The 111,053-nt window shown below is 64.5% G+C and carries 103 protein-coding genes and 10 pseudogenes; 59 read left to right on the forward strand and 54 right to left on the reverse strand.

The genetic code is table 11. The features are described 5' to 3' along the window. On the reverse strand, window positions 1-320 hold a 320-nt coding region (locus AC1Q6V_RS23745; protein WP_492350775.1), incomplete at its 3' end, for an Ohr family peroxiredoxin. Between the two features lie 33 nt (window positions 321-353). Further along, window positions 354-665: a hypothetical protein gene (locus AC1Q6V_RS23750; protein WP_010810276.1), complete on the reverse strand. Its 312-nt coding sequence runs from the start codon at window positions 663-665 to the stop codon at window positions 354-356. Window positions 666-1,190: 525 nt separating this feature from the next. Between AC1Q6V_RS23750 and AC1Q6V_RS23755 the strand changes: the two genes are divergently transcribed. After that, complete coding sequence (locus AC1Q6V_RS23755; protein ID WP_439671696.1) at window positions 1,191-2,306, forward strand: ATP-binding protein; 1,116 nt, start codon at window positions 1,191-1,193, stop codon at window positions 2,304-2,306. A 140-nt stretch (window positions 2,307-2,446) separates the two neighbouring features. Here AC1Q6V_RS23755 and AC1Q6V_RS23760 read toward each other — a convergent pair. Both AC1Q6V_RS23760 and AC1Q6V_RS23765 read right to left on the reverse strand, forming a co-directional pair. Then, a pseudogene (locus AC1Q6V_RS23760) lies at window positions 2,447-2,632 on the reverse strand (PLP-dependent aminotransferase family protein); the annotation flags it as partial. Window positions 2,633-2,796: 164 nt separating this feature from the next. Next, entirely contained in the window at window positions 2,797-3,120 is a 324-nt protein-coding gene (locus AC1Q6V_RS23765; RefSeq protein WP_454751094.1) for a phage protein NinX family protein, read from the reverse strand. Window positions 3,121-3,376: 256 nt separating this feature from the next. On the opposite strand from AC1Q6V_RS23765, the gene AC1Q6V_RS23770 reads away from it, so the two are divergent. After that, the gene (locus AC1Q6V_RS23770; protein ID WP_439671698.1) at window positions 3,377-3,586 is read left to right on the forward strand and encodes a hypothetical protein; all 210 of its coding nucleotides are present in this window, start codon (window positions 3,377-3,379) and stop codon (window positions 3,584-3,586) included. Between the two features lie 280 nt (window positions 3,587-3,866). On the opposite strand, the pseudogene AC1Q6V_RS23775 reads toward AC1Q6V_RS23770, so the two are convergent. Continuing rightward, window positions 3,867-4,209, reverse strand: a pseudogene (locus tag AC1Q6V_RS23775) (IS3-like element ISAzo10 family transposase); the annotation flags it as partial. A gap of 1,079 nt (window positions 4,210-5,288) precedes the next feature. Between AC1Q6V_RS23775 and AC1Q6V_RS23780 the strand changes: the two are divergent. Beyond that, window positions 5,289-6,470 carry an MFS transporter gene (locus AC1Q6V_RS23780; RefSeq protein WP_439671779.1) on the forward strand — a complete coding sequence of 394 codons (1,182 nt, stop codon included), beginning with the start codon at window positions 5,289-5,291 and terminating at the stop codon, window positions 6,468-6,470. A gap of 184 nt (window positions 6,471-6,654) precedes the next feature. Here AC1Q6V_RS23780 and AC1Q6V_RS23785 read toward each other — a convergent pair whose 3' ends face one another. Then, window positions 6,655-7,293 (reverse strand): hydrolase, encoded by a 639-nt coding sequence (locus tag AC1Q6V_RS23785; protein ID WP_439671699.1) that lies wholly within the window; start codon window positions 7,291-7,293, stop codon window positions 6,655-6,657. A gap of 115 nt (window positions 7,294-7,408) precedes the next feature. On the opposite strand from AC1Q6V_RS23785, the gene AC1Q6V_RS23790 reads away from it, so the two are divergent. Next, a complete protein-coding gene (locus AC1Q6V_RS23790) occupies window positions 7,409-9,109 on the forward strand; it encodes a site-specific integrase (RefSeq protein ID WP_454751095.1) in 1,701 nt (566 codons plus the stop codon). Between the two features lie 91 nt (window positions 9,110-9,200). Here the strand turns inward: AC1Q6V_RS23790 and AC1Q6V_RS23795 are convergent, their stop codons facing one another. Then, window positions 9,201-10,742: a cryptochrome/photolyase family protein gene (locus AC1Q6V_RS23795; RefSeq protein WP_454751096.1), complete on the reverse strand. Its 1,542-nt coding sequence runs from the start codon at window positions 10,740-10,742 to the stop codon at window positions 9,201-9,203. 643 nt (window positions 10,743-11,385) lie between these two features. Between AC1Q6V_RS23795 and AC1Q6V_RS23800 the strand changes: the two genes are divergently transcribed. Beyond that, window positions 11,386-12,978 (forward strand): aspartate:alanine exchanger family transporter, encoded by a 1,593-nt coding sequence (locus AC1Q6V_RS23800; protein ID WP_011615228.1) that lies wholly within the window; start codon window positions 11,386-11,388, stop codon window positions 12,976-12,978. Between the two features lie 52 nt (window positions 12,979-13,030). Next, window positions 13,031-14,026, forward strand: a complete 996-nt coding sequence (locus tag AC1Q6V_RS23805; protein WP_058698389.1) for a 2-hydroxyacid dehydrogenase — start codon at window positions 13,031-13,033, stop codon at window positions 14,024-14,026. 267 nt (window positions 14,027-14,293) lie between these two features. Here AC1Q6V_RS23805 and AC1Q6V_RS23810 read toward each other — a convergent pair whose 3' ends face one another. Then, on the reverse strand, window positions 14,294-14,737 hold the full coding sequence (locus tag AC1Q6V_RS23810) for a GNAT family N-acetyltransferase (RefSeq protein WP_011615230.1): 444 nt from the start codon (window positions 14,735-14,737) through the stop codon (window positions 14,294-14,296). 241 nt (window positions 14,738-14,978) lie between these two features. Then, complete coding sequence (locus AC1Q6V_RS23815; protein ID WP_011615231.1) at window positions 14,979-15,350, reverse strand: hypothetical protein; 372 nt, start codon at window positions 15,348-15,350, stop codon at window positions 14,979-14,981. Window positions 15,351-15,365: 15 nt separating this feature from the next. On the opposite strand from AC1Q6V_RS23815, the gene AC1Q6V_RS23820 reads away from it, so the two are divergent. Together AC1Q6V_RS23820 and AC1Q6V_RS23825 are read left to right on the forward strand one after the other, a co-directional pair. Further along, the gene (locus AC1Q6V_RS23820; protein ID WP_454751097.1) at window positions 15,366-15,683 is read left to right on the forward strand and encodes an MFS transporter; all 318 of its coding nucleotides are present in this window, start codon (window positions 15,366-15,368) and stop codon (window positions 15,681-15,683) included. 40 nt (window positions 15,684-15,723) lie between these two features. After that, window positions 15,724-16,122 (forward strand): annotated as a pseudogene (locus AC1Q6V_RS23825) (aldehyde dehydrogenase family protein); the annotation flags it as partial. 18 nt (window positions 16,123-16,140) lie between these two features. On the opposite strand, the pseudogene AC1Q6V_RS23830 reads toward AC1Q6V_RS23825, so the two are convergent. Beyond that, window positions 16,141-16,455: pseudogene (locus AC1Q6V_RS23830) on the reverse strand (transposase); the annotation flags it as partial. A 758-nt stretch (window positions 16,456-17,213) separates the two neighbouring features. On the opposite strand from AC1Q6V_RS23830, the gene AC1Q6V_RS23835 reads away from it, so the two are divergent. Continuing rightward, on the forward strand, window positions 17,214-17,432 hold the full coding sequence (locus AC1Q6V_RS23835; protein ID WP_492350776.1) for a TnsB C-terminal domain-containing protein: 219 nt from the start codon (window positions 17,214-17,216) through the stop codon (window positions 17,430-17,432). Window positions 17,433-17,614: 182 nt separating this feature from the next. On the opposite strand, the gene AC1Q6V_RS23840 is transcribed toward AC1Q6V_RS23835, so the two are convergent. Continuing rightward, the gene (locus AC1Q6V_RS23840) at window positions 17,615-17,896 is read right to left on the reverse strand and encodes an IS66 family transposase (protein ID WP_081225822.1); all 282 of its coding nucleotides are present in this window, start codon (window positions 17,894-17,896) and stop codon (window positions 17,615-17,617) included. Further along, window positions 17,854-18,483, reverse strand: a pseudogene (locus tag AC1Q6V_RS23845) (IS66 family transposase); the annotation flags it as partial. The gene AC1Q6V_RS23840 and the pseudogene AC1Q6V_RS23845, both read right to left, overlap by 43 nt. A 65-nt stretch (window positions 18,484-18,548) precedes the next feature. On the opposite strand from AC1Q6V_RS23845, the gene AC1Q6V_RS23850 reads away from it, so the two are divergent. Together AC1Q6V_RS23850 and AC1Q6V_RS23855 are read left to right on the forward strand one after the other, a co-directional pair. Further along, on the forward strand, window positions 18,549-18,890 hold the full coding sequence (locus AC1Q6V_RS23850) for a hypothetical protein (protein WP_454750539.1): 342 nt from the start codon (window positions 18,549-18,551) through the stop codon (window positions 18,888-18,890). A 313-nt stretch (window positions 18,891-19,203) separates the two neighbouring features. After that, window positions 19,204-19,398, forward strand: coding sequence for a hypothetical protein (locus AC1Q6V_RS23855; RefSeq protein ID WP_454750538.1), 195 nt, complete (start codon window positions 19,204-19,206; stop codon window positions 19,396-19,398). Window positions 19,399-19,650: 252 nt separating this feature from the next. Here AC1Q6V_RS23855 and AC1Q6V_RS23860 read toward each other — a convergent pair whose 3' ends face one another. Then, complete coding sequence (locus AC1Q6V_RS23860; protein ID WP_454750537.1) at window positions 19,651-20,094, reverse strand: enoyl-CoA hydratase/isomerase family protein; 444 nt, start codon at window positions 20,092-20,094, stop codon at window positions 19,651-19,653. 29 nt (window positions 20,095-20,123) lie between these two features. On the opposite strand from AC1Q6V_RS23860, the gene AC1Q6V_RS23865 reads away from it, so the two are divergent. Further along, the gene (locus tag AC1Q6V_RS23865) at window positions 20,124-20,306 is read left to right on the forward strand and encodes a hypothetical protein (RefSeq protein ID WP_454750536.1); all 183 of its coding nucleotides are present in this window, start codon (window positions 20,124-20,126) and stop codon (window positions 20,304-20,306) included. A gap of 481 nt (window positions 20,307-20,787) precedes the next feature. Continuing rightward, complete coding sequence (gene ycaC, locus AC1Q6V_RS23870) at window positions 20,788-21,414, forward strand: isochorismate family cysteine hydrolase YcaC (RefSeq protein ID WP_010811785.1); 627 nt, start codon at window positions 20,788-20,790, stop codon at window positions 21,412-21,414. Window positions 21,415-21,453: 39 nt separating this feature from the next. On the opposite strand, the gene AC1Q6V_RS23875 is transcribed toward ycaC, so the two are convergent. Then, complete coding sequence (locus AC1Q6V_RS23875) at window positions 21,454-21,588, reverse strand: hypothetical protein (RefSeq protein ID WP_255266305.1); 135 nt, start codon at window positions 21,586-21,588, stop codon at window positions 21,454-21,456. Between the two features lie 462 nt (window positions 21,589-22,050). After that, window positions 22,051-22,977 (reverse strand): LysR substrate-binding domain-containing protein, encoded by a 927-nt coding sequence (locus AC1Q6V_RS23880; RefSeq protein WP_011615232.1) that lies wholly within the window; start codon window positions 22,975-22,977, stop codon window positions 22,051-22,053. 113 nt (window positions 22,978-23,090) lie between these two features. Between AC1Q6V_RS23880 and AC1Q6V_RS23885 the strand changes: the two genes are divergently transcribed. Together AC1Q6V_RS23885 and AC1Q6V_RS23890 are read left to right on the forward strand one after the other, a co-directional pair. Then, a complete protein-coding gene (locus AC1Q6V_RS23885) occupies window positions 23,091-24,110 on the forward strand; it encodes an aldo/keto reductase (RefSeq protein WP_010811787.1) in 1,020 nt (339 codons plus the stop codon). A gap of 32 nt (window positions 24,111-24,142) precedes the next feature. Then, window positions 24,143-24,568: an SRPBCC family protein gene (locus AC1Q6V_RS23890; RefSeq protein ID WP_010811788.1), complete on the forward strand. Its 426-nt coding sequence runs from the start codon at window positions 24,143-24,145 to the stop codon at window positions 24,566-24,568. Window positions 24,569-24,724: 156 nt separating this feature from the next. On the opposite strand, the gene AC1Q6V_RS23895 is transcribed toward AC1Q6V_RS23890, so the two are convergent. Further along, a complete protein-coding gene (locus tag AC1Q6V_RS23895; RefSeq protein ID WP_454750535.1) occupies window positions 24,725-26,767 on the reverse strand; it encodes a 3-hydroxybutyrate oligomer hydrolase family protein in 2,043 nt (680 codons plus the stop codon). A gap of 190 nt (window positions 26,768-26,957) precedes the next feature. Beyond that, window positions 26,958-28,022, reverse strand: a complete 1,065-nt coding sequence (locus AC1Q6V_RS23900; protein WP_454750534.1) for a LacI family DNA-binding transcriptional regulator — start codon at window positions 28,020-28,022, stop codon at window positions 26,958-26,960. A gap of 164 nt (window positions 28,023-28,186) precedes the next feature. Here AC1Q6V_RS23900 and hisD (AC1Q6V_RS23905) point away from each other — a divergent pair, with 164 nt between their 5' ends. After that, complete coding sequence (gene hisD / locus AC1Q6V_RS23905; protein ID WP_010811791.1) at window positions 28,187-29,500, forward strand: histidinol dehydrogenase; 1,314 nt, start codon at window positions 28,187-28,189, stop codon at window positions 29,498-29,500. Window positions 29,501-29,601: 101 nt separating this feature from the next. Here the strand turns inward: hisD (AC1Q6V_RS23905) and AC1Q6V_RS23910 are convergent, their stop codons facing one another. The 9 genes and pseudogenes from AC1Q6V_RS23910 to AC1Q6V_RS23950 form a co-directional block, all read right to left on the reverse strand. Then, window positions 29,602-30,762, reverse strand: a complete 1,161-nt coding sequence (locus AC1Q6V_RS23910; RefSeq protein WP_011615236.1) for an MFS transporter — start codon at window positions 30,760-30,762, stop codon at window positions 29,602-29,604. Window positions 30,763-30,894: 132 nt separating this feature from the next. Further along, window positions 30,895-31,062, reverse strand: a pseudogene (locus AC1Q6V_RS23915) (oxidoreductase); the annotation flags it as partial. 230 nt (window positions 31,063-31,292) lie between these two features. Next, entirely contained in the window at window positions 31,293-31,754 is a 462-nt protein-coding gene (locus tag AC1Q6V_RS23920; RefSeq protein WP_011615238.1) for a hypothetical protein, read from the reverse strand. A 343-nt stretch (window positions 31,755-32,097) separates the two neighbouring features. Further along, complete coding sequence (locus AC1Q6V_RS23925) at window positions 32,098-33,459, reverse strand: MFS transporter (RefSeq protein WP_010811794.1); 1,362 nt, start codon at window positions 33,457-33,459, stop codon at window positions 32,098-32,100. A gap of 118 nt (window positions 33,460-33,577) precedes the next feature. Continuing rightward, window positions 33,578-34,393, reverse strand: coding sequence for an enoyl-CoA hydratase/isomerase family protein (locus AC1Q6V_RS23930; RefSeq protein WP_454750533.1), 816 nt, complete (start codon window positions 34,391-34,393; stop codon window positions 33,578-33,580). A gap of 4 nt (window positions 34,394-34,397) precedes the next feature. Then, window positions 34,398-35,951 carry an AMP-binding protein gene (locus AC1Q6V_RS23935; RefSeq protein ID WP_010811796.1) on the reverse strand — a complete coding sequence of 518 codons (1,554 nt, stop codon included), beginning with the start codon at window positions 35,949-35,951 and terminating at the stop codon, window positions 34,398-34,400. After that, entirely contained in the window at window positions 35,944-36,516 is a 573-nt protein-coding gene (locus AC1Q6V_RS23940; RefSeq protein WP_010811797.1) for a (2Fe-2S)-binding protein, read from the reverse strand. Before AC1Q6V_RS23940 ends, AC1Q6V_RS23935 begins: the two co-directional genes overlap by 8 nt. Beyond that, entirely contained in the window at window positions 36,513-37,328 is an 816-nt protein-coding gene (locus tag AC1Q6V_RS23945) for an FAD binding domain-containing protein (RefSeq protein ID WP_454750532.1), read from the reverse strand. The genes AC1Q6V_RS23940 and AC1Q6V_RS23945 overlap by 4 nt, the downstream gene beginning before the upstream one ends. Next, window positions 37,325-40,357 (reverse strand): xanthine dehydrogenase family protein molybdopterin-binding subunit, encoded by a 3,033-nt coding sequence (locus AC1Q6V_RS23950; RefSeq protein WP_010811799.1) that lies wholly within the window; start codon window positions 40,355-40,357, stop codon window positions 37,325-37,327. The genes AC1Q6V_RS23945 and AC1Q6V_RS23950 overlap by 4 nt, the downstream gene beginning before the upstream one ends. Before the next feature lie 263 nt (window positions 40,358-40,620). Between AC1Q6V_RS23950 and AC1Q6V_RS23955 the strand changes: the two genes are divergently transcribed. The 13 genes from AC1Q6V_RS23955 (at window position 40,621) to AC1Q6V_RS24015 (ending at window position 55,434) form a co-directional block, all read left to right on the forward strand. Beyond that, the gene (locus tag AC1Q6V_RS23955; protein ID WP_010811800.1) at window positions 40,621-41,523 is read left to right on the forward strand and encodes a LysR family transcriptional regulator; all 903 of its coding nucleotides are present in this window, start codon (window positions 40,621-40,623) and stop codon (window positions 41,521-41,523) included. 214 nt (window positions 41,524-41,737) lie between these two features. Beyond that, window positions 41,738-42,613, forward strand: coding sequence for a glycine betaine ABC transporter substrate-binding protein (locus tag AC1Q6V_RS23960; RefSeq protein ID WP_081050337.1), 876 nt, complete (start codon window positions 41,738-41,740; stop codon window positions 42,611-42,613). Window positions 42,614-43,111: 498 nt separating this feature from the next. Then, window positions 43,112-43,918 carry an enoyl-CoA hydratase/isomerase family protein gene (locus tag AC1Q6V_RS23965; RefSeq protein WP_010811802.1) on the forward strand — a complete coding sequence of 269 codons (807 nt, stop codon included), beginning with the start codon at window positions 43,112-43,114 and terminating at the stop codon, window positions 43,916-43,918. Between the two features lie 7 nt (window positions 43,919-43,925). Next, on the forward strand, window positions 43,926-46,076 hold the full coding sequence (locus AC1Q6V_RS23970; RefSeq protein WP_037024410.1) for an acetate--CoA ligase family protein: 2,151 nt from the start codon (window positions 43,926-43,928) through the stop codon (window positions 46,074-46,076). Next, window positions 46,073-46,900: an enoyl-CoA hydratase/isomerase family protein gene (locus AC1Q6V_RS23975; RefSeq protein WP_081645129.1), complete on the forward strand. Its 828-nt coding sequence runs from the start codon at window positions 46,073-46,075 to the stop codon at window positions 46,898-46,900. The genes AC1Q6V_RS23970 and AC1Q6V_RS23975 overlap by 4 nt, the downstream gene beginning before the upstream one ends. Window positions 46,901-46,904: 4 nt before the next feature. After that, complete coding sequence (locus AC1Q6V_RS23980; RefSeq protein WP_058698398.1) at window positions 46,905-47,822, forward strand: ABC transporter permease; 918 nt, start codon at window positions 46,905-46,907, stop codon at window positions 47,820-47,822. Next, window positions 47,819-48,709 carry an ABC transporter permease gene (locus tag AC1Q6V_RS23985; protein ID WP_052181628.1) on the forward strand — a complete coding sequence of 297 codons (891 nt, stop codon included), beginning with the start codon at window positions 47,819-47,821 and terminating at the stop codon, window positions 48,707-48,709. The genes AC1Q6V_RS23980 and AC1Q6V_RS23985 overlap by 4 nt, the downstream gene beginning before the upstream one ends. 52 nt (window positions 48,710-48,761) lie before the next feature. Next, window positions 48,762-50,324 (forward strand): ABC transporter substrate-binding protein, encoded by a 1,563-nt coding sequence (locus tag AC1Q6V_RS23990; protein ID WP_010811807.1) that lies wholly within the window; start codon window positions 48,762-48,764, stop codon window positions 50,322-50,324. Continuing rightward, window positions 50,321-51,337, forward strand: coding sequence for an ABC transporter ATP-binding protein (locus AC1Q6V_RS23995; RefSeq protein WP_010811808.1), 1,017 nt, complete (start codon window positions 50,321-50,323; stop codon window positions 51,335-51,337). The genes AC1Q6V_RS23990 and AC1Q6V_RS23995 overlap by 4 nt, the downstream gene beginning before the upstream one ends. Further along, window positions 51,321-52,337: an ABC transporter ATP-binding protein gene (locus tag AC1Q6V_RS24000; RefSeq protein ID WP_010811809.1), complete on the forward strand. Its 1,017-nt coding sequence runs from the start codon at window positions 51,321-51,323 to the stop codon at window positions 52,335-52,337. The genes AC1Q6V_RS23995 and AC1Q6V_RS24000 overlap by 17 nt, the downstream gene beginning before the upstream one ends. 60 nt (window positions 52,338-52,397) lie before the next feature. Further along, entirely contained in the window at window positions 52,398-53,849 is a 1,452-nt protein-coding gene (locus AC1Q6V_RS24005) for an aldehyde dehydrogenase family protein (RefSeq protein ID WP_010811810.1), read from the forward strand. Window positions 53,850-53,861: 12 nt separating this feature from the next. Then, a complete protein-coding gene (locus tag AC1Q6V_RS24010; RefSeq protein WP_439668874.1) occupies window positions 53,862-54,674 on the forward strand; it encodes an enoyl-CoA hydratase in 813 nt (270 codons plus the stop codon). Window positions 54,675-54,744: 70 nt separating this feature from the next. Continuing rightward, entirely contained in the window at window positions 54,745-55,434 is a 690-nt protein-coding gene (locus AC1Q6V_RS24015) for a TetR/AcrR family transcriptional regulator (RefSeq protein ID WP_037024413.1), read from the forward strand. Window positions 55,435-55,579: 145 nt separating this feature from the next. Here AC1Q6V_RS24015 and AC1Q6V_RS24020 read toward each other — a convergent pair whose 3' ends face one another. The 9 genes from AC1Q6V_RS24020 to AC1Q6V_RS24060 all read right to left on the reverse strand — a co-directional run bounded on the left by AC1Q6V_RS24020 (window position 55,580) and on the right by AC1Q6V_RS24060 (window position 63,899). Continuing rightward, window positions 55,580-55,933 (reverse strand): RidA family protein, encoded by a 354-nt coding sequence (locus AC1Q6V_RS24020; RefSeq protein ID WP_010811813.1) that lies wholly within the window; start codon window positions 55,931-55,933, stop codon window positions 55,580-55,582. Continuing rightward, the gene (locus AC1Q6V_RS24025) at window positions 55,930-57,138 is read right to left on the reverse strand and encodes an NAD(P)/FAD-dependent oxidoreductase (RefSeq protein ID WP_454750531.1); all 1,209 of its coding nucleotides are present in this window, start codon (window positions 57,136-57,138) and stop codon (window positions 55,930-55,932) included. Before AC1Q6V_RS24025 ends, AC1Q6V_RS24020 begins: the two co-directional genes overlap by 4 nt. Then, the gene (locus tag AC1Q6V_RS24030; protein ID WP_454750530.1) at window positions 57,128-58,507 is read right to left on the reverse strand and encodes an FAD/NAD(P)-dependent oxidoreductase; all 1,380 of its coding nucleotides are present in this window, start codon (window positions 58,505-58,507) and stop codon (window positions 57,128-57,130) included. Before AC1Q6V_RS24030 ends, AC1Q6V_RS24025 begins: the two co-directional genes overlap by 11 nt. Then, window positions 58,500-58,880 (reverse strand): (2Fe-2S)-binding protein, encoded by a 381-nt coding sequence (locus AC1Q6V_RS24035; protein ID WP_063048021.1) that lies wholly within the window; start codon window positions 58,878-58,880, stop codon window positions 58,500-58,502. Before AC1Q6V_RS24035 ends, AC1Q6V_RS24030 begins: the two co-directional genes overlap by 8 nt. Continuing rightward, window positions 58,870-60,006 (reverse strand): NAD(P)/FAD-dependent oxidoreductase, encoded by a 1,137-nt coding sequence (locus AC1Q6V_RS24040; protein WP_010811817.1) that lies wholly within the window; start codon window positions 60,004-60,006, stop codon window positions 58,870-58,872. The genes AC1Q6V_RS24035 and AC1Q6V_RS24040 overlap by 11 nt, the downstream gene beginning before the upstream one ends. A gap of 13 nt (window positions 60,007-60,019) precedes the next feature. After that, entirely contained in the window at window positions 60,020-60,814 is a 795-nt protein-coding gene (locus AC1Q6V_RS24045; RefSeq protein ID WP_010811818.1) for an ABC transporter permease, read from the reverse strand. A 12-nt stretch (window positions 60,815-60,826) separates the two neighbouring features. Further along, on the reverse strand, window positions 60,827-61,624 hold the full coding sequence (locus AC1Q6V_RS24050) for an ABC transporter permease (protein ID WP_234788257.1): 798 nt from the start codon (window positions 61,622-61,624) through the stop codon (window positions 60,827-60,829). 118 nt (window positions 61,625-61,742) lie between these two features. After that, window positions 61,743-62,810, reverse strand: a complete 1,068-nt coding sequence (locus tag AC1Q6V_RS24055) for an ABC transporter ATP-binding protein (RefSeq protein ID WP_454750529.1) — start codon at window positions 62,808-62,810, stop codon at window positions 61,743-61,745. Window positions 62,811-62,864: 54 nt separating this feature from the next. Then, the gene (locus AC1Q6V_RS24060; RefSeq protein WP_010811821.1) at window positions 62,865-63,899 is read right to left on the reverse strand and encodes an ABC transporter substrate-binding protein; all 1,035 of its coding nucleotides are present in this window, start codon (window positions 63,897-63,899) and stop codon (window positions 62,865-62,867) included. A 187-nt stretch (window positions 63,900-64,086) separates the two neighbouring features. Between AC1Q6V_RS24060 and AC1Q6V_RS24065 the strand changes: the two genes are divergently transcribed. Next, window positions 64,087-64,995: a LysR substrate-binding domain-containing protein gene (locus AC1Q6V_RS24065; RefSeq protein WP_454750528.1), complete on the forward strand. Its 909-nt coding sequence runs from the start codon at window positions 64,087-64,089 to the stop codon at window positions 64,993-64,995. Window positions 64,996-65,075: 80 nt separating this feature from the next. On the opposite strand, the gene AC1Q6V_RS24070 is transcribed toward AC1Q6V_RS24065, so the two are convergent. From AC1Q6V_RS24070 to hisD (AC1Q6V_RS24105), 8 genes are all read right to left on the reverse strand, one after another. After that, window positions 65,076-65,435 carry a RidA family protein gene (locus AC1Q6V_RS24070; RefSeq protein ID WP_010811823.1) on the reverse strand — a complete coding sequence of 120 codons (360 nt, stop codon included), beginning with the start codon at window positions 65,433-65,435 and terminating at the stop codon, window positions 65,076-65,078. Window positions 65,436-65,460: 25 nt separating this feature from the next. After that, window positions 65,461-66,159, reverse strand: coding sequence for a GntR family transcriptional regulator (locus AC1Q6V_RS24075; protein ID WP_010811824.1), 699 nt, complete (start codon window positions 66,157-66,159; stop codon window positions 65,461-65,463). A 9-nt stretch (window positions 66,160-66,168) separates the two neighbouring features. Beyond that, entirely contained in the window at window positions 66,169-67,425 is a 1,257-nt protein-coding gene (locus tag AC1Q6V_RS24080; protein ID WP_454750527.1) for an NAD(P)/FAD-dependent oxidoreductase, read from the reverse strand. Further along, on the reverse strand, window positions 67,422-69,191 hold the full coding sequence (locus AC1Q6V_RS24085) for an ABC transporter permease subunit (protein WP_058698406.1): 1,770 nt from the start codon (window positions 69,189-69,191) through the stop codon (window positions 67,422-67,424). Before AC1Q6V_RS24085 ends, AC1Q6V_RS24080 begins: the two co-directional genes overlap by 4 nt. Then, window positions 69,184-70,362 carry an ABC transporter ATP-binding protein gene (locus tag AC1Q6V_RS24090; protein ID WP_439668877.1) on the reverse strand — a complete coding sequence of 393 codons (1,179 nt, stop codon included), beginning with the start codon at window positions 70,360-70,362 and terminating at the stop codon, window positions 69,184-69,186. The genes AC1Q6V_RS24085 and AC1Q6V_RS24090 overlap by 8 nt, the downstream gene beginning before the upstream one ends. Window positions 70,363-70,391: 29 nt before the next feature. After that, on the reverse strand, window positions 70,392-71,480 hold the full coding sequence (locus AC1Q6V_RS24095; protein ID WP_454750526.1) for an ABC transporter substrate-binding protein: 1,089 nt from the start codon (window positions 71,478-71,480) through the stop codon (window positions 70,392-70,394). A 351-nt stretch (window positions 71,481-71,831) separates the two neighbouring features. Beyond that, window positions 71,832-72,791, reverse strand: coding sequence for a LysR family transcriptional regulator (locus AC1Q6V_RS24100; protein WP_010811829.1), 960 nt, complete (start codon window positions 72,789-72,791; stop codon window positions 71,832-71,834). A 186-nt stretch (window positions 72,792-72,977) separates the two neighbouring features. Then, the gene (gene hisD, locus AC1Q6V_RS24105) at window positions 72,978-74,291 is read right to left on the reverse strand and encodes a histidinol dehydrogenase (RefSeq protein ID WP_010811830.1); all 1,314 of its coding nucleotides are present in this window, start codon (window positions 74,289-74,291) and stop codon (window positions 72,978-72,980) included. A 120-nt stretch (window positions 74,292-74,411) separates the two neighbouring features. Here hisD (AC1Q6V_RS24105) and hisN point away from each other — a divergent pair, with 120 nt between their 5' ends. From hisN to AC1Q6V_RS24135, 6 genes are read left to right on the forward strand one after another with little or no spacing between them, the layout of a single operon-like run. Beyond that, the gene (hisN, locus tag AC1Q6V_RS24110) at window positions 74,412-75,203 is read left to right on the forward strand and encodes a histidinol-phosphatase (RefSeq protein ID WP_010811831.1); all 792 of its coding nucleotides are present in this window, start codon (window positions 74,412-74,414) and stop codon (window positions 75,201-75,203) included. 34 nt (window positions 75,204-75,237) lie between these two features. After that, window positions 75,238-76,026 carry a GntR family transcriptional regulator gene (locus AC1Q6V_RS24115; protein WP_454749738.1) on the forward strand — a complete coding sequence of 263 codons (789 nt, stop codon included), beginning with the start codon at window positions 75,238-75,240 and terminating at the stop codon, window positions 76,024-76,026. A gap of 39 nt (window positions 76,027-76,065) precedes the next feature. After that, window positions 76,066-77,088: a tripartite tricarboxylate transporter substrate binding protein gene (locus AC1Q6V_RS24120; protein WP_439671720.1), complete on the forward strand. Its 1,023-nt coding sequence runs from the start codon at window positions 76,066-76,068 to the stop codon at window positions 77,086-77,088. A 17-nt stretch (window positions 77,089-77,105) separates the two neighbouring features. Continuing rightward, a complete protein-coding gene (locus AC1Q6V_RS24125) occupies window positions 77,106-78,806 on the forward strand; it encodes a thiamine pyrophosphate-binding protein (protein ID WP_454749740.1) in 1,701 nt (566 codons plus the stop codon). Then, window positions 78,803-80,431: a GMC family oxidoreductase gene (locus AC1Q6V_RS24130; protein WP_010811835.1), complete on the forward strand. Its 1,629-nt coding sequence runs from the start codon at window positions 78,803-78,805 to the stop codon at window positions 80,429-80,431. The genes AC1Q6V_RS24125 and AC1Q6V_RS24130 overlap by 4 nt, the downstream gene beginning before the upstream one ends. 10 nt (window positions 80,432-80,441) lie before the next feature. Continuing rightward, the gene (locus tag AC1Q6V_RS24135) at window positions 80,442-80,819 is read left to right on the forward strand and encodes a carboxymuconolactone decarboxylase family protein (protein WP_010811836.1); all 378 of its coding nucleotides are present in this window, start codon (window positions 80,442-80,444) and stop codon (window positions 80,817-80,819) included. A gap of 12 nt (window positions 80,820-80,831) precedes the next feature. On the opposite strand, the pseudogene AC1Q6V_RS24140 reads toward AC1Q6V_RS24135, so the two are convergent. Then, window positions 80,832-81,758: pseudogene (locus AC1Q6V_RS24140) on the reverse strand (LysR substrate-binding domain-containing protein). Window positions 81,759-81,872: 114 nt separating this feature from the next. On the opposite strand from AC1Q6V_RS24140, the gene AC1Q6V_RS24145 reads away from it, so the two are divergent. From AC1Q6V_RS24145 to AC1Q6V_RS24165, 5 genes are all read left to right on the forward strand, one after another. Beyond that, entirely contained in the window at window positions 81,873-82,196 is a 324-nt protein-coding gene (locus AC1Q6V_RS24145; RefSeq protein WP_058698407.1) for a MoaF-related domain-containing protein, read from the forward strand. A gap of 153 nt (window positions 82,197-82,349) precedes the next feature. Then, window positions 82,350-83,156, forward strand: a complete 807-nt coding sequence (gene dkgB, locus AC1Q6V_RS24150; RefSeq protein WP_010811840.1) for a 2,5-didehydrogluconate reductase DkgB — start codon at window positions 82,350-82,352, stop codon at window positions 83,154-83,156. A gap of 92 nt (window positions 83,157-83,248) precedes the next feature. After that, the gene (locus AC1Q6V_RS24155) at window positions 83,249-84,364 is read left to right on the forward strand and encodes an alkene reductase (RefSeq protein ID WP_010811841.1); all 1,116 of its coding nucleotides are present in this window, start codon (window positions 83,249-83,251) and stop codon (window positions 84,362-84,364) included. A 20-nt stretch (window positions 84,365-84,384) separates the two neighbouring features. Next, a complete protein-coding gene (locus tag AC1Q6V_RS24160; RefSeq protein ID WP_058698409.1) occupies window positions 84,385-85,326 on the forward strand; it encodes a cyclase family protein in 942 nt (313 codons plus the stop codon). Beyond that, the gene (locus AC1Q6V_RS24165) at window positions 85,323-85,664 is read left to right on the forward strand and encodes a MoaF-related domain-containing protein (RefSeq protein ID WP_010811843.1); all 342 of its coding nucleotides are present in this window, start codon (window positions 85,323-85,325) and stop codon (window positions 85,662-85,664) included. Before AC1Q6V_RS24160 ends, AC1Q6V_RS24165 begins: the two co-directional genes overlap by 4 nt. Before the next feature lie 423 nt (window positions 85,665-86,087). Here AC1Q6V_RS24165 and AC1Q6V_RS24170 read toward each other — a convergent pair whose 3' ends face one another. The 5 genes and pseudogenes from AC1Q6V_RS24170 to gbd form a co-directional block, all read right to left on the reverse strand. Continuing rightward, a complete protein-coding gene (locus tag AC1Q6V_RS24170) occupies window positions 86,088-87,047 on the reverse strand; it encodes a tripartite tricarboxylate transporter substrate binding protein (protein ID WP_010811844.1) in 960 nt (319 codons plus the stop codon). A gap of 204 nt (window positions 87,048-87,251) precedes the next feature. Continuing rightward, window positions 87,252-88,209 (reverse strand): annotated as a pseudogene (locus tag AC1Q6V_RS24175) (fumarylacetoacetate hydrolase family protein); the annotation flags it as partial. Further along, the gene (locus AC1Q6V_RS24180) at window positions 88,209-88,403 is read right to left on the reverse strand and encodes a hypothetical protein (RefSeq protein WP_143010746.1); all 195 of its coding nucleotides are present in this window, start codon (window positions 88,401-88,403) and stop codon (window positions 88,209-88,211) included. The gene AC1Q6V_RS24180 and the pseudogene AC1Q6V_RS24175, both read right to left, overlap by 1 nt. A gap of 95 nt (window positions 88,404-88,498) precedes the next feature. Further along, window positions 88,499-89,287: an SDR family oxidoreductase gene (locus AC1Q6V_RS24185; RefSeq protein ID WP_010811846.1), complete on the reverse strand. Its 789-nt coding sequence runs from the start codon at window positions 89,285-89,287 to the stop codon at window positions 88,499-88,501. A 112-nt stretch (window positions 89,288-89,399) separates the two neighbouring features. After that, window positions 89,400-90,539, reverse strand: a complete 1,140-nt coding sequence (gene gbd / locus AC1Q6V_RS24190; protein ID WP_010811847.1) for a 4-hydroxybutyrate dehydrogenase — start codon at window positions 90,537-90,539, stop codon at window positions 89,400-89,402. 178 nt (window positions 90,540-90,717) lie between these two features. On the opposite strand from gbd, the gene AC1Q6V_RS24195 reads away from it, so the two are divergent. Together AC1Q6V_RS24195 and AC1Q6V_RS24200 are read left to right on the forward strand one after the other, a co-directional pair. Then, the gene (locus AC1Q6V_RS24195) at window positions 90,718-91,674 is read left to right on the forward strand and encodes a LysR family transcriptional regulator (protein WP_010811848.1); all 957 of its coding nucleotides are present in this window, start codon (window positions 90,718-90,720) and stop codon (window positions 91,672-91,674) included. 57 nt (window positions 91,675-91,731) lie between these two features. After that, a pseudogene (locus tag AC1Q6V_RS24200) lies at window positions 91,732-92,025 on the forward strand (integrase core domain-containing protein); the annotation flags it as partial. Window positions 92,026-92,212: 187 nt separating this feature from the next. Here the strand turns inward: AC1Q6V_RS24200 and AC1Q6V_RS24205 are convergent. Continuing rightward, on the reverse strand, window positions 92,213-92,389 hold the full coding sequence (locus AC1Q6V_RS24205) for a hypothetical protein (protein WP_246840212.1): 177 nt from the start codon (window positions 92,387-92,389) through the stop codon (window positions 92,213-92,215). Between the two features lie 297 nt (window positions 92,390-92,686). After that, window positions 92,687-92,921: pseudogene (locus tag AC1Q6V_RS24210) on the reverse strand (helix-turn-helix domain-containing protein); the annotation flags it as partial. Between the two features lie 132 nt (window positions 92,922-93,053). On the opposite strand from AC1Q6V_RS24210, the gene AC1Q6V_RS24215 reads away from it, so the two are divergent. The 7 genes from AC1Q6V_RS24215 to AC1Q6V_RS24245 all read left to right on the forward strand — a co-directional run bounded on the left by AC1Q6V_RS24215 (window position 93,054) and on the right by AC1Q6V_RS24245 (window position 100,299). Beyond that, complete coding sequence (locus AC1Q6V_RS24215; RefSeq protein ID WP_010811851.1) at window positions 93,054-94,217, forward strand: iron-containing alcohol dehydrogenase; 1,164 nt, start codon at window positions 93,054-93,056, stop codon at window positions 94,215-94,217. A 34-nt stretch (window positions 94,218-94,251) separates the two neighbouring features. Next, window positions 94,252-94,566 carry an NIPSNAP family protein gene (locus AC1Q6V_RS24220; protein WP_010811852.1) on the forward strand — a complete coding sequence of 105 codons (315 nt, stop codon included), beginning with the start codon at window positions 94,252-94,254 and terminating at the stop codon, window positions 94,564-94,566. Window positions 94,567-94,669: 103 nt separating this feature from the next. Further along, window positions 94,670-95,215 (forward strand): TRAP transporter small permease, encoded by a 546-nt coding sequence (locus tag AC1Q6V_RS24225; RefSeq protein ID WP_037024415.1) that lies wholly within the window; start codon window positions 94,670-94,672, stop codon window positions 95,213-95,215. A 46-nt stretch (window positions 95,216-95,261) separates the two neighbouring features. Continuing rightward, window positions 95,262-96,542 (forward strand): TRAP transporter large permease subunit, encoded by a 1,281-nt coding sequence (locus AC1Q6V_RS24230; RefSeq protein ID WP_010811854.1) that lies wholly within the window; start codon window positions 95,262-95,264, stop codon window positions 96,540-96,542. A gap of 45 nt (window positions 96,543-96,587) precedes the next feature. Further along, a complete protein-coding gene (locus tag AC1Q6V_RS24235) occupies window positions 96,588-97,613 on the forward strand; it encodes a TRAP transporter substrate-binding protein (RefSeq protein WP_010811855.1) in 1,026 nt (341 codons plus the stop codon). Between the two features lie 61 nt (window positions 97,614-97,674). Then, window positions 97,675-99,261, forward strand: a complete 1,587-nt coding sequence (locus tag AC1Q6V_RS24240; RefSeq protein ID WP_010811856.1) for an aldehyde dehydrogenase (NADP(+)) — start codon at window positions 97,675-97,677, stop codon at window positions 99,259-99,261. A gap of 126 nt (window positions 99,262-99,387) precedes the next feature. Beyond that, window positions 99,388-100,299, forward strand: a complete 912-nt coding sequence (locus AC1Q6V_RS24245; protein ID WP_037024416.1) for a transcriptional regulator GcvA — start codon at window positions 99,388-99,390, stop codon at window positions 100,297-100,299. A gap of 14 nt (window positions 100,300-100,313) precedes the next feature. On the opposite strand, the gene AC1Q6V_RS24250 is transcribed toward AC1Q6V_RS24245, so the two are convergent. Genes AC1Q6V_RS24250 through AC1Q6V_RS24260 form a run of 3 tightly spaced genes read right to left on the reverse strand, consistent with a single transcriptional unit; the run spans window position 100,314 to window position 103,327 of the window. Then, window positions 100,314-101,249 carry an amidohydrolase family protein gene (locus AC1Q6V_RS24250; RefSeq protein WP_010811858.1) on the reverse strand — a complete coding sequence of 312 codons (936 nt, stop codon included), beginning with the start codon at window positions 101,247-101,249 and terminating at the stop codon, window positions 100,314-100,316. 41 nt (window positions 101,250-101,290) lie between these two features. After that, on the reverse strand, window positions 101,291-102,511 hold the full coding sequence (locus AC1Q6V_RS24255; RefSeq protein ID WP_037024417.1) for a CaiB/BaiF CoA transferase family protein: 1,221 nt from the start codon (window positions 102,509-102,511) through the stop codon (window positions 101,291-101,293). Window positions 102,512-102,544: 33 nt separating this feature from the next. After that, window positions 102,545-103,327, reverse strand: coding sequence for an enoyl-CoA hydratase-related protein (locus AC1Q6V_RS24260; protein WP_439671728.1), 783 nt, complete (start codon window positions 103,325-103,327; stop codon window positions 102,545-102,547). Between AC1Q6V_RS24260 and AC1Q6V_RS24265 the strand changes: the two genes are divergently transcribed. From AC1Q6V_RS24265 to AC1Q6V_RS24305, 9 genes are all read left to right on the forward strand, one after another. Next, window positions 103,314-103,478 carry a hypothetical protein gene (locus tag AC1Q6V_RS24265; protein WP_161940233.1) on the forward strand — a complete coding sequence of 55 codons (165 nt, stop codon included), beginning with the start codon at window positions 103,314-103,316 and terminating at the stop codon, window positions 103,476-103,478. The two genes, AC1Q6V_RS24260 and AC1Q6V_RS24265, sit on opposite strands and share 14 nt — an antisense overlap. A gap of 120 nt (window positions 103,479-103,598) precedes the next feature. Then, a complete protein-coding gene (locus tag AC1Q6V_RS24270) occupies window positions 103,599-104,573 on the forward strand; it encodes a Bug family tripartite tricarboxylate transporter substrate binding protein (RefSeq protein WP_454749741.1) in 975 nt (324 codons plus the stop codon). 2 nt (window positions 104,574-104,575) lie between these two features. Next, entirely contained in the window at window positions 104,576-105,769 is a 1,194-nt protein-coding gene (locus tag AC1Q6V_RS24275) for a fumarylacetoacetate hydrolase family protein (RefSeq protein ID WP_037024419.1), read from the forward strand. A 1-nt stretch (window position 105,770) separates the two neighbouring features. Continuing rightward, window positions 105,771-106,700, forward strand: coding sequence for an NAD(P)-dependent oxidoreductase (locus tag AC1Q6V_RS24280; protein ID WP_037024421.1), 930 nt, complete (start codon window positions 105,771-105,773; stop codon window positions 106,698-106,700). Next, window positions 106,697-107,842: an alpha-hydroxy acid oxidase gene (locus AC1Q6V_RS24285; protein ID WP_010811864.1), complete on the forward strand. Its 1,146-nt coding sequence runs from the start codon at window positions 106,697-106,699 to the stop codon at window positions 107,840-107,842. Before AC1Q6V_RS24280 ends, AC1Q6V_RS24285 begins: the two co-directional genes overlap by 4 nt. A gap of 86 nt (window positions 107,843-107,928) precedes the next feature. Next, window positions 107,929-108,921 carry a tripartite tricarboxylate transporter substrate binding protein gene (locus AC1Q6V_RS24290; protein ID WP_010811865.1) on the forward strand — a complete coding sequence of 331 codons (993 nt, stop codon included), beginning with the start codon at window positions 107,929-107,931 and terminating at the stop codon, window positions 108,919-108,921. A 322-nt stretch (window positions 108,922-109,243) separates the two neighbouring features. Next, window positions 109,244-109,822 carry a Bug family tripartite tricarboxylate transporter substrate binding protein gene (locus AC1Q6V_RS24295; RefSeq protein WP_143010748.1) on the forward strand — a complete coding sequence of 193 codons (579 nt, stop codon included), beginning with the start codon at window positions 109,244-109,246 and terminating at the stop codon, window positions 109,820-109,822. 190 nt (window positions 109,823-110,012) lie between these two features. Beyond that, complete coding sequence (locus AC1Q6V_RS24300) at window positions 110,013-110,324, forward strand: hypothetical protein (RefSeq protein WP_010811866.1); 312 nt, start codon at window positions 110,013-110,015, stop codon at window positions 110,322-110,324. Between the two features lie 300 nt (window positions 110,325-110,624). Further along, on the forward strand, window positions 110,625-110,864 hold the full coding sequence (locus AC1Q6V_RS24305) for a hypothetical protein (RefSeq protein WP_161940234.1): 240 nt from the start codon (window positions 110,625-110,627) through the stop codon (window positions 110,862-110,864). Window positions 110,865-111,053 lie beyond the last annotated feature (189 nt).

The raw sequence follows: 111,053 nt of genomic DNA on the forward strand, positions 1-111,053 counted from the left end.
TCGATGCCGGGGATGTGGACATTGAGCCGGGCCTGCAGCAAATAGGCCTCGCCAGCCATGCCCAGGTCAACCTCGGCTTCGACCGAAAGCTCGGCCGGCAGCTTCACTTTCATCTTGCCGGCGGCCAGCCCGATCGCGCCGATAAAGCACGCCGACCATCCCGTGGCGAGCAATTGCTCCGGGTTCGTGCCCGGGCCTTTGGTGCCCGGCGAGGACAGTTGAAGGTTCAGCCGGCCGTCATCGCTATGGGCTTCGCCGTCGCGTCCGCCTGCGGTGATGTGGACTTTGCCGGTGTACAGCACTTTTTCGATACGGGTCATGATGCGCTCCTTGTTTATTCAGAAAGTCGGGGTTCAGGCGTAGGCGCCGTCAAGATAGGGGTCGACACTGCGCGCCGGGTCCGCTGAAACGCCGGTGCGGTCCAGGCCGGACAGGGTGCGTGCGCCGTCGTAGTACGGATCGACGTTGCGCGCACCGTCCGTGAACGGGTCGACGGCACGCGCGCCGTCGCTGTACGGGCTGCGTGCCTCTTGCACGGAGCGGGCACCGTCGGTGAAGGGGTCTCGCGCGCCCGGCTGGGACAGTGCGGCGGCCTGCGCACCGGCAGCGGCGGCAACCAGGGCGATGGCGAAGACAAAGCGCTTGGCGATGTTGTGGGTAGTCATGATCGTCTTCCTTAAAGGTTTGGGTTCGGTATTGCGCGGCAGGGACTGGCTTTGTTGAGGTTCGCCGCCGGGCCACGGAATGCATTTAAGGCGATCGATGTATCAGGCCCGTAGCGCGTGAGGGGGGGCTCTGTCGGAACAGGTATCGCAGCGGCAGCGTGATACAGACGGGTACAAATCCATGCGCGAACGGGTTGGGGAGCCGCATCGGCAATGGACTGGGGCAGGCGTATGCGCCACTTTCGACGCCCGGGAAGCACGGGCGATGCAGGGATGCGGCGATAAGGCCCGATAACGTTGTGCTTACCGCACTCATCTGAGAGTAGTGGCAGCGAGATCTCCCAGGTCTTGCCCTTCTGGATTTGTGGCGTAATCCGTCATGACGTTGGCTGTTGGACCCACCGACCGTGGTGATGCCGCCCCATGACCGCAAGCTCGCCCTTTACGCGTGGCTGAGCGCCTTGTATCATTACTTCTCACTTATTTTGAGAATTCTCATATCTCATGAGAACTGATGAGAGGACCTTGCCAGACCCCTGGCACTTTGGCCGCCCCGAGTTGGCGAACGCGTATCTGCATGCGTTCGACTTAAAGCTGTCTGCAGCTCGCGGACTGTTCGCTCGCCGGCGAATGGGCAAGACCGAGTTCTTGCGCAGAGACCTGATGCCGGCGGCTGTTGAGCACGGTTACCTCACCGCGTACACAAACCTCTGGGATAGCCGGACCTCGCCTGAAACGGCCCTTGTGGCAGCACTAGGCGAAGCCCTCGAACCCAAAGGGGCCGCTGCAATGTTGTCCAAGCTTCGCGTCCCGGTCAAGAAGGTGAAGGCCAGCGCGAAAATTCCAGGTGGGGTAGAGGGCTCATTGGAAGCCGAGCTAGGAAAGGCTGGCGTAGACAGGACTGCGGCGCTGCATGAAGTACTAAAGCAGCTTGACCGCACCAAGAAGCTGCTGCTCCTCGTGATTGACGAGGCCCAAGTCCTGGCCGGCGCGGACCACAGCGATTTCGCTCACGCCCTGCGCGCAGCGCTCGATATCCGCAAGGATCGCATCAAAGTCATCTTTGCCGGCAGTTCCGAGACGACCCTTCGCGCCATGTTTGCGAGGGCGTCGGAGCCGTTCTTCAATTGGGCCCCTCTGGAGCCGTTCCCCTTGCTTGGCGATGAGTTCGTTGCCTTCTCGGTCAAGCTCTTGAACAGCATGGCACGTCAGAAGCTAACGCTGGAGCAGGGTATGCGCGCATTCGACGAACTGCATCGCACTCCGGAGTTCTTCAAACGGTTTATCGAAAGGTACATGCTCTATCAACCGCAGGGAGACGTCGCAGCGCTTGCTTACACAAAGGCTTCAGTGTTCTCAGACGAACACTCGCTTGCTCAGTGGCACAAGCTTAAGCCCGCTGACCGGGCGATTCTATACCTGCTAGCACGTGGCGAGTCCGATTTGCACTCCAGCGCCGCACTACAAAAGCTCAGTACCATGCTTGGCAAGCCAGCCACCCGGAACACTACGGCTCACGCACTGCGACGTTTGCTGGCCGATAACGTCGTGACCCGTTTGGCCATGGGCGACTACCGCATCGAAGACGAAGCGTTCGCCGAGTGGATTCGCAAGCGTCAGGAGCCTGCGCCGGAGACCTGATTCGGTAAGCCTTCAAACGAAGGGGGGCACGACCTAATGGTTGAGGCAGACACGCGTACTTTTGCGCATAACGCTCGATCTAGGTCACTTCTGTGTGGCCGCGGTGGTCGGCTTTCCCTTCCTCAGGCCGCCATGACGGCCTGCGGCATGGTGCGTGTGCTCGGGTTCTGGACGGTCGGGTTGCAATAGAGCGCCGCGGGCTTCTGTACTTTGCACATGGCTTCGAAGGCGTGGGCGAACGGGCCATCCTCGTCGCCGGGCAGCGCCTGTAACTGGACATTGAGTTGCGCGGCGATGGCCTTGATGCCTGGGTAGGCTTTCAGGTCGCGGATCTCCAGGCGGCGCGCGTATTTGCGCACCAGCACCCGGCTGCCGATGGCCGCCTGGCGGCATAACTGCACTGGTCATGGTCGCGGCGGCGGCCTTGACCATCGCTACCACCTCCTGCCAGTCGGCATCGCCACACAGCACGAAATCCCAGTTACCTCGGTCACTCGGCTGGCACCTCGTCGCCGAATTTTGCAGCCACGAAAGCTCGCATTGCGGCTATCAGTGGTAATGCGTCGAGCCCCTGCGCTTGCCCAACCTCCGCGAGCCACACAAGCCTGCCACCCTCTGGCGGCAGAATTCTGATCCGCTTCTTCTCTATGAGAGGCCCGCCCTGCGCCCAGATTTTCGTCGGCGAGAATACCTGACCATCCCATTCGGATCCAGCTCCGCCCAACACATCTCCGTCAACGATTTGCGCATCGCCCCATTCAGCTTTCGCCACCCAGTAATCCAGTAGCGGACCATCTATCTCTGATACCTTCACTGTAGTTCCCCCTTGTTTTCACTCTGAGGATTAAGCTGTCGCACTGCCTGTGCGGCCGGGAAAGAAGTCCGTAGCATGAAACTGCGTCCTAGCCAACGCTTACCGGCAGGGCCCAGCCAGTGCTGGTGTGTCAGCGCTTTTGTTATAGACCAAAGAGCAAATGGTGTGCGCATCCACAGCTATGGGCGACGTACGAGCGGCACAGCCAGTGGCGTGCCCTCCATCACCGTGCAGGTGATGACGCGATTCGGATCTGTTGCCATTACTGCAACAGTTCATCGGGCAGACGCTGGAGAAGTTCCCCTTGCTCACGGCCAGCCGCCTGTACGCGATGGTGCGCGAGCGCAGCTACCAAGGCGCACCGGACCACTTTCGGCATCTGATCGCACGGTACCGGCCGCGCCCGGTCGCTGAGGTCTTCCGGCGCTTGCGCACGCTGCCAGGCGAACAGACGCAATGCGACTGAGCCCTATGTGCCGAAAAGCTGGTCGGGAACGCCCCTGCATGCGTTTGGGCCGCCAAAGAACTCGGCATAGCATTTCCTTCCTCAAGGTCGCTTCCTGGTAAGAGGATGTGATGGGACAGGCTGATATCAAGGTGTGGACCCTGCAGCGTGTCCCCGCTGGTCCGCTCGCGGCATATATCGACGCCCTCGCCGAATGGGTCAATCTTCGAGGTTACAAGCGTCGATGCATCGGCCAGCAAAGCACGGCTCGTTGGCAACGGCCAGAATGCGTTCGCGCTACTCGTTGATCAGCTCGTGCGCTGCCGTGGGCCGCGCGGGCAGCGGGCACCGGCGACCAGGCCACCGTGGGCCTTCCGACGTTACAGCGTGCGCACGGTAAGCCGACCACCTCGCATGCCGGCGTTCTTGCTGGCCTCGTCTATCGCAGCCGTCGCCAGCACCGCCTCAAACCGGGCCGGCTCTGTCCATGCCCGCTCGCGAGCGGGCATGGACAGAGCATCCGCACGCCTGCGCTCCAGCGTGGCCACTGCGACACCCAGGTCCCTTGAGACCACTTCCACCGCCGCACTCTCCGGCGGCAACAGCCGCGCTACTGCACGGTACTTGAATTCACTATCTCTTATCGCCCGGAGGTTCAGATTCTATAGGGGCGACAACTGTTCTGCCGCGGGGGGATAGTTGGCATGGAGCTGAAAGCTTGACTGACTATCGTCGCCCGTGTGTGTCCCTGCGTGAGACGATTGTAGCGCTCGCATTTAGCTCGAGGGTCTCGGCGGTAACGAAGGACCAGCACTGCAGCGCAACGTCGCCCACACCGTTCTGTGGCGGCGGGTAATCTGAGGGCCCCCCCTTTGGGGCTCTGGCTCAGCGAATGGGAAGACAGCGAATGCCAGGAGTGCCATTCCGGGCAAGCGTCAGGAAGGCATGCGTACCTTGCGGTCACGACAAGGCGCCCCGCGACGGTATGGATGAGGGATGCGCCAAGACTCTGGACGGTCGCAACGGCGCCTTGGCCAGGTTGTAGCGCGCTGTGCCGTGCAACGGATCCAGAATTTCCGTACTTCGACTTCGAATTACGCTGCGCAGCGGGGATACGGTAGCTATTCCGCAGTGTGCGAGAAGCAACAGTGCCCACTGAATGGAACATGCCACAATGCCAAAGAACTCGGTGTTGGCACCCGACGATTCGCGGTTCAGCGCGAGGGAGGGCAGCGTAGTGCTAAGGAAGCCTGACGAAGGCTGACCGGCCGGACGGAAAGGTCTACCCCACGCGCATCAGCGAAGCCTTTGCCGATCGTCTTCCGGGGGAGACTTGGCATGCGTATGCAAATCGCCCGCAATGTACTCTGGCTGGTCTGCGGCACGCGTCCACCTCGACCACGTCGATCTACCTGCACGGCGACGAGGTGAAACGGGCGCGCCAAATCGGGGCGGCGTTCTCCGCTTCATAGTGGCTTGAAGGGGTGGCCGATCGGGGCGCCAGCGATTCGTTGCGCGTTCGCATGGTGCAGCTGCACCTGGCAACCGTGGCGGCCGGCAGTTTGCTCGCCTCCGCTGCGCGGACTCCTTTTGCTGATGCCCATGTCGTTCGAATGGCTCATACTCCGTCGAGGCGGGACCATCATCCTGCGAACAAGGAGTCGCTGTGACCGAACCCGCTCGCACTCGCTCTACCTTGAGCCAGATTCCCACGGGGATCTGGATGCTGGGCTTTGTCAGCCTTCTGATGGATATTTCCTCGGAAATCATTCACAGCTTGCTCCCCGTCTTCATGGTGACAACGCTTGGTGCCAGCGCCTTCTCCGTTGGCCTCATCGAAGGCGCCGCCGAGGCGACCGCGCTGATGGTCAAGGTGTTTTCGGGCGCGTTCAGCGACTACCTCGGCAAGCGCAAAGGGCTCGCGGTACTGGGCTATGCCCTTGGCGCGTTGTCCAAGCCATTCTTCGCCATGGCGCCTGGCGTGGGAACCGTTCTGGCAGCGCGCCTCACAGACCGAATCGGCAAGGGCATTCGCGGCGCCCCCCGCGATGCGCTGGTCGCGGACATCGCACCGCCGCATCTCCGGGGCGCCGCCTTCGGCCTACGACAATCGCTGGACACCGTGGGTGCCATTCTCGGGCCGCTGAGTGCCATCGGCCTGATGTATCTGTGGGCGAACGACTTCAGGGCCGTCTTCTGGGTGGCGGTCATCCCAGGCATCCTCTCCGTCTTGCTGCTGATGGTCGGGGTGCGAGAGCCCGACACCCATCTCGGCGCCAAGCGAAGCAACCCCATCAAGTGGGCAAACCTTGTCCGTCTTGGGCGATCGTCCTGGCAGGTGGTCGCGATTGGGGCGCTGTTCATGCTGGCTCGGTTCAGCGAGGCGTTTCTGGTGCTGCGCGCCCAACAGGTCGGTTTGCCTCTGTACCTGGCGCCGCTCGTGCTGGTCGCGATGAACTTGGTGTATTCCCTGTCGGCCTACCCCTTTGGCAGGCTGTCCGATAGGCTGCCTCATACCACGCTGTTGGCATGGGGCTTGGTGGCTCTTGTTCTCGCCGATCTCGTGCTGGCGATTGGCGCGCACTGGGCGGTAACACTGGCCGGTGTGGCGCTATGGGGGCTCCATATGGGCATGACCCAGGGACTGCTTGCCACCATGGTCGCCGACACCGCGCCCGAAGATCTGCGGGGCACGGCGTTCGGCCTCTTCAATCTGGCAAGCGGGCTGGCGCTTCTCATTGCCAGCGCGCTGGCCGGCTTGCTGTGGGACCGACTCGGAGCGGCGTTCACGTTCTATGCCGGTGCGGCATTGTGCGCGGCGACTATCGCGCTAATCCTTGTCGCTCAGCTTGACCAACGGGTGGTATCAGGCCAAGGGTCAGGCAGCGATCATGATCGCCGTTGACCACGATCCACGCGATCGCCCCTCCGCGCTTCAAGCTGAAGGTCGCCGCGATTTTGCGAGGAACCGGAATTCGTGAGACTGGGGCTTCTGGAAAATCAACAAGTTATCAACGAATTCCGTCCGGCTACGCAAGGGGGCAAAATTGGAAATGGTGAGACTGGCCGGAAATGGAGCGCGAATCAGCTCAACTGCTGCTCGGGCAGCGCAAGGGGTAGGTAAAAGCGTTGAAATTTCGATATTGGCGGAAATAGTGACCGCCATTGGCGGAAATAACGATCTGCAACAGCAGTTCACAGAACAGCTGCGGCACGCTGATCATCTTGCCGCCGGCCTGTTCGATGTGACGCAGCGCAGCCTCGTGAGCGGCCACGGAAGTTCCGCCCACTGCATCGGCCACGACATAGACTTCATAGCCTTCCTTGAGCGCGTCCAGCGCCGGGAAGGTAAGGCAGGCTTCCGTCCACAGCGCGGTCATGATCAGCTTCTTGCGGCCCGTTGCCTTCACTGCTTCGCGCAACTCAACGTCTTCCCAGGAGTTGATGGTGGTACGGTAGTAGGTGGGGAAGTCGCCCAGCACCTTCTGCAACTGCGGGATCGGCGGCTTGTTCAGGCCGGTCTTCACATTGACGGTGGAATGCACGATCGGCAGTTTGTACGCCACGGCGGCACGCGAGGCGCCGACGATGTTGTTGACCAGCAGCTGCCGATCCATCGAGGCGATGGAGTTCACCTGGACCGGTTGGTAATCGATGATCACGAAGGCAGCGTTCTGCGGAGTCAGCAGGTGGTCTTTTGCGGGATCGCGAATGGGTTCGCTGGCCATGGTTATCTCCAGATCAAAGGGGTGGATTTCTTGCGCTACAAGCTACCGATCCAGCCAGCTATTACGATAAGTATTCTTATCGTAATAGATACGTCGATGCGCTAAACTGGCGTATATGAAAACTCGCTTGACCCTGACCCCGCCGGAACCGACCCCGCCATCCGGCTTCCCCGATGCCACCTCACTCGCCGCGCTGCGCGCCTGGCATGCCGGGCTGACGACGCGCGAAGCCGTCGCACGATATCTGGGCGAGGAGCGGGCGCAGGGCCAGTCGTCGCGCGGCATCCTCGGGCGCATCCGCCGCCAGCTTGCCGCATACGCCCGCAGCCGCCAGCGCGAGGACCTCGCTGCGCTGTTTGAAATTTCCGCGGCCGAGCGGGCGGAGAAGGGCAGGGCAGCGGACCATGCCATCGAGACGCTGCGCACGCTGCCGCCGCCGGCACCGGCAATCAGCGACGACATCGGCTTGTGGCTGGCGCCGCGCACGGTCGCCGCGCTGCGCGCGCAGGGCATCGACACGCTGGCGGCACTGACCGTTCGGGTGCCGCGCCGGCGCCGCTGGTGGGCCGCGATCCCCGGCCTGGGCGCGGCCGGGGCCCGACAGGTCGAAGCCTTCTTTGCCCGGCTCCCCCAACTGACCGAACGCGCCCGGGCGCTGCTCGCGCAGGCGCCGCGGGGCATGGTCGTGCCATGGGAGCAACTGCGGCTGCCGCATGAAGTGGATGGGTCGCGGGGGAAGTTCCGCGCGCCGCGCGCGACCTGCGCCCTCAATGCGGACAACGATTACGCGGCGATCCAGGCGTGGCTGGCCTTGCATGAGTCGCCAGCGACGCAGCGCACCTATCGCAAAGAGGCCGAGCGGCTGATCCTGTGGGCGATTGTCGAGCGCGAACGGCCGTTGTCGTCGCTGACCACTGAGGATGCGACGGCCTATCGCAGCTTCGTGCGGCGACCGGCGCCCCGGGAACGCTGGGTAGGGCCAGCGAGACCACGTACCTCGCCCGACTGGCGTCCGTTCACCGGCAGCCTCTCGGCGCGCTCCACCGCCCATGCCTTGTCTGTACTGGGGGCGATGTTCCGCTGGCTGATCCAGCAGCGCTATGTGCTGGCCAATCCGTTCGCCGGGATCAAGGTGCGCGGAGGAGGGCGGTCAGCGGCGCTGGACAGCTCGCACGCGTTCACGGAAGGCGAATGGCTGCTGATCCGCACCATTGCTGACGGCCTCGAATGGTCCTATGGCTGGGACGGCCCGGCGGCCCAGCGCCTGCGCTTTGTGCTGGACTTCGGCTACGCCACCGGACTGCGCGCCAGCGAACTCGTCGGTGCGACGCTCGGCGACGTTGACAGCGATCCCCATGGCGACCATTGGCTCAAGCTGGTTGGCAAAGGAGCCAAGGCTGGCAAGGTGGCACTGCCACCGTTGGCGCGCCTGGCGCTCGACAGCTATCTGGTGGAACGAGGCCTGCCAGTCACGCCAGCGCGATGGGACCCGCATACCCCACTGATCGGCGGCCTTGGCCAGGATCCGGCCAGTGGCATCACCGGCACGCGCCTGTGGGGCGTGTTGCGGCGCTTCTTCAGGCAAGTGGCGGACTTGATCCAGGCGGATCACCCTTCCGCCGCCGACAAGCTGCGGCAGGCGAGCCCGCATTGGATGCGGCACACTCATGCGACTCATGCACTGGCGCGCGGCGCGGAATTGACGACAGTGAGGGACAACCTGCGTCACGCCTCGATCTCGACCACCTCGATCTACCTGCACGGCGACGAGATGAAACGGGCACGGCAAATCGGCGCGGCGTTTTCCGCGCCCTAGTGGCTTAGTGCGATGGCCCGGAGAACAGCCGGGGAGTGGAGGGCGCTCGAGCCGGTCGAACGCCATTAGCCGGAATCGCGATCTGCAACGGCTATATCGATTTCCTTATCGCCGCATACCTTTCAAGGGTCTGTTTCCGCGCAACTTCGTGCTGCACGATCGGGGGTGGATAGTTCTCTCCAAGCTTCACCCCCGCTGTAGCCAGTACGTTCACAGGCGCCGTCCATGGCGCATGGATGTACTTGTCCGGCATCTGTGCCAGCACCGGCAAGTACTTGCGAATAAATCGCCCCTGTGGATCAAATTTCTCCGATTGCTTGACCGGATTGAAGATACGGAAGTACGGCTGTGCATCGCAGCCCGTTGACGCAGCCCACTGCCACCCGCCGTTGTTGGCCGAGAAATCGAAATCATTGAGCTGGTCGGCGAAATATTGCTCGCCGCGTCGCCAGTCGACGCCGAGATCCTTGACGAGAAAGCTCGCAGTCACCATCCGTAGACGATTATGCATGTAGCCGCTCTGGCGGATCTGCAGCATCGCGGCATCGACCAGCGGATAGCCGGTCTGCGCGTCGCACCATGCCTGAAAGTATTTGTCACCCGTGACAGAGTCGACCCACTGCAGCGCATCGTATTCGGGGCGGAAAGACTTGCCGTCGGCCACGCGGGGATGGTGGTGGAGGATCATGAAATAGAAGTCGCGCCAGATCAGTTCGGATAGCCAGACGGCCGCGCCGGCGCTTTCGCTGCCGCCGCGCAGTACGGCGTCAAGCGCGGCTCGCGCCAGCGTGCGGATCGAGATCGTGCCGAAGCGCAGGTGTACCGATAGGTAGCTCGGGCCGCGCAGCGAGGGGAAATCTCGCCGGTAGCCATAATCGCCGATGCGGTCGATGAATTCATCGAACAGTGCACGGGCGCCATCACTGCCCGTGGGCATTGCAATCTCGGCAAGATTGCTGACAGCGAAGCCGAGATCGTGCAGCATCGGCGAAGCCTTTTGATACTGAGGGGGCACCGGTGCCAGCGCGCCCAGATACTGGTCGACTGGATACGGTCGAAGGTCGAACGGCTGCACTGCGCGTAACCACGCATTCTTGTACGGCGCGAAGACGCTGAAGGGCTGGCCTTGGCCGGTCAAGAGCTCGTCAGCCTCGAAGATAACCTGGTCCTTGAATGTGAACAGCACTCGGGAGTCGGAAGCCAGTGCCTGACGCACGGCCGTGTCACGCCGCTTCGCGGCAGGTTCGTAGTCGTGGTTCGTGAAGACGGCATCGGCATCGAGTTCGGCCGCCAGCCTGGGAATGGCATCGCGCGCGATATCGTCAAGCACGATCAGACCGCCGCCCGCATCGGTCAGCGTCCTGCGTAACGGCTCTAACGACCTCAGGATGAACTCTACACGTCGATCGACCTTGCGTCCGCATGCAATCAGCGGGTCAAGGATTTCGCGATCGAAGACAAACACGCACCACACTTGGCGGCAGTGCTTGAGGGCATAGTGCAGCGCTGCATGGTCGTCGGCGCGCAGGTCGCGCCGGAACCAGACCAGGCCACGCGCGAACTCCAGGTCGATTCGGCATGGCAGGCGTCCGGTGCCGGCTGTTTCAGAAGCAGGAGAGAGGGGTTTCGGCATTGCCGTAATTTAGTCCCATGCAGCGTTGTCGCACAGCCCCATTTGCGGGTATTGCCTGCACCGCAGCTTGGCAGGATCAGCGTGACCCCAGAAACCGGGCTGCCTTCTGATGGATCCTGGATCCTGGAAGCTGAGCCGTACGTCGAATTGACCGGCGATAGCCTGCATATTCCGCACGGATTCGTGCCCGTTCCCACCCGACATACCGGATGCCAGCAGATTGGTGGATTTCCGGCGGCTTTGGATGCGCTGCGAAGATCTCGCCGACGCGATGATCGCCTCGATTGGCTAGCGCGCGGTTGGCCGCAGCATGTGGGGGAAAGTGAGGCCGGCGCTACCGTAAGGTGGAGATAGGGCTTGGCAGAAGATTTGTGTCTGGAGGTGCCAACCGCCTGTTTGACCGCGCGCCGCTTCAATTCTTATTCTTGAACTTGTGCGGCGCATCGTATATTTTCGAGGGGCATTCCGGTGGTTGCCGCCGTGCCGGCCGGTGCCTGTCACGATGATCGGGTTCATGCAAGCCGCACTCGATAACGCATGCCCGGAACAACGGTTGTCAACCCCGTCCGCGCAGTGCGCGCGTGACCCTGCGCAGTTGCTTATCGCTGCCCCCCTTGCTCCTGCCCATCAGAAAGGAGCTGCCATGGATGCAGTCCGGACATTGCTCGAAACCCAGCCGCTGCTCACGCTGTTCCTCACGGTTGCACTGGGCTATGTCTTCGGCGAGATCAATATCAAGGGCGTGTCGCTCGGTTCGGGCGCGGTGCTGTTCGTGGGGCTGGCGATCGGCGGGTTCGCGCCGAAGTCCGCGCCGCCTGCCATCCTTGGCACCCTAGGGCTGCTGCTCTTTCTCTATGGCATTGGGATCCAGTACGGGGAGCAGTTCTTTAAGGGTCTGACCAGCCCCGATGGCATCAAGGCCAACGCCGCTGCGGTCCTTGGCGTGGTTGGCTCCGGACTGCTCGCGGTTGCGTTGGTGCCGCTGGTCGGCGTGAAGCTAGACGAGTCGCTAGGTATGTTCGCCGGCGCGGGCACCAGCACGGCAAGCCTGCAGGCCGCGATGGCGGCGATGAAGAGCGACGGCGCCGCGGTGGGCTACAGCGTCGCATACCCAGTCGGCGTTGCAGGGCCGATCCTGTTTCTGTATGCCCTCACCGCGCTGCTCAAGCCGAATATCGTGCGGCCGCCGCCAAAGCTGATCGAGACCGCCGAGATTGCGCTGACGAACCCGGCGTTTATCGGCGCGCGGCTGTCGGAGGTGGTAGCGCGCCTACCGGACGGGGTGGCGATTGCCGCCGTGCGTCGCGCCCACCACAACCACCCCTCCGCCGACGACCTGGTCCTGCAGGCCAACGACGTGCTGCTCGCGACCGCCACTGACCCGGCCGTGCTGCGTGAAGCCACCTCGCTGTGCGGGGAACTGCAGCCGGGCCGCATGACAAGCCATCGCGAAGACCTGGACTATATGCGCGTGTTCGCCTCAAGCCGGCTCGTGGTCGGGCACACGCTGCGCGATATCCGTTTTCCCGAAGGCATGGTCTGCTCGATCGCCCATGTGCGGCGCGGTGATGCGGACCTGATGCCCCGCGATGACCTCACCCTCGAGTTCGGTGACCGCGTCGGCCTGCTGGTCAATCGCGCCCACATGAAGCCGATTCGCGCGCTGTTCGGCGACTCCATCAAGGGCACCGCCGAGCTGAGCTTTATCTCGATCGGCATCGGCGCGGCCCTCGGGCTGCTGGTGGGGCTGATCCCCGTGCCGATTCCCGGCGTCGGCACGCTGGCGCTGGGGCTAGCGGCGCTGCTGCTGGTCGCCCTCATGCTCGGCCGGGTGCGCCGTCTCGGGCCGTTCGTCTGGACCATGCCGCTGTCGGCCAACCTGGTCCTGCGCAACTTCGGGCTGACCATCTTTCTCGCACAGGTGGGCATTGCATCCGGGCCGAAGTTCTTCGCCACCATCGGCGTAACCGGGGTGTCCTTCCTGATCTATGGCGTGGTGATTCTGCTTGCCCTGCTGCTGATTACTGCGATTTTCTGCCTCTGGGTCTTCAGGCTGCCGTTCGACCTGGCGGTGGGCGTGATCTGCGGCGCGACCGGCAATCCCGCCATCCTTGCCTTTGCCAACCGCGTCGCGCCCACCGACCGGCCCGACCTCGGCTACTCGATGATCTTCCCGTCAATGACCATCGTGAAAATCCTGTTCGTACAGGTCGCCGCCACACTGGCTGGCGGATAGTGCAGGGCAACCTGGGCGAAGCGCGCCATGCGATTCGCCGCGGAGACACATCATGGAAATCGCCGTCTTCAGCGCAAAGTCCTATGATCGTCAACATCTCGATGCCGCGAATGCGGCCGAAGGCCATCAGCTCAAGTACTTCGAAGTTCCCTTGGACAATGAGACGGTGGGCCTCGCCGCGGGCCACGGCGCAGTGTGCATCTTCGTCAATGACCGGGCCGATGCGACCGTGCTGCAAGCGCTCGGACGCGGCGGCACCAAGCTGGTCGCGCTGCGCTGCACGGGGTTCAACAACGTCGACCTGAAAGCCGCGCAGGCGCTCGGGATCAAGGTGGTGCGCGTTGTCGACTACTCGCCCAATGCGGTCGCCGAGCACGCGGCGGCCCTGCTGATGGCGGTCAACCGCAAGATCCACCGGGCCTACAATCGCACCCGGGACTTCAATTTCTCGCTCGAAGGCCTGATGGGCTTCGACCTGTGCGGCAAGACCGTGGCGGTGATCGGCACCGGCAAGATCGGGCGCGTGTTTGCGAAAATCATGGTCGGGTTCGGTTGCAACGTGATCGGCTACGACAAGTACCCGTCCCCGGAATTCGAGGCCCTTGGTGGACGCTACGCGGACGAGGGAGAAATCGGCGCAAGCGCGGACTGCATCTCGCTGCATTGCCCGCTCACGCCCGAGACCCATCACATCATCAATGCCGAAACGCTGTCGCGCGCCAAGCCGGGGGCCTTGCTCATCAACACCAGCCGCGGCGGGCTGATCGACACGGAAGCAGTCATCGAAGCGCTCCGGAGCGGGCAACTCGGCGGGCTGGCGATCGACGTGTACGAGCAGGAGGCGGGCCTGTTCTTCCGCGACCTGTCCGGCATCATCGTCGACGACTCCGTGCTGCAGCAGCTAATCACGTTTCCTAACGTGATCGTGACCGGGCACCAAGCCTTCCTCACGCGTGAGGCCGTGACGACCATTTGCGAAACAACCTTGCGCAGCGTGACGGAGTTCGAAAGCGGCAAGCCACTCACGAACGAAGTCGGTGCCGGTTGAACACGGCTGTTGGCTTCAAATCGTGCCGCGCTAATGGCTTAAACCGCTCCCCGAAAAGCCCACGGTCGGGAGCAGGGCGCATGAAGAAGACTTCGGGAAATTCAAGCCGCTCGAAGGGAATAGGGCAGCAAGGTCAAGGAAGCCAAAGCCGCGATGACCCTGGCGTGGTGGAAATTCTTGCATCGACTTCAACGTTGCGAGCCGTCCTCCGTGGCTCCGCAATGCGCCTGGCTGCCCGCTCCGGCGAATGAACTTGCGAGCGAGCTACTACAAGGCAATTTGCATCAGCGTCCCGACATCGGCTGGGGGACGGTTGAGTTCCTGCGAGCGCATTACGGCAGGCGGCAGGTCAGAAAGGTTGATTGGCGCGAAGCCGAGGCGCGCGAAATAGCCGGATGCGGTCTTGGTCTGCAACACTATTGATGCGACCCCTTGCAGCCGGACGTCTGCCACGATTGCGGAAAGCAGAAGCTCGCCGAGACCTGCAGACCTTGCGCGCTGCGCAACAGCCAGTCCTCGAAGAAGTCCTGTTTCCCCATAGCGCTCCACGCCGGCACATCCGAGGAGCCCGGCATTGTCGCGGACCATGATGAAATGGGTGATATGTTCGCGTACCCCCTCGACGCAAAGTGAGGAAGCACGCAGGAGGGCCTCAACCTCAGGCCAATCCTTCTCAGTCGCATAGCGGGGACGCATGACATATTCCTTCATGCAAAGTTCGTCCCGTCATCCTACTTTTGCCGGGATGCTTCCGCCCGTAGGGATTCTTCTTAAGTAGATTTGCTATCTCCCGGAAGCAGTCTGGCCGGCATGCCGGGAAGACAACATTCTTGCTCTTCAGCGGAGTTCTGTTGCGATGGCATGCGAGCGCGAAGTCCCTTGCCTGCGTCAGCCGGTGGCCCGACATGCGAGATGCCGCCCAAGGTATCGCTGTTGGGACAGCATGAACTGGCTAGTTCCAGATGAGCGTGGCTTCTTGCAACAAGTGACCAGGCAGGATGTAGTCGCCGTGCTTGATAGCGAGTGCCTCGAGTTCGCACAGACAGTCCTCGGATAATGCCGTCATGTCGAACCGGCAGTAGAGGTGTCGCTGTCGGAATGTGAGTTTTTCTCCGCGGAGCCCTCTGGCTAGCGCATCTGCAGACTCCACACAGACATGTTCGATGGTTCGGAACTGTACGACGATGCCGCGCTGTTGCCCAAGTCGTCCGAGTTCGAACGCGTCTTCCCACGCGGTTTCATAGTCTAGATCGACAGTACTATCTATGCGCGAACTGATGTGCTCAAGCGCGCTTGCTCGATCACGTGCGACGTATACGCTCATAGGGGAGTCTCCCCGATGGGGTCTTTGTGGAGAAAAATATATTCCGAAATCGGGGGCTGGGCAACCCCAATCGTACATGCCTTCGCAGCCCAGTTATATCCCGCGCACGTACGGTCGACCGGAGTCGGTTGGGCCGCAGCAGCCGGGCGGCTCGGCGCAGTGTCAGGGCCCGCACTGGATGGCTACCTCCTGAGCCAGCAGTTTCCTAACACGTTCAACTTCATGGTGTTTGCCATCCCCGGCGTGGTGGCCGCGATCGCGGTCTTCCTAATCTCGGATCACGGCAAGAGGGAGTCAGGCGTCGTGCGGGTTCTGGCCGGCTCTGCCGATTGATGACGCTGGCGATATTCCTACAGTATTTGCGGAGACATTAATGACCAATAGCAATTCATGCGCATGGGAAGGGCGGATCTTCTCGAACGGTTGGGTGCCTGGCACTGGCAGCGTTGCGGACGTCGTCGAGCCGTCGACGGGGAAGATCCTGGCGACGATCGGAATCGGCCTTGCGGATGATATCGACCGGGCAGCTAATGCCGCGCAGCGTGCGCAGCCAGGATGGGCGTCCACAAGCTTCGATAAACGCGCTGAAATCCTCCGCGAAGCCGCGCGCCTATTGAAGGCGCGGGCCGACGAGATCAACGGATGGAACGTCCGCGAGTGTGGCTCGACGGCGGCGAAGGCAGAATGGGAGCTGCACGCTACCTACGAGCAGCTGCTCATGGCGGCGGCAATGCCGATGCAACCCGAAGGCGCGCTGTACGCATCGGCGATGCCTGGCCGCATGAATATCCCACAGGCCCAGGATGTCGCGCGTGCCATCCGGCAGCACGCCCAAGGCCAGGTTGACGGCCTTGTTACGTACCACGCCGTCCTCACGCATCTTGACACGGTGGCGTGGGATATCGACCCGCAGTGGACCGTCCTCGGTCAGGACAGTCTACTCCGCCCAGGGCGCGCTCAATCAGGGCCTTTTTGAATGCCATCGAGGCGTCTTGAACCGCCTCGGCAGGCATCGGACCCATTTACGAAATGGGCAATCAGGTCCTCGGGAATGGGGCGGCGGTTCACGGTTGGCAGCCTGACTGGTCGTGGTTTTTAGTGGCATACATGCTCCTTGGTGACATGTTATGCCTAAACACAAAATTTCTGACGGATCCGTCGGTTGCCCTAGTGATGTGACGCACTTTCGCTTTCAGGAAGACCCAGCCCTTGGTACTGTCGGTAGGACCACCAGGCGAGAAGCACGGATACCAACAAGCACACCAAAAGCGGAGCCAGACACAACGATCAGGCCGGTCTGGCAACCAATCGTGCAGACGCCGCTCGCAAAGCTACAGACGGCAGCGACGATAAAGGAAATCTGTCCGCGTATGTAAGACCACGGCCTTGAGCATGGCGATGAGGATTGCAACGAAGCGCGAGCTGGCGATTGCGAGGGTGTTGCGTCCGCTTGGGACGGCTCCCCTCACGCTTAAGCAAGCTGAGACTGCTGGCAAATTGCTTGGAATCCATTGGGCCACGGTTTATCACTTGCGCCGGCGCTTTCTCGCGGATCCTGTGGCGAGCGCATTGATACCTTATGACCGAGGCCCAAAAGTGGGAAAGCCGCGTCTACCAGCGACCATCGAGGAAATCGTGAATGAGGTCCTGACCGATTGGCTGCCGCGACAGCCTCATCTCGCTCATCCGCTCTTCGAGCTCGACGTCGAAATTCGGAAGCGATGCGCAGGGGCAAGTGTTAGTCCGCCAAGCAGATCTACCATTTCGCGACGATGGGCCGCCCATCGGAAAGAGGACGCCCTTCGGCTCGCAACGCAGCCGGGCTCTGAGATTCCACCAGGTCATCTTGTGGCGCGCTGTCCGATGGATATTGTGCAGATTGATCACACGCTGGCCGATCTGATCCTGGTTGATGATGCGAGCCGACGCCCAATTGGCCGGCCATGGCTAAGCATAGCCCTCGACGTTTCGACAAGATGCGTCGTCGGCGTATATGTCGGGATGGACCGCCCCAACGCCATGGTGACGTTCGGCGCACTTTTGTCCCATCCCGCTCACATACGTAAAGTAGTCACCGCTTAATAGCTGCCCGGGGCGTTTCGCTCACTGCCTGAATCCGCCCATTGCACAGGCGCGCGACAAACGTGCCGCCGCCTTACCGGAAAATCCAAAACCTCGCGCCGCCATCTGGCTCGCCGAGCAGGCGCCGCCTGCGGATATCGGCGCTGGCCGGGGCGAGGGCGGCAGCGACCGTTCAGCCGCTCTCAGCCGAGTACGTCAGCCCTGGCCCTTGCGCGTGCCATTGCGCAACGATGCCTGGCCAGCAGGCCATGGGCGTTACCCTGCAGCCACTGATGGAACTGCGACAGCAGCGGCACGGCCTCGGCCTGGCGCACCGCCAGCTTGTGCTCCGGTGACCTGTACTTGATGCCGGCTTCGATGGCATACAGCTTGGCGATCCACGCCAATGCCCCCGCGCGGCCAGCCCTGGCGTCTTCTGGGCCTTGGCGATCTCGAAGAAGCGTCGGCGGCAATGCGCCCAGCATCCGCCCTCGATGATCCGGCCGGTACGGCAAAGCGCATCGTGGCCGCTGTAGGCATCCGCCTGCAGGTAGCCATGATAGTCGCGCAGGAAGTTCAGGGGATGGGCGTCGGCGCGGGATTCCGCGAACTCGAACAGCACCGCTGGCTGGTGGTCGACCCATAATCCGTTCTCCTGCCGCAGCCCGGCCACGAGGTAGCCCCATAGATGGGCCTGCCGCGTGGTGGCGCGCCTGCGCTCGAGTAGTGGCAGCGTGGTGTCGTCCAGATGCAGGCGCGGCGCCTGCTGGACGTGGTTGCGCAAAGGCGGCAGCAGCTTTGCCAGCAGCTCGGCAGAAGCCAGCTTCCATTCGCACAGAGTGGCCCTTGGCAGGTGCACGCCCAGGCGCGCATAGCGCGTCTCCTGCCGATTGATCGGCAGGTGGACCACGAAGGTGTCGACCTGGATGCTGGCCAGCACCCCTGCGCTGGCGTTGCTCTTGGGCAGCGGCGAGGGCTGCGCGGCAGCGGTCACGATGGTGGACTCGCCGTCCTTCGTGGCCACGTACTTGAAGCGGATATGCTCGATTACGTTGAGCCCGGGCCGGCTCATAAGTTCCACTGTGCCACCATCTCCCGCCAGAAGGCTTGGTCATGCCGGTAATACCTCGTCCCTTCGTGTCCGCTACTGCCATCTCGATGTTCGGCCATCGCTTCACTCCTTATACCGTGAAGCCGCTACCCTTCTCATCGCTGCTCCTGCCTCACCAGATGGTTTCCGCTGACGCTTACGCTTCACCATGCTGGATGGACATAGAGCTGTCGGCGTACGGCGTCGCGCAGGCGAAGCAAATCGGCGATCAGATGCACGCGCTGTCGTTGCGATTCGATCTGGCTCTCACGTCGGTGCTGCGCCGTGCAGGGCATTGGATCAGATCCTCGATCGCAGGTCGCTTGCCGTTTCAGACTGGTGGCGCAGCACATCCTGTTCCAGAAAAGAAAGGGCGTCCCAGTTCCTGAAATCGGCTTGGGCGACTTGGGTCTCGAACTACTGTAGCAATTGGTTTCCGTCATTTCGGACCGCGCCACTGTCGCTCTGGATTCTGGCGGCGAGGCCATGGCCCCGGAAGAACCGGTCTTGGGGTGCACGGTTTGATTCCTGTCCCATCAAGCTCAGTTGCACATGCGAGGGATGCCGCACAGAACGGCGCATCCCACTTCTGCCACGCTCACAAGGAAGTGAGATGGGTCCAATTGTTCAATGGTGCGCCATTGTGTAGCGCCCCTGTCGGTTATGGACCTGAATTCGGTGAAGAGGCGGGAGAAGGCCACTGTGAATGACGATCTGAAGTTCGGCTTGACGGTGCTTGCTGTGCTAGGGGTCGTAATCTTTGCGACCACCCAAGCCATAAGTATGGACATGAGCATTGCCGATCTGGTTGTGCAACTGGTGCAACATGCCATTGATCTGCTGCGCCATCTGTTCACACAGGTGCGCGCGGAGAATCCACCTCTCAACTTGGCTTAGCGGTCATGGGCCTCTTCTCCAGGATATTTGCGCCAAGTCCCAGCAGGTGCATGGCCTTTCAGTAATTGTCGCGCTCAGGATCATTAGGCTGACGCCCGACCACTTCCAGCGGTTGCCACTGCCCGCCTACAATAGCCACTCGGGGAACTTCGCCGCGGGCGATTGGACGCCAAGAACGGGAATACATCGGCTGTCGCTCGACACGGCTTGGCTGACGAGTCGCTCGATTTTCCGGACGGCGACGACCCGGACTCAAACGCGTCGTAACCGCCGTAGCACCCTTTCGACTGCCGACAGGTGCTCCGGCGATGCGTGGGCAATGGCCTGGAATGCGGCCGCCATGTCCATATGCACGCGCAGATCGATATGCCCGGCCATCGCGCAGCAGGCGCTTGACCATGCGGATCGCATTGGCAGGATGTCGGCGATGGCGTGGGCGAGTGCATTTGCATCCCGCATCAGGTTGTCGCCCTCGGCAACTGCGGAAGCCAGGCCGATCCGTAGCGCCTCGCTGGCGTCGATTGGCGCGGCGGTGAAGGTCATCTCCATCGCCTTGGACAGGCCGAGCAATTTCGGCAGGCTCCATGAGCCGCCATCGCCGGAGACGATCCCGAATTGGGCGAACGTTACGCAGAAGGTGGCATGCGGGCTGGCGAAACGGATGTCGCAGTAGGTGGGGATGTCGGCTTGCTGCAAGGCCAGCGGCACCGCTGTACGGTATCGCGATGTCGCAACTGCACGTCTTCGGGCGTGCCTGCGGAAAAGCCTTCGCGCCGGGCCATCTGGCCCAGGTCGCCGCCGGCGCAGTAATGAACATTCCTACCGCGATAGGGAATGAGGTAAAGCGTCAAGGTCTCGACATTGGCGGAAATAGCGATCCGCAACACTTGCTGCGGCGCAGCGCATGACAGGAAACGTTGTAGAGCAATCATTAGTGATGGCGCCATCGCAGAATACGATGGCGGACCTCCGCACTTCGATATATATAGGGAAGGACGGTCGGTCGAGCGTAAGTTTCCAAGATTCCCACCTTGAGTTGCTCGAAGTGAGCATGCATCTTCCCCATGAAGGTTCTCGTGGGGACGACGAGCTACCGGGGGGAGCTGCCAGCAACTATGCGTATTGCTACAAAACCGCTCAACGCATATGCAATCAGTGGTGCTAGCGGACACTTTGCGCCGTGCTTCAGAAGCCCTCGCATTTCGTGGCGATGGCACGCCCGGGACCGGCCAGCCGCGCAGAACGCCCTCCAGAGGTTGACGGAGAGCTATTAGGGACATACAAATTTGCAAGTATTGCCAGCCGTACCCGCAGTGCAGCAGGTATGACCAAGCGTGTTTGGGCCGTGCAAATTCTTGTACCCGGACGCGCATCTACGAGGAGCCCAAGATGAGCAAGACCTACAAGCGTCTGGACAAGAGCCAGGCGGCGGTATTGATGGTGGATCATCAGGCCGGCCTGCTGTCGCTGGTGCGCGACATTGAGCCGGACAAGTTCAAGAACAACGTCCTCGCGCTGGCGGATCTGGCGAAATACTTCAAGCTGCCGACGATCCTGACCACCAGCTTCGAAGACGGCCCTAACGGCCCGCTGGTGCCGGAACTGAAGACGATGTTCCCCGACGCGCCGTTCATTCCACGCCCTGGCCAGATCAATGCCTGGGACAATGAGGACTTCGTGAAGGCTGTCAAGGCAACGGGCAAGAAGCAGTTGTTGATCGCCGGAGTGGTGACCGAAGTCTGCGTGGCGTTTCCCGCGCTATCTGCGATCGAAGAAGGATACGATGTGTTCGTCGTGACCGATGCGTCAGGGACATTCAATGAAGTGACGCGCGAATCGGCATGGCACCGCATGGCCGAAGCCGGTGCACAACTGATGACCTGGTTCGGCGTCGCTTGCGAACTGCATCGCGACTGGCGCAACGACATCGAAGGGCTGGGAACCTTGTTCTCGAATCATATTCCGGATTATCGGAACTTGATTACGGCATATACGACCGCGAAGGGCGGAAGATAACGCAATCCGCCCACGATCAGCCATCAAAGAAGAACACGATCAGGCCACGCGAGCCTTTGACAGGCGACGAGATTCGAGCGACCGTTGGCGTTGGTAGATAACCCGGTCAGCTTCATCGCTGACCACAACCACACTGTTGTTCGAGTGCAGGTCGATTCCACTAAACTTGTTCATGCCGGCCTCCTGTGCGTCACGTCGGTATTCGCAATTCGACTCTACGCCAGCCGTTCGACCCGAACGGAGGGAGGCTGGCTATATGATTATCAGAACCTCTTCTCGCCCCGCTGGAAACGAGAATGGCTGAATCCGTCGGCCGACGGTCTGCGAGGTTCACGACCGCCGCCTCGAGACCATCCCTTCGTCCACAGCGGCAATCTCAATGCTGTGATCAGTCGGATCGGGCGAGGAGCGGTCCGGCGTCGCGAACGCTACCAATACCTTGCCGACACGCCACGGTCGCGGAGTTAGTGGCCGCCAGTCATAGAATTAGCGGTCCTCAACAGCAATGTTGGCGAGGGAAGGAACAGCCAGCGGCTTCATGGCAACGACAGGACCGAAAGCCGACACAATAGCTTTCTGCGCCATTGAACGGCGGTCGTCTGCACCCGCTCACGCCACTCAGGGAGCGACGGTGCGTCAGCCCGCCTGCGCCGTTGCGAGCTCCGGCACCACGCCACTCGTCTGCAGCAACGTCTTGCGGAAGATCTCCACCAGCGGCCGCAGGTTGACCTTGTGCCAGGCCGCCCACAAGGGCGTGCGATAGCTGAACCACGACAGCTCGTGCAGCACCACGCCCGGTGGCGCCTGGTGGCGCAGGCTTTGCTGGATCGTGGTCACGCCGAGTCCCGCGGCCACGAGTCCCAGGGCGGCTAGCGGTTCGGTCGCCTCCATGGTGATCGTCGGCGTGAAGCCGGCTCTGGCGCAAGCCGCGATGAACGTGTCGTGCCGCAGCGCGGTTTCTTGGTGCATCACGCCGATCCATTTTTGCGCAGCCAGGTCATCCGGGCTGAGCTGCTCCGCTTTGGCAAGCGGGTGCCCTTCGGGCAGCGCCAGCAGCATCGGATCATTGAGCACCTGGGCAGCCTCGAGGTCTGGATCGTCAGGTGGCGGCGGCTCGCAGACGAGTGCGATGTCGAGGCTGCGCTGGCGCAGCCCCTCCAGTTGAACGTCCGACTGCTGGTTGTACAGCGCGATATGCACCGCAGGCCGGCTGTCGCGCAGTTCGCGCAAGGCATTCGGCAGCACGCCCGAGTGCATCGCGTATTCCAGGTAGCCGATGCACAGCCCGCCTTCGTCGCCGCGGCCAAGCCGTCGCGCCAGCGATTCGAGCCGGTTGGCATGCGTGAGGAATGCGCGGGTTTCGGCCAGGAACGTGCGGCCGTCGCGTGTGAGCCGGATGCGTTGCTGGGAGCGCTCGAACAACACCAGCCCGAGCTTTTCCTCGAGCTGGGCAATTTGCCGGCTAAGTGGCGATTGGGAGATATGGAGCCGTTCGGCGGCGCGTCCGACGTGCTCGTCTTCGGCCACGGCCACGAAATAGTGAAGTTGGCGGATATCTAGCATGTCCAGTCCTGAATTCAGACCTCTAAGGAATCAAGTCTTTCAAATTCTGTCTTGGACAGACTTAATTGGCAACCCTAGACTGCCTTCACCCCAACTTAATTTGTGGAGCAGTCATGAGCATCAAGGACAAACTGGCCGGTAACGTACTCGGCTTTGGTACCGCCCCGCTGGGCAATATGTTCCGCGACATCCCGGAAGCGGAGGCGCAGGCCACCGTGGACGCGGCCTGGGCGCAAGGCGTGCGCTACTACGACACCGCGCCGTTCTACGGCGCGGGCCTGGCCGAAATCCGGCTGGGCGAAGCGCTGTCCCGGCACCCGCGTGACGAATACGTGCTCAGCACCAAGGTCGGCCGCCTGATCCTGGACGAAGTCGAAGACGCCAGCGCGCGGGCGCTGGGCGAGAAAAGTGGCCTGTTCGCCGCCGGCCGCCCGAACAAGCTGGTCAACGACTACTCGGCGGACGCCACGCTGCGCTCGATCGAGGACAGCCTCAAGCGGATGAAGGCCGACCGCCTCGACATCGTGTGGGTCCACGACATCGCCCAGGACTTCTACGGCGACGAGTGGCTGGCCTATTTCGAGACCGCTCGCAAAGGCGCTTTCAAGGTGCTGACCCGGCTGCGCGAAGAGGGCGTGATCAAGGCCTGGGGCCTGGGCGTGAACCGCGTCGAGCCGATCGAACTGACGCTGGACCTGACTGAAGCGCAGCCGGACGGCTTCCTGCTGGCGGGCCGCTATTCGCTGCTCGACCATGAGCGCGCGCTGCAGCGCCTGATGCCCAAGGCCGCGGAGCGCAAGACCGAGATCGTGGTCGGCGGCCCGTACAGCTCGGGCATCCTGGCCGGCGGCTCGCACTTCGAGTACCAGAAGGCGCCGCCCGAGATCATCAGCAAGGTCGAGCGCATCAAGGCGATCGCGCAACGCCACGGCGTCAGCATCAAGGCCGCCGCGCTGCAGTTCGTGCTGGCCAACCCGGCGGTCGCCGCCGTGATCCCGGGTGCAAGCCGGCCCGAGCGCATCGCCGAGGACACCGCCGCGCTGAAGGCGGTCATTCCCGCCGATTTCTGGCGCGAGCTGCGCGAGCAGCACCTGGTCGCGGCAAATGCGCCGCTGCCTGGCGACAGCAACTGATCCGGGACCACATTCGATTCAAGGAGTCCACCATGGCACAAGCTTCTGCAACGATCACGCTGCCGGTTGCACCGGACCGCGTCTGGCAACTGATTGGAGGCTTCGATTCGCTGCCCGACTGGCTGCCGTATATCCCCAAGAGCGAACTGAGCGAGGGCGGCCGCGTGCGCAGCCTCGTCAATCCGGACGGCGACGCCATCGTCGAACGTCTCGAGGCCTTCGACAACAGCGCGCGCAGCTACACGTACTCGATCCTGCAGGCGCCGTTCCCGGTCACCGGCTACCGCTCCACGCTGCGCGTGGTCGGCATCGACGGGGACCAGGCATCGCGCGTCGAATGGTCCGGCCAGTTCACGCCGGCCGGCGTGAGCGATGACGACGCATCGCGGCTGTTCGAGGGCATTTATCGGGATGGCCTCAAGGCACTGGAGGCAACGCTGGCCGGGGCGGCATCATGAGAGGGCCGATGGCCTTGTCGCTGGCTTTCGCGCTTATGTTCGGCGCGTTTGCACCGGCGCAGGCGGCTGTTGGCGTGCCTGGCGAAGGGCGCCTCCTGTTCCAGTACGGCGAGTAAATCCGTGGGATGGCGCGCCGTCGCGCCACCTGCAGTGCCATTACGACGGTATCTTCATCAAGCCGTTATCGATGGAAATCCGATTCGCATCGATGGCGCGAGGCTGCAGAGGAGGGAGCGACTCTGCCGTGGTCGGTGCGGCTTGCCCGGGCCTGCCGGCGCGGGGAACGGGATGAATCACCTGGCTGTCCGGCAGCGGCTTCCCTTCACGGAGATGCGCCAGCATGGCCTCCAGCGCGCGCACTTGATAAATGGAAACCGGTGCCATGCGCACATCGAAGCCAGGTGAAGAGATACGGCTCTCTCCGTGCATGCCGCCGACGACCTCGATATAACGCAGCCGGCTCGCGCTCGGCTCATTCCGCGATTGGGTCGCGGCGTAAGGGCGACTGGTGAAATTCGGGCCCTCGATTTCGTCGCTTCTGCCATGAACGATGATGGCAGGCTTGCCGCGCAGTCGCGCCGAAGCCGCAATCGCATCGATGCCCCGGCGCACCCGCATGGCGGCGGGGTCTTCGCCGGTGAACAGGCGGCGCAGGCAAAGGGCGGCATCCATATCGTAGTCGTTGCGTCCCGTCGAGCGGGAGATCGATCGACCGTCTTCGCGAGGCCCGCGCGGATCGTCGTCATTGATCAGCGCAACTTGCGATCCATCGGGCGTTCCGCCCCAAAGCCGGGCGAAACGCTGCGCCAGCAATTGCGGGTCCGCCGCCCTGGGTGCGCCGTCACGGTCGACCGACGCAAAGCTGAGCTTGCACAGGTGCTCGTGGACCCGGAACTGGCCGAACTGGCTGGCCTGGCCCAGCACGCCCTGGTTGCCGATAGCAGAGGCTGCCGTGGCGATGTCGGCATCCGGCAGGAAGCCGAAGTCATGCAGCTTGCGTAGCGCCTCTTGCGCCTGGGCTTTCACGGTCTGGCTGCGTAGCAATCCTTTCTCGGCGAGGGACTGGCAGCGATTGCTGGCAAAGGCGAGTCCGGAGGCGAGGGGATCGTCGGCGACTGCCAGTGCCGCACAGGCCTTGTACAGGTTTGCATACGACAGGAAGTCATAGCTGCTGCGAGCGGATCCGGCCCAGCGCCTGCCCCGGTCGTCGATCACGATGTCCGGGTCGGCACGGATATAGATCTGCGGCGCAAGCGAAACGACCCCGTCGAGCAAATGGTGGTGGTCCTGCTCGGCCGCCCGCAGCACTGCCCCGCCGCCGTTCGAATATCCCGATGCAATCACCGTGATGCGCTCACGCGATAGTCGCTGCTGGCCTGGCCACGTGCGCGATTCGAGCTCGGCAAGCGCGAACGCGGCGGCATTCAGGACGGCGCGCCCCCAATCCGCCTCCTGGTTCCACCCGGCACTCGCCCATTTGAAGGCCAGCCGGTTTGGCTTGGCATGGGCGAATTGCCGGGCTTCCGGCGCCCCTGTCAGCACGTCAAGACGCAGGTCGGGAGCTGCCGTGGCGGTGGTCCCATCCTGCGTCGTCGAAGTTCCGCTATCGAGATCCTGGATGCCTGCGCCCGTGCCCTTGTCAGTCCACGCGACGGCACAGCCGCGCCTCAGTCCCCAGTACCCCGCCCGTTGCATGTCGGCCCAGACATTCTGGCTGCCCGGCGTGGCGGTGACCACCAGGCAAGCTGCGTCGGGCCTGAACGTGACCGGAACCTGAAGCAGGATGCTTGTGCTTCGCCCGGATGGACCGGCAGTGAACGCCAGCACTTCATCGCCGGCGAGCTTGCCGTCATCCTCATACAGTTTCCCCGTCGACGGACCGACGTTGGGTCCATACAGCGTGCCGAAGCCATTGGCGGGATTGCCAGGCCTGAGCAATACGGCGCGTCTCAATTCGGCCGCCGAGGGACGCAGCGGATCCTCGTAGGCCGGCCTGGCGGATCCGGAGAGCATGGCGGCGACGCCGTAGCCGCCGGTGATCAGGTCATCGCGTATCCCATCGTAGCGGGTACGCCGGACAATATGCGTGTCCGGTGGCGGCATGGTCTGCGCCATCGATCCCGTTGCCGACAGAGAGGCCAGGCATGCGAGCAGGCCGAATTTGGCGCGCGTGGCGCCACGAAGTATCAATGCGTTCAAGATTCCGTCTCCTGAGCCATGCGGATGGATTGCCGCTGCATCCCCTGAGTAATCGTTGTAGCGGTATGGGACCGGCATAGATTAGGAGGCTGCTCCAGCCGCGAAAAATTCTTTTTTTTGCGACAAGAATAATTTTTTGTTATAGGCGTGGCATGAAGCGCGTTTGCACCGCGCGTTTGCGACGGTACGGCTACCCTCCGCGTGCAGCAGGCCCCGTGGATTCCCGGCGCACAAGCTTGATGGGCAGGATATCGTGGACAGGCGGCGTCAGCGCTCCCGCGCGAATGCGCTCTATCATGCGGCGTGCCGCCGTCCGGGCCATGGCCTCGACGGGTTGCTGGATCGACGTCAGCCCCACCAATGGCGATCCGGCGAGCGGCATGTCGTCGAAGCCAATGATGGACAACTGCCCCGGGACTTCGATGCCTTGCCGCTTTGCGGCCTCCAGCACACCCAGGGCAATCGTGTCATTGCCGGCAACAATGGCCGTGACCCGGTCCGGCCCATCGAGTATTCCCATCGCGCTGGAGTAGCCCGACTCGCTGGTGTAATCCCCCCACACGAGCGCGATACGGTTCGCATCCACGCCCGCATCCGCCAGCCACCTGAGTGCGCCTTGTGCCCGATCGCGGCTGGTCGAGGTGTTCTGCGGCCCCATGAGCAGGCCGATGCGCCGATGGCCAAGCTGGAACAGATGCTCGACGGCGACCGCGCCGGCGTGGATGTTGTCGATCTCGACAATGTCGGTCCTGACCCTGTCCACGGACCGCACGACGAGAACCAGCGGCACGCCTCGGGCCTGCATTTCCGCAACGACGGGCGAATCCAGCGTCGCGGTGGCGAAGATCAGCCCATCCAGGTATCCGTCGATCAAGGGCCGGAACGCCAGGAGATTGCGGGCATCGTTCATCGAATCGATCATCAACGTGATCTGATAGCCGTACTCCTGCAAGGCATCGTGCAGATGCGTCAGGAACAGCGTCATGAAGCGGTTATGCAGCGCCCCGACGACGACGCCAATCAGCTTCGTCGATGTCTTCTTGGCGCGCCGCCCCTCCGTTGGCACGCGGTAGCCCATGTCTGCTGCCACCGCCATCACCGCGTCACGCGTTTGCATGCTGATGGCAGGGTGCCCGGCCAATGCCCGGGACACTGTCGAAACGGATACGCCAAGCCGTTGCGCGACCGCGTCCAGCGTGACCTTGTTCGTCGGCTTGTCGCCTCGCTTGATGTTTTCTGGCTGCATGATTTGCATTCGTTTGCGTGAATGCTAATGCCTGTTGGGCCGGATGCTGGTGCCAGATAGGGAAATTCTTGAGGTTTTGCACCAGCCTTGCATGCAAATCTGCGCGTACATTGCATTTCACTGCGCTTGCCGCATCACAGGGCAAGTTTCCTTTCCCACCTCAGGAACAGCAAATGGCAATCCAGCACCTCAAGCATGGCCGCAGCGCCAACGCGTCGTCGCGGGACGCAGCGAAAGTACGCGACACCGTGACCGCGATTCTCGCGGATGTCGCCGAACGTGGCGACGCAGCGGTCGCGGAACTGTCCGCGAAGTTCGATGACTGGCAGCCGGCAAGCTTCCGTCTGTCCGAAGACGAGATCGCAGCCTGCGTGCGTTCCCTGTCGCCGGGGCAGCTCGATGACATCAGGTTCGCCCAGGCACAGGTGCGCAACTTTGCCCAGGCGCAGCGCGAATCGCTGCGCGATATCGAAGTGGAAACGCTCCCCGGTGTAGTCCTCGGCCACAAGAACATGCCGGTCGACAGCGTGGCCTGCTATGTGCCGGGCGGCAAGTTTCCCCTGGTGGCTTCTGCCCATATGGGTGTCGTGACGGCCAAGGTGGCAGGCGTGTCCCGCATCATCACCGCTTCTCCGCCGGTTCAAGGCAGGCCGAATCCCGCAGTCGTCGCGGCCATGCATCTCGGCGGCGCGGACGAGATCTACACCTTCGGCGGGGTGCAGGCCATCGCTGCCATGGCATTGGGCACGCAAACCATCGATCCGGTATCGATGGTGGTAGGCCCCGGCAACGCGTTTGTCGCGGAAGCGAAGCGCCAGCTCTTCGGGCGGATCGGCATCGATCTGATTGCCGGGCCCTCCGAAACGCTCGTCATTGCCGACGACAGCGTGGATGCCGAACTGTGCGCGACGGACCTGTTGGGCCAGGCCGAGCATGGCTTCAATACGCCGGCCGTGCTGCTGACGAACTCGCTCAAGCTGGCGCAAGAGACCATGGCCGAGGTCGAGAGAATCCTGAACATTCTGCCGACGGCCAACACCGCCGGCGTGTCCTGGCGCGACTATGGCGAGGTCATCGTCGTCGATACGCTGGAAGAGATGGTCAGCGAGGCGGACCGCATTGCATCCGAGCACGTGCAGGTGATGACGCGCGACCCGGACTACTTCCTGAAGCACATGAAGCACTACGGCGCGCTGTTCCTCGGTCCGCGCACGAACGTCGCTTACGGAGACAAGGTCATCGGCACGAACCACACGCTCCCCACCGGAAAGGCGGCCCGCTACACGGGCGGCTTGTGGGTCGGCAAATTCATCAAGACCTGCACCTACCAGAAGGTGCTGACCGATGAAGCCAGCGCCATGATCGGGTCGTATTGCTCGCGGCTGTGCGCCATCGAGGGCATGACCGCGCACGGCGAGCAGGCCAACATCCGCGTACGGCGCTATGGGCACAAGGACGTTCCGTACGGATCGGCGGTTCCCGCCTGAGTCAGGCTTCTCAGTGAGAGGCAAGCGGGCACTCGTCACCGGCGCAGGACGCCTGCTCTCTCACTGGATTGGTGCGAGACGCGTGGGCGCCGACACAGCGCTCACGAAGCGACCAGGGCGCGCCTGTCTGCCCGGCTGAGCCACACCACCAGGAATCCCGCCGCAGCCAGCAGGCCGCCAGCGACTGGCACCGCACTGTAGCCGAGGTCCAGGCTGATGACACCGCCACCGAGCGCTGCGCCCAGGGCATTGCCGAGATTGAACGCGCCGACGTTGATCGACGAGGCGAGTCCCGGTGCTTCCGCCGCGGCTTCCATCACCCGCATCTGCACCGGCGGGACGACCGCGAAGGTCGCGGCTCCCCAGGCCAGTAGTCCAAGGGCCGCGGTGACGTGGTGGGAGAGGGCGAAGGGGAGCACCAGCATGATGATGGCGAGCGCCGAAAGGACGATCTTCGTCGCGCCATCGAGCGACCAGTCCGCGAGCCGTCCCCCCACGTGATTGCCGACCGTGAAACCAATGCCGATCAGCACGAGCGAGACGGTGACGAAGGTGTCGGATGCGCCGGTGAGATCGGCAAGCACCGGCGCGATATAGGTGTAGAGCGTGAACATGGCGCCCGCGCCCAGCACCGTTGTCGCCATCGCCAGCAACACCGGCGGGCGGGTGAGCACGGCCAGTTCCCGGCGCACATTGGGCGGGGTGCCGCGCTCGCCCTGCGGCAACGCCAGCCAAAGCGCGGCAATGGCGACCAGCCCCAGCACCGCGGTGCCGGCGAACGCCAGGCGCCAGCCGACCTGCTGCCCGATCCAGGTTGCCGCCGGCACGCCGCCGATGTTGGCGATGGTCAGTCCCATGAACATCGTTGCCACGGCGCTGGCCTGCTTCTCCTTCGGCACCACGCTCGCGGCCACCACGGCGCCAAGGCCGAAGAAGGCGCCATGGTTGAGGCTGGTGACCAGGCGCGACGCCAGCAGCGTGGCGTATCCCGGCGCCAGCGCCGACAGCAGGTTGCCAACGGTGAAGATGGCCATCAGCGCCATCAGTGCGGCGCGCTTGCCAAAGCGGCTGAACAGCAGGGTCATCACCGGCGCGCCGACCATCACCCCAACCGCGTACGCGGTAATCAGCATCCCCGCGGTGGGGATGCTGACGTCGACGCCTTCGGCGATCACAGGGAGCAACCCCATCGGGGCGAATTCGGTGGTGCCGATGCCGAAGGCGCCGATGGCGAGCGCTAGCAGTGCGGTATTGGATTTCATCGTGGCAGATCCTGGCAGGTGCCTTACGCCGCGGCCTTGCCGTCGTAGGCGGGATAGTCGGTGTAGCCTTCGGCGCCGCCGCCATAGTGGAGCGCGCGATCGGACATGGCCAGGGGCCAGTCATTCTCGAGGCGTGCCCTCGGTCACGATCAGGCCGGCGTCAGCGCGTTGGCTGTAGTAGAGCGCGTTGAGGTCGTTGGGAACCCCGTCCGGATTGCGGGAACGGGTCAGCGGCGCCATGGCGATCCGGTTAGCGAGCTGGCGCTCGCCCATGGTAACGGGCTTGAACAGTAGACTCATTTTGGGACCTTGATCAGGGAGGGTGCGGCCACCGGGGGTACGTGGCCGCGGGCTCGGGAAGTTCGTCGATGGACCGCAGTTTGCGCGGTTTATATTTGTTGATTAAGCCGTGTATGGGTCAAATACTTTTGATTTCATATCAAATGTCAGGACCCGTCGTGCCGGGAGGGCAGGGCAGCAGCGGAGGCCGCCGCGCAGACCAGGCACGGGTGACCGCGATGACCCGGCGCTTATGCCGAAAAGTGCTCACCGGACCCATTGGCGCCGCGAGCGCCTTCTGAATAGGGATCGCGCGGACTGTTGCCGCGTGCGCCATCCAGGTACGGGTCTGCCTGGCGCGCAGGACTGGCCGAGACACCGGTGCGGTCGAGTCCGGCAACCACTTGCAGGTCGGGATGCGAATCGGCTGCGTTGGCGCCGTCGTAGAACGGGTTGCGACGGTCATTGCCGCGCGCACCGTCCAGGTAGGGGTCGACCTTGCGGGTGGCAATGTAGCCATCCCGATTGGTGATCCTGGCACCATCGGTGTAGCCATCCCGGTTGCTGATGCGGGCGCCGTCGGTGTAGGCGTCACGAGGCGTGCTCACGCGGAATGCGCTGCCGGCGGTTTCCGGCTGAGCGGCTGCGTGGGCCACGCCGGCGGTCAGGGCGGCGGCCAATGTGATAGCCGTGAGGATGGTCTTTGCTTGCATGATGCTCTCCTGTTTAGTCCGATCGGCCGGGGCAACCTTTGGGTTTGGTCGCAGGGCCAGTCTGTCATCGAGATGGCAGCCTTTAAGTGATGCTATCTACTGGTAGATAGATCGACGGATCAAAAAAAAGACTGCCGGGTTTCATGTTAAGAATCCCGGCATTGCCCGGGGGTGACTGGAGTCTAGGTAGGAGCGGTATGTCTGTCCAAGACGGAATGCGTCGAACTTAAGACCTTCCAGGTCTTGCGGGTGCTCCCCTCTCCCGCTCGCGGGAGAGGGGCCGGGGGGAGGGCCGGCGCCTCAGCGAAGTCCGGGCCGCCACCCCGCAGCTCAGCAGTGCCCCCTACTTTTCTACAAGACGGCCCAGCGTCTCCGGCACGATCGTAGCGCCCACCAGATAGACCAGCGTGACGGCCGCGAGGAAAACACCAAGGATCACCGGCAGGTCGGCGGGCGTGCCGGCGGCGAGCGAGGCCAGCGTCGGCATCATCCCGCCGATGGCGAAGCCGATGTTCCACGACAAGCCCGTGCCGGAGGCGCGGATGCTGGTGGGAAACCGCTCGTTCAGGAAGATGAGGATCGGCGCGAAGCCGGCGCACCCGAGCATGCTGAGCGCCACCGCGTAGACGCCGCGCAAGGTGGCGGTTGGCGCGGCCGGCATCCACTGGTAGAGCAGGGGCATCAGCACCAGGCTGAGGGCGCCGATCAGCAGGAAGGCGCGCTTGCGCCCGACCAGCGTGCTGAAATGCCCCGCTGCCACCGATGCGACGATCACACCGAGGCTGCTCAGCATCAGGATGGCCGAGGACTCGCCGGGGGATGCCTTGACCACGACCTTCAGAAAAGTGGGAAGGTAGCCGGAAGTCAGGTAGTAGGCGCTGCCCGCGCCCACGGTCAGCAGGATGTTGACCAGCAGGATGCCACGATACTCGCGCGAGAACAGCGTGCGCAGCGGATGCGCTTGCGGCTTGGCGTGGCCGCTGGCGGCCTTTGCCGCCTGCAGCTGCTTCCACAGCGGCGACTCCTCCAGCGAGTTGAAGATGACCAGCCCCAGCACCGAGCTGACGATGCCGGCAAAGAACATGCAGCGCCATCCCCAGACCTCGAAGGCGTCGCCGGGAAACAGCGCCGTCATTGCCATGTAAGTGATCGACGCCAGCAGCGCGCCGATGCCCGCGCCGCCGCCGCCCACCAGGCCGGAAACCGCGCCGCGCCACGACGGCGGCACCGATTCCGTGCCTATGGTATGCGTCGAAGCGACCACGCCGCCGACGAACACGCCCTGCACCAGCCGCAGCAGGATGAACAGCGCCGGCGCGAAGAGGCCGACCTGGGCGACCGTCGGCAGCAGCCCGAACGCCGCAGTCGACAGGCCGACGCCGGTGACGGCCACCACCATGGCACCCTTGCGCCCGTGCCGGTCCGCGTACGCGCCGAAGATGGCCGAGCCGAGCGGGCGCATCAGCAGCGTCACCGCGAATGACGCGTACACGGCCGCCAGCGACAGCATCGCGTGCTCGGACGGAAAGAACAGCTTGCCGATCACCGGCGCCACGAACAGCAGGATAAACAGGTCGAACAGGTCGAGCGCCCATCCCATGCACGAAGCCGTCACCGCGCCCAGCACCTGCCGGTTGTTCGCGGCCACGGGCGCCGCGCTCTGCGCGCCGCTGGTCGGCACCTTGTCATTTGCCAGCACTTCCATCGTTGTCTCCATATATTTTTGAATGAACGGCTCCCCGCGATGCCCGCCAGGGGCATCGTCGATAGGTCCGTATGCGTCCGTATCTCCGGCGCGGCAGGCGGGTCAGCCCCGCCCGCGCTCAGCTGCCGCGGAAATCGGGATTGCGCTTCGCGTGGAACGCTTCCACGCCTTCGCGGAAGTCGTCCGAGCTGCGCAGGCGGCTGTAGCAGTGCCCTTCGAGTTCGATGGCGGTCGACAGCGGTGCGTCCTCGGTGTCGTTGAGCAGCTTCTTGGCGGTGCGCTGGGCCAGCGGGGAGAAGGCACGCAGTTCGTCGACCAGCGCATCGGTGGCGGCTTCCAGCTCGGCGTCAGCGACGCAATCCACGGCGATGCCCCACTCGTACGCCTGGCGCCCCGGGATGCGGCGCGAGCGCATGACGATGTCCTTGGTGCGGCCCACGCCCACCATCTTCTGCAAGCGCGCCGAGCCGCCGGATCCCGGAATCTGGCCGAGCTTCTGCTCGGGCAGCGCGTATTCCGTGGTGGCGGTGGCGATGCGGAAGTCGCATGCCAGCGACAGTTCGAAGCCCACGCCGAAGCAGTAGCCCTGGTTGGCCGCGATCACCGGCTTGCTGCAGCGCGCCGGCGCCGCCACGTTCCACGCGAGCTTCGACACATGCTCCGGCGACGCTTCCAGGAAGCCGCGGATGTCGCCGCCGCTGGAGAAATGCTTGCCCTGCGCGCGCAGCACGATGACGCGCACGCGGTCATCGGCGTCCAGCGCCTCGAACACGGCACGCAACTGGTCGCGGGCCGCCATCGAGATCACGTTGTAAGGCGGGCGGTGCAGGATGATGTCCGCGCGCTCGCGGGCCGGGTCGATCTCCACGGAAAAACCGTCGAGGTCCTGCAGGCGCTGCTGGTCGGGATGGGTCAGTGCGAAGGCCTGGGTCATGTCGTTACTCCTTGATGGGGTCGCTGTGGGGAAGAGAGGAAAGTGCGCTGTATTCGCCCGCCGACAGCTTGCGGCGCAGGATCTTGCCGACCGGCGATTTCGGGATGTCGGCGACAAACACGTAGTCGCGCGGGCGTTTGAAGTTGACGAGGTCGGAGCCGCGGCAGTAGTCGTCGAGCGCGCCCGCGTCGACACAGCCGCGCGGCTTGACGAAGGCCACCACCTTCTGGCCCCAGCGGGCGTCGGGCACGCCGGCCACCGCCACCTCGTCCACGGCGGGGTGCAGGGACAGCACCGATTCGATATCGGCGGGCGAGATGTTTTCGCCGCCGCTGATGATCATGTCGTCGACCCGCCCGGTGACGAACAGGTCGCCGTCAGCGTCGAGGTAGCCGATGTCGCCGGTGAAGTACCAGCCGTCGCGCAGGGACTTGGCATTGGCGTCGTCGCGGTTCCAGTAGCCCTCGAAGGCCTCGTCGCCGCGCAGGTCGGCGATGATCTGGCCTTCCTCGCCGGGCGCGGCCAGTTCGTCCGGCGAGGCCGCGTCAAGCCGCGCCACGCGCAGCCGCGTGTTGAGGCCGGCGCGGCCCGCACTGCCGGGTTTGCGTGCCGCGTGCTGGTCGACGCTGAAGGTGTAGACCTCGGACGAGCCGTAGTGGTTGACGAACAACTCCGGTCGGAACGCGTGCTCGAGCCGGGTCAGCAGGCCATCGTTCATGGCGGCGCCGGCGAAGCCGAGCTTGGTGACGGTGCACACATCGTTGCTGTCGAAACCGGGCTCGGCCAGCAGGTCATGGTAGAGCGTGGGCACGAGATAGAGGCAGCTGACGCGATGGCCGGCGATGGCCTGCAGCGCCTGCGACGCGCTCCAGCGCCGCACGCAGACGAATAGGCCGTCCACCAGCGCCATGGCCAGCAGGGACCGCACGCCCATGGTGTGGTACAGCGGCATTACGCCCAGCGTCCGTTCGCCGCGCCGGTACAGGTTCTGCGCAACATGCGCCAGCGCGGCTGCGCGTTCCTGCCGGTGGCGGCGTGGAACACCTTTTGGCTTGCCGGTGGTGCCGGAGGTGTACAGCATGAGCGAGATGTCGCCGGCTTCAGCCTGCGTGCTGTCCCGGCGGGGCGTGGCACGGAGCAGGGTGTCGAACGACAGCGAGCCGCCCGGCGCGCCGTCCAGCGCGATGCAGGGGATTTCCTGCGCGGCGGGGCTGTCCAGCACTGCGTCGGCGCTGACCGGCTCGAACACCAGCGCCTTCACGCCGGCGTCGCGCACGCAGTAGTCCAGTTCGTCCGGCTTGGCGCGCCAGTTCAGCGGGACGATGACCAGGCCGGCGAACTGGCAGGCCCAGTGCAGGGTCGCCATCTCCCAGCGGTTCTGCAGGATGGCGAGCACGCGGTCGCCCGGCTGCAGGCCCAGGTCGAGCAAGCCGGCGGCCACGCCGCGAATGCGCGCAAGCCATTGCTCGTAGGTCAGCAGCAGGTCGCCGTCGACGATGGCGGGGGCGTGGGGGCTGCGCTCCACGCTTTGCAGGAAGGTGCGGCCGAGATCAAGCATCGCAGTGCTCCTCGGCAAGGGGTGCCGCAATCCGGCGCAAGCGCGCGCGGCTGGCGGCCACGTCGAGGACGGCGGCGACGATCGGCGTGTAGCCCGTGCAGCGGCACAGGTGGCCGGACAGCATGTCGCGCACCTGCGCCTCGGTCGGCTCGGGCACCCGCTCCAGGTAGTCCGCGCACGACATCAGGATGCCGGCCGTGCAGAAGCCGCACTGCAGCGCATGGTGGCGGCGGAAGGCTTCCTGCAGGTCGCCCAGGCCTTCGCGCGGGGCCAGTCCTTCGACGGTATCGATGGCGCGGCCATCGGCCTGCACCGCCAGCATCAGGCAGGAACGCGCGGCGACGCCGTCCACCCGCACCGTGCATGCGCCGCAGACACCGTGCTCGCAGCCGACGTGGGTGCCGGTGGCGCCGAGCTCATGGCGCAGGAAGTCGGACAGCAGCTCGCGCGGCGCGCATAGGCCGCTGCGTTCGGTGCCGTTCAGGGTCAGGGTGATGCGCTGGCGCTCATCGCGCCGCATCACCGGGGGCGCACCCAAAGGTGCGCCGTGGGGGGTCTTGCTCATCTTGCCTCCTCGATTACGCGCATGCCCAGTTGCCGCACCAGGTGGCGGCGGTACTGCGCGCTGACATGGGCGTCGTCCTGCGCGCCCAGCTTCCAGCTGAAATCGTTGATTGCCTCGGCCAGCGCCTTGCCCTGCAGGCGTGGCCAGGTCTCGAGCACCGGCCGGTCAGCCACGCCGCCCACGGCCAGCGCAATGGCGTCGTCCGTGACGCTGGCGGCGCACGCCGCCAGCGCGAAGTCGCCATGCCGGGCCGAGAACTCCGCAAAGCCGTAGCGCGCGCCGGGGCGCCGAAGCGGGAAGCGCACCGCTTCCACCAGCTCGTCGGGCTCGCGCGCCGTCATCAGCATGCCGCGGAAGAACTCGGCGGCCGGCAGCACGCGGCGCCGGCGCAGCGAGCGCAGCACCACCTCGCCGCCGAGCGCGGTGAGCACCAGCGGCAGCTCGGCGCTCGGATCGGCGTGGGCGATGGAGCCGCACACGGTGCCGCGGTTGCGGATCTGGAAATGCGAGATATGAGGGAAGGCGAGCGCGAGCAGCGGCACCTCGCTGGCCAATGACGGGCGCCATTCCACGCTGCCTTGCGTGGCGGCAGCGCCCACCACCAGATGGCCGTCTTCCACGCGCACGGTATCCAGGTCAGGGGTGCGCGAGATGTCGACCAGCAGTTGCGGCTGCGCGAGGCGCATGTTCAGCACGGCCATCAGCGACTGGCCGCCGGCCAGCACGCGGGCACCCTCGCCGGCATGGGCCAGCGCTTCCAGCGCATGCTGCGCGGATTCGGCGCGCAGGTAGTCGAATGCGGCGGGTTTCATCGACGGACTCCCAGGAGCGCCAGCAGGCGCGCGATCCAGCCCGGCTTGCGCGCGGGCTTGCCCCCGGCCTGGCGGCCGAGCGATTCGAACAGCTGGCGCAGCACCACCTTGGCCGCGCCTTCGAGCATGCGGCCGCCGACCGCGGCGACCTTGCCGGACACCTCGGCCTCGTAGTCATAGGTGAGACGGGTGCCGGCACCGTGCGGGGCCAGTTCGACCAGGCCCGCGCCGCGCGCGCTGCCGAGCGACGACAGGCCCGCGCCCGCGAGCCGCAACCGATGCGGCGGCTCCAGGTCGGACAGCGCGATCTCGGCTTCGTAGCGGGCCTTGATCATGCCCACGCCCACGGTCACGTCGGCGCGATAGCGGTTGTCGCCGATGGGCACGAGCGCGTGGCAGCCCGGCACGACCTTGGCCAGCGCCTGCGGGTCGAGCAGGACGGCGAAGACGGCCTCGGGCGTGGCGTCCAGGTCGACGGTGCCGCGCGCGCTCAGGGCCTTGCCGCCCTTGCCGCCGCTCTTGTTGTTTGCCGAGGCCTCTCTTGCTGCCTCGGCCAGTTCCGGACGCGATGGCGGCGGGTCGTCGAAGCCGATCATCGCCATCACCCTGGCGGGCGTGAGCGGCAGGCGGATGTCGCGCACGCCGAGCGCATCGGCCACCGCGTTGGCGACGCATGGCGGCGTGCTCATGTTGTTGCCCTCGCCGAGGCCCTTGGCACCGAGCGGCGTGAACGGGCTCGGCGTCTCCAGGTGGACGATGAGCGGGTCGGGCACCTCGCACGTGGTCGGCATCAGGTAGTCCGCCAGCGTGCCGGACTGGAAGCTGCCGTCCGGGCCGTAGCGGAACTCCTCCATCAGCGCCGCGCCCAGCCCCTGCGCGAAGGCGCCGCGGATCTGGCCGTCGGCCAGCGCCGGGTTGAGCAGCTTGCCGGCGTCGTGCGCGGTTACGTACCGGTCGATGCGCACGCGTCCGGTGGCACGGTCGATCTCGACGCCGCACAGGTCGAAGGCAAAGCCGTAGCAGGCGGAGGTGTTGACGCGGTCCTGCTCGTCCGGAGCGTCGAGGTTGGGGGGCGACCAGAACACGGTTTCGCGCAGGCCGGGCTCCTCACCGGCCGGCAGCAGCTGCGGCGACCAATGCGGCGCGTTACTGGCCGCGCGCGCAAAGGGCAGGGCGGTATCGGGCGCGCCCCGGCGCACGATGCGGCCATCCGCGAAGACCAGTTCGGCCGGGTCGCAGCCCAGGTGCGAGGCCACGATGCGCGCCAGCTTGTCGCGCACGCGCGTGGCGGCCAGGTGCACGGTGCCGGCCACGGCGCCGGCGAAGCGGCTGGAATAGTTGCCGGCGGCCACGGACCACGCATCCTTGTGCGTGTCGAACTCGACGTTGACCACGACGTCGCCCGGATCGATGCCGAGCACGTCGGCCACGACCTGCGCCGACACGGTCATGTGGCCCTGTCCCGCCGGCGTGGACGCGATGGTCACCACCACGCCGCCGAGCAGGTCCACGCTGACCGTGGCGCTGGCGATGGCGCCGTTCTTCGGGCCCGCCTTGCGGCGTGCCTCGGCCGGCGTCGCGGTGGTGATATAGCCCATGTTCGACACCGAGGGCTCGACGATGGCCGCGAAGCCGATGCCGTACAGCCTGCCCTCGGCGCGCGCGGCGTCGCGGCGGCGAGTGAGTTCACCGTAGTCGCCCGCTTCCAGCGCGCGCGACAGCGCCAGCTGGTAGTTGCCGGAGTCGAGCAGCGCGCCCGCCGCCGCGCGATAGGGAAAGGCATCGGCGGGCACGAAGTTGCGGCGGTAGACGTCGAGCGGATCCAGGCCCAGCTCCACCGCGATCCGCTGCACCAGCCGCTCCAGCGCGAAGTACACCTGCGGCCCGCCGAAACCGCGCACGAGGCCGGTCGGTGTCTTGTTGGTCAGCACCACGCGGTTGCGCACCAACAGGTTCGGGATCGAGTAGGCACCGGTCAGCAGGCCATGCATGCGGTAGAAGGTGGCGGGCTCCGGCGCACGCAGGTAGCCGCCGCAATCCTCGAGCTGGTCGTACGAGAGCGCGACGATGCGGCCGTCCGCCTCGACCGCGGCTTCCAGGGTGGAAAGCCGCGCGGTGGCAGACGTGGCGGCGCTCAGGTGCTCGAGCCGGTCTTCCACCCATTTCACCGGCGCGCCCGCCTTGCGCGAGGCAAGGCACATCAGCACCACGTAGGGGAACACCGCCTGCTTGACGCCGAAGCTGCCGCCCGAGTCGCGCGGCGCGACATGGCGCAGGCGGTTGGCCGGGACCTGCAGCGCCATCGCCATCACGGCATGCAGCGAGAACGGCCCCATGAAGTTGGAAGTGACCTGGTAGCCCTCGTTGCCTGGCAAGTGCTCGGCAACCACCACGCCACACTCGATCGGCGTGCATGTGTTGCGCGGGTAATGGGCGGTCAGCGCCACGCGGTGCGGCGCGGCGGCAAAGGCGGCCTCGGGGTCGCCGTAGCGGAAATGGCGGTCGCTGGCCACGTTGCTGCCGAGACCGGGATGCAGCACGCTCGCGTCGTCGGCGATGGCGGCCTCGATCGACACCACCGGCGGCAACACGCGGTACTCCACCCGCATGAGATCGAGCGCATCCTCCGCCAGTGCGCGGCTCTCGGCCACCACCACGGCCACCGGCTCGCCCACGTAGCGCACGCGCTCCATGGCCAGTGCCCACTGTTCCATCGGCGCCTTCACGCCCACCACGAAGGGCTTCGACCAGGAAGGCAGGTCGGCCCCCGTCAGCACGGCACGCACGCCCGGCGCCTGCAACGCGGCGGCGCAGTCGATGGCGCCGAGTTCGGCATGCGCGTGCGGCGAGCGCAGGATGGCGGCGTGCAGGGTGCCGGGCCTGACGCCGAGGTCGTCGGCGTAGCGGCCGCGGCCGGTCAGGATGGCGGCGTCCTCGACGCGCGGCATCGGGCGGCCGACATGTGGCGCCGGCCGGGTCTGCTGTGTCTCCACCGTGCTGGTCGTTTCGCCAGCATCGAATCTTTTCATTCGCGACTCCGTTCCGTGCGACGGAACCGCGCCGGAAGGCGATGGGGCCGTGCAACGTCAAACGGAGATTAGTGACATCTCGATATAAGATCTAATATTGATTTCTGATTAAGTTCATCATTGTTGATGATGGATAAGGGTCTTCCCGGAGACAAGCGGATGCGCAGTAAGCTGGTTAAATGCCCAAGTTTTCGCCATCGCGAGCCGCCCTTGCTTCATCACTAAAATTGATGCCGGAACGACAATGCCATTGATACCAACCCATGGACCTTAAGCAAATCCAGTACTTCATCGCGCTGTTCGAGGACGGCTCCGTCACGCGCGCGGCCAAGCGCCTGAATATCGTGCAGCCGGCGCTCAGCATGCAGATCGCGCGGCTGGAAGAGGAGTTCGGACAGAAGCTGTTCGACCGCATCCCGCACGGCATGGTGCCGACTGCTGCGGGTCGCATGATGTACCGCCTGTTCCTGCCCATCGTGCGCGACATCGCCGGCGCGCGGCAGCAGATGATGCAGCGCGAGGAGCAGATGGCCGGCCGCATCACGCTTGGCATGGTGGCCTCCGAGACGGAGAGCGTGCTGGTGGGATCCCTGGCCCGCTTCAATGCGCGCTATCCGAACGTAGAGGTATCCGTGGCGGACGGCTTCAGTGCCGCGCTGATCGATCTCGTTTCCGCCGGCCAGCTTGACGCGGCCGTGGTGCATCGCCAGCGCGGCCGGCCGGCGCTGCATGTGCAACCGCTGCACGACGAGGAAATGGTGCTGGTGACCAGCGTCGAACACGGCCCCGAACTGCCGGAATCGGTAGAGATGGCGAAGCTGCCAGGACTGGAACTGGTGCTGCCGACCAAGCGGCATGGCCTGCGCGTGGTGCTGGACACGGCGACGCAGGCGCAGGACGTCACCCTTGCGCCGAAGTTCGAGATCGACATCCTCGGCACCATCGTCCAGTTCGTGCAAGCGACGCGCTTTGCCACTGTGCTGCCGCGCATCGTGGTGCTGCGCGCCGTGGAAGAGGGACGGCTGCGGATGCATACCATCATTGCGCCGCGCATCGTGCGGCATCTGGTTTGCGTGAGCCATCCGCAACGGCCGCTGAGCACGGCGGCCGAGGCGTTGATCGCGATCGTTGCGGAGGAAATTAGGCGGGTTTCCGGGGTGGCTTAACGAGGTGGCTTAACGGTGGGGGTGATCGCCTGGGCACTGACGCAGGGGCCGGTGCGGTTGTCGCAACCGTTATCGGTCAATCCAGTCTTTTCATTACCGGGATCGGCCTGGCTCTCTTACTGTTCAGGCTGCGGTCCAGCGACACGCCGCGAGTGCCGCGCGTGCAAGAGGCCAACCCGCTCGGCCTCCAACGGCTTGTGAAAGGAAGAATCGAATGCTCAAACGCCTCTGGAAATCTCTTGGTGTCGCACTGGCCCTTTGTTGCGGCTTTGGCCCGGTCCATGCGCAGTCCGCCGCGCCCATCACGATGGGCCAGATCAACCTGACCTTCTACGTGGCGACCGGCGCCGTGATACAGGCCGTGCTCGAGGACCTTGGCCATGGCGTCAAGGTGACGGAAGGCAATCATCCGGCCATATACGATCGCCTTGGCAAGGGGGAGGTCGATATGCTTGTCGCCTCCTGGCTGCCGCATGCGCATGGCAAGCTGCAGGCACCACTTGCCAGCCAGCTGGTTGAGGCGGCCACGCTTTACGAGGGGGCCCGCCTGTATTGGGCAGTACCGGCCCATGTGCCGGCATCGGTGGTGCGTTCGGTGGATGACCTGAAGAAGCCCGATGTCATCGCCCGCATGGACAAGGAAATCGTCGGCGTGGGCCCGGGATCGGGCCTGATGGTCGGATCCGCAGAAATCATGCAGCGCTACGGCCTCGAATCCGCCGGCTACCAGTTGAAGCTGGGCAAGCCCGACGAATGGGCGAAGCGGCTGGCAAACGCTTCCGCGTCCGGCAAATGGATGGTGATGCCGTTGTGGCAGCCGCAGTACCTCAACGCGCTGTACCCGGTGCGCGTGCTCGACGAGCCCGCGGGATTCTTTGGCACGGACCGCGCGGTGGTGGTGGTGCGTAAGGCCGTCTGGGAATCGTGGCCCGCGCGCACGCGTACCGTGGTGTCGCGGATCCAGCTGGGGATTCCAGTCGTGACGGACCTTGAACGGCAGATCGTCGTCGACCGGAAGCCGCCGGCGGCTGTCGCGCGCGACTGGATGAAGGCAAATCCGGAAATCGTGCGCGCATGGTTTGCCTCGTGAACGTGCGGCTTGTGCCCGGCTTTCTTTCGTTTCGCAGGGGATGGACGGCGCGCTAGCGCAATGCGCCCTGGCTATTTCCCTGTTCACTACCCTTACTAAATGCGCCAGGATCCCTGAATGCATGTCGCTGCCAGGCGCAGCGACATGTAGTTCGGTGGCATCCTGATTTGGCAGATCCCTCGCGCATTCCTGCCCCAGGCCGTCGGGGCCGCCATACCACTCAACCCACTCAGGGGCCGTTCCATCGGCCTCTCTTTGCGCTCCAGCCGTGACTGGATCGAGCAGACCTCCCTCCGGCTCGACGCAACCTTCCGCTTGCCACCGCTGCGCCGACCAAGCCAGCCTGGCCCGACAACAGCCCGATTTGCCTCTCTGAACCATTAGCGGCCTGGCCGGGTTAACGCTGATGGAAGGCCCATATTTGTGTACATAGAATCCATAAAAACACACGAAGTATAAAAACGAACACGCAGTTCAATTTCAACGGAGCACACAGCCATGGGTGAAATCCGGGCGGAAACGCGCAATGCGATCCGCATCCTGACTATCTGCAATGAACGCATCCGCAACGCGTTCGACGAGGCCATGTCAGTAGCGTTGCTCGCCGCATTCGACGAGGCAGAGGCGGATCCGCGCATTCGCGTCGTGGTCGTCACTGGCGCCGGCGACCTTGCATTTTCGAGCGGGCACGACCTGAAGGAACTTGCTTCAGGTGCGCATGCCCGCAGCACTGTCGGCGAGGCGCCGTTCGTGCGGCCGTTGACCATGAAGAAGCCGGTGCTCGCGGCGATCAATGGCCACTGCTGGGCGGCGGGTTTCATGCTCGCGCTGTCTTGCGACCTGCGCATCGCCAGCAATAACGCGGTGTTCGGCTCGCCGGGCGCACGCCTCGGCATCCTGCCCGAGGGCGGCCAGCTGTACCGGTTGCCGCAGTTGATTGCGCCGACGCGAGCGCTCGAAATGATGCTGACCGCGACCCCGATGAGCGCCTATGACGCCGCGAGCTGCGACCTGGTGTCACGGCTGGTGCCAAATGGCGGGGCGCTTGCCGAAGCCATCGCGCTCGCCGAAGTGATCGCATCGCGCTCGCCGGCGGTCGTGCAGGCGGTGAAGTCGGGGTTCAACCTCGGCCTGCGCGAGGGCAGCGTGCGCGCCGAGCGCTACGAGGCCGAGACCGCCCACATCCTGCATCAAGGCGACGACGCCCGCGAAGGGATTGCCGCGTTCCTCGAGAAGCGGGCGCCGCGCTTCGCGGACCAGCCTGCCTTGGCCAACCCGTTGTCCGCCGAACATCCTGGAGCCTGATCCGAACATGACTACCACGCATCCTCTGCAGCGCCTCTTCCGGCCACGTCACGTCGCGTTGCTGGGCGTATCCCGGGACACCGACAAGGCCGGCTACAAGTTCCTGCGCTCGTTGCTTGACGCCGGCTTCGCCGGGCGGATCTCGCTGCTCGGCAGGCAGGCCGGCGAGCTTGACGGCCTGACGATCCACACCGAGCCGGACGATCTACCGGGCGATATCGATGTCGCCTTCAATCTGCTGGGCCCCGCGCAGACGCCGGCGGTGCTTGAGGCGGTTGCCGCGCGCGGCGCTGCATTCGCGGTGGTGTTCACCGCGGGCTTCGCCGAGATGGGCGAGGAAGGCGAGCGGCTGCAAGATGAGATGGTGCGTGCCTGCAACGCGCATGGCATGCGCATCGTCGGGCCGAACTGCATGGGATTGGCCAACCTGCATGTCGGGCTGAACCTGACCGAGATCACGCCGCTGCCGGCCGGCCCGGTTGCGCTGGTGTCGCAAAGCGGCAATGTCGCGGTCACGCTGTGGGACCAGGCACGCAAGCACGATCTCGGGTTCTCCTGCTTCGTTGGCTTCGGCAACCAGGCCGACATCCCGATGCACGAGTACATCGACTACCTTGGCCAGGACGACGACACGCGCGTGGTCGCGGTCTACCTGGAAGGCCTGCGGCCCGGCAGCGGTGATGCGTTCTTCGAAGCCTGCGCGCGGGTTTCCCGCAAGAAGCCGATCGTCGTGCTCAAGGGCGGGCGCACCTCGGCGGGACGGCGCGCGGCGCAATCGCACACCGCGTCGCTGTCGTCATCCGAACGGGTTTACCAGGCGCTCTTCGACGAGGCGGGCATGGTCGAGGTGAGCCAGCTGGAGCATCTGCTGCCAGCGGCCGAGGCGCTGATGCGCTGCCCGCCGATGATGGGGGACGATGTCGCAATTGTCGGCTCGGGCGGTGGCCACTCGACCGTCTGCACCGACGAGGTGGAGTCCGTGGGCCTGCGCGTGCCCGAATTCCCGGCAGCGGTGGTCGAGACACTGTCCGGCCTGTTGCCGTCGTGGGCGCCAAAGCGGAATCCGGTCGACATGACCGGCGCCTACATCAACGATCCGAGCCTGTTCTCGTCGCTGACCGAACTGGTGATGCGCGCCTGCCCGTCGTTCGATGCCGCCGTCAATTACGGGCTTTACGGGCTGTGGAAGGGCGGCGTGCTCGGCAAGGAAAGCCCGCACGACTACGCCAGCGCCGCGCCGTTGCTCGGCGCCTTGCAGACGAAGCTCGGCAAGCCGCTGGTCTTCTACACGCCTTACGCTGACCGCGCGCATCCGTCGTTCACTGCGATGCGCCAATCCGGGGTGCCGTGCCTGGAATCGATCGAATCGGTCGGCGTCGCGCTCGCGGCGTTGCGGCGGCGCGGCCGCTATCTGGCACGCGCCGGTGAAGCGCTGCCGCAGCGCCAGGTGGCACCGCTGCCGGCAGCGGCCGCCACGTCCGCGGTGCCGTCGCAGGACTACTCGTCCGAAGTCGCCGCGTACCGCCTGCTGGCGCGCCACGACGTGAAGCTGCCCGAGGTGCTCACGGCGGAGTCGCCCGAGGCGGCCGTAGCGCAGGCGGAACGGATCGGATATCCGGTCGTCGTCAAGGCGATCCTGCCTGGCGTCGCGCACAAGAGCGACATTGGTGGCGTACGCACCGGCCTGGGCGATGCCGGCGCGGTGCGCGACGCGGCGCGCGCGATTTCCCACAGCGTGTCGCAGGCGCTCGGTGCCGCCGCGCTCGACGGCTTTACCGTCACGCGCGACCTGGGCCGCCGCCGCGAGCTGATCGTTGGCGTGCGGCGCGACGTGTCACTGGCGTCGCTTGGCCTGATTGGTCTTGGCGGCGTGCTGACCGAAGCGTTCAACGACGTTGCCGTGGTGCTGCTGCCAGCCACGCCAGAACGCGTGTCGCGCGCACTGGCACGCCTCACCAGTGCGCGTGCCTGGGGCGAGTTCCGTGGCGAGCCCGCCGTGCCCGCCGATGCGCTTGCCGACCTGCTCAATCAGCTTGACGCCGCCCTGGGATCCGATCCCGTCATCGACAGCGTCGAATGCAACCCCGTGATGGTAGTCGGCCGGGAACTGGTTCCCGTTGACGCCGCCATCACCATCACCGAAAAGGAGCCGACGTGACTATCCCGATGCCGCTTACCGAAATGCGGGACAACGTGCTGACCATCACGTTCAACCGTCCGGAAAAACTCAACGCGCTCACGCCGGAAATCTACGCGTTTGTGGGTGACCGCGTCAGCGAAGCGAGCGCGGATCCCGCCTGCCGCGCGGTGGTGTTGCGCGGCAATGGCCGCGCCTTCTCGGCGGGCTTCGACCTGTCGCTCCAGATGGGAGAGCGCTCGCACGAAGACCGGCTGCACTCGCTGCACGAAATCGCGAACCGCGCGCGTTGGGCGGTGTGGCGCTGCAAGAAGCCGGTGATCGCGGCGATCCACGGCTACTGCATGGGGGGCGCGTTCGAACTGGTGCTGCCGTGCGACTTCACGATCGCCACCGAAAGCTGCACGCTGGGCGAGCCCGAGATCCTTTTCGGCGAAGGGCCGGCATTCATGATGGTGCCCTGGCTGGTCAACCACAAGATCGCCAAGGACATCCTGCTGACCGGCCGGCAGTTCACCGCGCCAGAAGCGCTGCGCATGGGCATCGTCAGCACGGTAGTGCCGGACGACGGGCTGGACGCCGCGGTGGCATCGCTGACGCAGAAGCTGTTGCGGCTGCCGCCTGCCGCGGTGACGATCAACAAGGTCGGCATCAACCGCGCCTACGAGACGCAAGGCATGGCTGCGCATATCGACAGCTGGGTGGAGACGGCGGCGTACCTGTCGTTCATGGACGACGAGGCGCGCGGCGAGTTCGCGCGCCGCGTGAAAGAGCAGGGGCCCAGCGCCGGCATCCAGTGGCGCACGCAGTATTACGCCGACGGCAAGACAGCCGCCGGGAGCTGACGCCATGCTGAACCTGATCAGCAAGCAGATCGGACTGGGGCTCGCGGTCGTCATCACGGCGGTCACGCTGACATTCTTCATGGTGCGCATGAGCGGCGATCCGACCGCGCAGATCCTGCCGCAGGACGCGACCGCCGAACAGCGCCTCGCCATGCAGAAGCAGCTCGGGCTGGACCAGCCGCTGCCACGCCAGTACATGAACTACATGCAAGGCGCGGCCAGGGGCGAGTTCGGCAACTCCTACTTCGATGGTGACACCGTGACGGCGATCATCATGCGCCGCCTGCCCAACACGGCGCTGCTTGCGTCGAGCGCGCTGGCCATCGCACTGGTCTTCGCCATTCCACTTGGTGTGCTGGCCGCCACGCGGCGCGGCGGCCTGCTCGATCGCTCGGTCCAGGTGATCAGCGTGCTGGGCGCGTCGGTGCCGTCGTTCTGGATGGGCCTGCTGATGATCCAGGTCTTCGCGGTCGGGCTGGGCTGGCTGCCGACTTACGGCATCGGCGGATGGCAGCACCTTGTGTTGCCGTCGCTCACGCTCGCGCTGTATGTGTTTCCCAGTGTCACGCGGCTCACCCGTTCGTCGATGCTCGAAGTCTTGCCATCGAGCTACGTCAATGCGGCCAGGGCGAAGGGAATGCCTGAGCGCCGCGTGATCTTCCGCACGGTGATGCGCAACGGCATCGTGCCCGTGCTGGCGCTGATCGCGCTCGAGATCGGCTCGCTGTTCGGCGGGGCCGTGCTGACCGAGACGGTGTTCTCCTGGCCGGGCATCGGCCGGCTCGCGATCGAATCGATACAGCGCCGGGACTTCCCTATCACCCAGGGCGTCGTGGCCTACGTGGCGGTGATCTTCGCGGTGCTTACCGTGCTCGTCGAGATCGTCATCCGCATCGTCAATCCGAGATTGAGGCAAGCATGATATCCACCACCACATCCGCTTTGCCTGCGCCGGCATGGCGACGGCTGAGCCGGCGCCTCGCGCACCAGCCGGTCGCCATGCTGCTGTGCGCAGCCTTCATTGCCCTCACGCTGGTCGCGGCAATTGCGGGAGATGCGCTGACGCCGTTCGACCCCACCTTCCAGGATCTCGGCAGCCGGCTGCTGCCGCCTGGCACGATCGGCGCCGAAGGGCGCTATTGGTTCGGCACCGACGCGCTCGGCCGCGACGTGCTGTCGTTGCTGGTGATGGGTGCGTGGCCCGCGCTGTTCGTGTCGGTTTGCGCGGTCTCGCTGGCGGCCGTGGCCGGGATTGGCGCGGGCATCCTGGCCGGCTACCGCGGCGGGCGCTTCGCGGTGCTGCTGCTGTACCTGTCGAACATCCAGCTGTCGTTTCCGTTCTTCCTGCTGGCCATCACGATCGTCGGCATCCTGAGCCCGAGCGTGCCGCTGGTGATCGCGGTGATCGGGCTCGGCACCTGGGTGCGCTTCGCCCGCGTCACCTACTCGGACACCAACCAGATCCGGCAGCTCGAATACGTCGAAGCGGTGCTGGTCATGCGCGGCAGCATCTGGCGCGTGCTGTTCCGGCACATCCTGCCCAACGTGCTGCCCAACGTGCTGGTGCTCGCGACCTTCGCCTTCGGCACCGCCATCGTCATGGAGAGCGGGCTGAGCTTCGTCGGCCTTGGCGTACCGACCGATTCGCCGACCTGGGGGCGCATGCTGAGCGAAGGCCGTGACTATATGGAGACCGCCTGGTGGCTCACCGTGTTCCCGGGCTCCTGCATTTTCCTGCTCGTACTGTCGATCAACGTGCTTGGCGAGCAGGTGCGCGACATATCCGATCCGAAAGTCAACCGGCGCTGAAGACGCCGGGTCCGCTCCGCCAACCAAGCTGTTCACCTCCAAGGAGAAGGTCATGAAAACGGGAGACTTTGTCGAAACGACAGCCATGCGCAGGGCAGCGCTGCGCGCCTGCCGTACGCTTGGGCTGGCGCTGGCCATATCGGCCGGCCTGGCCACCACGCCACCTGCGTACGCGGCAGGCACGGACGTGCGCATCGCGCTGTCGGGCGGTATCGACCAACTCGATCCGGCACGCACCGCCAATGGTCCCGACCTGGCGATCATCAGCCAGATCTACGACACGCTGCTGGTGCTGGATCCCAAGACCGGCAAGCTGCTGCCCAACCTGGCAACGTCCTACGCGCTCAAGGAGCCGACGTTGTGGGAATTCAAGCTGCGCAGCGACGTCAGGTTCCAGGATGGCAAGCCGCTGACCGCGGATGACGTCAAGTATTCGATCGACCGCATCCTCAATCCGGCGACGAACTCACTGCACGCGCCGCAGCTCGCGTCGGTTGCCGAGGTGATCATCGTCGATCCGGCCACGGTGCAGATCCGGACCAAGACGCCGGATCCGCTGTTGCCGCGTCGCATGCAGCCGATCGGCGGCAGTGGCCGCGTGTTCATCGTACCGAAGCACTATTTCGAATCACACAGCCAGCAGGAAGTCAATGACAAGCCAATGGGCTCCGGCCCGTACAAGCTGGCCGAATGGCGCAGGGGCACCTCGCTGACGCTCGAGCGCAACCCCGGCTACTGGGGCCAGAAGCCGGATGCGACCAGCGGACGCTACACGTTCATTCCCGAAAACGGAACGCGTGTGAACGCGCTGCTGCAGGGCGAGGTGGATATCATCCAGCGCGTGCCGATTGCCGATGTCGATCGCATCGAGAAGGCGCAGAACACCAAGGTCATCACCAGTATGGACGGCCTGGTGCACACCCTGCTGCTCGACTCGCGCAAGCCACCGTTCAACGACATCAAGGTGCGCAAGGCCTTTGCCGAATCGCTGGACATCAACAACATCGTCACGCACCTGCTGGGCAAATACGGCCGCGTCCTGGCGGTGCCGATGGCGCCGACTGTCGTGCAGTATGACAAGTCGATCAAGCCATACCAGACTGACCGCAAGGCGGCGAAGGCGGTGCTCGGGGGCAAACCCATTGAGCTGAAGACCTATACGTCAGACGGGCGCTATGTGAATGACCGCGATATCTATCAGGCGATCAACGCGCAGCTCAACTCGACCGGGTTCAAGATCCAGCCCCAGGTAATGGAGTGGGGGCGTCTGATCAGCCTGATGCAGACGAAGAGCGGCGGCCCCTTCTACATCATCGGCTGGGACTTCGGCGAAGGCGATGCGAGCAAGATCAACTCGTTCCTCAATTCGGTCTCGCCACTCAGCGTGACCAACGATCCCGAGTTTGACCGGCTGGCCGCGCAGGCGGGGAGCCAGATGGACGATGCGAAGCGTACCGAGGACTGGAAGGCCGCGCAGAAGCTCGTGAACGACCGCTACTACGTCGCTGCGGTGTGGCAGGCCGCATCGATCTACGGCTTCTCGAAGCGGCTGCAGTGGGATGCCCGCTTCGGTGACAATTTCGACCTGGCCACGGTCAAGGTTTCGGCGAAATGACCGTGTCCACGCTACGTGAACCGTCCGATGCGCCGGTGCTCGAGGTTGCCGACCTGGACGTGTCGTTCCGCACCCGCACGGACGACGTGCGGGTGGTGCGCGACCTGTCCTTCACGGTCGCGCGCGGCGAGGTGTTCGCGGTCATCGGTGAATCGGGCTCCGGCAAGTCGACGATGGCGCAGGCGGTGATGGGCCTCTTGCCTGGCACCACGCACACCAGCGGGCGCATCTCGCTTTGCGGGCAGCCCATCCATAATCTTGCGCCGGCCGCGCGCCGGCGCCTGTGCGGCGAACGGATGGCACTGATCAGCCAGGATGCCCTCGCTGCGCTCAATCCGTGCACGACAGTCGGCTTCCAGATCGCCGAGACGCTGATGGTGCATCGCGGCCTTGGGTACGGCGCGGCGATGCGGCGTGCGGTCGAGTTGCTGAAGCTGACCGGCATCCCTTCGCCCGACGAGCGCGTGCATCACTATCCGCATGAGTTCTCGGGCGGCATGCGCCAGCGCGCGCTGATCGCGATGGCGCTGGCGCTCGAGCCCGACATCCTGATCGCCGACGAGCCGACCACCGCGCTGGACGCGACCATCAAGGCGCAGATCCTGCAGTTGCTGATGCGCCTGAAGCGCGAACTCGGCATGGCCGTCCTCATCGTGACGCACGACATGGGCGTGGTCGCGCGCATGGCGGACCGGATGCTGGTGATGTACGCGGGACGGGCGGTCGAGACCGGTCCCGTGGTCGAAGTGTTCGACGCGCCTGCTCATCCCTACACGCGTGCGCTGCTCAAGGCGATTCCGCGGCTCGACCAGCCTGGCTTGGCGCTGCGCGCGATTTCCGGCGCGCCGCCGGCGCCGCAGGCAATGCCGCCGGGCTGCCCCTTCCATCCCCGCTGCCCGATGGCCGTGGCCGCCTGCGCCAGCGAGCTGCCACAGCCGATCCGGTTTGCCGGCGGGCGAACGTCGCAGTGCCGAATCCCACCGGGCGAGGTTCCATATGCAGAACGTGCATGATTTCCCGAAGGTGAAGCCTTCCAACGACGACACGCCGGTGCTGTGCACAAGCGGCCTCGGACGGCGCTTCCGCATCCCGCAGCCGTGGCCGGCAAAGCCGCTCACGCTCGATGCGGTCGACGACGTGACGCTGTCGCTCGCGCCAGGGAGGACGCTTGGCATCGTTGGCGAATCGGGCTGCGGCAAGTCGACGCTGTCGCGCATGCTGGTCGGTATCCTGCCGCCGTCCGAGGGCAGCCTGTACGTGGACGGCATCGACATCACCACTCTGCGAGGCGAGCGCTGGCGCGAGGTCATGCGCGATGTGCAGATGGTGTTCCAGTCGCCCTATACGGCGCTCAACCCGCGGCTGACCATTGGCGAGATCGTGCGCGAGCCGCTCGACATCCACGAGGCGCACCTGCCGAAAAGCGAGCGCACCGCACGCGCGGCCGCGATGCTCGAACGCGTCGGGCTGAACGCCGGCCATGCGTCGCGCTACCCATACTCGCTGTCGGGCGGGCAGCTGCAGCGGGTGGGCATCGCGCGCGCCCTGGTGCGGCCCGCGCGCGTGGTGGTCTGCGACGAGCCGGTGTCGGCGCTTGATGTATCCGTCCAGGCGCAGGTCGTCAACCTGTTGCGTGAACTGCAGGACGAACTCAAGGTGTCGTATGTGTTCGTGTCCCACGACCTGGCGGTGGTCGCAAACGTTTCGCACGACATCGTGGTGATGTACATGGGCCGCATCGTCGAGTCAGGCGTCGCCGCCGACGTCCTGCAGTCGCCGCGTCACCCCTATACGCAGGCGCTGGTCGACAGCGCGAACGTTCCCGATCCTCACGCCGAGCGCGCCCGCAAGCCGCGCGTGCTGACCGGCGATCTGCCGAGCCCGACCGATCCGCCGTCCGGTTGCCGCTTCCGCACGCGCTGCTGGATGGCGAGCGACGAGTGCGCGCGTTCGGTGCCCGCATTGATCCAGCGCTCGGGAGCGCCGCAGCGGGTCGCGTGTCATTTCGCCTGAGCCCTTTTTTGCCTGAACCATTTCGCACGGCCCCTAGCGGGCGCCATCGGGGATCATGAGATGAAGCATTGCCATACCTACGCCGCTGGAGCGTGGTTTGAATCGGGGGGATCGGAGGAAATCGATCTCGTCGACAGCTATACGGAAGCGGTGTATGCGAGGTTGCGCGCCAGCTCGCGTGCTGACGTCGATGTTGCGGTAGCGAGCGCGCGCAGCGCGGGGCGTTCCTGGGCGCAGACGCCGGTCGAAGTACGAGCGAACGCGCTTGTGCGCATCGCCGAAGCGCTGGCCGAACGCGCCGATGAACTCGCGCAAGCCATCACGCGCGAAGTTGGCATGCCCGGCAAGCTGAGCCGGCGCATCCAGGTCGACGTACCCATCCGGGCGTGGCGGCGCCAGGCGGAACTGGCTGAGACGCTGGCACGGCCAGAGCGAATCGGTCATTCGATCGTAGAACGGCTGCCGGCTGGCGTGGTGGCGTGCATCACACCGTGGAACTATCCGCTGCATCAGCTCACGGCCAAGGTGGCTTGCGCGCTCGCCGCGGGCTGCACCGTGGTCGTCAAGCCTTCGGAGGTGGCGCCCGCGAGCGGGCTCATTTTGGCCGATGCGGTAGCGTCGGCGGGGCTGCCGGCAGGGGTTTTCAATCTTGTCAACGGTCGCGGTGAAAATGTGGGCGCGGCGCTCGCCGGGCACCCGGATATCGACATGGTCTCGTTCACCGGCTCTACCTCGGTGGGGCGCAGGATTGCCGCCGATGCGGGGGCACAGCTCAAGCGCGTCGCTTTGGAATTGGGTGGAAAGTCTGCCGCACTGATCCTGCCGGATGCGGACCTGGCAACGGCAGTCAAGGCCACGTTAGCCAATTGCCTGCTCAATTCCGGTCAGACCTGCTCGGCGCTGAGCCGGCTCCTCGTGCCACGTGAACGCTACGCGGAAGTCGTTGCCATGCTGCGCGAACAGGTCAGGACCTACGTCATGGGCGACCCTTCGGATCCTGCGACGCGGCTTGGCCCGCTGGCTTCGATGTCCCAGTTGGCGCGGGTGCGGTCCCTCGTCGACGCTGCACTGGCGGATGGCGCGACGGTCGTCGCAGGTGGGCCCGACGCGCTGCCGGTGCCGTCGCACGGCTATTTCTTCGCGCCGACAGTGCTGGGCAATGTGGATCCGTCGATGCCGGTCGCACAGCAAGAAGTGTTTGGGCCGGTGCTGGTGCTGCTGGCCTACGACAACGTTGACGAGGCCGTGGAGATCGCCAACGGCACGCGTTACGGGCTCGCCGCCAGCGTATGGGGGCCAATGCCCGACGCCGCATGGTCGGTAGCACGCCGGTTGCGCGCGGGACAGATCGACGTGAACGGCGCGCCGTTCAATCCCGACGCACCGTTCGGCGGCTTCGGCGACTCGGGCATCGGGCGGGAAAACGGCCTGCACGGCCTGCATGAGTTTGTCGATACCGTTTCATATCAATTACCTGCCGACCACATCGGGAACCTGGTCGGCGCAAGCTGAGGAAGCCACGACATGGACTACACAGAGTTGAACTACGTCGTACAGGACGCCGTTGCCACGATCGAGCTCAATCGGCCGGACCAGCTCAATGCGCTGACGTTCAGGCTGGAGGCGGAGTTGTACCAGGCGATTGCCGACGCCGATGCCGACCCGGAGGTGCGGACCATCCTTGTCACTGGCGCGGGCCGGGCATTTTGTGCCGGCATGGACATTTCCCAGCTGGAAGGCTTGCCGCCCGAGGATATCCGCTCGCGGCGCCACATGCGGACGTTCGACATGAACCGGCGGGCGGACTACCAGACGCGCTATTCCTACTTTCCCGCCTGCAGCAAGCCCATCATCAGCGCCGTCAACGGTGCGGCCGCTGGCCTGGGGCTTGTGCTCGCGCTTTACAGCGACTTTCGGCTCGCATCGCGTTCGGCGGTATTCACGACGGCATTCGCAAAGCGGGGGCTGGTCGCCGAGCATGGCGTGGCGTGGATCCTGCCGAGGATCGTCGGCGCCGCGCATGCGACCGATCTGCTGATGACGTCGCGCAGGGTGGAAGCGGACGAGGCGTTGCGTATGGGGCTGGTGCACCAGTTGTCGGATGCCACTGATTTCCGCGCCAGCGCACATGCCTTCGCGATGCGGCTCGGTCGCGACGTGTCGCCGCGCTCGCTACGCGTGATGAAGCGGCAGCTCTGGGAGGCCCCTTTCCAGGCCCTGGCCGAAGCGGTGCGCCTGGCCAACGACGAGATGGTGAAAAGCCTCGGAAGCGATGACTTCCGCGAAGGTGTCGCGCATTTTGTTGAACGTCGTGCACCGGTGTTTACCGGCCAATAGGCCAAGCGGGCGGGGCATAGGACCGCCTTTGTTAGAATCGCTGACTTGACATGTGAGAGAGGGGAAGTCGATGACGGCAGACTCGCTTGCCGGGGCGGGCGACGTACCATCGTCACTGAGATTCGAAGAGATGCTGGGGCGCAAGTCCCTGGATCGGTCGTTGTCGAAGCGCGAGCGTACCCGCTATGTATTCATGACGATCGCGGCGCGTTGCCTCCAGGATAATCCCGCGGAGAATCCCACGGTAGAAGTCGTCCTCTCGCAATCCGGGCTGGCGCGCAGCACCTTCTACAACCACTTCAAGGACATCGACGACTGCATCTTCGAAGTGCTCGACCTGTTCTTCGAGTACATCGAGGGCAGCCGCGTCAGCAGCTCGCGCGAACTGTCGACCTTCGATGCCATTGTCGAAGCCAATATGTGGTACGCGCGCGCCTACGCGGCGAACGCGAACCTGTTCGCGGCCATTCATCGCAACAGCGCCTTGCGCAAGGTGCGCGAACAACGTAACGCGCAGTGGGCGATGAAGATCGTGCATGTATCGGGGCGTCGGCGTGGCCGCGAATTCATTGGCGCCGAGCGCATCGAATATGCCGGCACGATCCGCATGCTGATCACGATGACGATCGAAGTCCTGCGCGAGCGTTTCGTGGCCAATGACGTGCTCCTCGCCGAAGCGTTTCCGACGGCCGACGAGGTCGCAATGAAAGTGAGTGAAATCTGGTACGAGGTGATGCAGCGCTATGAGCAGAAGGCGTGAGCGGAACCGGCTCCGGCTGCGGCTCCGGTAACGAGCCGCTGGTCCGCCAGCGCCCGTGAACTGCACGCCAACAGCCGGACACCGGCTGTTGGCGTGCAGTTCAAATCGGCCGGACTTCATGCGCGTTTGATGGCAGCGCCCAGCGTCAGACCGCGGCCGTCACGATGATTTCCACCAGCAATTCGGGACGTGCGAGCTTGGCCTCGCAGGTTGCGCGCGTCGGCACGGCGTCCTCGGGAATCCAGGCTTCCCAGGCGGCGTTCATGCCGGCAAAGTCCTTGTCGATATCCTTGAGCCAGATCTGCGCGGACAGCAGCCTGGTCTTGTCGCTGCCGACGGTGGCGAGGTAGCCCTCGATCTTTTCCAGGACATCGCGCGTCTGGGCGCCGATATCCCCGGAGATGTCGCTGGCCGTGACACCGGCCACGTAGACCACGCCGCTGTGCACGACGAGACGGGAAAGACGTTTGGTGGACTGGAAGCGCTGGATATTGCTCATCCGTATGACCTCGAAGAAGAATGAAGGGTGGAGCGGCCGGCTGGAACCTGCTCCCGTAGTGCGCCGGCCAAGGCACTGCGGGGCTTGCTGAAGCGGCCGATGGCAAAGGCATCGATCGGCAGGGTGGAGCGTTGTTCGGTGATGAGTTCGGCGACGATCTGGCCGACGATGGGGCCGAGTTCGAAGCCGTGCGCGGAGAAGCCAAAGGCATGCACCACGCCTGGAGCGGACTGGCTGGGGCCGATGACCGGAATCTGGTCGGGCATGAAGGCCTCGACGCCGGCCCATGCGCGGTTGATGCCAAGCGGGCCAAGGTGCGGGAACAGCGCCGTCACCGTCCGCGCGCTGGTGCCGAGCCTGAGCATGTCGACTTCGCCATGACGTGCCTGCGCATCGGCAGGGCAGCGCAAGCCGCCGCCGATCAGCACGGTGCCGTTGTCGAACTGCTTGAACGAGAGCGCACGCCCGGTGGCGCCGAGCACAGGCTTCACGAACGGGGCCACGCGGTGCGTGATCATCAGCATCAGTCCGCCGGCCTCGAGCGGCACGGGTTCGCCGAGCTGTGCCGCGAATTCCCCGGCCCAGGCGCCCGCCGTGTTGACAAGGCGTTCGGCGCGGAACACGCCCCGCGGCGTATGCACATGCCAGCGGCCGCCGGCCTGTTCCAGGCGTCCCGCCGGCGTGGCTTCGTGCACCACCACGCCTGCCGCTTGCGCGGCCCGGCGGAACGCCATGACGGCACGATAGGGCAACGCGTGCCCGTCGCGGCACGCCCAGATGGCGCCGGTGACATGCGGCGCGATGGACGGGACCAGCTCCCGCACCGCGTGTCCGTCGACAAGCCTTTCGTGCGTAAAGCCGAGGGCTTCGAGCCGGGTCACGCGCTGGCGCAGCGTGTCGAGCTCGGCATCGGTTTCCGCCACCTTCAGCTGGCCGCTGGGGACGAAGCCGGCGTCGTCGCCGGTGAGTTCGCCAAGGCGATGCCAGAGCTCGCGCGAGGCCAGCGCCAGCGGAATCTCGGCGAGGTGGCGGCCCAGGGTGCGCACGCCGCCGGCATTGACGCCGGACGCGTGCCGGCCGCAATACTCGGCTTCGAGCAGCGTGACGCGCAGCCCCTTGCGCACGAGATGGAGCGCGCTCGAGGTGCCATGCAAGCCGCCGCCGATGACAATCACGTCGGCATCGGCACCGCGATCAGGCTTCACTGGCCAGTTCTCCGAGCGTGACCGGCTTGATCGGCGGCCGGATGCGGTAGTAGCCGACCTCCTGCGGCGGCACGCCACGCGCGTCGGCGATGACCTCGGTCACCGTCAGCCCGCATTGGCGCCCCTGGCAAGGCCCCATGCCGCAGCGCCCGAAAGACTTGGCCTGGTTGGGGCCGCTGCAGCCCAGCGCGACGAAGCCGCGGATATCGCCGGCGGTCACTTCCTCGCAGCGGCATACGACCACATCGTCGGCCGGCACTCGGTTGGCCGGCTTGGGGCGGTACAGCGCGTCGAGGAATGGCCGGATGCCCAGGTGCGAGCGCAGCGCGGCGCGCAGCGGCACGGCCAGGCGGTCCCATTGTGGGGCGCCGAGCTTGCCCACGTTGTGGGAGGCCGCCAGGCCGGCCAGCTCGCCCTGCAGCGCGGCGGCCACGGCGCCGCCAATGCCGCGGCCATCGCCCGCCACGAAGATGCCGGGCACGTCGAGCGTGCCCCATTCGTCCACCACCGGCTGCCAGCACAGCTGCGTGTCGTCCCAGCGGTGCGCCGCGCGCAGCGCCCAGCTGAACTGGGTGTTGGGCACCACGCCCTGGTGCAGCAGCACCGCATTGGTGGCAAGGCGGTGGGCCTGCCCGCGGCTGGTGAAGTGGAGGGCCCGCACCGCGTCGTCGCCCTCGATCGACAAGGCCGACGCCCCTTTGTAGAACGGCACGCCGCCGCGCTTCAGGGCGCGCATCAGCGCCAGGCCCTTTTTCAGGTAGCGCCAGCCGGCCAGCGCGCCGCCCAGGTGGGCCAGCGCGCGCTTGTAGTCGGCGCCATCGGTGGTATCGACGATGGCGCGGATCGGCACCCCGGCCCGCACATATTGCCAGCCCAGCAGGTACAGCAGCGGGCCGCAGCCGGCCAGCACCACCGGTTCGGCAGGCACCACGTCGGCGCTCTTGAGCAGGATCTGCGCGGCGCCGGCAGTCAGCACACCGGGCAGTGTCCAGCCCGGGATCGGGAAGGGGCGTTCCATGGCGCCAGTGCACAGGATCACCTGCCGGGCCTGCAGGCTGGCCACGCTGCCGTTGCGCAGGTAATGCACCGTGTGCTCGCGCGTGACCTGCCACACCGCTGCGCCGGTGATGTGCTGCGCGCTGCTGGCGGCAAATCGGTCTGCCAGCGCGCGGCCGGCCGCGTAGTCGGGGCCCAGGATACGCAGTCGCTCCGGCGGGGCGCTCTGGATGCTGCGATAGATCTGGCCGCCACAGGCTTCCTGCTCATCGAGCAGGGCCACGCGCGCGCCGGTAGCGGCGGCGGCCACCGCGGCAGCCATGCCGGCCGGGCCGGCGCCGACGATGGCGATGTCCACCTCGAGGTCAGCCATGTTCCACCTCCGGGGCACGGGCAGCGGGCACGGCGGGCGGCAACGGCAGGGTGCGCGCGCCATCCTGGGTGCGCACGCGCATGCCTTCGCTGACGGTCACCAGGCAGCTTTGCCGGCTCGGTTGCCCGTCGATTTCCATCAGGCATTCGAAGCAGACGCCCATCATGCAGTACGGTGCGCGCGGCTCGCCGCTGACCGGCGAATTGCGGAAGCGGGTCACGCCGCTGGCCAGCAGCGCCGCGGCAACGCTGCACCGGGCCGGCACCCGCAGCGGCGCGCCGTTGAATTCGATGGCGACCGTATCGGCGCCGGCGCTGCTGCCGGCATTGCCGCCGGGGGCGGCCATCCGTTTGAACAAGCGATCAGTGGGCATGGTGGAAGGTCTGGTTGGAGTTCAGGAAGCGGTCGCCGGCGAACACGTCGATACCGTGCGGGCGCTCGCCGCCCGCCACCCAGGGTGCGACCCGCAGCGCATGCGAGGCGGCCAGCGTGACGCCGCTATGGCACGTGGTGACAAAGGCGCCCGGACAGGCCTGGCTCTCCTGGTAGATCGGGAAGCCGTCCGGGCTCATCACGCGCAGCGCACCCCAGGCCCGCACCAGCTTGAGGCCGGCCAGCGCGGGGAAACTGCGCACGCCGCGCCGGGCAATCTGGGCGAGCACGTCGGCGGTGGTGCCGTCGTCGAAGCCGACGTCTTCCATCGAGTCGCCCAGCTGGATCGTGCCTTCGTCGGTCTGGCGCACGTAGGTGGTCGGGAAATCGAGGAAGGGCGTGGCGCGTTCGCCGATCAGGACCTGGCCGCGGTTCGGCGCCACCGGCGCATGCAGGCCAACCTGCGCCGCAAGCTCGCGGTTGCCGAGGCCGGCGGCCAGCACGACGCGTGGTGCGGCAAAGCGCGCCTTGCCACCTTCGCCCGCATGGACGGTGAAGCCGCCCGCCTCGGGCGTGATCGATTGCGCGCCATGCCGGCCGACGATGCGGACGCCGCGCGCCTGGCAGGCGGCATGCAGCGCGCGCAGCAGCTTGAGCGGATTGGTGTGCCCGTCCATCGGCGTATAGCTGGCACCGGCCACGGCCGGCCCGACGCCGGGTAGCCGCTGCGCCACCTCGCGGTGGTCGAGCATCTCGAACGGATAGTCGCCGTCCAGAGCGTCCTGGATGCCCTGAAGGCGTTGCCGGCGCTCTTCGATCTCCTGCTCGGAAAAGCACAGGTGGAAGCCGCCGGGCTGCCTGAGGCAGACGTCGATGCCGGTTTCGTCGCGCAGCGCATCGCGCAGCTGCGGCCACAGGCGCGCCGAGCCCAGCGTCCAGCGCGCGTAGGGCGCCATGCCGAAGCCCTTGCCCTGGACCCATACCAGGCCGAAATTGCCGCGCGAGGCGCGCAGGGCATCGTCGCCCTCGTCGAGCACGGTGACACGCGCGCCTTGCCTGGCCGCGCCGTAGGCAATGGCAGTGCCAACCAGGCCGCCGCCAATCACGATGAGATCGGATGTAGTCATGTCAGTCGGGGGTTCAGTTCTTGCCGATCAGCACGCGGTCGAGGCCGACGATACGGTCCAGCAGCACCATCAGCACGAGCGTACCGACGATCAGCACCGTGGATACCGAAGCGACCAGCGGATCGATAGTCTGCGCGATCTGGTTGTACATCGCCACTGGCAGCGTGGTGGTGCCGGGCGTGGCCACGAATACGGTCATGGTCAGCTCGTCGAAGCTCTGGATAAAGGCGAGCATCCAGCCGCCAACCACGCCGGGCAGGATCAGCGGCAGCACCACGCGGCGAAATGCCGTGAAGCGGCTGGCGCCGAGCGAGAGCGCCGCGCGCTCGGCATCGCGGTCCAGGCCCGTGGCCGCAGCCAGCACCAGCCGCAGCGCATAGGGCATGACCACCACCACGTGCGTGAGCGCCAGCCAGAAGAACGAGCCGGTCGCGCCCAGCGTGGTAAAGAAGCGCAGGAAGGCCACGCCCAGCACCACATGCGGGATCATCAGCGGCGACAGGAAGAAGGCCATCAGCGCGCCACGGCCGGGAAAGCGATGGCGGACCAGCGCCAGCGCGGCGGGCACCGCCAGCGCCACCGCGATGGTGGCGCTGGACAGGCCGAGCGTCAGCGACAGCCAGAAGGCGTCGACGATCTCGTGCGCATCGGCAATGGCGCGGAACCAGCGCAGCGAGAAGCCGTCGGTGGGCATGGAGATATAGCCCTTGCCGGTGAAGGACACGGCCACCACCATCAGCAGCGGCGCCACCATGAAGACGATGAACAGGGCGTGGAACAGCAGGGAAAGCGGACCATTCTTGCGCATGGCGTCGGCTCCTTATGCGTCGAAGACTTGGCGGAAGCGGCGCTCCACCAGCCGGTTGCAGCCGACGATGACGATCACGTTGGCCACCAGCAGTAGCACCGCGATCGATGCGCCCAGCGGCCAGTTCAGCGTGTTCAGGAATTCGTCGTAGGCGGCGGTGGCCACCACCTTGAGCCGGCGGCCGCCGAGGATGGCCGGGGTGGCAAAGGCCGATGCCGACAGCGCGAAGACGATGATGCTGCCCGACAGGATGCCGGGCAGGATCTGCGGCAGGACCACGCGGCGGAACACCGTGAACGGCGAGGCACCGAATGCCTGGCCGGCCTGTTCCACCTGCGGGTCGAGTTTCTGCAGCGACGCCCACACCGAAATCACCATGAACGGCATCATCACGTGGGTCAGCGCGACAATGACGCCGGTCTGCGTGAAGACGAGCTTCAGCGGCGCGTCGACAATGCCCAGCCATTGCAGTGCCTCATTGATCAGCCCGTTGTTGCCCATCAGGATGGCCCAGCCCAGCGTGCGCACCACCACCGAGATCAGCAGCGGACCCAGGATGACGATCAGGAACAGCCCGCGCCACGGGCTGCGCATGCGCGACAGGATGATGGTCTCGGGCACGCCGAACACGATGGACAGCACCGTCACCGCCAGCGCCATGCCCGCCGTGCGCAGGAAGATCTCGTGGTAATAGCTGTCGCCGAGGATTTCCAGGTAGTTGGCAGCCGTCATCTCCGGCAGCACGCCGCGCGTGCCGTCGAACGCGTGGAACGACAGCAGCGCCGTGAGTGCCAGCGGGACCAGCAGCATCGCGCAGAACAGCAGCAGGGCGGGGCCGCACAGCAGCCACGGTGCGGCGCCGGCGAACGGCTGGCCGGCCGGGCGTGGCGCCGACACGGGCGCGCCGGCCAGGTTGGGGCTTGCGGTATCAGCCATGCTTCGACTCCGATGCCAGCACGCGTAGGTCCTGGTCTTGCCAGAGCACGCTGACCGCGGCGCCTTCCGCGGGTGGCGCCTCGCCAAGGTTGGGCTGGCTGACGCGCAGCCGGCCCAGCGCGCTGTCGACCTCGAGCATCCAGTGGTTGCCGAGGAACAGGCGTGCCTGCACCGTGCCGGGAATGCCGCCGTCGCCGGCCCGGCCGAGCCGGATCTTCTCGGGGCGGACGTAGACGTGCACGTCGCGCCCGACCTGGCGGCCTTCATGCGGCACGTGCGCGAGCGTTTCGCCCAGGCGCACTTCGCAGCAACGCGGATTGGTCTGTTCGACCACGCCCGGGATACTGTTGGTCTTGCCCAGGAATCCCGACGCGAACGCCGACTGCGGGCGCTCATAGGCCTCGAACGGCGTGGCAAGCTGGACGATGCGCCCGCCATGCATCACCGCGATGCGGTCGCTCATCGTCATCGCCTCGACCTGGTCGTGCGTGACCAGGATGGTGGTGATGCCGAGGTGGCGCTGGATCGCGCGCAGCTCGATGTGCATGTCCTCGCGCAGCTTGGCGTCGAGGTTCGACATCGGCTCGTCGAGCAGCAGCACCTCGGGACGGATCGCCAGCGCGCGGGCAATGGCCACGCGCTGGCGCTGGCCGCCCGATAGCTCTTTCGGAAAGCGCTTGCCGAGGCCGCCCAGGCGCACCAGCTGGAGCGCCTCGTCGATCCTGCGGGCGCGCTCCGCCGCCCCCACGCCGCGCATTTCCAGCCCGAAGCCGATATTGCCGGCCACGGTCATGTGCGGAAACAGCGCGTAGCTCTGGAACACCACGCCCATGCCGCGCTTTTCCGGGCGCAGCGCGGTGATATCGCGCCCGTCGAGCACGATGCGCCCGCGCGTTGGGTCGACAAAGCCGGCAATCATCTGCAGCGTGGTGGTCTTGCCGCAGCCGGACGGGCCCAGCAGCGACAGGAATTCGCCGCGCCGGACTTCGAGGCTCAGGTCTTCGACGGCATGAAAGCTGCCAAAGGATTTCGCGAGGCCGCTCAGTGTAAGGAAGCTCATGGTTATGCAGGGGCGGTCATGTTGACGGTGTCGAGGGGCGGGAGGATGGCCGGACTAGCGTTCCACCGTCCGGTTCCAGCGGTTGGTCCACTCGGCGCGCTTTTCGTTGACCAGGGTCCAGTTGGTGGGCAGCAGCTTGTCGACCTGCGCCTGGCCATACGGCACCTTGGCGGCCACCTTCGGCTCGAGTTTGGCCTTGCCATTGACCGGCCCCCAGCCCTGGCTGTCCGCCAGGATGGCCTGGACTTCCGGCGTGAGCAGGTATTGCACGAAGGCCTGGGAGGCTTCGGGCACATCGCTCTGCACCACCGGGCACGCGGCGGTCAGCAGCGCCGGGGCGCCTTCCTTCGGATAGACGAATTCCACCGGAAAGCCGGTGTCCTTCAGGCTTTGCGCGCGCCCGCTGCCCCACACGGCCAGCGTGACATCGCCGTTCTGGAACAGCTCGGTCATCTTGCCCGGCGACGGCTCCCACGCCAGCACATTGGGGCCGACCTCCCTGGCCAGCGCGCTGAAACCGGGGTCGATGTTCTGGTCGCTGCCCTTGCGCAGCTTGGCGAACACCATCAGCGTCTGCAGCCCATAGGTGTTGCTGATCGGCGGGATGGCGACCTTCTGGCGGAATTTCTTGTCGGTCAGAGCTTCCCAGGAATCGGGCTTCGGCAGGCCCGTCTTCCTGAACGCTTCGGTGTTGTAGACCAGGCCGGTTGCCACCACGCCGATGCCGGTGGCCTTGTTGCCGCCGATTTTCGCGATCGGGTAGAGGTCCTTGTAGATCGGCGCGTCCTTGATGGTGTCGCAGAAGCCGAACTGCACGGCCTGGTACATCGGGCCGTCATCCAGCAGCACCACGTCGAGTTCCTGCTTGGCTTTCTGTGCCTGCAGCTTGGCCAGTGTGTCGGTGGAGTTGCCGGCCACGTAGACCACCTTGACCTTATGCCTGGCCTCGAAGGCGGGAATGATCTTTTCCTTGAACGCCTTTTCGGTGGAGCCGCCGTACGAACCGACGTAGAGGGTCGGCTGCTGGGCCATCGCCGCTGACGCACTGCATAACGCGACCACTGCCGCGGCCAGAACTTGCTGCTTCATGCTTTCCTCCGTGGTATGCACCAATAAAATGCAAGTCGATCACCACATCCATGCATTAGGGTTATCCCTGCACCATAACGACTATGCTCAGGAACTATGCGGCGTTGGGATAGATTAGGAGGATGGAGCGGCCGTGAAAAATTCTTTTTTTTGGCACATCCATAATGGCATGTTATAGACTTGCCGCATGAAAATCCGCCAGCTCGAAGCCTTCCGGGCCGTGATGCTCTGCCAGACCGTCACGCGCGCCGCCGAGATGCTGCACATCTCGCAGCCAGCCACCACGCGCCTGATCGCGGATCTGGAAGAGGCGGTAGGGTTTGCCCTGTTCGAGCGGTTGCGCGGCCGGCTCCATCCCACCGCCGAGGCGCAGGCGCTGTTCGAGGAGGTGCAGCGCTCGCTGGTGGGGATCGACCGGATTGCGCAGACGGCCCTGGAGATCCGCGACATGCAGCGCGGGTCGCTGCAGATTGCCGCCGCACCGGCGCTGGCGCTGTCCTTTCTGCCGCGGGCGATCGCCGCGTTCATGCAGGATCACCCCCAGACCCACATCACCATGCTGCCGCATTCGTCACGCACGGTGGTCAATATGGTGTCGGAGCAGCGCTGCGACGTGGGCTTTGCGATCCTGTCGATGAACCACCCCAGCACGCACGGCGAGCGCCTGCTTTCGACCCGGATGGTCTGCGCCATCCCGGCGGGACACTGGCTTGCCGGCAAGGAGGTGATCCGGCCCGAGGATCTCGCGGGGGAGCGCTTTGTCTCCCATCCGCGCGTGCTGGACTCCCGGCTGCAGATCGATGCGCTGTTCGCTTCCTACGGCATCGAGTGCAAGGTGCAGGTGGAGACGCAGGTGTCCTGGAGCATTTGCGCGTTCGTGGAGGAGGGGCTGGGCGTGGCCCTGATCGACCCGATCACCGCGCTCGAATACAAGGGCACTGGCGTCTGCTTCCGGATGTTCGAACCGTTGCTGACCACTGACTTTTCCGTGCTGTTTTCGGCCCAGCGTTCGCCGTCGATATTGCTCAAGGCGTTCGTCACCCACACGCGCGCCTTCGCGTTGGCCAGGCTGGATCCCCGCTTTGTGGTGGCTTAGCGGTGGGCTAATGGTGGATTGGCGCGGCAGCGCGACGTCCCGGCCGGGACGTCGCGCTGCTGATGCCGGGCTGGCCTGGGTCAGGCCTGAGCGGCGGTGATGACGATTTCAATGCGCCAGGCGGGATTTGCCAGCTGTGCCTGGACCGTGGCCCGGCTGGGACATTGGCCCTTGGCGACCCACTCGTCCCAAACGCTGTTCATGCCTGCAATGTCCGCGATGTCGGTAAGGAAAATCTGGCAGGACAGGATTCGCTCCTTGCTCGAACCGGCTTCGGCAAGCAGATTGTCGATCGTAGCCAGGACCTCTGCGGTTTGCGCTTCAATCCCTTGATCCAGGGTCTTCCGGGGTACCTGGCCGGCGAGGTACACCGTGCCGTTATGAATGGAGACGTCGGACAGGCGAACGCCGGTGTTGATGCGCGAGATGGTGTTGCTCATTTTCTGTGTTGGTGTTTGGGAGGGTTTAAACAAAAATTTTGCCGTTGCGCTGTTTGACAATGTCCATGACAGATTCACGGCTGCGCTTGATGCCAGCGAGGGTCCGGCTGGCCGCAAGGTCGCCGTCGCCGGAAACCAGGACGTCAATCATGCCTTCGTGCCCGTGTCGCCACGAAGCCGAGCGGTCGCTTGCACTGATACTCAGATAAAGCACCCGCAGACTTTGGTCATGAAGTTGTTCCAGGATCAAGGCGAGGCGACTATTGCCGCAGGCCCTGGCAATGCCTACGTGGAACGCGGCATTGGCCAGCAGGAACGCCCGCTTGGCGTCCGTGTCGTCAAGGTCGTATTCCTTCGTGCAGGCCGCGTTAAGCTGCTCCAGCGTGGCTTTCGATATCTGGCCGGCAGCCAGGCGCGCCGTTTCAGGTTCGATGAGCTCACGCGCATCGAAGATCTCAATCACGTCACGCAACAGCAGGGGTGACACGACGTGCCCCTTGCGTGGAGAACTTACCAGCCAGCCGGCCTCCGTCAGGCGTGTGAGGGCGCTGCGGATCGGGGCTTTCGTCACGCCGTACGCTTCCGCCAGGGCCTTTTCCGTGACCTCGACTCCCGGCAGCAAGTCGCAAGTGATGACGCGTCGCTTGATGTCGTCAAAAATCTGGCGCTGCAGCGGACGGTTATCTCCGGTCTCAGCCAGCAAAGCAGGGTCGATGGCATTCATTGCTGCTCCTTACGCAAAGCGCGAGATGGAAAACTCGCGCCACGTTTCACTGATGACGCTGTTTGCCGCCGCGAGTGCAACCGCGCGCCCCGTGAACGACGCGGCAGTCAATCCGATGTGGCCATGGCCAAAGGCACAGATAATACGTTCGTTGCCTGGCAGCGGGCCAAGGACGGGGAGCGAATCAGGGGTGCAAGGCCGGTGGCCCATCCATTCCTTCCGATCCTCGGTCCTGGCATCCGGGTAAACCTCCCGCAGCGTCGCCAGGAGCTGATCAAAGCGGCTCCGGGTCGGCGCGGCATGCAATCCGCCAATCTCGGCCGTTCCGGCAACACGCAAGCCGTCATTGATCGGTGTCACGAGCGTCTTCCGCTCTGCCCACATGACGTTGCGCAAGACACCTACGCCGGTGTCACTCACTTGCAGGTGATATCCGCGGTGACTTTCCAGGGGAACCCGCCAGCCGAGCGGCTGGACCAGAGACTTGGAATGGATGCCGGCCGCAATCACAACCTGTCCGGCGAGACGTTCGCCGCCGCTGGTGCGTACGCGAACGCCATGGCTGCCTGGCCGGAGGTCAATCACATCTTGCTGGACAAGCCGGGCGCCCCCCTTGTTGACGCATGCCCTGACGATGCGCTCCACGAACTGCTGTGGATTGGAGCAGTGGCCGTGGCCTGGGAAGTAGATAGCATGCCTGAAGATGTCCGACAGGGCTGGCTCATACTCCCTCAGTTCCCGAGCGCTCAGGACGCGCTGTTCGATCCCGAGCTCGGTCCGGGTGCGCAGCGCACGCTGCTCATCCTGAAAGCCCTCGTCGGTGCTGTAAAGATAGAGCTGACCCACGTGGTGGACCAGGTCTTCCGCGCCGGCGAACGCGATGATCGGCGCATAGTCGTCGAGGGAGTTTCGCATCATCTTGCGCACGCCTTCGGCTGCAACGCGTGACCTGGCGGGGGTTGCCTCGTGCAGGAACTTCAACAGCCAGGGCAGCGCAGCCGGCAGGTGCTTCCACAATACCGTCACCGGACTCGCGGGATTCACCAGCCACTCCGGAATGTGCCGGTAGATGCCCGGCATGGCGAGCGGGAAGCTGATGCCCGGGCTCAGTCCGCCGGCATTGCCGAACGAGCAGCCATATCCAGGCGCCTGCCGGTCAATGATGGTCACGCGCCGACCTTGCTGAACCAGGTTGTAGGCAGCGGTTGCGCCGATGATGCCCGCGCCGATGACGACCACATCGTCTTGTACAGGATCGCTCGTCATGCTGCGCTCGCGAGTTTGGCCGACTTGCGGCGAAGGAGGTAGGAGATCGCCATCACCATCAGGATGGCGGCAAAGAGCAGGACGGATACCGCCGCCAGGGTCGGGCTGACCTTCAGGAGGGCGTCGTCCCACATCTGCTTCGGCAGCGTCGTAAACATCCCGCCACTGACAAACAGCGCCAGGGTCAGGTCGTCAAACGAGGTGACGAATGCAAAGATGAATGCGGACAGGATTCCCGGCGCAATAATGGGAAGGGTAATCAGCCGGAGCCTTGTTAGCGTATTGGCACCGGAGATACTGGCCGCCGCATCCAGCCGGCGGTCATAGGAACGCAGTGCCGCCGATACCGTGATGACCACATACGGAACCGCCAGTGCCGTGTGCCCGATAACCAGGGCAAGCGACGAGCCCAGCCAGCCGATACGGGAAAGCACGTAGAAAAGGCCCAGGGCAACGATGATGCGAGGCAGGATCATCGGCGCCAGGATTGCACCGAGAACCAGCGAGCGCAGCGGAAGCTTCTGTTGGGCAAAGGCGAACGCCGCCGGAATGCCGATGACGCTTGCCAGAATCGCCGTGCCCACGGCGACTCCCAGGGAGCGCTGGATTGCCGAGGTCCAGAGCGGCGACGCGAAGATCTCCTCGTACCAGTGAAGCGTGAATCCTTGGGGCGGCCAGTCGATGAAGGCGCTCGTGGTGAAGGACTCTGGAATCAACAGCAGCACCGGAAGGCTCAGGGCAACGATGATGCCGACCGCGATTGGCCTGGAGATGCCCTGCGCCCCATCGGCCTTCGGGCGACGCGAGACGGCGGGTCCGATGAACCGGTCTACAGCCTTGCCCGCAACCCAGCATGCGCTGAAGGCGGCATTGCGAATGAACCCCGTGCCAGAGCGGTTGCCGGCCTTGGTATTCGATGTGTCGCCCGTCATTGTCGACAGGCCTACCAGTTTGTCATAGAGCCAGTAGATGATGAGCGTTGCCAGCAATGTAACGACGGCTAGTGCAGCTGCCAGGCCCCAATCGAGCATTTCCTGCACTTGCTGGATGATGAGCTGGGCCATCATGGTTTGTTTGGGGGAGCCAAGCAGCGCCGGTGTAATAAAGAAACCCAGTGCGGAAATGAAGGTCGAGAGCCATGCGGCAGTCACCCCGGGGGCGCTCAACGGCAAGTAGACCGTGAAGAATGTCACCCCTGGCTGCGCGCCGAGCGTGTGCGCGGCTGAAAGGAGCCGTCTGTCGATGGATTCGAACACCGGCAGCATGGTCAGGATGGCGAGAGGCAGCAATACGTGAACCAGGCCAACGACGACGCTGAAGTTTGTATACAGAAGCTCCATCGGTTCGCTGATCACCCCCATGTTTACGAGGGAGCTGTTCACCACGCCGGTCCGGCCAAGAATCACGATCCAGGCAATGGTGCGAACCAGAAAGCTCGTCCAGAACGGGAGCAGTACGCCAAGCCAAAGCCATTGACGCCAGCCGGGTGTCGCCCGCGTGATGGCCGCGGCCACGGGGAAGCCGGCGATAACGGCAATGGTTGCCGCGGCGGCCGACAGATAGAGACTCTGGATGAGCACCTGGGTGTAGACAGGCGTGCGCACCAGCCGCGTGAACGAGGTGGACGAGAAGCCGTCATTGCCAAACAATGACGCGCTCAGCAAAAGCACAACGGGAACGAAGACCGTAGCCAGCAGGAAGATCAGTGTGGGGGCGACCAGGGCCGGGCCGGTCCAGCGCCCACGGAAGGTGGCCGCGCTAGACATGCTTCTCTCCGAAGATGATGGCGGTTGGCGCGTCGAATGCAATCTGGCTCCTGCCCCCCGTTATCGGCTTTGTGGCTTGGGTCAGGCCAACCGAAACCATCGTCGAACCGTCGTCCAGCTTCATGCGCGTGCGGGAAAGCGAACCCATCACCGTGCATTCCTCAATGGCACACGGGATCTGGTTGACATTGGCATCGGCCTTGTCAGCGCCGACCCGGATGGATTCGGGTCGGACCAGTAGAACTGCCGAGGCGCCAACCTTTGCAGAGTCCGCGACGCGCCCGCGAAGCGTCATACCGCAGGGGAGGCTCAGCGTCCCCGTGCCAGAGGCCGCGTCGATGCCAGAGAGCTTGCCGCGGACGCAATTCGAATCCCCCAGGAATTGGCCGGCAAACAATGTGCGCGGGGAGAAATAGAGGTCTTCCGGCGAGCCGATTTGCTCGATCGCCGCATTGTTCATCAGGCAGATGCGATCCGACATCGTCATCGCCTCTTCCTGGTCATGGGTGACGTAAAGAACGGTGATACCCAGCGCCTTCTGCAGTTGACGAATCTCGGTCTGCATATGGGAGCGCAGGGCTTTGTCGAGCGCGGCCAGCGGTTCATCCATCAGCACGATCGACGGCTTGTGGACAATCGCCCGCGCCAGCGCAACTCGTTGCTGCTGGCCACCGGAGAGCTGGGTCGGAAAGCGGCCATGGATGCCGGGAAGCTTGATCAGGTCGAGGATGGCGTCGACTTCCTGCCGGATCTGCTCCGCACTCATGCCGCGCATGCGCAGGGGAAAGCCGATGTTCTCCGCCACAGTCATATGCGGGAACAGCGCGTAACTCTGGAACATCATGCCGATGTCACGGCGATGAGGCGGCGAGAAGGTAGCGTCCTTCTTCTCGATCCAGATTTCGCCGCTCGTTGGCTGGGTCAGCCCCGCAATCATCATCAGCAGCGTCGTTTTTCCCGAACCCGACGGGCCAAGCAGCGTGACGAATTCGCCTTGCTGCACAACCAGGTCAGTGGCGGTCAGGGCGAACGTCTCGCCATAGCGCTTGGACAGGCCGGCGATCCGGAGCTTTTCACTGCTCTGGCCGCCTTGGATGACCGGCTCGCTCATCCGTGCCACGCGCGCTATGCCGCCGACTGCGGAACGATGCTCAAGCATATTTCTATTCATGACTTCCATTTCCTTCCACCGTCTTCTGCTCAGGCCAGCAACCAGGTATTGAACGATTCCGTCAGCTTGTCCTTGCTCTTGCCCCAGTATTTCGCGTCGATCTGGATGGCCCTGGAAATGTTGTCGGGATGGGTGGGCAGCGCTTTCGCCCGGACCGGATCGATAAACTTGTACGCGTCCGGATTGGAGGGACCGTAAGTCAGAATCTTCGTGTACGTTGCCTGGCGCTTTGCATCGCACGTGAACTTGATGAACTCGCGGCAGATGTCGGCCTTTGGCGTGCCTTTCAGAATGCAGAATCCTTCCGTGCTCCAGAGACCCTGATTCCAGATGATCTTCACCGGCGCCCCTTCATCGATGGCCGCCTGTGCCCGGGCATTCCAGGTGGGGCAAATGTCCACCTCACCGCTCTTCAGGATCTGGGAAGTCTGGGCGCCACTGGTCCACCAGACGTTGACGTTCTTCTTGATCCGGTCAAGGCTGGCGAATGCAGCCTTCGCATCAATCGGATACAGGGAAGCGGCCGCCCCGCCACCGCCGAGGAAAGCTTCTTCGAGCGTGTCTTGCGGCGCGCGACGCAACGCGCGGCGGCCAGGGAAATTCTTGATGTCCCAGAAGTCAGCCCAGGAATTCGGCAGCGGCCGGTCCTTGAACTTATCGGTGCGGACCGCAAGCACCGTCTGCAGAACCAGCGTGGCGATCATGTACGGGCTGTTGTACCTGGCCGGAATCTCCGGGGCATTGACGCGAACCTCTTCCAGGAACACGCCCGTGGAAGGATCCGTCAGGACTTCCTGAGACTGGCGATTCAGCAACGCCATGTCCCAGGCAAAGTTCTTTGCCTCAACCATTCCCTTGATCATCGCGGTGGGATCCGATTGCGCAACCACCGGAACCACTTCGATGCCAGTCGCTGCCTTGAACGGGCGATAGAACGCCTCCGCAAAGGCTTCCGAGTAGGGGCCGCCCGGATCACGGACTACGATCCGCTTGTCGGCAGCAAGCGCACCTCTGTTGATGAAAGGGAATGCCAGGCTGGCGGTGCCAGCCATGGCAAGTTGCCGCAGTACACGACGGCGCGGCGTACTGACTTCAGGGTTTTGGGTAGGGGTGACCATGAACGACTCCGTAGGCTCTGCTGTTATTCATGACAACGGTTACTGACATGTCACAGGCATCGTAGACATGTCAGAAATCGAAGTCAAAGATCTTCTTATGAGCGTTTACCCGTGAGCAGTGCTATTCCTGTGATTCGCGCTTTGCACAAATGCCTGCGCACGCACTTGTCGGTGCACGAGGTCATGGATTGACGATGGGAACAGCTGTAGCGCTCTGCAAACAGGGCCAGGGCGACTATGGCGATGAGGAGGAAAGGGAGGGGCGAAAAAGCGTGCCGCCGAAGCGTTCGGATCGACGGTATTCAGGACAGCCTGCGATGCAGGCTGTCCTGTCCATGAGAAGGAAGAAAGTCAGAAGAAAAAGGAGTCCGTCGCCGACGCGGTGGGCAGGATTTCCGCGGTGCCTTTTGCGGAACGCTGATAAGCCATCAGCGCGTCGTGTGCCAGTCGCGCCATCTCGCGCGTCGCCGGAGACAGCAATTGACCTCTGCGCTTGACCAGCGCGAGCGTATCGTAAAGGGGTTCTTTGAAAGAGACGTGGAACAGCGATGGCGGAAAGCGATCGCTTGCGATGGCGGCACGGCAGGCAATCGTGTCTCCGATCCCCTCGCTGACAAGCGCCAGGGCGGACGTCAGGTATTCCACCTCGATCATCGGCGAGATGCGAATGCCAGCGACCCTTGCACGGTCGATGATCTGGCGCCTGGCGGGGTCGGTGTCGGCATAGTGCGCGTCATAGAAGACGAGCCGGGCTTCGCTCAGATCCTGGATCGAAACGGGTTTTGCGCAGTGTTCCGTATCTGCACTCACGAAGCAGACTTCGTCGCGAACGAGGGGCACGACATCCAGATCGGTATCGTCGACCGGGAGCGTGACAAGACCTGCCTCCAGGTAACCTGAGGCCACATCAGTGGCCGTCTCCGCGCTGTTCTGGCCGATCAGCCGGATGCGTACATTTGGATAAAGGGCGTGGAACTGCTTTGCCAGGTTGGTACTGAGATAGAAGTCCGCATTGCGCAACAACCCGAAGGTCGCGGTTCCCCCGCCGAGCGACATCATAGCTTTGACGGCTCGTTCACCTTGCTCGGCTGACACCGTGGATTGCTCCGCAAATGGCAGAAGCTGCTCCCCCGCCACGGTAAGCACGAGTTGCTTGTTTGCGCGATAGAAGAGTTTCGTACTGAGCTCAGCCTCCAGACGCCCCACCAGGTCGGAAACGCCAGGCTGGCTGATGCCCATTTCAGCGGCCGCGGCACTGAACGTGCCAAGGCGAGCGGCCCGGATAAATGCCTCAAGCTGCACAAGTGTCACAAGTAAACCTTATGGAAGGTACAAGGATTTGCGCATTGTCTCACGCGCGGCGCGGCGCCGTTGCGTGAGAGCCAGCTTGAGAAGCCGGGACCGCCGAAAGGAAGCAAGCATTGCCCTGCCAATGGCGGGCAATGCTCGGAGCTTGTCAGTGAAGGGTCGAACTTCTGCCGATTGAGATCGCGCTTCTCACGCGCCGGTTTTCACCGCCCAGTCAGGCCTGGTGCCTTTGGCACGGGCAACACGCACGTCCCCCGATCGCGCATGCCCTTCGAAATTCTCGGCACGTGATGCGCGCGCGCACAGCTCCCCCATTGCGGCGCTTGCTTCCAGCGAAGCGATTTCCTGGTACGTCACTGTCTTCAGGAACTTCCCCACCCAAAGCCCGCCGGTGTAACGGCTGGCGAGGCGGGTCGGCAGAACGTGATTGGTACCGATGACCTTGTCGCCGAAGGACACGCAGGTATTCTCCCCCATGAACAGAGCGCCATAGGTTGTCAGCTTTTCGAGCGCGTACCGGGGGGTCCTGGTCAGCACCTGGACGTGCTCGCTGCCGTAGCGATCGGATACGGCAAAGGCCTCTTCGATGGTGTCCGTAATGATGATCTCACCGAAATCGCGCCATGCGGCCTGGGCCACCTCTCGCGTCACCAGGTTTGACATCTGGGCATCCATTTCCTTGAGTACGACCTCGCCCAAAGCCCGCGACGTCGTGACCAGCACTGCCGGTGAATCGGGACCGTGCTCGGCCTGGCTGATCAGATCCGTGGCGACGATGAACGGATCCGCGGATTCGTCCGCGATGATGAGCACCTCGGTGGGGCCCGCGAACAAATCGATTCCGACTTCACCGAAAAGCTGGCGTTTCGCTTCCGCCACGTAGGCATTGCCCGGGCCTGCGAGCATGTCGACGCGCTGCATCGTTTCCGTACCAATGGCCATGGCGCCAACGGCTTGCACCCCGCCCAACAGATAGATTTCATCGGCACCGGCGTAATGTGCGGCGGCCACGGAGGCATAAGGAATTTCACCGCGATTCGGCGGCGTGCAGGCGATGACGCGCTTGACCCCCGCAACTTTGGCCGTCGTGATAATCATGTGTGCCGACGCCAGCAGCGGATAGCGCCCGCCGGGGATATACGCCCCGACCGAGTTGATTGGGATGTTTTTCTGTCCGAGCACGATGCCAGGCTGGACCTCGGATTCGAAATCCGTGATGGACGCGCGCTGGAGTTGGGCGAAGCGCTGCACGTTGGCCTGGGCCTGGCGAATATCGGCCAGGGTTTGCGCTGGCAGTTGGGCGATGGCAGCTTCAATCTGCTCGGGCGTCAGACGGAACGACGCCGGGTCCCACTTATCGAATTTCACGGACAGATCGCGCACTGCCGCGTCGCCGCGGCTCCGAATGCCGCGCAGCGCGTCTTCCACGACTTGCCGTACCTGCGGCGACGAGGTCTCGGCGGCACCATATTGGATGGCAGGGGATTTGAGGTGGTATTCCATGTTGACGATCTCCTTGTTGCCCGGCTTTCGCGACATGCGTCGAGCAGTGCGTCGGAGCATAGAATTCACCGCAGCATTAGACAATCACTGATGATATTATGCTTTTCATAATCTAATCTTATGGGTGAAAAGGTGGACACTGATTCGCTTCAAGAGCTGATTGCATTGGCTGAGGAGCTGGCTAACGCCGCGCGGTCAAAGGCAAGACACTACTTTCGATCTGGCGTGGCAGTCTCGACCAAATCGGACGCCAGCCCCGTCACCCAGGCCGACAGGGAGATTGAGTCGGAATTGCGATCCATGATCGCAAGCCGCTACCCAGGGCACGGCGTATTCGGCGAGGAGCATGGCGGCTCGATTGAAGCGGGGCTGAGCTGGGTAATCGATCCCATTGACGGCACCAAGAGCTTCGTCTGCGGTGTGCCGCTGTTCGGTTCCCTGATTGCCCTTCTCAATCACGGCAAGCCGGTTCTGGGCGTCCTGGAAATGCCTGCGCTCGGCGAGCGCTGGATCGGACATTCCGGGCGAACCACGCTGAACGGAACTGAAGCGCGCGTGAGTTCATGCACGTCGATAGGAGAGGCTCGACTCTTTGCCACATCGCCGGACATGTTTTCCGGCCCGGATGCGGAAGCGTTCGCTGCGCTCAGTCGCAAGGTCGGCATGCGCAGATTTGGTACGGATTGCTATGCGTACGGGCTGCTCGCATCGGGGCATTGCGACCTGGTGGTTGAAGCCAGTCTAAAGACTTACGACGTGATGGCGCTTGTGCCCGTGATAGAAAACGCGGGCGGCGTTGTGACCGACTGGGACGGGCATCCAATCGACATGGATTTTTCGGGCCGTATTGTGGCGGCGTCGACCCCTGCACTGCATGAGCAGGCGCTGGCGCTGCTGAAGCACGCTGATTGACCATCCGACGCCAGGTGTACAGGTGTGAAGCCCAGTGTCATGGAGCGGAACGAACGCGCCTGAACGCGGCAATTCCTGCGACAATGTCGACATTCGACATTTGATCATCGGGGCTATGCAAACCAAATTCGAGCCGCAACTGCTGCAGACCTTGCCGCTGCAGATCGCGGAGCAATTGGTGCAATCGATCATGACTGGCAGTTTCTCGCCAGGCACGCGGCTGCGTGAAGTCGAGCTGGCCGAGGCATTCGGCGTCAGCCGGGCAACGATTCGCGAGGCGCTGCGCCTGCTGGAGCAGCGGGGACTGGTGAAGATCCAGCCGCAACGGGGCGCGCACGTCACTCAGTTGTCGGCACAGGAACTGAACGATCTGTATGAAGTGCGCGCCTCGCTGCTGGCCACGGGCTCGGCGCTTGCCGCCGGGCGCTGCACGCCCGAGCACATTCCTGTGCTGCACAGGTCGCTTGACCAAATGGCAGCGGTCATCGATGACCTGTCCCGCTATGCCACGCTGAGTGGTGAGCTGGTGGCCTACATCATGGACATGTCCGGTAATGTGGTGCTGGCGGCATATGTCGCCGACTTCGCCCAGCGCATCGGCCGCTATATCCGCATGGGACTGACGACGCCCGAGCGGCGCGCCGCGTCGATGGCGATGTGGCGGCAGATTGTCGACGCCATCATTGCCGGAGACGGCGAGGCCGCCGGTGCGGCACACCGCAAGCTGGCGCTGGAAAACCGCGACGCGGCGATGGCAGAGTTCGCCAGGCTCGAATCCAGTCCTTCGCCGGCGGCGTTTCCAGTCACAGTGACAGCGTCCTGATCTTCCTTGCGCACGCGATGCGCGTTTGCTAAAGTTCAAATGTCGACATTTGAAATGACAACACCGGAGACAACGTCCATGATGCTTCAGCGAACCCGAGCTGTTGCGGTCGCGCTGCTCTGCGCGCTCGGCGCAACCATCGCGGCGGCGCAGCCTGACACCAAGCTGCTGCCCGCCAAGCCTGTCCGGATCATCGTGCCTTTTTCTGCCGGCGCACTGACCGACATCATTGCCCGCATCTATGCCGAAAAGCTGACGCCCAGGCTCGGCCAGCCTGTCCTGGTGGAGAACCGCCCCGGGGCGGGCGGTGTGGTGGCGTCCCAAATGGTGTTGAAGGCGCCTGCGGACGGGTCTTCGATCCTGTTCGTCTCATCGGCGCATGCGGTCAATCCGGCGCTGCAGAACAACCTGCCATACGACACGCTGCACGATTTCTCAGGCCTTGCCTTGCTCGCCTCGTCACCCTCGGTGATCGTCGTCAATGCCAACCACCCGGCCAAGACCTTGCCGCAGTTCATTGCCATGGCCAAGCGCAAGCCGGAGAGCATGAGCTACGGCTCCGCCGGGGTCGGTGCGGCCACGCATCTGGCTGGGGAATATTTCAACCAGGAAGCCGGCATCAAGATGCTGCATGTCCCCTACAAGGGCGTGCAGGAAGCCGTCGCGGAAGTGGTCGGCGGCCGGCTCGACGCCGCCTTCCCGCCGGTCGCGCTCGCGCTGCCGTTCACGCGTTCGGGCCAGCTGCGCGCGCTTGCCGTGACCAGCTCCGAGCGCTCGCCGATGCTGCCGGACGTGCCGACGGTGCAGGAGCTCGGCATTGCCAGGTTCGACTACAGCATCTGGTACGCGCTGGTCATGTCGTCGAAAGCGCCGAAGCCGGTGATGGAAATGCTTGCCGGCGAAATGCGGGCGGTGTCCGACCTTCCCGACGTCCGTGAAAAGCTCCTCTCGCAGGGCCTGGTCACGCAGCAGCTCACGCTTGCCGATTTCGACCGCTTCATCAAGGCGGATATCAAGAAAATGGACCGCATCGTCAAATCGAGCGGCGCCAAGGTTGAATAAACAAGGAGACCCTTTACATGAGCGCAATCACTGGCGGCCAGGCCGTTGTCGAATCCCTCCGGATCGAAGGCACCTCGCATGTATTCGGCTTGATCGGCTCCGCCGGCATGGAGATCTTCGACGCGCTATACGATGCCGATTCGATTCGCTTCATCGGAGTGCGCGATGAAAGGACCGGCGTGCATATGGCGGACGGCTTTGCCCGCGCGTCCGGACAGGCCGGCGTATTCCTCGCTGGCCAGAATGGCCCCGGTGCCACCAATCTGGTGACTGGCCTGGCGCAGGCGTACGCCGCTTATTCACCCGTGGTGGCGCTTGCCGGTTCGCTGTCTTCCGCCCACATCTACCGCGATGCTTTTCAGGAGGTGGACCAGCAGGCGCTGTTCCGCCCGGTGACCAAGAAGACCTGGACCCTGACGCAGTCCTCGCGCATTGCCGAGATGATGCGCGAGGCCTTCCGCACGGCCCTGAGCCCGCGCCGGGGTCCGGTGCTGCTGAACCTGCCGCGCGACCTGTTGGCCGAAACCATCGAGTCTGGCGCCACTGCCTATGCGCCGGATGGCCGCCAGTTTGACGGCGCCTTCGGTGCGCCGAGGGGCGTGACGGAGCGTGCCGCACAATGGCTGCGCGGGGCCAAAAAGCCGTTGATCGTTGCCGGTGGCGGCGTCAAGAATGGCCGCCACGCCGCGAGCGTGCTCAAGCTGGCCGAATTGCTGAATGCTCCCGTAGCGATGTCGCCGGGTCATGGCGATGCCATCCCGTGTTCGCATCCGCTCTATGCAGGCCAGATGGGCCCGCGCGGCAACGTGGTCGCGTCCGATCTCGCGCGCCAGGCTGATGTCATCCTGGCGCTCGGCACGCGCCTGGGATTCAACACGACGTTCTATTCAGCGGAGAATATCAACGCGGCGGCCGCCATTATCCAGGTCGAGGTCGAGCCGACCGCGATTGGCCGCTTCTTCCCCGTGGAGGAGGGAATCCTCGGCGATGCCGGCACGGCAGCCGACGACATTGCAAACGCCCTGCGAGGTCACCAGCCGGGCGCCGACGTTGCGGCCTGGACGACCGGGTTTGCCGAGCGCCGCCGCGCGTTGCTGGAAACACGCGACATCGAAGCCGGCACCGCGCAGGATCCGCTGCAGCCCGGCTTTCTGTTCAAGACCTTGCGCGATGTGCTGCCACAGGACGCCATGTTCACGATGGACGCGGGCACCCTGTGCCTGCAGGCTACCGACCAGCTCAACTATTTCCAGCCACCCGCGCTGTTCACGCCGCTCGACTTCGGACTGGTGGGATTCTCATATGCATGCGGCCTCGGCGTGAAGCTCGCTCACCCGGGCCGCACGGTGGTCAGCCTGATGGGCGACGGCGGCTTTGGCATGACCAGCAGCGAGATCGGCACGGCCGTGGCGAACGGCATCAACACGGTCTGCATCGTCATGAACAACGGCTGCTGGGGCGCGGAAAAGGCTTATCAGCGCGACTTCTTCGGCAAACGTTACCTTGGCGCGGACGTGCCCAACCCGCCGTATGACAAACTGGCCGAGCTTTGGGGGGCGAATGGATTCCGCGTCGACCGCGCCGCGGACCTGGCGCGAACCGTCGCGGATGCCGTCGCCTGCGGCCAGCCCGCCATCGTCGACGTGCAGGTCGATCCGAACGCGCTCTACAGCTTCCGGCGCGATTCCTTCAAGCATCGTGCTACGGGTGCGAAATGAGCCGCGAGGATTTCGATTTCATCGTGGTCGGGGCCGGCTCGGCCGGCTGCGTGGTCGCCGCGCGGCTGACGGAAAGCGGCAAGCACCGCGTGCTGCTGCTGGAGGGCGGCGGCAAGGACAACCATGTGTGGATCCATATCCCGCTGGGGGTGGGCAAACTGCTGACGAACGACACCTACGCATGGCGCTTCCAGACCGAGCCGCAGCAGTACATGCAAGGCCAGAACATCTACTGGCCGCGCGGCAAGGTTTTGGGCGGTTCCAGCGCACTGAATGGCATGGCCTACGTCTGGGGCGATCCGGCCGAGTACGACAGCTGGGCCAGCCAGGGCGTCACCGGCTGGAGCGCCAGCGACGTGCTGCCGTACTTCAGAAAGCTCGAGTCGACCGAGTACAGCGCCAATCCGCTGCGGGGCAGGGACGGGCCGATCCGCATCACGGACCGCGCCGTGCGCGAGCCCGACCAGATCTCCGATGCATGGATCGCCGCCTGTAAGAGCCAGGGCATCCGCGAGACGCTGGACTACAACGCGGTCAGCTACGAAGGCGTGCGCTATCTTGAGCAGACCGCCTACAACGGCCGCCGCTGGAGTGCCGCCGTGGGTTACCTGAAGGACGCGCAGCGGCGCAGCAACCTCGTGATCCGTACGCACGCGGTAGTCAGCCGCGTGATCGTCGAAGGCGGGCGTTGCACCGGGGTCGAGTACACCTGGCAAGGCCGCCGCCACGTAACCAATGCGCGCTGCGAGGTAGTCGTGAGCGCGGGCGCGATCCAGTCGCCGCAGATCCTGGAGTTGTCGGGCATCGGCCAGCGCGCCCATCTGGAAAAGCTGGGCATTCCGGTCCGGTGCGATTTGCCAGCGGTGGGCGAGAATATGTCCGACCATCTGCAGGTCCGCTGTACCTACCGGACGCGTATTCCGGAAACCATCAATGACCTGATGAACAGCCCGTGGCACAAGATGCGCGCGGGACTCAAGTACCTGCTGCAGCGCAAGGGACTGCTTGCGGGAACGTCTTCCACGGCGCACGCCATCACGCGGTCCTCGCCGCAGGCGATGCATCCGGATGTGATGATCCGCATCTACCACATCAGCGGCGCGGACCGTTACTCCCGCAGCAAGATCGCCGGCATGGACCGGTGGTCGGGCTTCTCCGTGGGCGGCTTCATGCTGTATCCGTTCTCGCGCGGCAACATCCACTGCATGTCGGCCGATCCGACCGCGGCGCCGGCGATCCAGCCCAACTACTTCGCGGACGAGCGGGACCGGCGCACCACCGTCAACATGCTGCGCCTGATCCGCGAGGTCGCCGATCAGCCGACAATGCGCGACATCGTCATCGAGGAGAACCGGCCCGGACCGGCCGTCACGAGCGACGAGGAACTGCTCGACTACGCCAGGCAGATCGGGCAGACCGCATGGCATACGGTCGGCACCTGCCGCATGGGGACGCCCGACAGCTCCGTGGTCGATTCCCGGCTGCGCGTGCATGGCATCGCGGGCCTGCGTGTCGCCGACGCCTCGGTGATGCCAACGATCGCCTCATCCAATACCAATGCGCCGGCCATGATGATCGGCGAGCGGGCGTCGGAGCTGTTGCTGGCCCAGGCAAATCACTGGTAGGAGACGCGGCATGACCGAAACCGAGCGTATTCCGACCCCGTTGTGCGAGGAGCATATCGCGCGGGGTGACTGGAACGTCCTGTGGGACCAGATGCGCGAACTTGACCCTGAGTTCATGGAAGCCTATCTGGCGTTCCGCAGCGTGCCGCACCGCAAGGGCCCGCTGCCCCCGAAGGTCAAGGAGCTGATCATGGTCGCCATCAACGCGGCGACCACCCACCTGTATGCCCCCGGCGCGCGCAGGCATATGCGCAATGCCATCCGGCATGGCGCCACGCGGGAAGAAATTCTCGAGGTGCTGCAACTCACCACCGTGATGGGTATTCACTCCTGCAATATGGCCATCCCGATCCTGATGGAGGAGATCGAAGCCGCGCGGCAGTCCTGAGATTCCGCGATATCACCGATCCGTCCACGTCGCCGCCCCGCGCGCGGGGCTCCTGCTGCCGAGCACCTCGATCAGATGCTCGACGAACGACGCGATCCGTGACGAGATTGCCGTGTTGCGGTAGTAGACCGCATGCACCGGCTGCCGCACGTCCTGCGTGTGGCGCGCAAGGACCTGCACCAGGCGCCCGGACTCGCGATCCTGCGCGGTCATGAAATCCGACAGGCAGACGATGCCTGCCCCGTCGAGCGCAAGTTGCCTGAGCGTCTCTCCGCTCGACAACCACAGGGCCGGCGCGATCCGGTACGGTTCGCCGTCCGCGCCAAGTACCGGTCACACGTTCAGCGACTCGGGCTGGTTGAAGCCGAGCAGGGCATGCCTGCCAAGGTCCTCGGCCTTGCGCGGCTGGCCATGTGTGTCGAGATAGGCGGGGGTGGCGAGAATGCGCACCCGGCTGTTGCCGATCAGCCGGCTGTGCAGCGTCGAATCCTTCAGGCGGTCGATCCGGATCGCCACGTCGGTGCGCCGCTCGAGCAGGTCGATGATGCCTTCATTGCTGTTCATCTCCAGTTCCACCTGCCGATAGCGCTCGCGATAGCCGCGCACGAGCGGCAACGATCACGTGCAGCATGAACGGCGTCGCGGCGTCGACCCGCAGGCGTCCAGACGGCTTCTCGCGCCGCGCCAGCATCTGTTCTTCGGCGCTTTCGACCGAGTCGATGATTGCCCGCGCGTTCTGCAGGAATGCCCGGCCTTCCTCGGTCAATTCGAGGCGGCGCGTGGTCCGGCGAAGCAGCGTGGTCTTCAGCTTTTCCTGAGCCGCGCGAGCGTGCGGCTGGTGGCCGACACGGTCAGGTCCAGCTGCTGCGCGGCGGCGGTGATCGAGCCGGTGTCAACCACCGTCGCAAACGCCTGGGGTTCGTCGAGCGTGATGTTCATTGTTGATCTGAAATCAAGACAGTTTGGTTTATAGACCACTTTTTTGGCAATAGTAAAGCGGGCACACTGATGGCCCATCGCTTCCTAATTTCACGCCTTCGCAGGAAACCGTCCATGAACGCACCGACCCATCGCCCACCGTTTGCCGGCAAGACGTTCGAAGTCCGCTACGCCGGGCTGACCGCGATCAACGCCTATGCCGAAGACGGCATCCACATGCGCTACGAGATCACCGAAGGCGATTTCGCCGGTGCCACGGGCGAAGTCGCCTACACGTGGCAGCACGTTGCCGGCGAGATCTATGCGATCTCATGGCAGGAAGCCGACCGGGCCACGGTCGTCCACCTCGACGACTTTGCCGCCGGCACTTCGCGTTCGTTCTTCACCGCGCCGTCGCTGGACTTCTACCGGCTGGAAGGCAGCCTGCGCGCCCTCTGAACGGCGCCCTTGAACGGATTTAAAGCCCGTTCCGGGCGGCATCAATACTTGATTTGAAATCAAATATTTTTGTCCAGTAACGGCGTTTATTTCATCAGTTTCCGCCGGCAGAATCTCCTCCAGATCAAACCGGTCCCTTCCAAGGAGCACACCATGCGCAATATCCCCGCTTTCGGCCTCGGCACGTTCCGCCTGCAAGGCCAGGTTGTCATCGACTCGGTCCGCAACGGCCTCGAACTCGGCTACCGGGCGATCGACACTGCCCAGATCTACGGCAACGAAGCGGAAGTGGGCGAGGCGATCGCCGCTTCCGGCGTGCACCGCGACGACCTTTTCCTGACGACGAAGATCTGGGTCGACAACTACGCCAAGGACAAGCTCGTGCCCAGCCTCGAGGAAAGCCTGGCGAAGCTGCGCACGGACTACGTCGACCTGACCCTGATCCACTGGCCGGCCCCCGGCAACGGCGTGCCGCTCGAGGCCTACATGACCGCGCTCGCCGAGGCGAAGGAGAAAGGCCTGACGCAGCAGATCGGCATCTCGAACTTCAACATCGAACTGACAAAGCAGGCGATCGCCGCGGTCGGCAAGGACGCGATCGCGACGAACCAGATCGAGCTGAGCCCCTATCTGCAGGGCCGCAAGCTGGTTGACTTCCTGCAGCGCGAGGGTATCCACGTCACGTCGTACATGACGCTGGCGTATGGCAAGGTGCTCGGTGACCCGGTGATCGGCGCGATCGCGCAGCGGCACCAGGCGACGCCGGCCCAGGTCGTGCTGGCCTGGGCGCTGCATCTCGGCTTGTCGGTGATCCCGTCGTCCACCAAGCGCGAGAACCTCGCCAGCAACCTGCTCGCGCAGACGCTGCGCCTGAGCGACGAAGACATGGCGCAGATCGCCGCGCTCGAGCGCAACGGCCGCGAAGTCAGCCCCGACGGCCTCGCGCCGCAATGGGACTGAACGCGCAGCGACCCTTTTTCGACTCTTTTTCGACCCGTCTTTCATCGATCCCTCCGCGGCCAGCAGGCCGCGGATCCGACAGGACACGCACCATGACCCAGGATCCGCTGTTCCAATCGCTTCAACTCGGCGGGCTGACGCTGCCGAACCGCGTCGTAATGCCACCGATGACGCGCTCGCGCGCCAGCCAGCCCGGCGACGAGGCCAACGAGCTGATGGCCGCGTACTACGCGCAGCGCGCGGGCGCCGGCCTGATCGTCAGCGAAGGCACCTACATCGCGCCGCTCGGCAAGGGCTATGCATGGACTCCCGGCATCCACACGCCCGCGCAGGTGGCCGGATGGCGCAAGGTGACCGATGCCGTGCACTCGGTGGGCGGCCACATCTTCGCGCAGCTCTGGCACGTGGGCCGGCTGAGCCACGCGAGCCTGCTTGGCGGGCAACAGCCCGTGTCGTCGTCGCCGATCCAGGCGCAGGGCGTGAACGTGTTCATCGCCGGCGAGGACGGCAGCACGCCCGGCTTCGTCCAGGCCTCCGCGCCGCGCGCGCTGACCGCCGACGAGATCCGCGAAGTCGTGGACCAGTACCGCGCCGGCGCGCGCAACGCCATCGATGCGGGCTTTGACGGCGTCGAGCTGCACGGCGCGAACGGCTACCTCGTGAACCAGTTCATCGACTCGAATGCCAACACGCGCACGGACGCATACGGCGGGTCGCTGGAAAACCGCTTGCGTTTCCTTGGTGAAGTCGCGCAGGCGCTGATCGCAGGCACGGGCGACGCGTCGCGCGTCGGCATCCGTCTCGCGCCGCTGACCACGCTGAACGGCTGCGTCGACGACGATCCCGAAACCACGTACCTTGCCGCGGCCAGGCTGCTCGGTGAACTCGGCGTCGGCTACCTCCACGTCGCGGAAGCGGACTGGGACGATGCGCCGCTGATGCCGGCGGCATTCAAGCGCAAGCTGCGCGAAGCATTCCCCGGCGTGCTGATCTATGCGGGCAAGTACACCGCGGAACGCGCGCGCGAAGCGATTTCGGCGGGCTGGGCCGACCTGGTCGCCTTTGGCCGTCCGTTTGTCGCGAACCCGGACCTGCCCGAGCGCCTACGCGTTAGCGCGCCGCTCGCGCAGCATGACCGCGGCACGCTCTTCGGTGGCGGTGCGCAAGGCCTGACCGACTACCCAACGCTGGCCGAAGCCGCAGCCTGAACGGGACCCGGAGATCGATGATGAAGACGACTTTCGCGAAACTTGCGCTGGCCGCCATGCTGCCGCTTGCCATGCACGCTGCCTCCGCAGCGGACTGGTATCCGTCCGCCTATGGTCCGAACGACGAAATCGGCGCGGCGAACCTGCTGACCCCCGATGTGGTCAGGCAGGCCGTCACGCTGGTGAAGTCTGGCAAGACATATCCGCTGGCCGTGCCCGTGCACAAGGAGCTGCCCGCGTTCCGCCACCGTAGCTTCCGGCTCTACAACGTGCAGGTGGGCCAGCAGGGTGGAAAGTCGCTGGGGCCCAACAAGTTCACCTTCAACGATGAACTCGTGAATGCCTGGACGGGTGTCGGCACGCAGCTCAACGGCATCGGCCACATTGGCATCGACAATGTCTACTACAACGGGAACAAGGCGGAGGATTTCGTCACCGTCGACGGCGTGAAGAAACTCGGGGTCGAGAAGGTGCCGCCGATCGTCACGCGCGGCGTGGTACTCGACATGACCGCGCACTATGGCAAGGCGATCGTCCCGGGCGGTACCGAGTTCACCGTCGCCGACATCCAGGCAGTGCTGAAGAGGGAAGGCCTCACCCTCCGGAAGGGCGACGTGGTGCTGTTCAACACCGGCTGGCTGGAACTGGTCGGCAAGGACAACCAGCAGTTCCTGGAAGCAGAGCCGGGCATCGGCATGGAAGCCGCGCAGTGGCTGGCCAACCAGGGCATTGTGGCCTTCGGCGGCGACACCTGGGCGTCTGAGGTCTACCCGAACCCGCACAGCAAGGAAGAGTTTCCGATCAACCAGTACATGCTCGCCAGGCGCGGCATCTACAACCTGGAACTGATCGACAGCCGCGCACTCGTGCGCGACAAGGCGTGGGAGTTCCTGTTCGTACTCGGTCAGCCGCTGTACGTGGGTTCCACACAAGTCAACATCAATCCGGTGGCCATCCGATGAACACGAACACTCCCCAAAAGCCGCTCTTCGCCGGCCGCAGCTTCCGCGTCGACTACGACGGCCTGTCTGCACACAACATCTATTCCGAAGATGGCGAGTCGATCCGCTACGCCATCGTCGCCGGCCCCTACGCCGGGGCCACTGGCGAGGCGCGCTGCCAGTGGCAGCAGGTCTCGGAGGGTGTGTATGCCATCTCATGGCAGGAGGCCAACGGTGCGACCGTGGTGCATATCGACGATTTCGTCAACGGCCGGTCCATGGCGTTCTTCACTGCCGCCGACATGACCTTCTACCGGATGCAGGGACCGTTGACGGCGCTGAGTGGCACCGATGCCTGAAATGGCTCGGGCGAAGAGGAAAAAAAACATGCGTATTTCCGTACCTGCGAAACGCCGCCCTGTAGTCCTCGCTGGCGCATCCGGGCGTGGCCGCGGTCATCCCGGGCGCCAGCCGGCCGGAGTGCATCGCCGGGAATCTGGCGCTTGCCAGGGCGGAAATTCCCGCTGCGTTCCGGCAGGCATTGCGCGAGAAAGCATTGGGGTTCGGCAGGGCATAGCGGGAAAGGGCCGGGGCAGGGTGCCGCCCGGCCCTTTCCCGCTTTGGAGTGGTCGCGCCCGCCGCATTCAGGTCGGCTACCTGATTACCAACGAAATGGCCGGTACGTCTCTGGACCAGGTAGGGTGCGAGCAATTGCAGGGCATGCCTGCTGCGGCCCACCGGTCGCCATCGACCAACACCGTGGCGGGAGCGGGATACACCATTTATAGACTCTTCAGCTTCAGCTTTTGGACCAGCTCCTTGTAGAACGCATGGTCGTGGGCCATTACCGCGCCGAACGCGTCGCCATCGGCGTACGCATAGCCCATGTTCTGCTTGTCCAGCGCTTCGCGCAGGCTGGGCTCCTGCACGGCCTGCGCAGTCATCGTGCGCAAGGCGGACACGATCGCCGGCGGCGTGCCCTTGGGCACCCCCAAGCCGCGCCAGGTGCCGATCTGGATGTCCAGGCCGCGCTCCTTCAGCGTGGGCACGCTCTCGAAGCCCTTGATGCGCTGGTCCGACATCACGCCCAGCACGCGCAGCTTGCCGCCAGCGACATAGTTGTAGACTTCGGCCGCGCTGACGGTGATGGCCTCGATGTGGCCGCCCAACAGCGCCAGTGCGGCAGGGCTCGCACCGGCGAAGGGGATGTGGTTGAAGCGCACGCCGGTCTTGTTCTCGATCGCCGCCGCAGCCAGGTGCCAGGTTGAGCCGTTGCCGGAGTTGCCGATGCGGAAGTCGCTCTTCTTGGCGGCCGCGATGAACTCCTCCACTGTCTTCCAGGGCGCATCGGCGCGCACCGTGATTGCCGCCGGGTCGTAGTTCAGGCGCGCGATCGGCGTGAAATCCTGGTAGGTGATCTTCGTGAACCCCATGTTCGGCTGGGTCATGAGGTCGGTCGCCAGCAGCGCCATCTTATAACCGGGTTCTTTGCTGGTCAGGACATCGGCCCAGCCGATCGCGCCGGAGGCGCCCGGCTTGTTCATTACGATCAGCGGCTGCGCAAAATGCTTGCTCGCGGCCAGTGCGAAGGCGCGGCCCAGCACGTCGGTGCCGCCGCCGGCCGAGTAGGGCACGACCAGTTCGACCGGCTTGGTCGGGTAGGCGGCCTGTGCAAAGGCCGCCACGGGCAGCGCCGCGGCGCAGAACAGTCCGAGAAGGCGGCGTTGGAAGCAATGGATCATTGTCTTATCTCCTTTGGTTGATTTATTTAATGTGATTCGGTGCAAACAGGATCGCGCCGGCCGGCACTGTGGCGCGGGCATCCACCCTCCACGGCGTCCGGCCGGAGGTGGACGCGTCCATCAGAGCTTGCCTGTCGCCAGCAGCCCGCACCGTGCCAGATTGGCGATCAGGGCGCGCAGGCCGAAGGTCCAGGGCGCCGCCTATTGGTGCGCGGCGATTGCCTGGTCGACGATGTCCTGCGGCTCGCGGCTGATGAACGCCATGGAGTTCACGCCTTCCAGCACAAAGCCCTCGGGTCCGTCCACGCGCAGGTCGATCCTCTCCTGGCGCACGTCAGCCAGGCGCCAAAGCTGGCGTCGAACAGGCGCATGAAGGGGCCGATGGCGCAGGAGGCGTTGTTGTCCTTGGCCGTGGACAGCAGCAGGGCGCTGCGGCCTTCCAGGTCGCGCAGGTTGACGTCGTTGCCCAGCGTGGCGCCCACGATGCGGCCGCGACTGTCGATGCCAGCACCACTTCGGGCTCCGGGTTGTTCCAAGAGGAGTCGCTGCGGATGCCGATGTCGGCGCCGGTGCCCACCGACGAGAGCACCGGCGCCTTGGAGAACATCTCGGCATCGGGGCCGATGCCCACCTCCAGGTACTGGGACCACAGGCCCTGTTCCTCCAGAAGTGTTTTCAGCCGCATGGCCTGCTCGCTGCCCGGCTTGAGCGCGGCCAGGTCGGTGCCGATCTGGGCGACCACGCGGGCGCGCACTTCCTCGGCCTTGGCCGGGGCGCCATCGGCCTGCTCTTCGATCAGCCGCTCGATCAGGCTGGTGGCGAAGGTGACGCCCGCCGCCTTAATCACCTGCAGGTCGCAGGGCGCCAGGAAGAACGGCTTGCCGGCGTCGCGCTGCGACTCGTCGCTGTTGGCCAGGATATCCTCCAGGCTGCCGATTCGCTGGCCTGGGGCCTGTTGCACGCTGTGCGCCGGCTCGGGCTGCTCCATCCTCGTGGCCATGGTGGGGAATTCGGCACTGACGTCGAAGACGCCTTCTTCGCGCAGGGTCACCACGGACGGCCCCTGGACAGCGGGGCGCCAGACGCGCGCCACCAGCGTGCCGGCATAGCCGTCATCCGGCAAGAAGCGCCGGGCTCGTAGAGAAAGGGGAACGGACTTCATCACGGCGCAATGGGGCGGGCTGCGTCCGCAAGCTTCTTCATGTCGGTCATGCCGTAGTACCTCCTGTAGATCGGGGTGAACTTGGCTAGAGGGCGCGGCTCGCCCCACATGATGCTGATCGCGAGGTCGAAGGTGAGGATCACGAACTTCGACTCCCAGGACTTCTGCGGGCTTCTGGCGGAGATTTGGTTCACGTGAATTGCGCTGCAAATGACGCAGTTTTGGAGGTGCATCAACCAACAACCTGTTGAAGCCTCACCCCGTTCGTCGCAGCAGCTGACGGAGCGAATCAGAAGGTGCCAGGATAGGCACCGCCGTCAAGCAGGACGTTCTGGCCCGTGAAATAGCCGGCGTGCGCACTGCATAGGAGAGCGCAGAACGCGCCGAACTCTTCGGGCGATCCGAAACGCCCGGCCGGAATGAGTTGCCGCTTTGCCTCCAGCGCCGCGTCGTAGCTCTTGCCTTGCGCCTTCGCCGCGGCATCCGTCGATTGGCGCAGGCGGTCGGTGTCGAACAGCCCGGGCAGCAGATTGTTGATTGTCACGTTGCGTTCCGCGATGCGCTTCTGCCGGGCGATTCCAGCGATGAAACCGGTCAGGCCCGAGCGCGCACCGTTCGACAGCCCCAGCACGTCGATCGGCGCCTTCACGGCCCCGGACGTGATGTTGACGACGCGCCCGAAGCCGCGTTCGGCCATACCGTCGACGGTCGCCTTGATCAGTTCGATCGCCGTCAGCATGTTGGCGTCGAGCGCGGCAATCCAGTCTTCGCGCGACCAGTCGCGGAAGTCTCCCGGCGGCGGGCCGCCCGCGTTATTGACGAGTATGTCGAATCGCGGCGCGGCCGCGAGCGCCGCAGCGCGGCCCGCGCTTGTCGTGATGTCGCCGGCCACGGCCGTCACCGTGACAGCCGGATTGAGCTGCCGCAACGCCTGAGCGGTCGCTCCGAGGGCCTCGCTGCCGCGCGCCGTGATGACGACGTTCACGCCCTCGGCAACGAGCGCTTGCGCGCATCCCTTGCCAAGTCCCTTGCTTGCCGCGCAGACCAGCGCCCAGCGGCCCTTGATATTCAGATCCATCTGCCTTGCTCCTCGATTCCAACGATGGCCGGCCCGGCGGCAAGCCGCCGCCGGGCCGGAAAAGTTAATTAGCCGTCGCGGCCCTTCCTGTATCTGTATCGCGCGCGGCGTCTTACATGGATGCCTCGAGCATTGCGCTGTAATCGCTTTCGGAAGCCACGCGCGGATTGGTCTTGTGGCTATGGTCCTTGAGGGCCCCCCTGATGATGTCCGGGAACATTTCCCGCGTGACGCCCAATTGAGCGAGTCCCGTCGGCAAGCCGAGCCGCTCGGTCATTGCCCGTACTGACGGCGCCACGCCGGCACCGCTACCGAGGTCCATCGCCTTCGCCATGCGGTTGAGCTTGTCCTCGTCGCGCACTGACGGGGCATCCTTGTTGAAGTCGATCACCGCTGGCAGAAAAATCGCATTCAGCGTGCCATGATGCAGGCGCGGATTCATCCCGCCGAGCGAATGGCTCAGGCTGTGCACGCACCCAAGCCCCTTCTGGAACGCCAGCGCGCCCTGCATCGACGCGCTCATCATGTTCAGGCGGCCCGCACGGTCGTCGGGCTGATGCATCACGCGCTCGATGTGACGCCATGCGCGCCACAACCCGTCGAGCGCGATACCATCCGCCGGTGGATTGAATGCGGGCGACAGGAAGGTCTCGATGCAGTGCGCGATGGCGTCCATGCCGGTCGCCGCCGTCATTATCGGCGGCAGGCCCAGCGTCAGCGTCGGATCGCAGATCGCCACCTTGGGCACGACAAACGGCGAGATCACGCCGACTTTGCGGCCATCGTCCAGAATCAGGACCGCGCCCCGGCCCACTTCGCTGCCGGTGCCGGCTGTCGTCGGCACCGCGACGACGGGTGCCGTCCTTGACGTGATGCGAGCCGCGCCGCCTTCAATCACGGCAAAGCTCTGCAGCGGACCTTCGTGCGTCGCGCAGACAGCAACGCCTTTCGCGAGATCGATGGCCGAGCCGCCGCCCACGGCGACGATGCCGTCGCAATCGCTCTCCTTGTATGCCGCCACGGCCTCGCGCACGGCGGCCTCATTCGGATTCGGCGGTGTGCCGTCATAGATCGGAACGGGCTCGGCGTTCGCAAGCGCCCCGAGAACGATGTCGATGATGCCCGCCGCCCTGACGCCCTTATCCGTCACGACCAGCGGACGACGCATACCGACTCGCTCACATTCTTCCTTGAGCAGGTGAATGGCGCCGAAATCGAACTGGATCTGGGTGATGTAGTTGATGAGAGACATGGCAATGAGCTTTAGTTATATAGTGCGTGCAAATACCGCAGTGCCGATGCATCGGCACACGAAGCCGCGCAACCCATGTGCGCCGGAAAATTCCCTTGTTTCGTGCGAGTATAGGGAGGCCTTCGTCCGCGCAGCAATTGAGAAGATCTGATACTGGTATAACTTATTCGCAACCCAAATGACGCCCTCGCTCAATTCGATCATCTCCCGGCTCCATCTGAAGCAGTTGCGGCTCCTGATTGCCCTCGGCGATCACGGCTCGCTCTTGAAAGCCGCCCAACAGGTCGCGCTGACGCAGCCAGGCGCAAGCAAGGCATTGCAGGAAATCGAAACGACGTTTGGCACGCCGCTGTTCAATCGCACCAATCGGGGACTGGAACCCAACGAAGTCGGCCATTGCGTGATTCGCTATGCGCGCCTGATTCACACGGATGTCGCCCATCTGCGCGAGGAGATCGTCGGGATCCTGCGCGGGCATGGCGGGCGGGTGACGGTGGGGGTCATCATGGGCGCGGTGCCGCTGCTCACCGACGCCATTTCCACGCTGGTCGAGCGGCATACGGAAATGTCCGTCGAGATCGTCGAGGACACGAGCGCAACCCTGCTGAGCCAGATCGATGCAGGCAGGCTCGACCTTGCGATCTGCCGTACGACGATCAGTCAGCTGCCGCAGCTCTACGACAGCGTAAAGCTCCAGGATGAGACGCTCGCCGTCATTGCGAACGTCCGTCATCCACTCAGGCACGCGAAGACGCTGACGCTCCAGGACCTGGCGGAGTATCGATGGGTGGTGTACCGCGCGAACATGCCGATGCGGCTTCTGCTCGAGCGCGAGTTCCGCGACTCCGAAATCCGGTTTCCGCCGCACCTGCTCGAAACCACGTCCGCCTTTGCTACGCTGACGCTATTGCAGGGCAATCCGTCGTTCGTTGCACTCGTGTCGATCGACGTGGCACAGTTCTTCGCCCATCACAAGATGACATGCATCCTTCCGCTCACCCTTGCGTCGCGCAGCGAACCTTATGAGCTGGTCACTCGCAAAGGGGCGCCGATCTCGCCCGGTTCGAAACTGCTGATCGATGAACTGATTGGCAAACGGGGGGCGCAGCCGATCCTTTGCCCACGGACGCTCTGATCAATCGCCGATTCTGAGCACAAGGTGTAGCGCTGTGGGCAGCGTAGGCGTCGATTGCAGGCCCTGTACTCCAGGCAGCCTGGGCGTGAGGATTCGGACCGCGGCTCGCAGTATGTCAGCATTCGCTACACTGAACATTTGGCTGAGGCGGCATCGAGCCCTCGGTGGGCAGCAAGGGCGACTCCTACGACAACGCCCTGGCCGAGACGATCAACGGGCTATACAAGGGGAGTTGATCCATCGCCGCGCACCTTGGAAGCCCAAGGAGTCTGTGGAGCTGGCAACGCTGTGTCCTGGTTCAACAATCATCGGTTGATGGCACCTCTGGGATACGTGCCCCCGGCCGAGTAGGAGGCCAACTACTATTGCCAACTTGAGCAGCAGGCCATGTCGGCCTGACTCAAGCCAAGGGGCCTCCACGAAAGCCGGGGCGGTTCAGCCAATCCTGCGATCGAGACTTTTACTGAACGCCCGGCTCGAATTGCCGGTCCGGGCAGCGCCGTGATTGAGTTCTGGGTCCGCGTGCGCGAAGTGCCGGTCAGTGGCTATCGCGTAGCCCCAGCACGTTTGCGCCGATCTTCGGGTCGATGCCGCATTCCAGTTGCTGCGGGTAGGCCGTCACCGTCACTTCCAGCAATCCGGTGCCGACCTCCATCGACAGGCGCTGTCGCCGGCCACGCCCTGCGCATGGATCGACGGCTTGCCTTCTTTCCACGCGAGGCTGCCGACGATGCTGGCCATCTCCACGTTGCGGAAGGTGCGCGGGTTGAACTGCTTCTTCGCGGCATCTCAGGAGCCGCAGGCTTCAATCTCCGTTGGTTGCTCCGGGCCATTGCCCGCCTGGGCGTCCACGGGTTTTTTTCGTCTTGACTCTGCTCACGGGCATGGCTCGATCCGCCAGGGATGCAGTCAATCAGTCAATCGACCTGGTCCGCACGCAGCAGTCAATTGATGGGGTTCATCCACCCTTCAGCCACGCTGAGCTCTCAGACTGAATTTTTCAGGTCCGACTATTGATGTCGGCCTGGATCAGGCGCGCAAAGCGCAGCGCACTGGCCCGCCCCGGTAGGTAATAACCCTCGATTTGTCCGCTCGAGCAGCTCCACGTGCAAGGTCTGCTCCAGCTCGCGCAAGGCCTTGCTCGCACCGGGCTGGGTGAGCCCAACCTTGTCCGCAGCGCCAAGCAGGGAGCCGCTTTCCTCGATGGCGATGAGCAGCCGCAGCTGCTTGGCATGTAGGCGCGACATCATGGAATTCAGGCTGGGTACTGCGGTTGCCATGAGGGAAAGTTATATCGCTATGGAAAGCTGTCAGTGTACCGAAACCGGCTGCCTCCTTAGACTTCGCCATCTCGAATGCACAGCAACAGGGAATGGCAAATGAGCACCTTTAATTTCTATATTCCGACGCGCATCCAATGCGGAAGCGGCCTGGCCAAGGAAACCGGCAAGTTGCTGAAGCCGTATGGGATCCAGAAGCTGCTGATCGTCACCGATCCCGGCCTGAAAGCCACCCCCGTGGTCGACGTGGTGGTGCAATCGCTGAAGGCTGCGGAAATCGGCTACGAGATATTCAGCGATGTGGAGCCCAACCCCACGACGGACGTCTTGGATGCCGCCGTCGACTTCATCAAGCAGACCGGATGCGATGCGGTCCTGGGGCTGGGCGGGGGAAGCTCCATCGACACCGCCAAGGGCGTGGCGGCCATGGCCACCAATCCGGGCGGCATCCTGGATTACGAAGGCTACGAAAAGATCGGGGCGACGCCGCTGCCGCTGTTCGCCATTCCGACGACGGCGGGCACGGGCAGCGAATGCACCGCCTCGACCGTATTCACCAATACGCAGACCCGCTTCAAGACGGTGATCGTCAGCTCGCTGCTGCTGCCCAAGCTGGCCATCCTGGATGCTGATCTCACCGTGAAGCTGCCCCCGGAAATCACGGCGGCCACCGGCATGGATGCGCTGACGCACGCCATTGAGTCCTATGTCTCCAAGCAGGCCAATCCTATCAGCCAGAGCATGGCGCTGCATGCCATCAAGCTGATCGCGCAAAGCCTCTACAAGGCCTATATCGTGGGCTCCGATATCGAGGCTCGCGAGAACATGCTGGTGGGCTCCCTGCTGGCCGGAATGGCTTTTGCCCAATCCAAGCTGGGCAATGTGCATGCGATCTCGCACACCTTCGGCGGGGTTTTCAATATCCCCCACGGCATTGCGAATGCGGCGCTGCTGCCGTACGTCATTCACTTCAATATCGATGCCTGCCCCGAGAAATTCCGCGATATCGCGATCGCCATGGGCCAGGACGTCTCGGGCCTGACGGCCACTGAAGCCGCCCGCACGCTGGTCAAGGCCGTCATCGATCTCAATGCCAGCCTCGGTATTCCCAGCAATACCAAGGATCTCGGCGTGAATCTGGATGCACTGCCGAAAATGATCGATGACTCCATGCGCAGCGGCAATGTGTTGGTGAATCCCCGCATCACCCGGGCGCACGATGTGAAGCAGATCATCGAAAACGCCTACCACGGCACCTTCTGAATTTAGTTTATGTCGCCTCGACAAGGAGAATCCCATGTACTACGAAATGCGCACCTATACCTTGAAAGTCGGCACGGTCAAAGAATATCTGAAGCATTTTGAGGAGGTCGGCCTGCCAGTTATCTCCAAATACGCCAAGCTGGTGGGCTGGTGGTATTCGGAGATCGGCGAGCTGAACCAGATCATCCACATCTGGGCCTATGAAAGCCTGGATGACCGCACCGAGCGTCGCACCGCCCTGTACCGCGACAAGGCCTGGCTGGAGGAGTTCATCCCCGTTGCATTCCCGATGCTGCTCAGGCAGGAATCGGTTCTGATGCGCCCGGCGGATTTCTCTCCGATCAAGTAATGGAAATGGACGCCATCCGGCCAATGCAATGCCCTGGCATTGGCCTGGTGAAGCGTGAAAAAACCTGGGAAATACCAGGCCATCATAAAAAAGGAGACAGGTCATGCGAGTTCTGACGGATGGATTGAATCGCTTGCTGGGAATCGTGATCGGTGTTTGCCTGGCCGTCATGGTGGTGCTGGTTTTCGGAAATGTCGTGTTGCGATATGCCTTCAATTCCGGCATCACCATCAGCGAGGAAATATCGCGCTGGCTATTTTTGTGGATGACCTTCCTGGGCGCCATCATTGCGCTGCGCGAAAACGCACACCTCGGAACCGATGTGCTGACCTCGCGGCTTCCTTTGGTGGGGCAGCGTATCTGCGCCGTGCTGGCCCGGCTGCTCATGCTGTATATCAGCTGGCTGCTTCTGTCCGGCAGCTGGGCGCAGATGCAGATCAACCTGGATGTCCAGGCGCCGGTCTCGGGCGCATCGATGGCGATTTTCTATGGATCCGGCTTTGTATTCGGCTTGGCCAGCATGGGGATACTGGCGGTGCAGCTGTGGCAGTCGCTGAAGGGTGACCGGAGTGCCTTCTCGCTGAGCCAGGAAAGCGAAGAGCTGACCCAGTACGAAGCCAGGCTCGATGAGGCCAAGCAGGCGCGTTAAGGCGCCCCCATAACCATCCATTGCCATCGATTCAAGAGGTCCCGCAATGACTGTATTTATCTTTCTTGGCTCGCTGCTGGCTGCCATGGCCATAGGGCTGCCGATCGCCTATGCGCTTTTGGCTTCGGGTGTCGCACTGATGTGGCACCTGGATCTGTTCGATGCACAGATCCTTGCCCAGAACGTCATCAACGGGGCGGACAGCTTCCCCCTGCTGGCGGTTCCATTCTTCATGCTGGCCGGCGAAATCATGAATGTGGGCGGTCTGTCGCGTCGCATCGTGCATCTCGCCTTGACCCTGGTCGGCCACAAGCGCGGCGGCCTGGGCTTCGTGGCCATCGTCGCCGCCTGCATGCTGGCCGCGCTTTCCGGCTCGGCGGTGGCGGATACGGCAGCGCTGGCCGCGCTGTTGCTGCCGATGATGAAGCGCGCCGGCCACGACCCGGCGCGTGCCGGCGGACTGGTCGCCTCGGCGGGCATCATCGCGCCGGTGATTCCCCCGTCCATCGGCTTCGTGATCTTCGGGGTGGCGGCGAACCTCTCCATCAGCAAGCTGTTCATGGCGGGCATTGTTCCCGGGCTGCTGATGGGCCTGAGCATTGCCATCGCCTGGTGGTTTGTGGCCAAGAAGGAAGCCATCACCACGCCGCCTAAGGCCAGTTGGGAAGAGCGCCTGGCGGCGCTCCGGGAGTCGACCTGGGCGCTCTTTCTGCCGTTGATCGTGATCGTCGGCCTGAAGATGGGTGTGTTCACGCCGACCGAAGCCGCGGTGGTGGCAGCGGTGTATGCGCTGGCGGTGTCCATGCTGGTCTACAAGGAGATGAGCTGGCGCCAGCTGTGCGCGGCGTTCCTGAGTTCGGCCAAGACCACGGCCGTCATCATGCTCCTGGTTGCCGCCGCCATGGTGAGCGCGTGGCTGATCACGGTGGCCGAAATCCCCGACCAGGTGATCGCGCTGCTGGAGCCGTTCATGGGCAACAAGACCTTGCTGCTGATCGCCATCATGGTGCTGGTCATGGTGGTGGGCACTGCCATGGACATGACGCCAACGATCCTGATCCTGACCCCGGTACTGATGCCGGTGGTGAAGGCGGCAGGCATCGATCCCATCTATTTCGGCGTGCTTTTCATCATCAATAACTCCATCGGCCTGATCACGCCGCCGGTGGGCACGGTTCTGAACGTGGTGGCAGGCGTCGGGAAGATGAAGATGGACCAGGTGACCCGTGGTGTCCTGCCATTCATGAGCGCGCAGCTCATCGTGATGTTCCTGATGGTTTTCTTTCCGGTATTGGTGACGGGGCCCGCCCGCTGGTTCTACGGCTGATGCCTTCGGCTGCCCGCAATCGTTTTGGTATTCAAGGAGATAGTCATGCAGTATTCGTTTTCCGTCACGGCGAAGATCCTCGCCGCCTGCACCCTGTTCACGGCCGTGCTGGCGTCCAACGCCCAGGCCCAGGTTTCGGACCGCACCCTCAAGGCGGCAGCCAGCGTTCCCCCGGACCACCCCGTGGTGATCGGCCTCAAGAAATTCGGCGAAATCGTCAACAAGAGCAGCGGTGGAAAGATCAAGGTGCGCGTCTATCCCAATGCGCAGCTGGGCAACGACCTGCAGGCGCAATCGGCACTGCAGGGCGGCACGCTGGATTTCTTCCTGGGCGCCACCACCACCCTGGGCGGGATCGTCAAGGATTTTGGTGTCTACGACTTCCCATTCCTCTTCAACAAGCCGGAAGAGGCCGATGCGGTGCTCGATGGCTCGTTCGGCAAGAAGCTGGAGGCCAAGCTGCCCGAGAAAGGCCTGGTGTCGCTCGGCTACTGGGAAAACGGCTACCGGAACGTGACCAACAGCAAGCGCCCGATCGTCAAGTGGGAGGACCTGGGCGGCCTGAAGATCCGCACCATGCAAAGCTCGGTGCTGCTGGATGTCTTCAACAACTTCAATGCCAATGCAGTGCCGCTGGCGTTTTCCGAGATCTACTCGGCGCTGGAGACCCGCGCCGTGGATGCCCAGGAGAACCCCAATGCGCTGATCGAGGCATCGAAGTTCGATGATGTCCAGAAATACATCAGCCTGACGCGCCACGTATACAACCCCTTCATCCTGCTGATCAGCAAGAAGACCTGGGACAAGATGAGCGCGGACGAGAAGAAGCTGATCAGCGCCGCGGCCGAGGAGGCCAAGCTGTTCGAGCGCCGCCTGAACCGCGAGAACGACAACAAGGCGCTGGCGGAGCTGAAGAAGCGCGGCTTGCAGGTGAATGACTTCTCGGATGCCGAGCGCGCCCGCATGGCAGAGCGGACCAAGCCCATCATCGCCAAGCACTCTGCACAGATCGGCGACACCGTCGTGAGCGAACTGCAGGCCGAGATCGCCAAGGTCAGGGGCGCGAGGTAAGCCCTTTGCCCCGCCTCCTTCCCTGTTTCCAGCCCTTCATACCGACAACGGACTTTTTCCCATGCAACCCACCGGAGCAATGCTGTTCGGACATGCCGCCGTGCGCGGCCAGGCCGGAAGCCAGCGCGCCTTCAACCCCGCAACCAATGCTGAGATTGCCGAGCCCCAGTTCGGCTTCGGCACCCGCGACGACGTGGATCGGGCCGTGGGCCTAGCCACCCGCGCTTTCGACAGCTATCACAGCCTGCCGCTGGAGCGCCGCGCCGCGTTCCTCGAAGCCATTGCCGACGAAATCATGGCGCTGGGCGATGCGCTTATCGAGCGCGCCCATGCCGAAAGCGGCCTGCCGCTGGCACGCCTGACCGGCGAGCGTGGGCGTACCGTGGGGCAGCTGCGGCTGTTCGCCCAGGTCGTGCGCGACGGGCATTTCCTGCGTGCCACCATAGACACGGCCCAGCCCGAGCGCCAGCCGCTGCCGCGCGCCGATCTGCGGCTGGCCAAGGTCCCACTTGGGCCGGTGGCCGTGTTCGGCGCCAGCAACTTCCCGTTGGCCTTCTCGGTGGCCGGCGGCGACACCGCCTCGGCGCTTGCCGCGGGTGCACCCGTGGTCGTGAAGGCGCACAGCGCCCACCTGGGCACCTCGGAGCTCGTCGGCCGGGCCGTGCAGAAGGCGGCGCAGAGCCAGGGCATGCCCGAAGGCGTGTTCTCGCTGCTGATCGGCGCCGGCCGCGAGATCGGCGAGGCGCTGGTCGCCCATCCCGGTATCAAGGCCGTGGGCTTCACCGGCTCGCGCCAGGGCGGCTTGGCCCTGCTGCGCATTGCCAACAACCGCCACGAGCCGATTCCCGTCTATGCCGAGATGAGCAGCATCAACCCGGTGTTCCTGCTGCCCGAGGCGCTGGCCGTACGGGCCGAGGCACTGGCCCAGGGCTTTGCCGATTCGCTGACCATGGGCGCCGGGCAGTTCTGCACCAACCCTGGCCTGGTGCTGGCCGTCGACGGCCCCGACCTGCAGCGCTTCGTGGCTGCGGCCGGCAAGGCGCTGGGCGTCAAGGCCGCGCAGACCATGCTGACGCCGGGCATTTACGCGGCCTACCGGGAAGGCAGGGCCCAGGTGGAGGCCGTGGAAGGGGTCGAGCGCGTGGCCTGCGGCGCGGATGCCGCCGGCCAGCCCAACGCCGCCCAGGCTGCACTCTATGTGACGGACGCCCAAAACCTGCTGCGCAACCCGGCGCTGCAGGCCGAGATGTTCGGTCCCGCGTCGGTGGTTGTGAAGGCACGTGATATTGACGAGATGCGGCAGGTGGCCGATCTGCTCGAGGGCCAGCTTACCGCGACCCTGCTGCTGGACGAGGGCGACCACGAGGCCGCGCGCCAACTGCTGCCGGTGCTGGAGCGCAAATGCGGCCGCATCCTGGCCAATGGCTTTCCGACCGGTGTCGAGGTCTGCCATGCGATGGTGCACGGCGGCCCGTTCCCGGCCACTTCCAACGCCATGTACACCTCGGTGGGCGCCAGTGCGATAGACCGCTTCCTGCGGCCGGTGTGCTACCAGGACATCCCCGATGCGCTGCTGCCCGCGGCGCTGCAAAGCGCCAATCCGCTGGGCACCTGGCGGCTGACCAACGGGGTGATGGCGCAGGCCTGACGCCGGGGCATGCCCGACCGCGCAGCGGCCATGGCTGCTGTGGCCGGCCGGGCACCGGAGCCGGTTAAAGTCGCACTTGGTTGTCCATGGCGACTTTTGCAATCCCGCGCCGACGGCGCATTTCGTATGCCCAGAAAAATCCCCCCCCTGAACCCGCTCCGCGCCTTCGAAGTATCGGCGCGGCAGATGAGCTTTACCAAGGCGGCCGAAGAGCTGTTCGTGACGCCTTCGGCGGTGAGCCACCAGGTCAAGTCGCTGGAGGAGAACCTGGGCATCGCGCTGTTCATCCGCGACTCCAAGACGCTCACGCTCACGCCGGCGGGCAAGGCGTATCTGCCTGGGGTGCAGGAAGCCTTCCGCCAGCTGGAGGTCGCGACCTACCAGCTGCACCGCGAGAAGAGCGCTTCGCTGCTCAAGATCAATCTGCCGCCGACATTCGCCGTCAAGTGGCTGATACCGCGCCTGCGCGGCTTCGACCAGGCCCATCCGGACCTGGACCTGAAGGTTTCCACCTCCAAGCACATGGCGGACTTCTCCCGCGACGACGTGGACATGGAGATCCGCTACGGCCGCGGCGTCTATGCCGGCCTGCATTCCGAGATGGTGCTGCCCGTCGAGGTCTTTGCCGTGTGCAGCCCGGTGCTGCAGCAGGGGCCGCACCCCATCGAGGGGTTTGCAGACCTGAGGCACCATGTGCTGCTGCATGACGACAGCACCTATGACGACGTCAGCAACCCGAACTGGGCCACCTGGCTGACGCACATGGGGGTGCATGACCTGGACACCACCCGCGGGCCGTCCTTCTGGCCCAGCCACCTGGTGATCGATGCCGCGATCGACGGGCAGGGCGTGGCGCTGGTGAAGAAAAGCTGGGTGCAGCAGGACCTGGCTTCGGGCAGGCTGATGCGCCTGTTCCCGGAATACGGCCTGCCTGTCGAGTTCGCGTACTACCTGGTGTTTCCGCAGGATCGGCTGGGCGATCCGCGCATCGCGGCCTTTGTCGGCTGGATGCGCGAGGAGCTGGCCCGGGGACCGTGATAGGTTTCGGGGCCTTACCTGCCGCCAGCGACCTGCCCGATCCGGTAGATGCGCGCCGCATTGCCGGCCCACAGCGCCTGCTGCTGGGCGGGCGCCAGAGGCGCAATGGCCTCGGCAAAAGCCGCGACGATGGCCGGGTAGCTGGTGACCAGGCTGTCGACCGGGAAGTTGCTGGCGAACATGCAGCGGTCTGCGCCGAAGATGGCAATGGCGTCGCGGATCACCGGGAGGTTGGCCTCTGCGGACCAGGGGATGTTGCGCTGGCCCAGTCCCGAAATCTTCAAGGCGGCATTGGGGGCCTGGGCAAGGGTTTCCAATGCCCTCCTCCAGCCGGCCAGTCCTTGCGTGCTGCGGTCCGAGGGCAGGCCGGTGTGGTTGAGTACCAGCGTGGTGGCCGGAAAATCGCGCGCCAGCTCCAGGGCCTGCTCCAGGTGCCACCACGGCGCCTGGAGGTCGAAGGACAGGCCGAACTGCTGCAGCAGCGCATATCCGTCGCGCCAGCGCATGTCGTCCATAGAGCCCGGTTCGCCGCGGCAGAAGTCGCCGATCCGCGCCGCCACCACGGGCTTGTGGCGGATGCCGCGGACCATGTCAAAGGCGGCCTGCGCCGCCAGCACCTGCCTGGCATCAGCGGCGCCCAGATCCGCGTGCGCCACCACCACCGAGGGCCGCTGGTAGCGCTGCGCCAGCGTGGCCAGCCATTGGGTTTCGTCCACCGGCGTGCCGCGATCCCACTCCGCTTCGATATGGACCGTGGCCACCGGCGCGCAGCCCCGGGTGTCGGCCGCGAAGTCGTCGGACAGGTAGTTGCGCTGCAGCGCCTCGTAGCTGCCGTACCGGAAGTCATGGACGGTTTCGCCCTGCAGCCAGGGGTAAGGGTTGCGGCCGAGGTCCCAGAAGTGGTGGTGGGCGTCGATGAAGGCCGGAATCCCGGCGTTTGCAGAAGTCATGGTCGATGAGGGCGCGCAGAAGGGCTGCAGGAATGTACCGCTTATGCGGCCACGGCGACCTTGCCCTGAGCGCCGAACGCGCCCGCATTGTGCAATTGTTCAATGCGCTCGGACGACAAGCCGAGTTCGGCAAAGACCTCTCGCGTGTGCGCGCCGAGCAGGGGCGCCGCGCGGCGGATCTGCTGCGGTGTGCCCCGCAGCTTGACCGGAAAGCCCAGCACCTTGACCTTGCCTTCGACGGGGTGGTCCATCTCCATCACCATGTCGCGGGCCACGGACTGCTCGCAGGCCAGGGCTTCTTCGTAGTTGTGGATCGGCGCTGCTGGCACGCCCGCGGCGAGCAGCAGATCCACCCATTCGGATGCGGGCCAGCGCGCAAACTCGGCCTCCAGCAGCGGGATGAGCACGGCCCGGTTCTTGATCCGTTCCACGTTGTCGGTGAAGCGCGGGTCGGCGAGCAGGTCCTGGCGCTCGATCACCTTGCACAGGGCCGCCCACAGCTTGGGGTTGGCGGCGCCGATGACGAAGTGGCGGTCCGCGGCCTTGACGGCCTGGTAGGGCGCGCTCATGCGGTTGGCGCTGCCCAGCGGCGTCGGCACGCGGCCGGTGCCCCAGAATTCGGCGCTTTCCCAGATCGACAGCCCCAGCGCGGTCTCGAACAGCGAGGCATCGATGTACTGGCCCTGGCCCGTCTGCTCGCGGCCGATCACGGCACTCAGGATGGCATAGGCGGCAAACAGGGCGGCGCCCAGGTCGGCAAAGGGCACGCTGGACTTCATGGGCGCACCGCCGGGTTCGCCCATCACGCTCATGGGGCCACAGCTGGCCTGGGCGATCAGGTCCAGGCCGGGGCGCATGGCCCAGGGCCCGGTCTGGCCAAAGCCCGAGATGCTGGCATAGACCAGGCGCGGGTTGATGGCCTGCAGCGTGGGGTAGTCGATCTTCAGCCGCGCGGCCACGCCGGGGCGGTTGTTCTCCACGAGCACGTCGGCGCTGCGCACCAGCTCGTAGAAGGCCTCGAGTCCCTGCGGGTTCTTCAGGTCAATCTCGACGCTGCGCTTGTTGCGGTTCAGCGCGATGAAGCCACCGCTGTCCTCGCCCTTGAGCTTGAAGCCCATGGCGCGGCGGGTCTGGTCGCCCACGCCGGGCGTTTCGACCTTGATCACGTCGGCGCCCATGTCGCCCAGCAGCATGCAGCAATAGGGGCCGGCCATGATCTGGCTGACGTCAAGGACGCGGATGCGGGAAAGTGGAAGAGTCATTGCAGTCGGAAGGAAGAGATGGGGAAGACGGGTTCAGCGGCCGACGAAGCTGGGGCGCTGCTTGGCCAGAAAGGCCTGGAAGCCGATTTGGAAATCCTCGGTCTCGAAGCACTCGTAGGCGACTTCCTGCTCGGCGTCGGTCAGCGATCCGGGCTGGGCCAGCCGGTGGACGAAGCCCTTGTGCCAGCGCGCCACCAGCGGTGCGCCGGCAGCGATGCGGCGGGCCGCGGCATAGCCCTCTTCCCGCACGGCTGCATCGGGCACCACACGGTTGATCAGTCCTTTCTGCATGGCTTCCGCCGCGTCGAACACGCGGCCTTCGAGAACGATCTCCAGCGCCACGGCGCGGCCGGCGAGCGCGACGAGGGCGCCCAGCTCGCCGTAGGACATCACCAGGCCCAGGCGGTTGATCGGGGCGCCGAAACGGCTGGACTCGCCGCAGATGCGCATGTCGCAGACCGCGGCCAGTTCCAGCCCGCCGCCGACACAGGCACCCTGGATGACGGCCAGCGTTGGATGCCGGCTCTCGGATACCGCTTTCATGGCCCGGTTCGTCACCTTCCCATAGGCCATGGCCTGGGCCTTGTTCAGCCGGGTGCGGGGAAACTCCTCGATGTCGGCACCCGCCGAGAAGGCCCGCTCCCCCGAGCCCCGCACCACGATGCAGCGGACCGAGTCATCGGCCTCCAGTTCCTGCATCAGGTCGCCCAGGCGCTGCCACATCTCCAGGTTCATGGCGTTCATCTTGTGTGGGTTGTTCAGCGTGAGGGTGACGATCTGCTGTTCGTCGCGGGAGAGGAGGATGGCGTCTTCCATGGTTCAAATGCCTTTGTCGAATGGGGCGATGGGGTCACGCATGGAAAAAAGTGTAGGAAAGGCGCTGCTGGCTCTCAACCGAGAAAAACTGGGCGTCTGCACAAGAAAAATTCAGCCTGCAGTGCATGAGAAAATCTCGTCGATCGCTTGAGTTAATCCACGTTGTTGCGCGTGATCGCGACTTCTAAACTTTCTGCCAAACAAGCCTGCCAACCCCTACGGACTGGCCCGGAAAAGCAGGCCCTGGACAAGGAAATCAAGGAGGCAGCACATGCAACGACGTCAATTTCTGGCCGCCACAGGGCTGGCCGCCCTGCACGGGATTTCGCTGGCAAGCGAGACCGAAGCGCTGCTGCCCAAGACCCCGATCCGGATCATTGTGGGATTTCCGCCGGGCGGCGGAACCGACGTCATGAGCCGTGTGCTTTCGCAGCAGCTGAGCCTGCGCTGGAACCGTACCGTTATCGTCGAAAACAAGGCGGGCGCTGCGGGCGTGATCGCTGCGGAGTACGTTGCGAAGCAGCCGCCGGACGGCGCTACCCTGCTGATGACCAATTTCAGCAATCACACCATTGCCCCCAGCCTCTATCCAAAGATCGGCTATGTCGCGGAACGCGATTTCACACCCATTGTGCTTGTGGGCACTACGCCCTGCCTGCTCATCTGCCGAAAGGAGCAGCTCGCGCAGACGATTGCCGAGATCATTCAGCGCTGCAAGGAAAACCCGGGCACGGTGAGCTTCGGGTCGTCGGGGCCTGGCTCCATCCAGCATCTGGCGCTGGAGATGTTCCAACTGCGCGCCGGAGTGAAGGCGCTGCACACCCCGTATCGCGGCTCCGCGCCCATGATTTCGGACCTGATGGGCGGCCAGATCGACTACAGCTTTGAAACCATGACTTCGGCCGCTCCCCATGTGAAGAGCGGCAAGGTGGTGGCGATCGCCCAGACGGGGCTGGCACACGCCAAGGCACAGCCGGACGTTCCCACGGTGGCGGAGAGCGGGTTCCCGGGTTTTGACGCCAAGGTCTGGTATGGCCTTGCCGGCCCGCGCGGCTTGCCGGATGCCCTGGTGCAAGCCATGAACAAGGATGTGAACGAGGCACTGCTGGTCCCTGCGGTAGCAGAAAAGCTGGTGTCGTTCGGTGCCGAGGAAGGCGGCGGATCCGCCGCCCAATTCAACGCTTTCATTGCCAGCGAAAAGAAGAAATGGACGCAGGTGATTCGTGATGCAAAGGTGACGGTCTGAAGATGAATACGGAAAAATTTGTAATCGATTGCTCTCTTCCCGAGGACCGGGCCGCAGCGGCCCTGGTGGGCCGGGTGTGGCGCCCGCAAGGCGCAGAGGGCCGCCTGGAAGGCCCGTGTGTCGTGGCGGTGCGCGGCGGGCGGCTCGTCGATCTGAGCAGGCAGGTGGCGACGATGTCCGACCTGCTGGAGCGCGACGACCGGCTGCAGCTGGTCCTGAATGCAGGAGGCGAGGACCTGGGGCCGGTGGAGGACTGGCTGGCCAGCAGCCTGTGCCACGGCGGCGATCCGCGGCATCCGCATCTGCTGGCGCCCTGCGATCTGCAGGTCGTGAAGGCGGCTGGCGTGACCTTCGCGGCCAGCATGCTGGAGCGGGTGATCGAGGAGCAGGCCAGGGGCGAGCCCGAGAAGGCGCATGCCATACGGGCCTCGATGACGGCCATCGTGGGAGAAGACCTGTCGGCCATCAAGCCGGGCTCTGATGAGGCGCGCAAGCTCAAGGAGGTGCTGTCCGCCCAGGGGCTGTGGTCGCAGTACCTCGAGGTAGGCATAGGGCCCGATGCCGAGGTGTTCACCAAGGCGGCGCCGCTGTCGTCGGTAGGGCATTGCACGGCGGTCGGCCTGCATCCGGCATCGCACTGGAACAACCCGGAGCCGGAGATCGTGCTGGCCGTGAACTCGCGCGGCAAAATCGTGGGCGCGACCCTGGGCAACGACGTGAACCTGCGCGACTTCGAGGGGCGCAGCGCATTGCTGCTCGGCAAGGCCAAGGACAACAATGCCTCCTGCGCCATCGGTCCCTTTGTGCGCCTGCTGGACCAGCATTTCACGCTTGAGGACATAGCCTGCGCCGAGGTGCAGCTGACAGTCTCCGGCACGGACGGTTTTGTGCTGAACGGCAGCAGTTCTATGCAATACATCAGCCGCTCGCCCGAGGGCCTGGTCCGGCATGCGATGGGCCGGCACCACCAGTACCCCGACGGCATCTTCCTGCTCTGCGGAACCATGTTTGCCCCGACTGAGGATCGCGGCGCGCCGGGGGCCGGTTTTACCCACCATATGAACGACCAAGTCTGCATCTACAGCGCCAGGCTGGGCGGGCTGTTCAACCCCGTCGGGCTCAGCGACCAGTTGCCGGCCTGGACCTTCGGTATCGGCGCGCTGATGCGCAATCTGGCCGCGAGAAAGCTGATCTGACATGAGTTTTCCTAATATTGGTTTTGTCGGCATAGGCCTGATGGGCGAGGCCATGACGCTGCGCCTGCGCGATCTCGGCTATCCGGTCTTTGTCTCGAACCGCGAGCCCGAGCGGCTGGCCGCGGTGGCGGCTGCGGGCGCTACGGCGCTGGCATCGCCGGCTCAGGTGGCCCGGCAGTGCGATGTGGTGCTGATGTGCGTGCTCGATGATGCGGCGGTCGACTTCTGCACCCGGGGGCCGCAGGGCATTGCGCAGGCTGAAGGGGGAGCGGGCAAGCTGATCATCGATTTTTCGACCATCTCGCCCCGCACCACGCGGGACCTGGCAGCGTATGCGCGCCAGCATGCGGGTATGAACTGGATGGATGCACCGGTGTCTGGCGGGCCGCAAGCGGCACGCGACGGCCAGCTCACCATCATGGCGGGCGGCAGTGCGGAGGATTTCGAGCGGGCGCGCCCGGTGCTGGAAGCGTTGGGCAGCCAGGTGTCGCTGATGGGCCCGGCAGGTGCCGGCCAGACGGCAAAGATCATCAACCAGGCCATCGTCGGCGTGGGCTTTGTGCTCATGAGCGAGGCCGCCTTGCTGGCCGAGGCTTCCGGCATCGACGCGGCGCGGTTGCCGGCTTGCCTGAAAGGCGGGTTTGCGGACAGCGTGCTGCTGCAGAAGGTCTATCCGCGCATCCATGAGCGCCGCTTTGATCCACCCATTGGCTATGCGCGCCAGCTGTCCAAGGACATGGACGCGGTGCAGGCCTTTGCGCGCGATGCCGATTGCGATCTGCCCATGGTGCAGGAGGCTGCGCGGCTCTTCGCACGCTATGTGGAGGGCGGCGCCGCGATCGCCGATTCGGCCTCCATCATCCGCCTGTACGAAATGGGGCAGGCCAGAAATCAGGATCGCCAGGGCGGCAACGAGGGAGAGGGCGCATGAAGCAGACCATCACCTGCGTAGAAGACCTGCGCGTGCTGGCGCAAAAGCGCGTGCCGCGCATGTTCTACGACTATGTGGACGTGGGCTCCTGGACCGAGAGCACTTACCGGGCCAATTCCGCGGACTTCCAGAGCATCCTGCTGCGCCAGCGCGTGGCGCTCGATCTGTCACAACGCTCGGTGCGTTCGACCATGGTGGGGCATGACGTGGCGATGCCGGTGGCCATCGCGCCCACGGGCCTTACCGGCATGCAGCATGCGGACGGTGAGATCCTAGCCGCCCGCGCGGCCAAGGCCTTTGGCGTGCCGTTCACGCTGTCCACGGTCAGCATCTGCTCCATCGAGGATGTGGCCGAGGGTACGGACGGCCATCCCTTCTGGTTCCAGCTGTATGTGATGCGCGACCGTAAGTTCGTGCAGCGGCTGATGGAGCGGGCCGAGGCCGCAGGCTGTTCGGCATTGGTGGTGACGCTGGACCTGCAGATCAGCGGCCAGCGCCACAAGGACCTGAAGAACGGGCTTTCCGCGCCACCCAAGCTCAGCCTGCTCAATCTGCTGAACATGGCCGGCAAGCCGCGCTGGTGCCTGGGCATGCTGGGCACCCGCCGGCACAGCTTCGGCAACATCATTGGCCACGTCGATGGGGTGGACAGCATGACTTCGCTGGCCGAATGGAGTTCGCAGCAGTACGACCCCGCGCTGAGCTGGGACGACATTGCCTGGATCCGCCGCCTGTGGAAGGGCAAGCTGATCCTCAAGGGCATACAGGACGTGGAGGATGCGCGTCTGGCCGTGGCCAGCGGCGCCGATGCCGTGATCGTCTCCAACCACGGCGGGCGGCAGCTCGATGGCGCGCCGTCCTCCATCCGCGCACTGCCGGCCATCGCCGAGGCGGTTGGCCAACACATCGAGGTCCATATGGACGGCGGCGTGCGCTCGGGCCAGGACGTGCTCAAGGCCATTGCCCTGGGCGCCAAGGGCGTCTACATCGGGCGGGCCATGCTCTACGGCCTGGGCGCCATGGGCGAGCAGGGCGTGGCCCGGACGCTGGAAATCATCCGTAAGGAGCTAGACCTGACGATGGCGTTTTGCGGAAAAACGGACATCAGGAATGTGGACGCATCCATTCTGCTTTTCTCTTGAGAACGAATTTAAGAGCGTGTTCACGATCTCTACGCGGCGCGAGGAGATCGTGAACACACTCTTACAACACCTAACCGGAGACACTCATGAACCATTCCCTTGCCCAAACCATGTCGGCGGCTCGCCGCAAGCAGCTGCTTGCCGGCATAGGCCTGCTGTCGCTGGCCGCCGCTCCAGCCTTGGCCCAGCCCGGCGCCTATCCGCAGCACTCGATAGAGCTGGTCGTGCCCTACCAGGCCGGCGGCGGTGCCGACGTGATGGCTCGGGCCTTCTCCAAGGCCGCGGCCAAGGTGATGCCCCAGGGCATCGTCGTCGTCAACAAGCCCGGCGCGGCCGGCGTGATCGGCTGGCAGGAGGTCATCCGCGCCAAGCCGGACGGCTACAAGCTGGCACTGACCACGGTGGAAGTGACTTTTCTGCATTACCTGGGCCTGGCCAAGTTCGACCAGCATGCGCTGCGCCCGATTGCCAAGCTGAATGCGGACCCCGCCGTGATCGTGGTGCGCAGCGATGCGCCGTATGCGAGCATCGAGGACTTCCTGGCACAGGCGCGCAAGCCTGATTCCAACGTACAGATAGGCAACGCAGGCCAGGGTTCCATGTGGCACATGGCCTCGGCCGCATTGGCCGAAAAGGGCAAGGCCAAGTTCAACTACATCCCCTACCAGGGCGGCTCGCCGGCACTGCTGGCGCTGCTAGGCAGGCATATCGATGCCGTGATCGCGAGCGCACCGGAAGTGATTCCCTATGTCAATTCGGGCAAGCTCAAGGCGCTGGGCGTGATGTCGGAAAAGCGGATCAAGGGACTGGAGAACACGCCCACCATGCGTGAGAAGAACATGGACCTGGTGCTGGGCACTTGGCGCGGTCTGGCCGTGCCCAAGGACACGCCGGAGCCGGTGGTCCAGGTGCTGCGCGAGGTCGCGGAGAAATCCATGCGCGATCCGGAGCTGCGCCAGGTGATGGAAAAGCAGTTCTTCACCACCGACACCTATGAGAATACTGCCGCCTTCACCAAGAGCATGGCCAAAGAGAGCGCGGAGCTCAAGGTGATTGCCAGCGGCATCTCGCTGCAATAAACACGTTCCAGCACGCATTGAAGGCTGGCCGCTTAGTCTAGCCAATTGACCCGATTGCCCGGCCGCCACGCACTTGTCGTCTTGCACCCAGCGGGACGGATCGAAGTGAAGGTGGAATTGGAGGGGGAGGGCGCTGCGGCTACTGTAACAAGAGCGGCCCTCGTTCGATCGGCACGCAAAATCATAGAAGGCCAGCTCCATCTGCCCGATTATGTCTTCTCGCGGCCGGAAGGCAGCCGAGCAAAGCAGGCATCGTCTCGGCATTCGCTGCGGATTATCGTACCCACCCGTGCGGGGGGCGGCAACGATCTTGGTCGCCCACATGAAGCGCGAGCCTGGAAGGTTTCGCTACGCGTCCGCAGGGGACGGTACACCGCCCCACTTTGCCGCAGGGCTTTTCCAACTGGCCACTGGTACTTCGGTGCGCAGTACCACCTTCGAGGGCGCAGCGCCTGCCATCGCGTCGACCATTGACGGACAGACACAGGTTATGTTCGCCAGCCTGCTGACAGCGTATCGGCCAGTGGGTGCCGGTCAGTTGCGAGCCCTGGCAGTCGCCGGACCCAAACGTCTGCCAGTGCTGCCAGAAGCACCGACGCTTGCGGAGTTGGGCGTTAGGGGCATGGAATTGACTCAGTGGTATGGTCTGTTCGCCCCGGCGGGAACCGCTGCCACGATGGTGGAACAGCTCAATGGCGCCTTGTCTGCAGTCCTACGGGATCCAGAGGTCAAAGCGGGCTTCGAGAGGTATGGCGCAACCCCCGAGCCAGGCGGTCCTGAGCTGCTCGCAAGACGGGTAGAGACTGAACTAGAGCGCTGGCAGCGCATTATTAAGGTGTCAGGTCTTGCGCCTTCGTCGATCGACGGTGACCCAGTGCAACAGTTTCTGGAGCCCTGCTAAATTGCCTCGCAAGGGTGGTGGTCGGTACCCGATGTGGTGCTTGAAACTGGGCACGCTCGATAGGTGGGTTTCGCCTGCCGTGAAGGAGAGCGTGCAAAGGTTGGGGAGGCCACCAAGAAAGTGCCGCTTAGGGACCGCGCCGGTTGTGTGTGGACTAGGCTGATCGGTATCGCAACGGTCGGAGCAAACCATGCGGTTGATCATCGAAGCCAGGTTGGCGGACGAGGGCAGCGATAATGGCCAGGGCGTCGACGGCGTTTTGGCAGTGATTGAGCGCTGTGACGGTAGTCTTGCGGATCTGGGCCTGACCCTCGCGGAGGGCCGGTCGCTGTTGGCCAAGGTTCAGACCGAGTTGGTTTCGAAACAGGTCGCGGGATGGCTCTCGGGCCAGACTCGTTGTCGGTGTTGCGGGGCGGCCTTGAGCCACAAGGACCGCCGATCGACGGTGGTGCGCACGGTGTCGCACGCGGCAGGATTCTCGATTGGTTCCACATCGCTATGAAGTTCAAGGCGGCGCAGCGTTCCGTGTTCGGCAGTAAGGTCATCGATTCACTGGAACGAGAGTCGATAGAGACCGAAATCATGCACGCCAAGTGGCTCGCATGGCATGGCAAGGGCCGCAAAGCGTTGGAGCGCATCAAGGCATTGGACGCGCAGCTCCTGACGAGGACGGGGTATGAACTCAGTACGCTGTGGTGGAACCTAGATAGAGTCTGCGGGTACCTTCGGAGCAACGCGTCCACGTTGGTCAACTACGGCGGCCGGCATCGAAAGGGCTTGCCGATCAGCGGCGGAGTCCGCTGTGAATCAGGTCATCAGCCAACGCATGGCTAAGAAGCGACAGATGCGCTGGACGGACGAGGGGGCGCACTGCATGGTCCAGGTCAGGGTGGCGGTTTTGAACGGAGAACTCTCACCCGAGCGCATCTCCGCACTGGCGATCGGCTCGCGTCACAGCAGATGCTTCAATAATTGTTCCCCCCGCCGGCATCAGCCAGACAGAATCGACCGCGACATCCTCGTCGCAATCCAGGGCGCCTGACGAAACGGTCTCCCCAAATTTTGCACGCTCTCACTTGGATCGAAGGCAAAAGTGTCATTTCGCACGCAGTCCGCATGAATTTTGCCACTTCGCATCCTAGACTTCGAGAGCTGAGAGCTGAGAGCTGAGAGCTGAGAGCTGAGAGCTGAGAGCTGAGAGCTGAGAGCTGAGAGCTGAGAGCTGAGAGCT

This window comes from Cupriavidus sp. GW823-FHT07B10 (assembly GCF_058794355.1).

Bases quoted from the DNA above. Each gene is read 5' to 3' on its own strand.
- AC1Q6V_RS23750 (WP_010810276.1), bottom strand. From the start codon at position 665: ATGACTACCCACAACATCGCCAAGCGCTTTGTCTTCGCCATCGCCCTG.
- AC1Q6V_RS23780 (WP_439671779.1), top strand. From the start codon at position 5,289: ATGCTGGGCTTTGTCAGCCTTCTGATGGATATTTCCTCGGAAATCATT.
- AC1Q6V_RS23785 (WP_439671699.1), bottom strand. From the start codon at position 7,293: ATGGCCAGCGAACCCATTCGCGATCCCGCAAAAGACCACCTGCTGACT.
- AC1Q6V_RS23790 (WP_454751095.1), top strand. From the start codon at position 7,409: ATGAAAACTCGCTTGACCCTGACCCCGCCGGAACCGACCCCGCCATCC.
- AC1Q6V_RS23795 (WP_454751096.1), bottom strand. From the start codon at position 10,742: ATGCCGAAACCCCTCTCTCCTGCTTCTGAAACAGCCGGCACCGGACGC.
- AC1Q6V_RS23800 (WP_011615228.1), top strand. From the start codon at position 11,386: ATGGATGCAGTCCGGACATTGCTCGAAACCCAGCCGCTGCTCACGCTG.
- AC1Q6V_RS23805 (WP_058698389.1), top strand. From the start codon at position 13,031: ATGGAAATCGCCGTCTTCAGCGCAAAGTCCTATGATCGTCAACATCTC.
- AC1Q6V_RS23810 (WP_011615230.1), bottom strand. From the start codon at position 14,737: ATGAAGGAATATGTCATGCGTCCCCGCTATGCGACTGAGAAGGATTGG.
- AC1Q6V_RS23815 (WP_011615231.1), bottom strand. From the start codon at position 15,350: ATGAGCGTATACGTCGCACGTGATCGAGCAAGCGCGCTTGAGCACATC.
- AC1Q6V_RS23820 (WP_454751097.1), top strand. From the start codon at position 15,366: ATGGGGTCTTTGTGGAGAAAAATATATTCCGAAATCGGGGGCTGGGCA.
- AC1Q6V_RS23835 (WP_492350776.1), top strand. From the start codon at position 17,214: ATGGATATTGTGCAGATTGATCACACGCTGGCCGATCTGATCCTGGTT.
- AC1Q6V_RS23840 (WP_081225822.1), bottom strand. From the start codon at position 17,896: ATGCTGGGCGCATTGCCGCCGACGCTTCTTCGAGATCGCCAAGGCCCA.
- AC1Q6V_RS23865 (WP_454750536.1), top strand. From the start codon at position 20,124: ATGTCGCAACTGCACGTCTTCGGGCGTGCCTGCGGAAAAGCCTTCGCG.
- ycaC (WP_010811785.1), top strand. From the start codon at position 20,788: ATGAGCAAGACCTACAAGCGTCTGGACAAGAGCCAGGCGGCGGTATTG.
- AC1Q6V_RS23875 (WP_255266305.1), bottom strand. From the start codon at position 21,588: ATGAACAAGTTTAGTGGAATCGACCTGCACTCGAACAACAGTGTGGTT.
- AC1Q6V_RS23880 (WP_011615232.1), bottom strand. From the start codon at position 22,977: ATGCTAGATATCCGCCAACTTCACTATTTCGTGGCCGTGGCCGAAGAC.
- AC1Q6V_RS23885 (WP_010811787.1), top strand. From the start codon at position 23,091: ATGAGCATCAAGGACAAACTGGCCGGTAACGTACTCGGCTTTGGTACC.
- AC1Q6V_RS23890 (WP_010811788.1), top strand. From the start codon at position 24,143: ATGGCACAAGCTTCTGCAACGATCACGCTGCCGGTTGCACCGGACCGC.
- AC1Q6V_RS23900 (WP_454750534.1), bottom strand. From the start codon at position 28,022: ATGCAAATCATGCAGCCAGAAAACATCAAGCGAGGCGACAAGCCGACG.
- hisD (WP_010811791.1), top strand. From the start codon at position 28,187: ATGGCAATCCAGCACCTCAAGCATGGCCGCAGCGCCAACGCGTCGTCG.
- AC1Q6V_RS23910 (WP_011615236.1), bottom strand. From the start codon at position 30,762: ATGAAATCCAATACCGCACTGCTAGCGCTCGCCATCGGCGCCTTCGGC.
- AC1Q6V_RS23920 (WP_011615238.1), bottom strand. From the start codon at position 31,754: ATGCAAGCAAAGACCATCCTCACGGCTATCACATTGGCCGCCGCCCTG.
- AC1Q6V_RS23925 (WP_010811794.1), bottom strand. From the start codon at position 33,459: ATGGAAGTGCTGGCAAATGACAAGGTGCCGACCAGCGGCGCGCAGAGC.
- AC1Q6V_RS23930 (WP_454750533.1), bottom strand. From the start codon at position 34,393: ATGACCCAGGCCTTCGCACTGACCCATCCCGACCAGCAGCGCCTGCAG.
- AC1Q6V_RS23935 (WP_010811796.1), bottom strand. From the start codon at position 35,951: ATGCTTGATCTCGGCCGCACCTTCCTGCAAAGCGTGGAGCGCAGCCCC.
- AC1Q6V_RS23940 (WP_010811797.1), bottom strand. From the start codon at position 36,516: ATGAGCAAGACCCCCCACGGCGCACCTTTGGGTGCGCCCCCGGTGATG.
- AC1Q6V_RS23945 (WP_454750532.1), bottom strand. From the start codon at position 37,328: ATGAAACCCGCCGCATTCGACTACCTGCGCGCCGAATCCGCGCAGCAT.
- AC1Q6V_RS23950 (WP_010811799.1), bottom strand. From the start codon at position 40,357: ATGAAAAGATTCGATGCTGGCGAAACGACCAGCACGGTGGAGACACAG.
- AC1Q6V_RS23955 (WP_010811800.1), top strand. From the start codon at position 40,621: ATGGACCTTAAGCAAATCCAGTACTTCATCGCGCTGTTCGAGGACGGC.
- AC1Q6V_RS23960 (WP_081050337.1), top strand. From the start codon at position 41,738: ATGCTCAAACGCCTCTGGAAATCTCTTGGTGTCGCACTGGCCCTTTGT.
- AC1Q6V_RS23965 (WP_010811802.1), top strand. From the start codon at position 43,112: ATGGGTGAAATCCGGGCGGAAACGCGCAATGCGATCCGCATCCTGACT.
- AC1Q6V_RS23970 (WP_037024410.1), top strand. From the start codon at position 43,926: ATGACTACCACGCATCCTCTGCAGCGCCTCTTCCGGCCACGTCACGTC.
- AC1Q6V_RS23980 (WP_058698398.1), top strand. From the start codon at position 46,905: ATGCTGAACCTGATCAGCAAGCAGATCGGACTGGGGCTCGCGGTCGTC.
- AC1Q6V_RS23985 (WP_052181628.1), top strand. From the start codon at position 47,819: ATGATATCCACCACCACATCCGCTTTGCCTGCGCCGGCATGGCGACGG.
- AC1Q6V_RS23990 (WP_010811807.1), top strand. From the start codon at position 48,762: ATGAAAACGGGAGACTTTGTCGAAACGACAGCCATGCGCAGGGCAGCG.
- AC1Q6V_RS23995 (WP_010811808.1), top strand. From the start codon at position 50,321: ATGACCGTGTCCACGCTACGTGAACCGTCCGATGCGCCGGTGCTCGAG.
- AC1Q6V_RS24000 (WP_010811809.1), top strand. From the start codon at position 51,321: ATGCAGAACGTGCATGATTTCCCGAAGGTGAAGCCTTCCAACGACGAC.
- AC1Q6V_RS24005 (WP_010811810.1), top strand. From the start codon at position 52,398: ATGAAGCATTGCCATACCTACGCCGCTGGAGCGTGGTTTGAATCGGGG.
- AC1Q6V_RS24010 (WP_439668874.1), top strand. From the start codon at position 53,862: ATGGACTACACAGAGTTGAACTACGTCGTACAGGACGCCGTTGCCACG.
- AC1Q6V_RS24015 (WP_037024413.1), top strand. From the start codon at position 54,745: ATGACGGCAGACTCGCTTGCCGGGGCGGGCGACGTACCATCGTCACTG.
- AC1Q6V_RS24020 (WP_010811813.1), bottom strand. From the start codon at position 55,933: ATGAGCAATATCCAGCGCTTCCAGTCCACCAAACGTCTTTCCCGTCTC.
- AC1Q6V_RS24030 (WP_454750530.1), bottom strand. From the start codon at position 58,507: ATGGCTGACCTCGAGGTGGACATCGCCATCGTCGGCGCCGGCCCGGCC.
- AC1Q6V_RS24035 (WP_063048021.1), bottom strand. From the start codon at position 58,880: ATGCCCACTGATCGCTTGTTCAAACGGATGGCCGCCCCCGGCGGCAAT.
- AC1Q6V_RS24040 (WP_010811817.1), bottom strand. From the start codon at position 60,006: ATGACTACATCCGATCTCATCGTGATTGGCGGCGGCCTGGTTGGCACT.
- AC1Q6V_RS24045 (WP_010811818.1), bottom strand. From the start codon at position 60,814: ATGCGCAAGAATGGTCCGCTTTCCCTGCTGTTCCACGCCCTGTTCATC.
- AC1Q6V_RS24050 (WP_234788257.1), bottom strand. From the start codon at position 61,624: ATGCTGCTGGTCCCGCTGGCACTCACGGCGCTGCTGTCGTTCCACGCG.
- AC1Q6V_RS24055 (WP_454750529.1), bottom strand. From the start codon at position 62,810: ATGAGCTTCCTTACACTGAGCGGCCTCGCGAAATCCTTTGGCAGCTTT.
- AC1Q6V_RS24060 (WP_010811821.1), bottom strand. From the start codon at position 63,899: ATGAAGCAGCAAGTTCTGGCCGCGGCAGTGGTCGCGTTATGCAGTGCG.
- AC1Q6V_RS24065 (WP_454750528.1), top strand. From the start codon at position 64,087: ATGAAAATCCGCCAGCTCGAAGCCTTCCGGGCCGTGATGCTCTGCCAG.
- AC1Q6V_RS24070 (WP_010811823.1), bottom strand. From the start codon at position 65,435: ATGAGCAACACCATCTCGCGCATCAACACCGGCGTTCGCCTGTCCGAC.
- AC1Q6V_RS24075 (WP_010811824.1), bottom strand. From the start codon at position 66,159: ATGAATGCCATCGACCCTGCTTTGCTGGCTGAGACCGGAGATAACCGT.
- AC1Q6V_RS24080 (WP_454750527.1), bottom strand. From the start codon at position 67,425: ATGACGAGCGATCCTGTACAAGACGATGTGGTCGTCATCGGCGCGGGC.
- AC1Q6V_RS24085 (WP_058698406.1), bottom strand. From the start codon at position 69,191: ATGTCTAGCGCGGCCACCTTCCGTGGGCGCTGGACCGGCCCGGCCCTG.
- AC1Q6V_RS24090 (WP_439668877.1), bottom strand. From the start codon at position 70,362: ATGAATAGAAATATGCTTGAGCATCGTTCCGCAGTCGGCGGCATAGCG.
- AC1Q6V_RS24095 (WP_454750526.1), bottom strand. From the start codon at position 71,480: ATGGTCACCCCTACCCAAAACCCTGAAGTCAGTACGCCGCGCCGTCGT.
- hisD (WP_010811830.1), bottom strand. From the start codon at position 74,291: ATGGAATACCACCTCAAATCCCCTGCCATCCAATATGGTGCCGCCGAG.
- hisN (WP_010811831.1), top strand. From the start codon at position 74,412: ATGGGTGAAAAGGTGGACACTGATTCGCTTCAAGAGCTGATTGCATTG.
- AC1Q6V_RS24120 (WP_439671720.1), top strand. From the start codon at position 76,066: ATGTCGACATTTGAAATGACAACACCGGAGACAACGTCCATGATGCTT.
- AC1Q6V_RS24125 (WP_454749740.1), top strand. From the start codon at position 77,106: ATGAGCGCAATCACTGGCGGCCAGGCCGTTGTCGAATCCCTCCGGATC.
- AC1Q6V_RS24130 (WP_010811835.1), top strand. From the start codon at position 78,803: ATGAGCCGCGAGGATTTCGATTTCATCGTGGTCGGGGCCGGCTCGGCC.
- AC1Q6V_RS24135 (WP_010811836.1), top strand. From the start codon at position 80,442: ATGACCGAAACCGAGCGTATTCCGACCCCGTTGTGCGAGGAGCATATC.
- AC1Q6V_RS24145 (WP_058698407.1), top strand. From the start codon at position 81,873: ATGAACGCACCGACCCATCGCCCACCGTTTGCCGGCAAGACGTTCGAA.
- dkgB (WP_010811840.1), top strand. From the start codon at position 82,350: ATGCGCAATATCCCCGCTTTCGGCCTCGGCACGTTCCGCCTGCAAGGC.
- AC1Q6V_RS24155 (WP_010811841.1), top strand. From the start codon at position 83,249: ATGACCCAGGATCCGCTGTTCCAATCGCTTCAACTCGGCGGGCTGACG.
- AC1Q6V_RS24160 (WP_058698409.1), top strand. From the start codon at position 84,385: ATGAAGACGACTTTCGCGAAACTTGCGCTGGCCGCCATGCTGCCGCTT.
- AC1Q6V_RS24165 (WP_010811843.1), top strand. From the start codon at position 85,323: ATGAACACGAACACTCCCCAAAAGCCGCTCTTCGCCGGCCGCAGCTTC.
- AC1Q6V_RS24170 (WP_010811844.1), bottom strand. From the start codon at position 87,047: ATGATCCATTGCTTCCAACGCCGCCTTCTCGGACTGTTCTGCGCCGCG.
- AC1Q6V_RS24185 (WP_010811846.1), bottom strand. From the start codon at position 89,287: ATGGATCTGAATATCAAGGGCCGCTGGGCGCTGGTCTGCGCGGCAAGC.
- gbd (WP_010811847.1), bottom strand. From the start codon at position 90,539: ATGTCTCTCATCAACTACATCACCCAGATCCAGTTCGATTTCGGCGCC.
- AC1Q6V_RS24195 (WP_010811848.1), top strand. From the start codon at position 90,718: ATGACGCCCTCGCTCAATTCGATCATCTCCCGGCTCCATCTGAAGCAG.
- AC1Q6V_RS24215 (WP_010811851.1), top strand. From the start codon at position 93,054: ATGAGCACCTTTAATTTCTATATTCCGACGCGCATCCAATGCGGAAGC.
- AC1Q6V_RS24220 (WP_010811852.1), top strand. From the start codon at position 94,252: ATGTACTACGAAATGCGCACCTATACCTTGAAAGTCGGCACGGTCAAA.
- AC1Q6V_RS24225 (WP_037024415.1), top strand. From the start codon at position 94,670: ATGCGAGTTCTGACGGATGGATTGAATCGCTTGCTGGGAATCGTGATC.
- AC1Q6V_RS24230 (WP_010811854.1), top strand. From the start codon at position 95,262: ATGACTGTATTTATCTTTCTTGGCTCGCTGCTGGCTGCCATGGCCATA.
- AC1Q6V_RS24235 (WP_010811855.1), top strand. From the start codon at position 96,588: ATGCAGTATTCGTTTTCCGTCACGGCGAAGATCCTCGCCGCCTGCACC.
- AC1Q6V_RS24240 (WP_010811856.1), top strand. From the start codon at position 97,675: ATGCAACCCACCGGAGCAATGCTGTTCGGACATGCCGCCGTGCGCGGC.
- AC1Q6V_RS24245 (WP_037024416.1), top strand. From the start codon at position 99,388: ATGCCCAGAAAAATCCCCCCCCTGAACCCGCTCCGCGCCTTCGAAGTA.
- AC1Q6V_RS24250 (WP_010811858.1), bottom strand. From the start codon at position 101,249: ATGACTTCTGCAAACGCCGGGATTCCGGCCTTCATCGACGCCCACCAC.
- AC1Q6V_RS24255 (WP_037024417.1), bottom strand. From the start codon at position 102,511: ATGACTCTTCCACTTTCCCGCATCCGCGTCCTTGACGTCAGCCAGATC.
- AC1Q6V_RS24265 (WP_161940233.1), top strand. From the start codon at position 103,314: ATGGCGTCTTCCATGGTTCAAATGCCTTTGTCGAATGGGGCGATGGGG.
- AC1Q6V_RS24260 (WP_439671728.1), bottom strand. From the start codon at position 103,327: ATGGAAGACGCCATCCTCCTCTCCCGCGACGAACAGCAGATCGTCACC.
- AC1Q6V_RS24270 (WP_454749741.1), top strand. From the start codon at position 103,599: ATGCAACGACGTCAATTTCTGGCCGCCACAGGGCTGGCCGCCCTGCAC.
- AC1Q6V_RS24275 (WP_037024419.1), top strand. From the start codon at position 104,576: ATGAATACGGAAAAATTTGTAATCGATTGCTCTCTTCCCGAGGACCGG.
- AC1Q6V_RS24280 (WP_037024421.1), top strand. From the start codon at position 105,771: ATGAGTTTTCCTAATATTGGTTTTGTCGGCATAGGCCTGATGGGCGAG.
- AC1Q6V_RS24285 (WP_010811864.1), top strand. From the start codon at position 106,697: ATGAAGCAGACCATCACCTGCGTAGAAGACCTGCGCGTGCTGGCGCAA.
- AC1Q6V_RS24290 (WP_010811865.1), top strand. From the start codon at position 107,929: ATGAACCATTCCCTTGCCCAAACCATGTCGGCGGCTCGCCGCAAGCAG.
- AC1Q6V_RS24295 (WP_143010748.1), top strand. From the start codon at position 109,244: ATGAAGCGCGAGCCTGGAAGGTTTCGCTACGCGTCCGCAGGGGACGGT.
- AC1Q6V_RS24300 (WP_010811866.1), top strand. From the start codon at position 110,013: ATGCGGTTGATCATCGAAGCCAGGTTGGCGGACGAGGGCAGCGATAAT.